General features: G+C 70.1%; 102 protein-coding genes and 3 tRNA genes (2 of these 105 running past the window's edge). 48 read left to right on the forward strand and 57 right to left on the reverse strand.

From position 1 onward, the window contains the following. Positions 1-655 carry the 5' portion of a pyruvate dehydrogenase (acetyl-transferring) E1 component subunit alpha gene (gene pdhA, locus ABZ454_RS01290; RefSeq protein ID WP_359535508.1) on the reverse strand. It extends 509 nt beyond the left edge of the window, so 655 of the gene's 1,164 nt are visible here — the first part of the coding sequence; the start codon lies at positions 653-655; its stop codon lies beyond the left edge, outside the window. A gap of 340 nt (positions 656-995) precedes the next feature. Between pdhA (ABZ454_RS01290) and ABZ454_RS01295 the strand changes: the two genes are divergently transcribed. The 3 genes from ABZ454_RS01295 (at position 996) to ABZ454_RS01305 (ending at position 3,288) form a co-directional block, all read left to right on the forward strand. After that, entirely contained in the window at positions 996-1,655 is a 660-nt protein-coding gene (locus ABZ454_RS01295; RefSeq protein WP_356322874.1) for a response regulator transcription factor, read from the forward strand. A 145-nt stretch (positions 1,656-1,800) separates the two neighbouring features. Beyond that, complete coding sequence (locus ABZ454_RS01300) at positions 1,801-2,229, forward strand: pyridoxamine 5'-phosphate oxidase family protein (protein ID WP_359535511.1); 429 nt, start codon at positions 1,801-1,803, stop codon at positions 2,227-2,229. A 63-nt stretch (positions 2,230-2,292) separates the two neighbouring features. Then, positions 2,293-3,288 (forward strand): phosphotransferase, encoded by a 996-nt coding sequence (locus ABZ454_RS01305; RefSeq protein WP_356322926.1) that lies wholly within the window; start codon positions 2,293-2,295, stop codon positions 3,286-3,288. 8 nt (positions 3,289-3,296) lie between these two features. Here ABZ454_RS01305 and ABZ454_RS01310 read toward each other — a convergent pair whose 3' ends face one another. Beyond that, positions 3,297-4,946, reverse strand: coding sequence for a protein kinase (locus ABZ454_RS01310; protein ID WP_359535514.1), 1,650 nt, complete (start codon positions 4,944-4,946; stop codon positions 3,297-3,299). Between the two features lie 294 nt (positions 4,947-5,240). On the opposite strand from ABZ454_RS01310, the gene ABZ454_RS01315 reads away from it, so the two are divergent. From ABZ454_RS01315 to ABZ454_RS01340, 6 genes are all read left to right on the forward strand, one after another. Beyond that, positions 5,241-6,890, forward strand: a complete 1,650-nt coding sequence (locus ABZ454_RS01315) for a protein kinase (protein ID WP_359535517.1) — start codon at positions 5,241-5,243, stop codon at positions 6,888-6,890. 789 nt (positions 6,891-7,679) lie between these two features. Then, the gene (locus ABZ454_RS01320; RefSeq protein WP_356322882.1) at positions 7,680-7,931 is read left to right on the forward strand and encodes a hypothetical protein; all 252 of its coding nucleotides are present in this window, start codon (positions 7,680-7,682) and stop codon (positions 7,929-7,931) included. A 206-nt stretch (positions 7,932-8,137) separates the two neighbouring features. After that, positions 8,138-8,749 (forward strand): PadR family transcriptional regulator, encoded by a 612-nt coding sequence (locus ABZ454_RS01325; protein ID WP_356322884.1) that lies wholly within the window; start codon positions 8,138-8,140, stop codon positions 8,747-8,749. Positions 8,750-8,953: 204 nt separating this feature from the next. Continuing rightward, positions 8,954-9,727 carry an ABC transporter ATP-binding protein gene (locus ABZ454_RS01330; protein WP_359535521.1) on the forward strand — a complete coding sequence of 258 codons (774 nt, stop codon included), beginning with the start codon at positions 8,954-8,956 and terminating at the stop codon, positions 9,725-9,727. Further along, a complete protein-coding gene (locus ABZ454_RS01335; RefSeq protein WP_359535523.1) occupies positions 9,724-12,564 on the forward strand; it encodes an ABC transporter permease in 2,841 nt (946 codons plus the stop codon). The genes ABZ454_RS01330 and ABZ454_RS01335 overlap by 4 nt, the downstream gene beginning before the upstream one ends. A gap of 140 nt (positions 12,565-12,704) precedes the next feature. Then, on the forward strand, positions 12,705-13,256 hold the full coding sequence (locus tag ABZ454_RS01340) for a bacterial proteasome activator family protein (protein ID WP_359535526.1): 552 nt from the start codon (positions 12,705-12,707) through the stop codon (positions 13,254-13,256). Between the two features lie 234 nt (positions 13,257-13,490). Here the strand turns inward: ABZ454_RS01340 and ABZ454_RS01345 are convergent, their stop codons facing one another. The 7 genes from ABZ454_RS01345 to pdhA (ABZ454_RS01375) all read right to left on the reverse strand — a co-directional run bounded on the left by ABZ454_RS01345 (position 13,491) and on the right by pdhA (ABZ454_RS01375) (position 22,914). Then, positions 13,491-14,480 (reverse strand): NAD(P)H-quinone oxidoreductase, encoded by a 990-nt coding sequence (locus ABZ454_RS01345; RefSeq protein WP_359535529.1) that lies wholly within the window; start codon positions 14,478-14,480, stop codon positions 13,491-13,493. 271 nt (positions 14,481-14,751) lie between these two features. After that, complete coding sequence (locus ABZ454_RS01350) at positions 14,752-15,825, reverse strand: potassium channel family protein (protein WP_356322928.1); 1,074 nt, start codon at positions 15,823-15,825, stop codon at positions 14,752-14,754. A gap of 20 nt (positions 15,826-15,845) precedes the next feature. Next, a complete protein-coding gene (locus tag ABZ454_RS01355) occupies positions 15,846-17,456 on the reverse strand; it encodes a molybdopterin-binding protein (protein WP_359535531.1) in 1,611 nt (536 codons plus the stop codon). A 284-nt stretch (positions 17,457-17,740) separates the two neighbouring features. Further along, entirely contained in the window at positions 17,741-18,589 is an 849-nt protein-coding gene (locus tag ABZ454_RS01360; protein WP_359535534.1) for an NTP transferase domain-containing protein, read from the reverse strand. A gap of 577 nt (positions 18,590-19,166) precedes the next feature. Further along, positions 19,167-20,723: a dihydrolipoamide acetyltransferase family protein gene (locus ABZ454_RS01365; RefSeq protein WP_359535537.1), complete on the reverse strand. Its 1,557-nt coding sequence runs from the start codon at positions 20,721-20,723 to the stop codon at positions 19,167-19,169. Next, positions 20,723-21,754 carry an alpha-ketoacid dehydrogenase subunit beta gene (locus ABZ454_RS01370; protein ID WP_356322901.1) on the reverse strand — a complete coding sequence of 344 codons (1,032 nt, stop codon included), beginning with the start codon at positions 21,752-21,754 and terminating at the stop codon, positions 20,723-20,725. Before ABZ454_RS01370 ends, ABZ454_RS01365 begins: the two co-directional genes overlap by 1 nt. Further along, positions 21,751-22,914 (reverse strand): pyruvate dehydrogenase (acetyl-transferring) E1 component subunit alpha, encoded by a 1,164-nt coding sequence (gene pdhA, locus ABZ454_RS01375; protein WP_359535540.1) that lies wholly within the window; start codon positions 22,912-22,914, stop codon positions 21,751-21,753. The genes ABZ454_RS01370 and pdhA (ABZ454_RS01375) overlap by 4 nt, the downstream gene beginning before the upstream one ends. A gap of 246 nt (positions 22,915-23,160) precedes the next feature. On the opposite strand from pdhA (ABZ454_RS01375), the gene ABZ454_RS01380 reads away from it, so the two are divergent. After that, on the forward strand, positions 23,161-23,682 hold the full coding sequence (locus ABZ454_RS01380; RefSeq protein ID WP_356322905.1) for an Lrp/AsnC family transcriptional regulator: 522 nt from the start codon (positions 23,161-23,163) through the stop codon (positions 23,680-23,682). Between the two features lie 28 nt (positions 23,683-23,710). On the opposite strand, the gene ABZ454_RS01385 is transcribed toward ABZ454_RS01380, so the two are convergent. After that, a complete protein-coding gene (locus ABZ454_RS01385; protein WP_356322907.1) occupies positions 23,711-24,304 on the reverse strand; it encodes a TetR/AcrR family transcriptional regulator in 594 nt (197 codons plus the stop codon). 123 nt (positions 24,305-24,427) lie between these two features. Between ABZ454_RS01385 and paaN the strand changes: the two genes are divergently transcribed. Further along, positions 24,428-26,128: a phenylacetic acid degradation protein PaaN gene (gene paaN / locus ABZ454_RS01390; RefSeq protein ID WP_356322909.1), complete on the forward strand. Its 1,701-nt coding sequence runs from the start codon at positions 24,428-24,430 to the stop codon at positions 26,126-26,128. Positions 26,129-26,405: 277 nt separating this feature from the next. Here the strand turns inward: paaN and ABZ454_RS01395 are convergent, their stop codons facing one another. Genes ABZ454_RS01395 through ABZ454_RS01405 form a run of 3 tightly spaced genes read right to left on the reverse strand, consistent with a single transcriptional unit; the run spans position 26,406 to position 29,190 of the window. Continuing rightward, positions 26,406-27,080, reverse strand: coding sequence for a TrmH family RNA methyltransferase (locus ABZ454_RS01395; RefSeq protein WP_356322930.1), 675 nt, complete (start codon positions 27,078-27,080; stop codon positions 26,406-26,408). 47 nt (positions 27,081-27,127) lie between these two features. Then, complete coding sequence (locus tag ABZ454_RS01400; protein WP_359535544.1) at positions 27,128-28,381, reverse strand: HTTM domain-containing protein; 1,254 nt, start codon at positions 28,379-28,381, stop codon at positions 27,128-27,130. Next, entirely contained in the window at positions 28,378-29,190 is an 813-nt protein-coding gene (locus ABZ454_RS01405; protein WP_359535741.1) for a DUF5819 family protein, read from the reverse strand. The genes ABZ454_RS01400 and ABZ454_RS01405 overlap by 4 nt, the downstream gene beginning before the upstream one ends. Positions 29,191-29,559: 369 nt before the next feature. Between ABZ454_RS01405 and paaA the strand changes: the two genes are divergently transcribed. From paaA to ABZ454_RS01435, 6 genes are all read left to right on the forward strand, one after another. Then, entirely contained in the window at positions 29,560-30,609 is a 1,050-nt protein-coding gene (gene paaA, locus ABZ454_RS01410; RefSeq protein ID WP_359535547.1) for a 1,2-phenylacetyl-CoA epoxidase subunit PaaA, read from the forward strand. Beyond that, positions 30,606-30,896, forward strand: a complete 291-nt coding sequence (paaB, locus tag ABZ454_RS01415; RefSeq protein WP_356322918.1) for a 1,2-phenylacetyl-CoA epoxidase subunit PaaB — start codon at positions 30,606-30,608, stop codon at positions 30,894-30,896. The genes paaA and paaB overlap by 4 nt, the downstream gene beginning before the upstream one ends. Next, positions 30,893-31,594, forward strand: a complete 702-nt coding sequence (paaC, locus tag ABZ454_RS01420; protein WP_356322920.1) for a 1,2-phenylacetyl-CoA epoxidase subunit PaaC — start codon at positions 30,893-30,895, stop codon at positions 31,592-31,594. The genes paaB and paaC overlap by 4 nt, the downstream gene beginning before the upstream one ends. Then, entirely contained in the window at positions 31,588-32,094 is a 507-nt protein-coding gene (gene paaD, locus ABZ454_RS01425; RefSeq protein WP_359535550.1) for a 1,2-phenylacetyl-CoA epoxidase subunit PaaD, read from the forward strand. The genes paaC and paaD overlap by 7 nt, the downstream gene beginning before the upstream one ends. Then, positions 32,095-33,153, forward strand: a complete 1,059-nt coding sequence (locus ABZ454_RS01430) for a 2Fe-2S iron-sulfur cluster-binding protein (RefSeq protein WP_359535553.1) — start codon at positions 32,095-32,097, stop codon at positions 33,151-33,153. Positions 33,154-33,465: 312 nt separating this feature from the next. Continuing rightward, positions 33,466-34,683: an acyl-CoA dehydrogenase family protein gene (locus tag ABZ454_RS01435; RefSeq protein WP_359535556.1), complete on the forward strand. Its 1,218-nt coding sequence runs from the start codon at positions 33,466-33,468 to the stop codon at positions 34,681-34,683. A gap of 205 nt (positions 34,684-34,888) precedes the next feature. On the opposite strand, the gene ABZ454_RS01440 is transcribed toward ABZ454_RS01435, so the two are convergent. The 4 genes from ABZ454_RS01440 to ABZ454_RS01455 form a co-directional block, all read right to left on the reverse strand. Further along, complete coding sequence (locus ABZ454_RS01440) at positions 34,889-35,233, reverse strand: rhodanese-like domain-containing protein (protein WP_356325016.1); 345 nt, start codon at positions 35,231-35,233, stop codon at positions 34,889-34,891. A gap of 56 nt (positions 35,234-35,289) precedes the next feature. Further along, the gene (locus tag ABZ454_RS01445; protein WP_359535558.1) at positions 35,290-36,318 is read right to left on the reverse strand and encodes a J domain-containing protein; all 1,029 of its coding nucleotides are present in this window, start codon (positions 36,316-36,318) and stop codon (positions 35,290-35,292) included. A 58-nt stretch (positions 36,319-36,376) separates the two neighbouring features. Further along, positions 36,377-37,828 carry a DUF2252 domain-containing protein gene (locus ABZ454_RS01450; RefSeq protein WP_359535560.1) on the reverse strand — a complete coding sequence of 484 codons (1,452 nt, stop codon included), beginning with the start codon at positions 37,826-37,828 and terminating at the stop codon, positions 36,377-36,379. Between the two features lie 271 nt (positions 37,829-38,099). Then, on the reverse strand, positions 38,100-38,447 hold the full coding sequence (locus tag ABZ454_RS01455) for a helix-turn-helix domain-containing protein (RefSeq protein ID WP_359535563.1): 348 nt from the start codon (positions 38,445-38,447) through the stop codon (positions 38,100-38,102). Positions 38,448-38,570: 123 nt separating this feature from the next. Between ABZ454_RS01455 and ABZ454_RS01460 the strand changes: the two genes are divergently transcribed. Beyond that, positions 38,571-39,182 carry an NAD(P)H-dependent oxidoreductase gene (locus ABZ454_RS01460; protein ID WP_359535565.1) on the forward strand — a complete coding sequence of 204 codons (612 nt, stop codon included), beginning with the start codon at positions 38,571-38,573 and terminating at the stop codon, positions 39,180-39,182. Positions 39,183-39,463: 281 nt separating this feature from the next. On the opposite strand, the gene ABZ454_RS01465 is transcribed toward ABZ454_RS01460, so the two are convergent. Beyond that, positions 39,464-39,546 (reverse strand) — tRNA-Leu (locus ABZ454_RS01465). Positions 39,547-39,860: 314 nt separating this feature from the next. Here ABZ454_RS01465 and ABZ454_RS01470 point away from each other — a divergent pair. From ABZ454_RS01470 to pknB, 6 genes are all read left to right on the forward strand, one after another. Continuing rightward, entirely contained in the window at positions 39,861-40,739 is an 879-nt protein-coding gene (locus ABZ454_RS01470) for a DUF3662 and FHA domain-containing protein (RefSeq protein ID WP_356325006.1), read from the forward strand. Between the two features lie 10 nt (positions 40,740-40,749). After that, the gene (locus ABZ454_RS01475; RefSeq protein WP_356325004.1) at positions 40,750-41,265 is read left to right on the forward strand and encodes an FHA domain-containing protein; all 516 of its coding nucleotides are present in this window, start codon (positions 40,750-40,752) and stop codon (positions 41,263-41,265) included. Between the two features lie 129 nt (positions 41,266-41,394). Beyond that, positions 41,395-42,891 (forward strand): Stp1/IreP family PP2C-type Ser/Thr phosphatase, encoded by a 1,497-nt coding sequence (locus tag ABZ454_RS01480; RefSeq protein ID WP_359535569.1) that lies wholly within the window; start codon positions 41,395-41,397, stop codon positions 42,889-42,891. 23 nt (positions 42,892-42,914) lie between these two features. Further along, positions 42,915-44,327 carry an FtsW/RodA/SpoVE family cell cycle protein gene (locus tag ABZ454_RS01485; protein ID WP_356324999.1) on the forward strand — a complete coding sequence of 471 codons (1,413 nt, stop codon included), beginning with the start codon at positions 42,915-42,917 and terminating at the stop codon, positions 44,325-44,327. Further along, positions 44,324-45,784 (forward strand): penicillin-binding protein 2, encoded by a 1,461-nt coding sequence (locus tag ABZ454_RS01490; RefSeq protein WP_356324996.1) that lies wholly within the window; start codon positions 44,324-44,326, stop codon positions 45,782-45,784. The genes ABZ454_RS01485 and ABZ454_RS01490 overlap by 4 nt, the downstream gene beginning before the upstream one ends. A gap of 167 nt (positions 45,785-45,951) precedes the next feature. Next, a complete protein-coding gene (pknB, locus tag ABZ454_RS01495; protein WP_356324994.1) occupies positions 45,952-47,946 on the forward strand; it encodes a Stk1 family PASTA domain-containing Ser/Thr kinase in 1,995 nt (664 codons plus the stop codon). Positions 47,947-48,017: 71 nt separating this feature from the next. Here the strand turns inward: pknB and ABZ454_RS01500 are convergent, their stop codons facing one another. Genes ABZ454_RS01500 through ABZ454_RS01525 form a run of 6 tightly spaced genes read right to left on the reverse strand, consistent with a single transcriptional unit; the run spans position 48,018 to position 52,810 of the window. Then, positions 48,018-48,746, reverse strand: coding sequence for a class E sortase (locus ABZ454_RS01500; protein WP_356324993.1), 729 nt, complete (start codon positions 48,744-48,746; stop codon positions 48,018-48,020). Between the two features lie 43 nt (positions 48,747-48,789). Continuing rightward, complete coding sequence (locus tag ABZ454_RS01505) at positions 48,790-50,418, reverse strand: class E sortase (RefSeq protein ID WP_359535574.1); 1,629 nt, start codon at positions 50,416-50,418, stop codon at positions 48,790-48,792. Then, the gene (locus ABZ454_RS01510) at positions 50,415-51,053 is read right to left on the reverse strand and encodes an aminodeoxychorismate/anthranilate synthase component II (protein WP_359535577.1); all 639 of its coding nucleotides are present in this window, start codon (positions 51,051-51,053) and stop codon (positions 50,415-50,417) included. Before ABZ454_RS01510 ends, ABZ454_RS01505 begins: the two co-directional genes overlap by 4 nt. Next, a complete protein-coding gene (locus tag ABZ454_RS01515; RefSeq protein WP_356324988.1) occupies positions 51,050-51,232 on the reverse strand; it encodes a hypothetical protein in 183 nt (60 codons plus the stop codon). Before ABZ454_RS01515 ends, ABZ454_RS01510 begins: the two co-directional genes overlap by 4 nt. A 56-nt stretch (positions 51,233-51,288) precedes the next feature. Continuing rightward, positions 51,289-52,017 (reverse strand): class E sortase, encoded by a 729-nt coding sequence (locus ABZ454_RS01520; protein ID WP_359535579.1) that lies wholly within the window; start codon positions 52,015-52,017, stop codon positions 51,289-51,291. 25 nt (positions 52,018-52,042) lie between these two features. Next, positions 52,043-52,810 (reverse strand): DUF881 domain-containing protein, encoded by a 768-nt coding sequence (locus ABZ454_RS01525; RefSeq protein ID WP_356324984.1) that lies wholly within the window; start codon positions 52,808-52,810, stop codon positions 52,043-52,045. 141 nt (positions 52,811-52,951) lie between these two features. On the opposite strand from ABZ454_RS01525, the gene crgA reads away from it, so the two are divergent. Beyond that, positions 52,952-53,206, forward strand: a complete 255-nt coding sequence (gene crgA / locus ABZ454_RS01530; protein ID WP_356324982.1) for a cell division protein CrgA — start codon at positions 52,952-52,954, stop codon at positions 53,204-53,206. Positions 53,207-53,534: 328 nt separating this feature from the next. Here the strand turns inward: crgA and ABZ454_RS01535 are convergent, their stop codons facing one another. Together ABZ454_RS01535 and ABZ454_RS01540 are read right to left on the reverse strand one after the other, a co-directional pair. Then, positions 53,535-54,434 carry a rhomboid family intramembrane serine protease gene (locus ABZ454_RS01535; protein ID WP_356324980.1) on the reverse strand — a complete coding sequence of 300 codons (900 nt, stop codon included), beginning with the start codon at positions 54,432-54,434 and terminating at the stop codon, positions 53,535-53,537. A 155-nt stretch (positions 54,435-54,589) separates the two neighbouring features. Next, positions 54,590-55,117: a peptidylprolyl isomerase gene (locus tag ABZ454_RS01540; protein ID WP_356324978.1), complete on the reverse strand. Its 528-nt coding sequence runs from the start codon at positions 55,115-55,117 to the stop codon at positions 54,590-54,592. A 381-nt stretch (positions 55,118-55,498) separates the two neighbouring features. Between ABZ454_RS01540 and ABZ454_RS01545 the strand changes: the two genes are divergently transcribed. Beyond that, positions 55,499-56,215, forward strand: a complete 717-nt coding sequence (locus ABZ454_RS01545; RefSeq protein ID WP_356324976.1) for a DUF5324 family protein — start codon at positions 55,499-55,501, stop codon at positions 56,213-56,215. A gap of 186 nt (positions 56,216-56,401) precedes the next feature. Here ABZ454_RS01545 and ABZ454_RS01550 read toward each other — a convergent pair. Continuing rightward, positions 56,402-56,474 (reverse strand) — tRNA-Ala (locus tag ABZ454_RS01550). Positions 56,475-56,644: 170 nt separating this feature from the next. Between ABZ454_RS01550 and ABZ454_RS01555 the strand changes: the two genes are divergently transcribed. Both ABZ454_RS01555 and ABZ454_RS01560 read left to right on the forward strand, forming a co-directional pair. Continuing rightward, positions 56,645-57,193 (forward strand): DNA-binding protein, encoded by a 549-nt coding sequence (locus ABZ454_RS01555; RefSeq protein WP_356321243.1) that lies wholly within the window; start codon positions 56,645-56,647, stop codon positions 57,191-57,193. A 164-nt stretch (positions 57,194-57,357) separates the two neighbouring features. Next, complete coding sequence (locus ABZ454_RS01560) at positions 57,358-58,794, forward strand: protein kinase (RefSeq protein WP_359535583.1); 1,437 nt, start codon at positions 57,358-57,360, stop codon at positions 58,792-58,794. Between the two features lie 29 nt (positions 58,795-58,823). Here the strand turns inward: ABZ454_RS01560 and ABZ454_RS01565 are convergent, their stop codons facing one another. Together ABZ454_RS01565 and ABZ454_RS01570 are read right to left on the reverse strand one after the other, a co-directional pair. Further along, positions 58,824-60,173, reverse strand: a complete 1,350-nt coding sequence (locus tag ABZ454_RS01565) for a hypothetical protein (RefSeq protein WP_359535584.1) — start codon at positions 60,171-60,173, stop codon at positions 58,824-58,826. A gap of 271 nt (positions 60,174-60,444) precedes the next feature. Then, complete coding sequence (locus ABZ454_RS01570; RefSeq protein ID WP_003958712.1) at positions 60,445-60,579, reverse strand: DLW-39 family protein; 135 nt, start codon at positions 60,577-60,579, stop codon at positions 60,445-60,447. A 328-nt stretch (positions 60,580-60,907) separates the two neighbouring features. On the opposite strand from ABZ454_RS01570, the gene ABZ454_RS01575 reads away from it, so the two are divergent. Next, positions 60,908-61,282, forward strand: coding sequence for a DUF6344 domain-containing protein (locus ABZ454_RS01575; protein ID WP_359535586.1), 375 nt, complete (start codon positions 60,908-60,910; stop codon positions 61,280-61,282). 59 nt (positions 61,283-61,341) lie between these two features. On the opposite strand, the gene ABZ454_RS01580 is transcribed toward ABZ454_RS01575, so the two are convergent. Both ABZ454_RS01580 and ABZ454_RS01585 read right to left on the reverse strand, forming a co-directional pair. Beyond that, positions 61,342-62,496 carry a cell wall protein gene (locus tag ABZ454_RS01580; RefSeq protein WP_359535588.1) on the reverse strand — a complete coding sequence of 385 codons (1,155 nt, stop codon included), beginning with the start codon at positions 62,494-62,496 and terminating at the stop codon, positions 61,342-61,344. A gap of 355 nt (positions 62,497-62,851) precedes the next feature. Beyond that, entirely contained in the window at positions 62,852-63,172 is a 321-nt protein-coding gene (locus ABZ454_RS01585) for a hypothetical protein (RefSeq protein WP_356321081.1), read from the reverse strand. 192 nt (positions 63,173-63,364) lie between these two features. Here ABZ454_RS01585 and ABZ454_RS01590 point away from each other — a divergent pair, with 192 nt between their 5' ends. Then, positions 63,365-63,595, forward strand: a complete 231-nt coding sequence (locus ABZ454_RS01590; protein WP_356321079.1) for a hypothetical protein — start codon at positions 63,365-63,367, stop codon at positions 63,593-63,595. Positions 63,596-63,871: 276 nt separating this feature from the next. Here ABZ454_RS01590 and ABZ454_RS01595 read toward each other — a convergent pair. From ABZ454_RS01595 to dnaA, 9 genes are all read right to left on the reverse strand, one after another. Continuing rightward, positions 63,872-63,948: transfer RNA gene (locus ABZ454_RS01595), tRNA-Ile, on the reverse strand. Between the two features lie 77 nt (positions 63,949-64,025). Further along, complete coding sequence (locus tag ABZ454_RS01600; RefSeq protein ID WP_356321078.1) at positions 64,026-64,637, reverse strand: DUF3566 domain-containing protein; 612 nt, start codon at positions 64,635-64,637, stop codon at positions 64,026-64,028. 93 nt (positions 64,638-64,730) lie between these two features. Beyond that, positions 64,731-67,400 carry a DNA gyrase subunit A gene (gyrA, locus tag ABZ454_RS01605; protein ID WP_359535591.1) on the reverse strand — a complete coding sequence of 890 codons (2,670 nt, stop codon included), beginning with the start codon at positions 67,398-67,400 and terminating at the stop codon, positions 64,731-64,733. A gap of 46 nt (positions 67,401-67,446) precedes the next feature. Then, the gene (gene gyrB / locus ABZ454_RS01610; RefSeq protein WP_356321073.1) at positions 67,447-69,552 is read right to left on the reverse strand and encodes a DNA topoisomerase (ATP-hydrolyzing) subunit B; all 2,106 of its coding nucleotides are present in this window, start codon (positions 69,550-69,552) and stop codon (positions 67,447-67,449) included. 403 nt (positions 69,553-69,955) lie between these two features. Further along, complete coding sequence (locus ABZ454_RS01615; RefSeq protein WP_356321251.1) at positions 69,956-70,501, reverse strand: DciA family protein; 546 nt, start codon at positions 70,499-70,501, stop codon at positions 69,956-69,958. Between the two features lie 26 nt (positions 70,502-70,527). After that, complete coding sequence (recF, locus tag ABZ454_RS01620) at positions 70,528-71,658, reverse strand: DNA replication/repair protein RecF (RefSeq protein WP_359535593.1); 1,131 nt, start codon at positions 71,656-71,658, stop codon at positions 70,528-70,530. A gap of 84 nt (positions 71,659-71,742) precedes the next feature. Further along, positions 71,743-72,621 carry a phosphogluconate dehydrogenase (NAD(+)-dependent, decarboxylating) gene (gnd, locus tag ABZ454_RS01625; RefSeq protein WP_356321069.1) on the reverse strand — a complete coding sequence of 293 codons (879 nt, stop codon included), beginning with the start codon at positions 72,619-72,621 and terminating at the stop codon, positions 71,743-71,745. A gap of 147 nt (positions 72,622-72,768) precedes the next feature. Further along, positions 72,769-73,899, reverse strand: a complete 1,131-nt coding sequence (gene dnaN / locus ABZ454_RS01630; RefSeq protein ID WP_148022051.1) for a DNA polymerase III subunit beta — start codon at positions 73,897-73,899, stop codon at positions 72,769-72,771. A 1,070-nt stretch (positions 73,900-74,969) separates the two neighbouring features. Next, positions 74,970-76,793, reverse strand: a complete 1,824-nt coding sequence (gene dnaA, locus ABZ454_RS01635) for a chromosomal replication initiator protein DnaA (RefSeq protein ID WP_356321067.1) — start codon at positions 76,791-76,793, stop codon at positions 74,970-74,972. Positions 76,794-77,174: 381 nt separating this feature from the next. Here dnaA and rpmH point away from each other — a divergent pair, with 381 nt between their 5' ends. From rpmH to ABZ454_RS01680, 9 genes are all read left to right on the forward strand, one after another. Further along, positions 77,175-77,312 (forward strand): 50S ribosomal protein L34, encoded by a 138-nt coding sequence (rpmH, locus tag ABZ454_RS01640; RefSeq protein ID WP_010985740.1) that lies wholly within the window; start codon positions 77,175-77,177, stop codon positions 77,310-77,312. Positions 77,313-77,333: 21 nt separating this feature from the next. Next, on the forward strand, positions 77,334-77,705 hold the full coding sequence (gene rnpA / locus ABZ454_RS01645) for a ribonuclease P protein component (RefSeq protein ID WP_356321066.1): 372 nt from the start codon (positions 77,334-77,336) through the stop codon (positions 77,703-77,705). After that, positions 77,702-78,061 carry a membrane protein insertion efficiency factor YidD gene (yidD, locus tag ABZ454_RS01650; protein WP_356321064.1) on the forward strand — a complete coding sequence of 120 codons (360 nt, stop codon included), beginning with the start codon at positions 77,702-77,704 and terminating at the stop codon, positions 78,059-78,061. Before rnpA ends, yidD begins: the two co-directional genes overlap by 4 nt. Before the next feature lie 3 nt (positions 78,062-78,064). Further along, positions 78,065-79,327 carry a membrane protein insertase YidC gene (yidC, locus tag ABZ454_RS01655; protein ID WP_359535597.1) on the forward strand — a complete coding sequence of 421 codons (1,263 nt, stop codon included), beginning with the start codon at positions 78,065-78,067 and terminating at the stop codon, positions 79,325-79,327. A 14-nt stretch (positions 79,328-79,341) separates the two neighbouring features. Next, complete coding sequence (locus tag ABZ454_RS01660) at positions 79,342-79,851, forward strand: R3H domain-containing nucleic acid-binding protein (RefSeq protein ID WP_356321061.1); 510 nt, start codon at positions 79,342-79,344, stop codon at positions 79,849-79,851. A gap of 108 nt (positions 79,852-79,959) precedes the next feature. Then, complete coding sequence (rsmG, locus tag ABZ454_RS01665; protein WP_356321058.1) at positions 79,960-80,676, forward strand: 16S rRNA (guanine(527)-N(7))-methyltransferase RsmG; 717 nt, start codon at positions 79,960-79,962, stop codon at positions 80,674-80,676. A 291-nt stretch (positions 80,677-80,967) separates the two neighbouring features. Then, positions 80,968-82,044 (forward strand): ParA family protein, encoded by a 1,077-nt coding sequence (locus tag ABZ454_RS01670; protein WP_356321248.1) that lies wholly within the window; start codon positions 80,968-80,970, stop codon positions 82,042-82,044. After that, entirely contained in the window at positions 82,041-83,147 is a 1,107-nt protein-coding gene (locus tag ABZ454_RS01675) for a ParB/RepB/Spo0J family partition protein (protein ID WP_356321056.1), read from the forward strand. Before ABZ454_RS01670 ends, ABZ454_RS01675 begins: the two co-directional genes overlap by 4 nt. Positions 83,148-83,436: 289 nt before the next feature. Beyond that, positions 83,437-84,054, forward strand: a complete 618-nt coding sequence (locus ABZ454_RS01680) for a GNAT family N-acetyltransferase (protein WP_359535600.1) — start codon at positions 83,437-83,439, stop codon at positions 84,052-84,054. Positions 84,055-84,139: 85 nt separating this feature from the next. On the opposite strand, the gene trxA is transcribed toward ABZ454_RS01680, so the two are convergent. The 7 genes from trxA to ABZ454_RS01715 form a co-directional block, all read right to left on the reverse strand. Beyond that, positions 84,140-84,472, reverse strand: coding sequence for a thioredoxin (trxA, locus tag ABZ454_RS01685; protein WP_356321052.1), 333 nt, complete (start codon positions 84,470-84,472; stop codon positions 84,140-84,142). A gap of 42 nt (positions 84,473-84,514) precedes the next feature. Next, on the reverse strand, positions 84,515-85,477 hold the full coding sequence (gene trxB / locus ABZ454_RS01690) for a thioredoxin-disulfide reductase (protein ID WP_356321050.1): 963 nt from the start codon (positions 85,475-85,477) through the stop codon (positions 84,515-84,517). Positions 85,478-85,611: 134 nt separating this feature from the next. Further along, positions 85,612-86,538 (reverse strand): hypothetical protein, encoded by a 927-nt coding sequence (locus tag ABZ454_RS01695; RefSeq protein WP_359535603.1) that lies wholly within the window; start codon positions 86,536-86,538, stop codon positions 85,612-85,614. Continuing rightward, on the reverse strand, positions 86,535-87,242 hold the full coding sequence (sigM, locus tag ABZ454_RS01700) for an RNA polymerase sigma factor SigM (protein ID WP_359535605.1): 708 nt from the start codon (positions 87,240-87,242) through the stop codon (positions 86,535-86,537). Before sigM ends, ABZ454_RS01695 begins: the two co-directional genes overlap by 4 nt. A 72-nt stretch (positions 87,243-87,314) precedes the next feature. Continuing rightward, positions 87,315-89,033: a protein kinase family protein gene (locus ABZ454_RS01705; protein WP_359535607.1), complete on the reverse strand. Its 1,719-nt coding sequence runs from the start codon at positions 89,031-89,033 to the stop codon at positions 87,315-87,317. A gap of 128 nt (positions 89,034-89,161) precedes the next feature. Then, positions 89,162-91,321, reverse strand: a complete 2,160-nt coding sequence (murJ, locus tag ABZ454_RS01710) for a murein biosynthesis integral membrane protein MurJ (protein ID WP_359535609.1) — start codon at positions 91,319-91,321, stop codon at positions 89,162-89,164. A 49-nt stretch (positions 91,322-91,370) separates the two neighbouring features. After that, the gene (locus ABZ454_RS01715; protein ID WP_359535742.1) at positions 91,371-93,668 is read right to left on the reverse strand and encodes a DUF6049 family protein; all 2,298 of its coding nucleotides are present in this window, start codon (positions 93,666-93,668) and stop codon (positions 91,371-91,373) included. A gap of 181 nt (positions 93,669-93,849) precedes the next feature. Here ABZ454_RS01715 and ABZ454_RS01720 point away from each other — a divergent pair, with 181 nt between their 5' ends. Next, positions 93,850-95,292 (forward strand): CCA tRNA nucleotidyltransferase, encoded by a 1,443-nt coding sequence (locus ABZ454_RS01720; protein WP_359535611.1) that lies wholly within the window; start codon positions 93,850-93,852, stop codon positions 95,290-95,292. Between the two features lie 104 nt (positions 95,293-95,396). On the opposite strand, the gene ABZ454_RS01725 is transcribed toward ABZ454_RS01720, so the two are convergent. From ABZ454_RS01725 to ABZ454_RS01735, 3 genes are all read right to left on the reverse strand, one after another. After that, entirely contained in the window at positions 95,397-96,656 is a 1,260-nt protein-coding gene (locus tag ABZ454_RS01725; RefSeq protein ID WP_359535613.1) for an MFS transporter, read from the reverse strand. Between the two features lie 123 nt (positions 96,657-96,779). Continuing rightward, positions 96,780-97,862, reverse strand: coding sequence for an inositol-3-phosphate synthase (locus ABZ454_RS01730; RefSeq protein WP_356321036.1), 1,083 nt, complete (start codon positions 97,860-97,862; stop codon positions 96,780-96,782). A 61-nt stretch (positions 97,863-97,923) separates the two neighbouring features. Then, positions 97,924-98,628: a PadR family transcriptional regulator gene (locus tag ABZ454_RS01735; protein ID WP_359535616.1), complete on the reverse strand. Its 705-nt coding sequence runs from the start codon at positions 98,626-98,628 to the stop codon at positions 97,924-97,926. A gap of 401 nt (positions 98,629-99,029) precedes the next feature. Here ABZ454_RS01735 and ABZ454_RS01740 point away from each other — a divergent pair, with 401 nt between their 5' ends. Together ABZ454_RS01740 and ABZ454_RS01745 are read left to right on the forward strand one after the other, a co-directional pair. Continuing rightward, positions 99,030-101,768 carry a transglycosylase domain-containing protein gene (locus ABZ454_RS01740; RefSeq protein WP_359535618.1) on the forward strand — a complete coding sequence of 913 codons (2,739 nt, stop codon included), beginning with the start codon at positions 99,030-99,032 and terminating at the stop codon, positions 101,766-101,768. A 134-nt stretch (positions 101,769-101,902) separates the two neighbouring features. Continuing rightward, the gene (locus tag ABZ454_RS01745) at positions 101,903-103,390 is read left to right on the forward strand and encodes a glycosyltransferase 87 family protein (protein WP_359535620.1); all 1,488 of its coding nucleotides are present in this window, start codon (positions 101,903-101,905) and stop codon (positions 103,388-103,390) included. A gap of 22 nt (positions 103,391-103,412) precedes the next feature. On the opposite strand, the gene ABZ454_RS01750 is transcribed toward ABZ454_RS01745, so the two are convergent. From ABZ454_RS01750 to ABZ454_RS01760, 3 genes are all read right to left on the reverse strand, one after another. Beyond that, positions 103,413-104,444, reverse strand: coding sequence for an alanine racemase (locus ABZ454_RS01750; protein WP_356321027.1), 1,032 nt, complete (start codon positions 104,442-104,444; stop codon positions 103,413-103,415). A gap of 131 nt (positions 104,445-104,575) precedes the next feature. After that, positions 104,576-105,694 (reverse strand): peptidoglycan bridge formation glycyltransferase FemA/FemB family protein, encoded by a 1,119-nt coding sequence (locus ABZ454_RS01755; RefSeq protein ID WP_356321025.1) that lies wholly within the window; start codon positions 105,692-105,694, stop codon positions 104,576-104,578. 188 nt (positions 105,695-105,882) lie between these two features. Next, the gene (locus ABZ454_RS01760; protein ID WP_359535622.1) at positions 105,883-106,215 is read right to left on the reverse strand and encodes a hypothetical protein; all 333 of its coding nucleotides are present in this window, start codon (positions 106,213-106,215) and stop codon (positions 105,883-105,885) included. Between the two features lie 278 nt (positions 106,216-106,493). Here ABZ454_RS01760 and rpsF point away from each other — a divergent pair, with 278 nt between their 5' ends. The 4 genes from rpsF (at position 106,494) to rplI (ending at position 108,218) form a co-directional block, all read left to right on the forward strand. Next, on the forward strand, positions 106,494-106,784 hold the full coding sequence (gene rpsF / locus ABZ454_RS01765) for a 30S ribosomal protein S6 (RefSeq protein ID WP_018101872.1): 291 nt from the start codon (positions 106,494-106,496) through the stop codon (positions 106,782-106,784). A 74-nt stretch (positions 106,785-106,858) separates the two neighbouring features. Next, positions 106,859-107,473, forward strand: a complete 615-nt coding sequence (locus ABZ454_RS01770; protein ID WP_356321021.1) for a single-stranded DNA-binding protein — start codon at positions 106,859-106,861, stop codon at positions 107,471-107,473. A 43-nt stretch (positions 107,474-107,516) separates the two neighbouring features. Next, entirely contained in the window at positions 107,517-107,753 is a 237-nt protein-coding gene (gene rpsR / locus ABZ454_RS01775; protein WP_003967857.1) for a 30S ribosomal protein S18, read from the forward strand. Between the two features lie 18 nt (positions 107,754-107,771). Then, positions 107,772-108,218 (forward strand): 50S ribosomal protein L9, encoded by a 447-nt coding sequence (gene rplI, locus ABZ454_RS01780; protein WP_311311380.1) that lies wholly within the window; start codon positions 107,772-107,774, stop codon positions 108,216-108,218. Positions 108,219-108,325: 107 nt separating this feature from the next. Here the strand turns inward: rplI and ABZ454_RS01785 are convergent, their stop codons facing one another. Then, positions 108,326-109,663 (reverse strand): MATE family efflux transporter, encoded by a 1,338-nt coding sequence (locus ABZ454_RS01785; protein ID WP_359535623.1) that lies wholly within the window; start codon positions 109,661-109,663, stop codon positions 108,326-108,328. A 457-nt stretch (positions 109,664-110,120) separates the two neighbouring features. Between ABZ454_RS01785 and dnaB the strand changes: the two genes are divergently transcribed. Together dnaB and ABZ454_RS01795 are read left to right on the forward strand one after the other, a co-directional pair. Continuing rightward, the gene (gene dnaB / locus ABZ454_RS01790; protein ID WP_359535624.1) at positions 110,121-111,599 is read left to right on the forward strand and encodes a replicative DNA helicase; all 1,479 of its coding nucleotides are present in this window, start codon (positions 110,121-110,123) and stop codon (positions 111,597-111,599) included. Positions 111,600-111,749: 150 nt separating this feature from the next. Next, positions 111,750-113,138, forward strand: a complete 1,389-nt coding sequence (locus tag ABZ454_RS01795) for a serine hydrolase domain-containing protein (RefSeq protein WP_359535625.1) — start codon at positions 111,750-111,752, stop codon at positions 113,136-113,138. Positions 113,139-113,174: 36 nt separating this feature from the next. Here the strand turns inward: ABZ454_RS01795 and ABZ454_RS01800 are convergent, their stop codons facing one another. The 3 genes in view from ABZ454_RS01800 to ABZ454_RS01810 are tightly spaced (at most 38 nt apart) and all read right to left on the reverse strand, a layout consistent with a single transcriptional unit that may run on beyond the window. After that, complete coding sequence (locus tag ABZ454_RS01800; RefSeq protein ID WP_359535626.1) at positions 113,175-114,338, reverse strand: winged helix DNA-binding domain-containing protein; 1,164 nt, start codon at positions 114,336-114,338, stop codon at positions 113,175-113,177. 28 nt (positions 114,339-114,366) lie between these two features. Then, complete coding sequence (locus tag ABZ454_RS01805; protein WP_359535627.1) at positions 114,367-114,819, reverse strand: GNAT family N-acetyltransferase; 453 nt, start codon at positions 114,817-114,819, stop codon at positions 114,367-114,369. A 38-nt stretch (positions 114,820-114,857) separates the two neighbouring features. Continuing rightward, positions 114,858-115,099, reverse strand: the 3' portion of a protein-coding gene (locus tag ABZ454_RS01810; RefSeq protein WP_356321006.1) for a MarR family transcriptional regulator. It continues 217 nt past the right edge of the window; the window shows 242 of its 459 coding nt (coding positions 218-459); its start codon lies beyond the right edge, outside the window — the gene reads right to left on this strand; its stop codon occupies positions 114,858-114,860.

Here is a 115,099-nt window from a genome sequence, read left to right on the forward strand (position 1 = left end):
ACTGGTTGTTCTGGCAGAAGAACACGACCGGCGCGTTGTAGACGGCGGAGAAGGTGAACGATTCCGCGACGTCGCCCTGGCTGGAGGCGCCGTCCCCGAAGTACGCGATCACGGCGGAGTCCGCACCGTCCTTGGCCACACCCATGGCGTAACCGGTGGCGTGCAGGGTCTGCGAGCCGATGACAATCGTGTACAGGTGGAAGTTGTTGGTGTTCGGGTCCCAGCCGCCGTGGTTCACGCCGCGGAACATCCCGAGCAGATTGGTCGGGTCGACGCCGCGGCACCAGGCCACGCCGTGCTCGCGGTAGGTCGGGAAGACGTAGTCGTCGTCGCGCAGTGCCCGGCCGGAGCCGATCTGTGCGGCCTCCTGGCCCAGCAGCGAGGCCCACAGGCCCAGCTCGCCCTGTCGCTGCAGCGCGGTGGCCTCGGCGTCGAAGCGGCGGGTCAGGACCATGTCCCGGTACAGACCGCGCAGCTCGTCCGCGGTCAGATCGATCGAGTAGTCCGGGTGCTCGACGCGCTCGCCCTCCGGCGTCAGCAGCTGTACGAGCTCGGGTGCGGAACCCTCTGGCGTCTTCGCGGGCGTCTTCGCGGCGCTGGTCCGCTTGCTGCTGCGTCGCGGTTTACGCGCGGCAGCAGTGCTCTCCACGGTCACGTGCGTGCTCCTCCGTCGGTCCGGCCCCCGGGGTCTGCCGGGAGACCAGTGCGGCTCGCCTGTGTCCGGACCCGTGCACGGGGTGGGTGCCGCTCGATCCGGGAAACAGGCGTGACAGGTGCCCCGGCGAGCGTCCTGTCAAAGGCACGTTACCCAGTGCTTCGCATATCTGCGAAACCCTTCCTGACCTGCGTTTTTGCTTGGATATCCAAGTAAATCGCGGAATTCGGGAACTCTCGCTGGTCACAGCACTGGTAACAGCCTCGCAGGCCACCGGAACAACGGCACGTTATCCCGCCGGACAGCGGCAGGGAAGGGGGGAGTGTGTGAGACTGCGTTTGTGCGCAAAGAAGGAAAAATCACTGTTTTTCTGCTGGACGACCACGAAGTCGTCCGCCGCGGAGTCCATGAGCTTCTCTCGGTCGAGGACGACATCGAGGTGGTCGGCGAGGCCGGTACGGCCGCGGACGCGCTGGTGCGCATCCCCGCGACCCGGCCCGATGTGGCCGTCCTGGACGTACGGCTGCCGGACGGCAGCGGAGTGGAGGTCTGCCGCGAGATCCGCTCGCAGGACGAGTCCATCCACTGCCTGATGCTGACGTCGTACGCCGATGACGAGGCACTTTTCGACGCGATCATGGCGGGCGCCTCCGGATATGTGCTCAAGGCGATCCGCGGCAATGAACTGCTGAATGCGGTACGGGACGTGGCGGCCGGAAAGTCGCTGCTCGACCCCGTGGCCACCGCGCGGGTCCTGGAGCGGCTGCGCGACGGCGCGAAGAGCCGGGGCGACGACAAACTCGCGGGCCTGACCGATCAGGAGCGCAAGATCCTGGATCTGATCGGCGAAGGGCTGACGAACCGGGTGATCGGTGAGCGGCTCCACCTCGCCGAGAAGACGATCAAGAACTACGTCTCCAGCCTGCTCTCCAAGCTGGGCATGGAACGGCGCTCGCAGGCCGCCGCCTACGTGGCCCGGCTCCAGGCCGAGAAGCGCTGACCGTACGGGCCGGCCGCCGACGCACGCCGCGTGCACCGCACGAAGGACGGGGCCCCGCCCCCCCGTGATCTTCGGGACTTTGGTCCCGGCCACCCGGGGCCGCGGACTCTTCTTCCCTACGGCGCCTTGACGGACAGTGGAGGTCATGTCCTCCGAGGAACTCCACGCGATCGCCCTGCTCGGCCGGGTCCCCTACGGCCGGCTGGCGACGAGCATGCGCGCCCTGCCGATCCTGACGGTGGCCCGGCACATCGTGGCCGAAGGCCGCGTCCTCCTGCGCATGCACAGCGGCCTCGGCTACCACGACGCCTGCGACGGGGCGGTCGTGGCCTACGGAGCGGACAACTACAACGCCGCCACCTCGGCGGGCAGCCGCGACCTGTGGTCCGTGCAGTTCACCGGGCCCGCACGGATCGTCGAGCCGACCCGCGCCCAGCGCGAGCTGTTCGGCCCCGCCCCGGTCGAGGTCAACGGAGAGCCGTTCGCGTCGGCGTACCTGCGGCTCGAGCCGCACTTCGTCACGGTGCACACTCTGGACTTCCACGCAACTCCGCAGACCCGCAACGCAGCGTGATCTAACATCTGGCGAGTGCCGCGCTCATATGTACCGTCCCCGCCTGTTCCCCCGGTCGGCGAGGTGCTGCGCCGCTACCCGGACGCCGGCGAGCCGCTCACCTGCAAACCCCTCGCTCAGGGCCTGCTCAACCACGGGTACCGGGTGTCCACCACCCGCGGCTCCTACTTCCTCAAGCACCACCTGGACGACTCCACCGGCGACCGCGCGACCATCGTCCGCCAGCACCGGGCCACCCAGCGGCTCCAGTCCCTCGGCGTGCCCGTCGCCCCGCCCGTCGAGGACACCGAGGGCGGCACGGTCACCGAGATCGGCGGCCGCTGCTACGCCCTGCACCCCTGGGTCGACGGACTGCACCGGGCCGGCGCCCAGCTCACCCTGGCCCAGTCGCTGCGTCTCGGGGCGCTGCTCGGAGCCGTACACACAGGTCTTGAGCAGGTCATGGGGACGGGGGCCGGCGCGGGGGCCGGGGAGCGGTCCTGCCACGCCAGCCCCGACCCCGCCGACACCTTCGCGCTGATCGACGAGCTGCTCGCCGCCGCGCGCGGCCGCCGCCCCCGGGACTCCTTCGACGAGCTGGCCGAACACCGGCTCCTGGAGCGGCGCACCCTGCTGGAACAGCACGCGGACCGCCGCCCGCCCGCCCCGGGCGGCCCGGCGACCGGCTGGGTGCACGGCGACTTCCATCCGCTGAACGTGCTCTACCGGGGCGCCGACCCGGTGGCGATCCTCGACTGGGACCGGCTGGGGGTGCAGCCGCGCGCGGAGGAGGCCGTACGGGCCGCGGTGATCTTCTTCGTGCGGCCGGCCGGGGAGCTGGAACTGGGGAAGGTACGGGCGTACGCGCGCGCCTACCGGCGGGCGGCCGGGGCGGGGGCGGACGAGCTGGCGGCGGCGGTGCACCGGGTGTGGTGGGAGCGGCTCAACGACTTCTGGATACTGCGCTGGCGCTACTGCCTGAACGACCGAAGGGCCGACCCGCAGTTTCCTGCGGTGTCGGCCCTGGCGGTGTGGTGGACCCGTGAGTACGAGGCGGTGCGCGACGCGTTCACGGGGTGAGGACGGGACTACGGGGTGGTGCCGCTGCCGGGGCCCGCGGCGGCTCCGGCACTCGTCCCGGCGACGTCCGTACCGGCGTTCGTGCCGGCGTTCGCGCCTTCGTTGGTGCCGGTGCCGGCGTCCGTGCCGGCGTCCGTGCCCTCGTTGGTTCCGGTACCGGCGTCCGTGCCGGCGTCCGTGCCCTCGTCGGTGCCCGTACCACCGTCGTTCGACCCGCTGTTGCCCTCGGTCGTGCCCGCCGAGTCCGTCTCGGTCGGCGAACCCGTAGGCGTCGGATCGGCCGTCTCGCTCGGGGTGTACGAGGGGGTGTACTTCGGCTTCTCGGGCGTCTCCTGCTGGTTGCCGCTGGAGTTGCCCGGCTGCTCGGTGTCGTGCGTCGTCTCCTCCTCGGCCGGCGACGGCGAAGTCTTCGTCGGGGAAGGGGAGCTGGACGTCGTGGCGGGTGGCTGCTTGTGCTTCCCGCCGCTGCTCTGCGCCGCGTTGACCGCGATGGCGACACCCGCGCCGATCGCGATCAGCGCGAGCGCGATGAACAGCCACAGCTTGCCGCGGCCGCTACCGCCCTGCCGGGTGCTGCCCCCGTCGTAGCCGCCGTCGTCCGGGTTCATCGCCGGCAGGATCGGGCCCTGCGAGGTGTCCCCGTGATGCTGGTAACTCATCGCGCGGGTGGCGCCGGTCATCCCGCGGGGCGGGGTGCCGGAGGCCTCGTTCACGACGACCGGGCCGGTGTTCCACGTACCGGTGTGACCGCCCTGCACCTGGAGCATCTGCAGGCTGTACTGGACCAGCCCGCGCATCTCCTCGGCGCTCTGGAACCGGTCGTCCGGGTCCTTCGCGAGCGAGCGCATGACGAGCCCGTCGAGCTCCGGCGGCACCGAGTTCGAGATCTCCGACGGCGGGACCGGAATGTCCTGAACGTGCTGGTACACCACGGACAGCGGCGTCTCGCCGGTGAACGGGGGCCGCAGGGCGAGGAGTTCGTACAGCAGGCAGCCGGTGGCGTACAGGTCGGAGCGGTGGTCGACGGCCTTGCCCAGCGCCTGCTCGGGGGAGAGGTACTGCGGCGTCCCCATGACCATGCCGGTCTGGGTCATCGTCGACTGCGCGCCGTGCAGCGCACGGGCGATGCCGAAGTCCATCACCTTGACCGCGCCGGAGTGCGTGATGATCACGTTCGCCGGCTTGATGTCCCGGTGCACGATCCCGTGCTGGTGCGAGTAGGCGAGCGCCTCCAGCACCCCGGAGACGATGATCAGCGCCTGCTCCGGAGGCGGGGCCTCGGCGTTGAGCAGCAGGTCACGGATGGTGCGGCCCTCGACGAGCTCCATGACGATGTACGGAACGGTCTGGCCGTTCACGGTGTCCTCGCCGGAGTCGTACACCGCCACCACCGCATGGTGGTTGAGGCCGGCGACCGACTGCGCCTCGCGCGTGAACCGGGCCTTGGAGACCGGGTCCTCGGCGAGATCGGAGCGCAGCAGCTTCACAGCGACGGTACGTCCCAGCCGGACGTCCTCGGCCGCGAACACCTCGGCCATACCGCCCCGGCCGAGGCGGCCGGTCAGCCGGTAGCGTCCGTCACCGACCACACCGCCGATGCCCCAGGAGTCGGTGCCATCCGGAACTCCGCCGCCGTTTGCTTCGGGTTCGGGTGCCATCAGTCCTCGCCGTCGTTTCTGTCCGCGCGTCCGCGGGTTCTCACGGTGTCTTGCTGCATTGCCACGTCACGCTACAGCCTTCGACGGACACACCGTTTCCGAGAGGGACGGGCCATCCAACCGGCCGGCACGCCCCCCGCGCAAATTCGATGCAGTTCCTGTAACGCTTCCGAGACGCTTCTTGTGCGTAGGGTCACGGAACGGGCACCCGGCTTGACGTGTCGTACCCCTCGGGCAGACTTGGCGAGGAATACGGATCTTCGCGCGGTCGCGCGCCCTAGGGGGAAGCAAGTAATGAGCCAGGACGGCGCACAGGGTGCCCAGGGTCGCTACGCGGGCGGTTCGGTCGCCGGCGGCCGTTACCAGCTGCGCGACCTGCTGGGCGAAGGCGGTATGGCCTCCGTATACCTGGCTTACGACTCCGCCCTCGACCGCCAGGTCGCGATCAAGACGCTCCACACGGAGCTCGGCCGCGAGCAGTCGTTCCGCGAGCGGTTCCGGCGCGAGGCGCAGGCGGTCGCGAAGCTGCAGCACACCAACATCGTCTCCGTCTTCGACACCGGCGAGGACGAACTCGGCGGCGCGCTGATGCCGTACATCGTCATGGAGTACGTCGAGGGACAGCCGCTCGGCTCCGTCCTCCAGGCGGACATCCGCGCCCACGGCGCGATGCCCGCCGACAAGGCGCTCAAGGTGACGGCCGACGTGCTGGCCGCGCTCGACACCAGCCACGAGATGGGTCTGGTCCACCGCGACATCAAGCCCGGCAACGTGATGGTGACCAAGCGCGGCATCGTGAAGGTCATGGACTTCGGCATCGCCCGCGCCATGCAGTCGGGCGTCACGTCGATGACGCAGACCGGCATGGTCGTCGGCACCCCCCAGTACCTCTCCCCCGAACAGGCCCTGGGCCGTGGCGTGGACGCCCGCTCCGACCTGTACTCGGTCGGCATCATGCTGTTCCAGCTGCTGACCGGACGCATCCCCTTCGACGCGGACTCCCCGCTCGCCATCGCGTACGCGCACGTGCAGGAGGAGCCGGTCGCCCCGTCCACCATCAACCGGTCGATCACGCCGGCGATGGACGCCCTCGTCGCCCGCGCCCTGAAGAAGAATCCCAACGAGCGCTTCCCGAGCGCAGCCGCGATGCAGGACGAGATCGCGCGCGTACTGAGCGCGAGCGGTCACACCGGCGCCCCCGTGATCGTCAGCGGTGCGGGCGCTCCGGCGAACAGCGGCTCGGGTGTCGGTTCGGCGGTCTTCCCGCCGGTCGACCAGTCCACCCCCGCGCCGCAGAACGTCCAGACGCCGTACCAGCCGGGCCCCTACCAGTCGCAGCAGCAGCCCGGCCCCTACGGCATGCCGACGCCCGCCCCGACCCCGTCGTACGGCTATCCGCAGTCGGCTCCGGCGTACCAGTCGCCGGCGGCGATGTCCCCGATGCAGCAGCAGACCCCGCCGCCGTACTCGGTCCCGCCGCAGACGCATTCCACGGGGTCGGGCGGCGGCTCCAAGCGGAACATGCCGGTGATCGTGGGCTCGATCGTGGTCGCCCTGATCGCGATCGGCGGCCTGATCACGGCCCTCGCGCTGAAGGACGACGACTCGGGCAAGGGCGGCGCCGACGCCTCGTCGAGCGAGTCCCCGGCCGGTGAGCACAAGGATCCGGAGCGGAACCGGACGATGGACACCGACAAGTGCACCGAGGCGTACGAGGACGACGACGACCCGAACAAGGTCGACGCCCCGAGCTTCCTCTACAAGGACATCCTCTCGGTGCGCGCCTGCGCGGACGCCGCGGGCTGGACCATCAAGCAGATCAAGGTCCCCGGCAACGCGTACGCGGAGGACCAGGTCATCGACCAGTTCCCCACCTCCGGGACCGCGGTGCCCAAGACGGGTGCCCACTTCGAGCTGCGCATCGCCACCGGCGACCCGGCGTAGGGACCGCGGGAACGGGCAGGCACGCTGCCCGTCGCCGTCGCCGTCGCCGTCGTCGGTCTGCCGTCGGTCTGCCGTGGGCCCGCGATCCGTCTGCCGCCGGCCTGCCGTCGGTCTGCCGCCGGCCCGCGATCCGTCTGCCGCCGGCCTGCCGTCGGGGTCTGCCGTCCGCCCGCCAACCGCCCGCCATCCGTCCGCTTCACCGGAGATGCCGGATATTTCGGCTCATGTGACGCTGACCCCATGGCTTCAGGACACCTCATCCCACGGCCTTCGAGGTGCGTGGTCTGCCTGGCGTTGACGGCGGCCGCGACCCTCGGGGCCACGACTGCCGGAGAGGCCCAGGCCGGCCGGCTCACGTCCGTCCGGGGCCCGGCGGCAGGTGTGTCGGTGCTGCCACGGGTTCCCCTCCCGCCCGGGTCTCCGTCCCTGCTGTCGCGTGTGCCGTCGCCCGTTCCGTCGCTCGTCGCGCCCCCTGTTCCGTCACCCGTCGCCTCGTCGGCCGCGCCGCCTGATCCGTCAGCCGGCCCTTCGTCGGCGTCCCCTTCCGCTGCGGAGTCCGGCGCGCCCGGCACCCCTTCGGCCGCGCCCGCGCACCCCGCACGCCCCGCACACCCCGCACACCCCGCGCCCGCACCGTCCGCCTCCGCGGCCTCCGCGGCGGCGTCCGCGTCCCCATCCGCCTCCTCGTCGCCGCCTTCGCCGGGCCACGGATCGCCGCGCCCCGACGATGCCCGGTCGCCGCTGGCGGGCCGGCCCGCCGGGGAGGGCCGGATGCGGCCCGGGCGGACGATGACACCCACGGAGCTCGCCCGGGCCGACGCGCGCGACGCGGCCGAAGAGGAGGCCGCCGCGACGCGGCCCGCCGCCGTACCGGCCGTCACCCCGGGGGTGAGCCTGTCCCCCGGAGCCGGCCGGATGTCGCGGCAGGCCCTCGACGGGCCCGCCGCCGAGCAGCTCCAGCGGGTGTCGCTCGGCGCGGGAATCGCCCTGGTCGGGCTGGGTCTCGCCTTCCTCGGACTCCGTATGCGCCGCTCCGGCTGAGCACCGCAAGACGCCCGTATGGCGTTCGTACGGCGTTCGTAGGGCGGTCGTAGGGCGGTCGTACGGCTTTCGTGCCGGGACCGTGGACGCCACTCCGGTCGACCGTGGACGCCACTCCGGTCGGGCACCGCACGGAGGACCGGATCGCAGCAGCGGTGGTCGGTGAGGACTTGCGTTCGGCAACATACTCGGTATACATACTCAGTATGTCGATCCGTCACGGGCTGCTGGCCCTCCTGGAGCGGGGCCCCCGGTACGGCTCCCAGCTCCGCACCGAATTCGAGTCGCGCACCGGCTCCACCTGGCCGCTCAACGTCGGGCAGGTGTACACGACGCTCAGCCGACTGGAGCGCGACGGCCTGGTCGTCCAGGACGGCGAGGACGACCAGGGGCACGCCCTGTACTCGATCAGCGACGACGGACGCGCCGAGCTGCGCTCCTGGTTCGAGACGCCGGTCGACCGCAGCAGCCCGCCCCGCGACGAACTGGCCATCAAGCTCGCGATGGCCGTCGGCGCCCCCGGCGTCGACATCCGGGCCGTCATCCAGTCCCAGCGCCACCACACGGTGAAGGCGATGCAGGACTACACCCGCCTCAAGGCGCAGGCCCTCAGCGATGTCCCCGCCAACCGCGACGAGGTCGCCTGGCTGCTCGTCCTGGAGCAGCTGATCTTCCAGGCCGAGGCGGAGGCCCGCTGGCTGGACCACTGCGAGTCCCGGCTGGTCCGCCTCGCCGAGGCCGCCGCCACGGAGCCCGAGGCGGGCACGTCCCCGCGCACCACCGCCCGTAACGCCTCCCGGCCCCGCGCCCGCCGCTGAGCGACCGCACGAACCGCGGAGCCACCACACGAACCGCAGGCCCAGGCCGCACACCCCCGATGCGCCGGCCGTCATGACCGACGGCCGCGCACCCGTCACGGCCCACCGCCGCACACCCGTCACCACCGACGGCCCGCGCCCGTCACGACCGACGGCCACGCACCAGACCGACCACAGACCCGTTCCGAGGGGGAACCCACCGTCATGGCCCCGCACGTCCCGTCTCCGTCCCCGGCCGCTCCGCCCCTGCCGGTGGATGCTCCGGTGCTCGAACTCCGCGACCTGACCCGTACCCACGGCACCGGTATCGCCGAGGTGCACGCCCTGCGAGGGATCAACCTTGCGGTGCACCCCGGTGAGCTCGTCGCCGTGATGGGCCCGTCCGGCTCGGGCAAGTCCACCCTGCTGACCCTCGCCGGCGGTCTCGACACCGCGACCAGCGGTCAGATCGTCATCGAGGGCCAGGACATCTCCACGCTCGGCCGCAAGGGCGTGGCCGCTCTGCGCCGCCGCAGCGTCGGCTACGTCTTCCAGGACTACAACCTGATCCCCGCCCTGACCGCCGCCGAGAACATCGCCCTGCCGCGCGAGCTCGACGGGATCTCGGTCCGCAAGGCGCGCAAGGAGGCCCGGGCCGCCCTGGAGGAGATGAGGCTCCTGGACGTCGCCGACCGCTTCCCGGACGAGATGTCCGGCGGCCAGCAGCAGCGCGTCGCGATCGCCCGGGCGCTGGTGGGGGACCGGCGCCTCGTACTCGCCGACGAACCGACCGGGGCGCTCGACTCCGAGACCGGCGAGGCCGTCCTCGCGCTGCTGCGCAACCGCTGCGACCAGGGCGCCGCCGGGGTGATGGTGACGCACGAACCGCGGTACGCCGCCTGGGCGGACCGGGTGGTCTTCCTGCGGGACGGTTCGATCGTCGACCAGACCCTGACCGTCGGGGCCGACTCGCTGCTGGCCGCCGGGAGCGCCGAGTGAGCCCCTTCACGGGGTGGCGCGCCGCCCTCCGGATAGCCCGCCGCGACGCCCTGCGGGCGAAGGGCCGCAGCGCCCTGGTGGTCGCGATGATCGCCCTGCCCGTGCTCGGGGTGACGGCCGCGGACGTCACGTACCGCAGTGCGGACTCCACCCAGGCCGAGCGGCTGACCGCCGAGATGGGCTCGGCCGACGCACTCTTCAGCGACCCTGGCCTAGGACCGCTGCAGCAGATGCCCGACGGGAACCAGTACGACATGGTCGGTGACACGGCTCCCGAGGGGGACGTTCCGCCGGTCGACATGCGCACCGCCTTCCCCGAGGGCGCCCGGGCGATCACCATCCGGTCGGTGCCCGCGAGCGTCACGACCGCGTACGGGCTCGCCAACACCGACATCGTCGAGTTCCCCACCTCGGACCCGATGGCCCGCGGCAAGGTCGACCTGGTCGAGGGCGAGTTCCCGCGCGGCACCGGTGAGATGGCGGCCACCGAGCCGTTCCTGGAATCGTCCGGGCTGCACATCGGCTCCCGCACCACCGTGAAGAGCGCCGACCGGACGTACACCATCACCGGTGTCGTCGAGCAGCCCGACGACCTGAAGGCGCAGAAGCTCTACGCCGACCCGGGCGCCGTCATCGCCCCGTGGCAGGCCACCGCCGACCGCGACAAGAAGGTGCTGCCGCCCAACACCGGCTCGCCCCAGTGGCTGGTCAAGGGCCCCGGCCGGGCAGGCGTCGACTGGGACGACGTCCTCGCGGCCAACAAGGCCGGCGCCCTCGTCCTGTCCCGTCAGGTGGTCCTGGACCCGCCGCCCGACTCCCAGGTCCCGCTGGCGCAGTCGGTGAACAGTTACGACACAAGCGACTCCGGCGAGACGAGCGCCGCCCTCGTCACCGTGGTCGCCATGGCCCTCCTGGAGATCGTCCTGCTCGCAGGACCGGCCTTCGCCGTCGGGGCGCGCCGCTCGCGCCGTCAGCTCGGACTCGTCGGCACCTGCGGCGGCGACCGGCGCCACGTACGCGCCGTGGTGCTCTCCGGCGGGCTGGTGCTGGGCGCCATCGGGGCGGTGACCGGGGTCGCGGCCGGGCTGCTGCTCACCGTGGCCCTCCGCCCGCTCATCGAGGACTGGGCCGGGCAGCGCTTCGGCTCTCTGGTCCTGAAACCGACGGAACTCCTCGTCATCGCCGCGCTCGGCCTGGTCACCGGGCTCCTGGCGGCGTTCGCTCCGGCGATCGTGGCCGCCCGGCAGTCCGTACTTGAATCGCTCACCGGCCGGCGCGGGGTGCGCCGCAGCTCCCGGGTCCTGCCCACCGTGGGCGCCTGCGTGCTGGCCATCGGCATCGCCGTTGCCGTCTACGGAGGCACCAGCGGCGACTCCACGTGGGTCGCCGGCGGCTCCGTCATCGCCGAACTGGGGCTGCTCGCCTGCATTCCCGTGATCGTCGGCCTGCTGGGCCGGCTCGGCCGCAGGCTGCCGCTCTCGCCGCGGATGGCCCTGCGGGACGCCGCCCGCAACCGGGGCCGCACCGCTCCGGCGGTCGCCGCCGTGATGGCGGCCGTCGCGGGGTCGGTGGCCATCGCGACGTACATGTCGAGCAGTCTGGCCGAGTCCGACTACGACTACATGCCCATGCTGACCGAGGGAACGGTGGTCCTGTCGTCGATGGACGCCAAGTCGGCCGAACGCCTCCCGCTGGCCCGGGCGTCCGTCGAGCGGAACATCGCGGTGACGGGCGCGCCCGCCAACTTTTCCCGGGTCTGGGCAGGCAGCGACTGCAACGTCTACTACGAGGAGGACGGCTGCGGCTCCCTGGAGCTGGTCAAGCCCACCGGCAAGGGCCACACGTGCCCGCTCCAGACCAAGGGCGCCAAGAAGCTCGCCGCGCGACTCTCCTCGGAGGAGCACCGGAAGATGATGCACTCCCCCGAGTGCATGGACGAATACCTCTCCTCGGGCAGTTTCACCTCCGAGCCGAACAACATCGTCGTGGGCGGCCCGGACCTGCTCCGCACCTACGCGAAACTCGACGACCCCGCGGCCGCCGCGGCGCTGAAGGCCGGCACCCCCGTCCTGCTGAACCGGGCGTACGCGAAGAACGGCGAGATCACGCTCAAGGCCGTCCACAAGTACACCGCCAAGGACAAGAAGAACTACAAGCTGCACCCCGGCGCGGCCCGCACGTCCACGGACCGGCTGAAGGTGTACGTCGCGGACGCCGAGTACGCCGCCACTCCCGGCCTCCGCGTGGTCCTTCCGCAGCAGTCCGCCGAGCGGCTCGGCCTGCACACCGAGGCAGCCGGCAGTGTGTACGCCGTGCCGCATCCGCCCAAGGACGCCGAGGAGCAGCGCGTGTCGGCCGCCCTCGAGCAGGCCGGCGGCGGGATCTGGCTCCAGACCGAATCCGGACAGGGCGACCGGGAGAGCACCGTTCTGCTGATCCTCACCCTGTTCGCCGGTGTGGTGACCCTGGGTGCGGCGGCCATCACCACCGGCCTCGCCAAGGCCGACGCGGAGGCCGACCTCACCACCCTGAGCGCGGTCGGGGCGCCCCCGCGCGTACGACGGGCGCTCTCGGGCTTCCAGTGCGTGGTGGTGGCGCTCACGGGGGTGCTGCTCGGCACCGCGGCGGGACTGGTGCCGGCGGTGGCGCTGCGTCTGGTGGACCTGCGTCACGCGATGGCGGCGATGCGGAAGGAGCCCATGGAGTCCGCCTTCACGCCGATCGTGCTGCCCTGGGCCACCATCGGGCTGCTGGCCGTGGTCGTCCCGCTGCTGGCCGGGGTGCTGGCGGCGGCACTCACCCGCTCCCGGCTCACGCTGGCCCGGCGCGCCGGGTGAACCGGCTGAACCGGCGCGCGGCCGCGGCGGCCGCCTGACCGGCTGCGTCCACGCGCATGTGGTGCCCCTGGAAACGGTGGATCATCCGTTTCCGGGGGCACCACAGTGGTGGACAGCGTGTGTGCGAGACAATGGGTGACATGGAGATGCCGAGGAATGAACGGTCGCAGGAGCACCCCCAAGTCCTCGTGGTGGGGCAGGACGGAATGGCGATCGGCGGCGGTGGCACTGACGACGAGTCGCGTGAGGTCCCAGTGACGGAAATGGTCGAACAGCCCGCGAAGGTCATGCGCATCGGCAGCATGATCAAGCAGCTCCTGGAGGAGGTCAGGGCGGCTCCTCTCGACGAGGCGAGCCGTGTGCGCCTGAAGGAGATCCACGCCAGCTCGGTCAAGGAGCTGGAGGACGGCCTCGCGCCGGAACTGGTGGAGGAGCTGGAACGGCTGTCGCTGCCGTTCACCGAGGAGTCCGTCCCCTCCGAGGCGGAACTGCGGATCGCGCAGGCCCAGTTGGTCGGCTGGCTGGAGGGCCTCTTCCACGGCATCCAGACAGCGCTGTTCGCCCAGCAGATGGCGGCCAGGGCGCAGCTGGAGCAGATGCGCCGCGCGCTGCCCCCCGGCAGCGGCCACGAGGAGGAGGACGGCGGCGGCGTGGACCCGCACGGGGCGATCCGCTCGGGTCCGTACCTGTAGCTCCGGCCGGGCCTGTACGCGAAGTCTGGGTCGGCGCTGTACGTCCGGTGCCGTTGGGGCCTGTACGTCCGGTGCCGGCGGGGCCGTATCCGTACTCGTGCCGTACCCGTACCCGTACCCGTACCCGTATCCGTACCCGTCGATCAACCGAATGCGCGCGAAAGGGCCCGGCACGCCTGCCGGGCCCTTCGCGCGTTCCCGGGCGCTCCCATGCGCTGCCGGGCTCGCGGCGGGTCAGGCCGTTTCGGGCGCCCGCAGGAGGACCTTGCCGATGTGGGCGCTCGACTCCATCACCCGATGGGCCTCAGCCGCCTCCCGCATCGGCAACGTACGGTCCACGATCGGCCGGACCACGCCGTCGCCGATCAGTGGCCAGACGTGCTCGCGTACGGCGGCGACGATCGCCGCCTTCTCGGCGAGCGGGCGCCCGCGCAGCGAGGTGGCCATGACGGCGGCCCGCTTGTTCAGCAGGGTGCCGAGGTTCAGCTCGCCCTTGGCGCCGCCCTGGAGGCCGATGATGGCGAGCCGCCCGTTCACGGCGAGCGCCTGCACGTTCCGGTCCAGGTACTTCGCGCCGACGATGTCGAGGATGACGTCCGCGCCCGCCCCGTCCGTCGCCTTGCGGAGCTCCTCGACGAAGTCCTGTTCCCGGTAGTCGATCAGGATGTCGGCGCCGAGTTCGGCACAGCGCGCCAGCTTCTCGGGACCGCCGGCGGTCACGGCGACCTGGGCGCCGACCGCTTTGGCGAGCTGGATCGCCATCGTGCCGATTCCGCTCGACCCCCCGTGGACCAACAGCGTCTCGGTGGGGCGCAGATGAGCCACCATGAACACGTTGGACCAGACCGTGGCCGTCACTTCGGGCAGCGCCGCCGCGAGCGTGAGGTCCAGCCCGTCCGGTACGGGGAGCAACTGCCCGACGGGGACGGCGACCTTCTCCGCATAGCCGCCGCCCGCGAGGAGCCCGCACACCTCGTCGCCGACCGACCAGCCGACGACACCGGGGCCGAGCGCCGAGACGCGGCCCGCACATTCCAGGCCGGGGTAGGGGGACGCGCCCGGGGGCGGGTTGTAGAAGCCTTGCCGCTGGAGCACATCGGCCCGGTTGACCGCGCTGGACACGACATCGACGAGGACCTCGCCCTCGCCGGGTACGGGATCGGGCACCTCGGCCCACACGAGCGCCTCGGGGCCACCGGGTTCGGGGATCGTGATCGCATACATGGCCGCGAGGCTACTCCGTGGAGGGTGGCCCACGACGAGGCGCGGGGGTGCGGCGGAGCACGGTCGACGGATCGGCCCAGCGCGGCGGGCGAGCCCGCGGGGCGCGGCAGGGCCGGGCGCGGCAGAGCGGGGCGCGGCAGGGCGGGGCGCGGCAGGGCGGGGCGCGGCAGGGCGGGGCGCGGCAGGGCGGGGCGACCGACGCTTCGCCGCGTTCAGGCGCGCTGAGCTCCCGGCGACCGGCTCGACAAGACCGGCTGCGACAAGTGCCGGGTCAGGCGCGCGGATCTGCCTGCGGCGGGTGGTTGAGGGGCGGTTCGTTGGAGGCGCGCACGATGGTGATCAGCCGGTCCGTCAGCTGCAACGGGCTGGCCGCCGGATCGTCGTACCCCAGGAGCCGGTGGCCGCGCAGAACACTGACCACGAGGTCATTCGTCTCCCGGACGTTCTTGCCCACCTCGGCCTTTATCACCGGCCGTTCGACGAGGTCGAGCCCGCTGCCCTGCTGGATCAGGTCCTCCATCACCGTGCCCGCGCTCGGGCTGAGCACGGAGAGACCGAGCAGCCGGCCCGCCGCGCTGGCGCTGGTGATCACGGCGTCGGCACCGGACTGCCGCAGCAGCGGGGCGTTCTCCTCCTCGCGCACCGCGGCCACGATCTTCGCGCCGCGGTTGAGCTGCCGCGCGGTCAGCGCGACCAGGACCGCCGTGTCGTCGCGCTGGGTGGCGATGATGACCTGACGCGCCTTCTGCAGCTCGGCCCGCAGCAGCACCTCACTGCGGGTCGCGTCCCCGAGCACGCCGGTGAAGCCCTCCGCGTTGGCGATCTCTATCACCTTCGACGCCGGGTCGACGATGACGATCTGCTCCTTCTTCAGCCCGGTGGCGCAGAGGGTCTGGATGGCCGAACGGCCCTTCGTGCCGAAGCCGACGACGACGGTGTGGTCACGCAAGTTGGTTCTCCAACGCTTCAGCCGGAAGTCCTCGCGGGTCCGTTCCGTGAGGACCTCAAGGGTGGTGCCGACCAGGATGATGAGGAAGAGCACGCGCAGCGGGGTCACGAGCAACACGTTCACGAGCCGGGCGGCGTCCCCGTACGGGGTGATGTCGCCGTATCCGGTGGTGGAGAGGGTGACCGTCGCGTAGTACACCGCGTCCAGGAGGTCGACCTCGCCATCGGCCGCGTCGTGGTAACCGCCACGGTCGGCCCAGACGATCAGCACCGTGGCGGCGAGCACCATCAGAGCCATCATCAGCCGTTTGGCGACCTGACGGGCCGGACCGTCGACGACCCTGCGCGGGAGCATCACCCGGGTGGGGACGACGTGTTCGTCGGCGCGCCTGGCCATGGCGTCATGGCCGGGAAGTTTCACGTGAAACACCCTTCAGTCCACGGCGTCGCCGGGGCCCACGGTAGATCGAGGATCTCCACCTCGGTGCCGGACCGTACCCCGCCCGGCTCCACAACAGCCAGCCCGTCCGCGGCGGCGACGCCGCGCAGCATGGCAGGACCGTTGTAATGCAGGGGTACGACGTGATCCGCACCGCCGCCGGTTCCCGTGCCGGCGAGGTGACTCGCGGAGCCGCCGGCCGGGCCGGGCGCCGCGGCTGTGCGATGGACCACGGGGACCAGCCGGGTGTCGTGCGGGTGTCCGTGCACCTCGTCGCGCACCGCCACCCGGTAGGGGGCCTCGGGGGTCCGGCCCGCCAGCCCTCGTAGCAGCGGCTCGGCCAGGGTGAGCAGCCCGGACACGGCGGCCAGCGGATTGCCGGGCAGCCCGACGAGATACGGGCCTCCGGCGCCGAGCCGGGCCAGCAGCATGGGGTGACCGGGGCGCACGGCGACCCCGTCGACGAGCAGTTCGGCACCGATCCGGGCCAGGACGGGGTGCACGTGGTCCACGGGCCCGGCGGCGGTGCCGCCCGTGGTGACGATCAGATCGGCCTCGGACCCGGTGAGTGCCTGCCGTAGGGCCTCCGCGTCGTCGCCGAGCCGGCGCGGCGCGGAGACCTCGGCGCCCAGCGCGCGCAGCCAGGGTCCGATCATCGGGCCGAGGGCGTCCCGGATCAGCCCGTCGTGCGGCAGCCCGGCGGTGAGGAGTTCATCTCCGAGGACGAGGACGTCGACGCGGGGCCGGGGCCGGGTCGGCAGCTCGTCGTAACCGGCGGCCGCGGCCAGTCCGAGGACGGCGGGCGTCACCAGCGTGCCGGCGGGGAGGAGGTCGTCGCCGGAGCGGCACTCCTGTCCGCGCGGTCGGATGTCCTGCCCGGGATGCACCTGGCGCTGCGCGTGGAGCAGCCCCTTGGCCGCGTCGGCGTGGGCGTGCTCGGTGCGGATGACAGCGGTGACGTCCGCCGGGATCCGGGCTCCTGTGGCGATCCGGACCGCGTCGCCGTCGGGGAGCGGGGCGGGCGTGGCGTGGCCGGCGAGGATCCCCTCGTCGTCCTTGTCCCGGATGGTCCAGGGACTCGGCCCCGCGACGGCCCAGCCGTCCATGGCGGAGGTGTCGAAGGGCGGCAGATCGGTGAGGGCGGCGAGCGGCTCGGCGAGCACCTGCCCGAGCGCCTGGTCGAGAGGAAGCCGCACGGTACGCGGAGGAACCGCGCGCCCTGCTCTGGCGGCGACGGCACGGGCCTCGTCCCATGGGGTCGCAGGGCGATGCGGCCGGTCGTGCGGGGCGGCCCCGTCCCGGTGGGGCGCGGGGGAGTGCGCGGCGTGGTCCGGGGAGTTCGCGCCGGCGCGGTGGGCGGAGCTGCCGGAGTACGGGTGGTGGGGAGGCGTGGTGAGGTCCGCCTGAGGCAGCTGGGAAGGGGTGGTGGGGTCGACGTGACGCCGAGCGGAAGGGTCATTCCCGGCCCAGCTCGCGGGCTGCGGGCGGGCCTGGTCCGAGACCCGAGGTTCGGGACCGGGCTCTCCCTCTCTCCCTGCGGCTGCCCCCGCCGGCGCCTGGCGGCTGACCAGAGCGAGAGCCTGCGCCACGGCCCGTTCCTCGTCGGCCTCGGCCTCGGCAGCGCTGTTCCGTTCGGCGACCCGATCGGCATCCGGAACGGGTCCCCTGTCCCCCGGTACCCTCCGGCCCGTCGCGGGCCGAAGCGGGTCCGTGGCGGGCGCCAGCTGATCTGTGGCCGGGGGGAGCCGGTCCGTCGCGGGAGGAATCCGGTCCGTCGCGGGCCGAGGCGGGTCCGTGGCGGGCGCCAGCTGATCTGTGGCCGGGGGGAGCCGGTCCGTCGCGGGAGGCCGTTCGGCGCTGCCGCTGTGGTCCGTCATGGCGTCTCGGTCTCGTCCGCCCACCGGAGGGCGAGCGCGGCAGCCTTCCGGGCGGCCTCGGCCACTGCCTCCGGGCCGCCACCGCCACCGCTCGCCTGCGCCGCCGCGTAGCCGACCAGGAAGGTCGTCAGGGGCGCGGCGGGGCGGGCGACCCCGTGGGCGGCGTCGCGGGCGAGGTCGAGCAGGACGCCGGTGTCGACGTCGAGTTCGATGCCCAGTTCGTTCTTGACTGCGGTGATCCATTCATCCAGCACGGTCCCATGCTCCCTGATCCGGGCCCGGGCCGAGGCCACGTCCTCCCAGGTGTCGCAGTCGAACGAGGCGAGCGGGTCCACCGCGACCCTGGAGAGCCTCAGTTCGTGGGTGAGCAGCCGCAGGGGCAGACCGGCCAGGCTCCCGTGCTCGGCGGCGATGAGCGCCAGCTCGCGACGCAACGGTTCCGCGTGGTAGACGGCGACCAGCGGCTGGTCCCGGCCATCCTGATCGGTGGAGACAGCGGCCTCCGCGCCCCCCTCGTCGGCCGCTTCCAGCAACGAGCCGACCGTGTCCGCTCCCAGGAACGGCAGGTCGGCGGAGAGCACCAGCACGCGTTCCGCCGCCGTATGCCGCACCCCCGCACCGAGCGCCGCCAACGGGCCGCCGCCCTGCGGCTCTTCGCGCGTCCAGGTCACGGCGCGCGAGGTGGGTCGTCGTCCTCCTACGACCACGGTGGTTCGGGCGCCCTCACAGGCGCCGAGCACCCGGTCGAGCAGCGCGCGGCCGCCGACCCGGACCCCGGGCTTGTCGGCACCGCCGAGGCGCTTGGCGGCCCCTCCGGCGAGAACGATGGCGTCATACGCGGTCATGCCCCGAGTATGCGGGCCACACCCTCCGGTGGATCCGCCCTGTCCACGGTGCGGTCGTTCTTGCCGTTGCCGTTGCCGTTGCCGTGGCTCGACGCGGACGCGAGGGAGGGAAACCGGGAGCGCCGCAGGAGGAAGGCGCGTACGAGGCCCGGCCGCGCAACCACCCGGCAGGCCACCCAGCAGGACGCCCAGCAGAATCGCCGCAGATCACCTGGCAGGCCACCCGGCAGGAATCGCCGCAGATCACCCGGCAGAGCAGCCCGGCGCAGTCGGCGCACGACCTCCTGGCAGGACTCGCCGCACACACTCCCGGCAGGACTCGCCGCCCAAACTCCCGCCCGGGCAGCCCGGCAAAAATCGCCGCACGACCTCCCGCCCGGGCAGCCCGGCAAAAATCGCCGCACGACCTCCCGACCGGGCAGCCCGGCGAGACTCGCCGCACGACCTCCCGCCCGGACCCGCCGCGCGTGTCCTGCGTGGGCCCGCGCACTCTACGTGGGCCCGCCCCGCAGCCGCCCGGCACAGGCCCCGCACAACCACCTGACAGGGCCCGCCGAACGACGCCGGCCGGCCCGGCCTACAGCGTCCGCAGCAGCACCGCCGGCTGTTCGACGCAGTCGGCCACGAAGCGCAGGAAGCCGCCCGCCGTACCGCCGTCGCAGACCCGGTGGTCGAAGGTCAGGGAGAGCTGGACGACCCGTCGCACGGCCAGTTCTCCCTCGTGCACCCATGGCTTGGGGACGATCCGGCCGACCCCGAGCATCGCCGCCTCCGGGTGGTTGAGGATCGGCGTCGAGCCGTCGACACCGAACACCCCATAGTTGTTGAGCGTGAACGTGCCGCCGGTCAGCTCCGCCGGCTTCAGAGTTCCCGTCCTCGCCGCCTCGGTCAGCCGGGCGATCTCCGCCCCGATCGACTCCGCGTTGCGCTGGTGGGCGTCCCGGACGACGGGGACCACCAGACCGCGCTCGGTCTGGGCCGCGAAGCCGAGATGGACCTCCGGCAGCCGCACGATCTCGCGCGCCTCCACGTCCACCGTGGAGTTGAGTTCGGGGTACCGGGCCAGTGCCGCCGTGCAGATACGGGCGAGGAGCGCGAGCACCGACACCTTCGGGCCCGCACCGGGGCCGCCGACGCTGTTCATGGCCGCCCTGGCAGCCATCAGCTCGGTGGCATCGGCGTCCACCCAGCACGTGGCGTCGGGGATCTCGCGCCGGCTGCGCGCCAGCTTGTCGGCGACGGCGCCGCGTACCCCGCGCAACGGAATCCGTTCGCCTGCAGGGCGTGCCGACGAGTCGGGCGACGCCGCCACGGCCTGTGCCGCAGGGGCCACAGGTGCAGCGGTTGCAGCAGGGGCCACGGGAACCGCCGGGGCCCCGGCCGCCGACCGGATGGCGGACTCGACATCCGCCCGCAGAATCAGCCCGTCAGGCCCGGAGCCCGCGAGCTTCCGCAGATCGAGATCGTGTTGCCGCGCAAGCTTGCGCACCAACGGGGAGACCACGGCGACCGGCCCCTGTGCGCCGTCCGCACCCCGGCCGGAGACCGCGACCTCATCGGCCACGACAGCAGTGGGAGCAGCGGGAGCAGTGGGAGCGGCAGGGGCACTGGCAGAAGTACGGGCAGAAGCACCGACAGGAGCAGCAGAGCCGTCAACCGCAGCGGAGGCAACAGAAGCGGAGGCAACAGAGGCGGAGGCGACAGACGCGGAGGCGCCGGCAACGCCGCGGCCCGAAAGGCTGTCCGGCCGGACCCGTCGGCGCCGCGACGGCGGTGCCCCGGTCCCGTACCCCACCAGCACGTTCCCGGACCCGGACGCCTCTTCGGCCGCCGCCGCGTCCGGCCCCGTGCCGGAGCGGTCCCCGGCCGCCGTCGCCGACGATTCGACGGATCCGACCGCGACCGTCAGCAGGGGCGCTCCGACGGGGAGTTCCGTCCCCTCGTCGCCGAACCGCGCGGTCACCACGCCCCCGTACGGGCACGGCACCTCGACCATCGCCTTGGCCGTCTCGACTTCGACGACCGGCTGATCGATGGCGACGACATCGCCGACCTCCACCAGCCAGCGCACGATCTCCGCCGCGGTCAGCCCCTCGCCGAGATCCGGCAGCTTGAATTCGAGTACCTGAGGCATCAGTTCTCCGCCTCCCACTGCAGCCGTGCGACGGCGTCGAGCACCCGGTCCACGCCCGGCAGGTGGTGGCGCTCCTGCATCGGCGGCGGATACGGGATGTCGAAGCCGGCGACGCGCAGCACCGGCGCCTCCAGATGGTGGAAGCAGCGCTCGGTGACGCGCGCGGCGATCTCGCCGCCCGGGCCGCCGAATCCGGTGGACTCGTGGACGACGACCGCGCGACCGGTGCGTCGCACGGATGCGGTGACGGTCTCGTCGTCGAAGGGCACCAGCGACCGCAGGTCGACGACTTCGAGGTCCCAGCCCTCCTCGACGGCGGCCTGCGCCGCCTCCATGCAGACCGGCAGCGACGGTCCGTACGTGATCAGCGTCGCGCTGCGGCCGGGGCGGCGCACAACGGCGCGTCCGATGGGTTCGACGGCGGCCGGCGTCTGCGGCGACCAGTCCGCCTTCGACCAGTAGAGCCGCTTTGGCTCCAGGAAGACCACCGGATCGTCGGACGCGATCGAGGCTCTCAGCAGCCCGTACGCGTCCTCGACCGTGGCGGGCGTGACGACATGGAGACCCGGGGTCGCCATGTAGTACGCCTCCGAGGAGTCGCTGTGGTGCTCGACACCGCCGATTCCGCCGCCGTAGGGGACCCGGACCGTGATCGGCAGCGGCATCGCGCCCCCGGTCCGGTTCCGCATCTTGGCGACATGGCTGATGAGCTGCTCGAACGCCGGATAGGCGAAGGCGTCGAACTGCATCTCCACCACGGGCCGGAGCCCGTACATCGCCATGCCGACCGCCGCCCCGAGGATGCCGGCCTCGGCGAGCGGGGTGTCCGTGCACCGCTCGTCACCGAACTCCTTCGCCAGGCCGTCGGTGATCCTGAAGACTCCGCCGAGCGTCCCGACGTCCTCACCGAGGACGTGCACCGAAGGGTCCTCGGCCATCGAGTCGCGCAGCGCGCGTCCGAGTGCCTGCGCCATGGTGGCGGGCTTGGCCTTCGCCGTCCGCTGTCCGGCCGTGGCCGCTGCGGTGGTCATCGCCCCGTACCCCTGTCGTCCGTGCCGTGCTCGTCGTGCTCCGCGTCCAGCTCGACCCTCAGGTGGGCCGCCTGCTCGCGCAGTTGTGCCGTCTGCTCCGCGTACACATGGGCGAAGAGATCCATCGGATCGAGCACCGGGTCCGCGTTCATCCGCTCCCTCAGCCGTGCCGCCATCCGCTCCGCGGCCTCGCGCGCCTCCTCCATGCCTTCTTCGCCGAGCAGCCCGCGTCCGGTGAGCTCGCGCTCCAGGAGGCGGACCGGGTCGTGGGCCCGCCAGGCCTCCACCTCGCTCTCGCCGCGGTAGCGCGTCGCGTCGTCGGCGTTCGTGTGCGCGTCCATGCGGTAGGTGACGGCCTCCACGAGCGTCGGACCGGCGCCGCTGCGGGCACGCGCCACGGCCTCCGAAAGCACCTGGTGCACCGCCGCCGCGTCGTTGCCGTCGACCAGCCGGCCGGGCATCCCGTACCCCACGGCCTTGTGGGCCAGGGACGGTGCCGCGGTCTGCTTGGCGAGGGGCACGGAGATGGCGAAGCCGTTGTTCTGCACGAGGAAGACGACCGGGGCACGCCAGACGGCCGCGAAGTTCAGCGCCTCGTGGAAGTCGCCCTCGCTGGTGCCACCGTCACCGACCATGGCGAGCGCCACCACGTCGTCCCCCTTGAGCCGCGCCGCGTGGGCCAGGCCCACGGCATGCGGCAGCTGGGTGGCGAGCGGGGTGCACAGGGGCGCGATGCGGTGCTCGCGCGGGTCGTACCCGGTGTGCCGGTCGCCGCGCAACAGGGTGAGGGCCTCGACCGGGTCCAGCCCCCGGGCCACGGCCGCGAGCGTGTCCCGGTAGCTGGGGAAGAGCCAGTCCCGCTCCTCGAGCACCAGGGCGGCCGCGATCTCACAGGCCTCCTGTCCGGTGCTCGACGGATAGACGGCGAGCCGGCCCTGTTTGGTGAGGGCGGTCGCCTGTGCGTTGTACCGCCGGCCGCGCACGAGCTCGGCGTAGAGCCGCAGCAGCAGGTCGGGGTCCGCGTCGGCCGCGGCGTCCGTACCGAGCACGCGGAACGGCTCGGAGTCCGGGAGCAGGGGCGCGGGATCGGTGAGCGGCTTCCAGGCCGGGGGCGGCGTGGGCCGGTAGGCGGCCGCGCCGGGCAGCTCTTGGACCGTCATGACAAGCACCTCCTGGCGTCGAGGGGTATCGAGCGACATCTGTCGGCATCGGGGTACCCGCTGCCGAGGGGTGTTGATTTATGCCGAAATAACGAAAGCCGTGCGAGACGTGCGTGTGGCGCGTCTCACCTACCGATTGTTCGGTCGCGAGCGCATTTTGGCTACAGGCACCTTCAGCCTGTGGACAAACGGTTCTCCACAGCCTGGGATGGGCACAGGTCGTCCAGGACGGGGAGGCAGGGGAACATGGCAGCTGAACAAATGGCCGACGGGGACGAGGAGCCCGGCCGGGTTCCCCCGGCACGCCCCCTCGACGCCATCGACGGCGCCATCCTCCGGCTGCTCCAGACGGACGGCCGCGCCTCGATACGTTCGGTGGCCGACCGCGTCCACGTCTCGCGGGCCAACGCGTACGCCCGGATCAACCGGCTCATCGACGACGGCGTGATCCGTGGCTTCAGCGCGCGGGTGAACCATGAGCGCGCGGGGCAGGGGGCCTCCGCGTACATCACGCTCAAGATCGTCCAGAATTCATGGCGCACCGTGCGGGAGCAGCTCCAGGCCTTGCCGGGAGCCACGCACATCGCGCTGGTCAGCGGTGACTTCGATGTCCTGCTGCTGGTGCACACCCCGGACAACCGGTCGCTGCGCGAGCTGGTCCTGACGCGGATCCAGGCCATACCGGAGGTGCTCTCCACACGCACCCTGCTGGTGTTCGAGGAGACGGACCTCGCCCCGGGCTCCGACCGGCCCGCGGAACTCACCTGAGCCGGGACGCCGGCCGCGGGGGGTCTGATCAGCGGCTGGACTTCATGCCTTCGAAAGCCAGCTGCACGACGGTGTCGGCGAGCCGCTCCCCCTCCGCGCCCCCGTCCGACAGCGGCCGGAACCACTCCACGAGCGAGTTGACCATCCCGAACAGCAGCCGCGTCGCCAGCCGTATGTCCACGTCGGAGCGGAGATCACCGTCCGCGACCGCCGCCTTGAGCAGATCGGCCACGCGCTGGTCGAACTCGCGCCGCCGCTCCAGGGCCCAGCGCTCGGTCGTCGTGTTGCCCCGCACCCGCAGCAGCAGCGTGACATAGGGCAGTTCGGCTATCAGCACCTCGACGGTACGACGAGTGACGTACTCGACGCGTTCGATCGCCCGGCCCCGCGTCGCACCCGGCTCGTCGAGGATCGCGAAGAGCCCGTCCAGCGCCCGGCTGACCGCACGCCGCAGCAGCTCTTCCTTGCCGGCGACATGGTGGTAGATGGACGACTTGGAGATGCCCGCCGCCTTCGACAGGTGCTCCATCGACGTGCCGTCGTAGCCACGCTCGTTGAAGACACGGACGGCGACGGTGAGCAGGGTCTCCGGGGTGTACGTGTCCCGCTTGGCCGTGGTCATGCCCGCGATCCTCCCCTACGAGTTGTCCACAGGTTTCGTGGGCCCCCTTGTCCCGACCGATCGTTCGGTTACTCTAACTCTGTCCGCCCGTCCCTGCCCAGCTCGATGAGGAGTGGGTCCGTCATGGCCGCCGAGCTCTCCCCGCACCTGCTGTCCGAGAAGCACCGCCCCACGCTCGACCGGGCCCTCGACGCGATCCGCACGCGCGCCTACTGGTCCCCGCATCCCGAGCACCCGAAGGCGTACGGCGAGGGCGGCGCGCCCGGCAGCCTGGGCGCCGCCGAGGGCAAGGCCGCCTTCGACGCCGTGCTCCGCACCCGTCTCGATCTGGGCCAGCCGGGAACCGACGGGTGGACGGGCGGCGAGATCTCTCCGTACGGTCCGGAGCTGGCCGTCGAGTATCCACACGCGGACCTGGACGTGCTGCTCCCCGCGATGCGTGCGGGCATCCCCGCCTGGCGCGAGGCCGGTCCCGAGACGAGGGCCCTGGTCTGCCTGGAGATCCTGGCGCGGATCAGCGCGCGCACCCATGAGTTCGGGCACGCGGTGATGCACACCAGCGGGCAGGCCTTCATGATGGCGTTCCAGGCCGGCGGCCCGCACGCCCAGGACCGCGGTCTGGAGGCGGTGGCCTACGCGTACGAGGAACAGACGCGCGCGCCCCGCACCGCCGACTGGTCCAAGCCGCAGGGCAAGCGCGACCCGCTCGACCTGCACAAGACGTTCACCGCGGCCGGACGCGGCATCTCACTGCTGATCGGCTGCAACACCTTCCCGACGTGGAACGGCTACCCGGGCCTCTTCGCCTCCCTCGCCACCGGAAATCCGGTCCTGGTCAAGCCGCACCCGCGGGCGGTCCTCCCGCTGGCCCTCACCGTTCAGCTGGCGCGTGAGGTGCTCACCGAAGCGGGCTTCGACCCCAACCTGGTCGCACTGGCCGCCGAGCGGCCGGGCGAGGGCATCGCCAAGACCCTGGCGGTCCGTCCGGAGATCCGGATCATCGACTACACGGGCTCCACCGCGTTCGGCGACTGGCTGGAGGCCAACGCCCGCCAGGCACAGGTGTACACGGAGAAGGCCGGGGTCAACTCGATCGTCGTCGATTCCACGGACGACTACCGGGGCATGCTGGCCAACCTGGCGTTCTCGCTCTCCCTGTACAGCGGACAGATGTGCACCACTCCGCAGAACCTCCTGATCCCCCGGGACGGCATCACGACGGACGTCGGCGACAAGTCGTACGACGACGTGGTCACCGACATCGCCGCCTCGGTCACCGGTCTCCTGGGTGACGACGCCCGGGCGAACGGCCTGCTCGGCGCGCTGGTCAACCCGGAGGTGAAGGCCCGGCTGGAGGCGGCCGCGCAGCTGGGCGAGGTCGCCCTGCCGTCCCGCCAGGTGGCCAACCCGGACTTCCCCGAGGCGGTCGTCCGTACGCCGCTGATCGTCAAGCTAGACAGCAGCAAGCCGGACGAGGAGTCGCCCTACCTGTCGGAGTGCTTCGGCCCCGTCTCGTTCGCGGTCGCCGTCGATTCGACGGCGGAGGCGGTGGAACTGCTGCGCCGCACCATCCGTGAACAGGGGGCGATGACGGTGGGCGCCTACACCACCTCGCCGGAGGTGGAGCGCGCGGTGGAGGACGTCTGCCTGGACGAGTCGGCCCAGCTCTCCCTGAATCTCACGGGCGGGGTGTTCGTCAACCAGACGGCCGCGTTCTCCGATTTCCACGGCTCGGGCGGCAATCCCGCGGCGAACGCGGCCCTGTGCGACGGCGCCTTCGTGTCCAACCGCTTCCGCACGGTGGAAGTACGCCGGCAACGCTGAGACGGAACCGCTCCAGGGGCAAGGGGCAAGCCCCCTAGGCCCCTGGCCCCCCGGAGCGGGGTCCGGAGCAACCCCCTGGAGCGGAGTCCCGAAGCGGGGTCCGGGGCGGAGCCCCGAAGCGGGGTCCGGGGCAGGCGGGGTCCGGGGAGGGGTTCGGACCGGGGTCCGGGGCGGAGCCCGCAGCAGAGGCCCGCTCGCACCGCCCGTCGCCCGCCCCCAGCCGCACGGCCCTGGCCTGCGCCCCCCCCCAGCCGCACGGCCCTGGCCTGCTCCAGCCCTACGCGCTGTCCCCAGGGATGTCCGCGTACCGCTGCACCCACGCATGCATCGCGATCGCCGCCGCCGCCCCCGCGTTGATCGACCGCGTCGACCCGAACTGCGCGATCGAGCAGACCATCGAGGCGTGCTTGCGGGCCTCCTCGGTGAGCCCGGGCCCTTCCTGCCCGAAGAGCAGCACACACCGCCGGGGCAGCTCGGTCCGCTCCAGCGGCACCGCGCCCGGCAGGTTGTCGATGCCGATGATCGGCAGCCCTTCGGCCGCCGCCCAGGCGGTGAGCTCGGCGGTGTCCGGGTGGTGACGGACGTGCTGATAGCGGTCGGTGACCATCGCTCCGCGACGGTTCCAGCGCCGTCGCCCCACGATGTGCACCTCCTTGGCGAGGAAGGCGTTCGCGGTGCGCACGACGGAGCCGATATTGAAGTCGTGGCCCCAGTTCTCCACCGCCACATGGAAATCGTGCCGCCGCGTATCGAGATCGGCCACGATCGCTTCCCGGGTCCAGTACCGGTACCCGTCGCCCACATTGCGCCGGTCGCCGTGGGCGAGCAGCTCGGGGTCGTACCGCTCGCCCACCGGCCAGGGCAGCGGATGCGGCCCGACGCCGACCTCCGTCCCGAACCCCTCGTCGTACTGTGCCGGCTCACCCGTCGCCGACGCCACGGACGGGTCGATCGCCCCGCCCGCACCGTCGGTGCTGCCTGTACTGCCTGTCTCGCTGCTCACCCGACGAGCGTATGGCCCTCGCCGTCGCGATGCCGCGGTGCCTCCCGGTCCTCGGCACCGGGGCCCTCGACGGGCTCCGCGTCCGCGCCGTCCCGTGGCCCCGGCACCTTGCCGCGCCGCCGCAGGAGCCGGTCCCGCCCGAGCACCACCCGACCGCCGAGCCACACCAGGAAGACGGTCGGCAGGAAGACGGCGTCCGCGGCGATCATGGCCATCGAGAAGAAGGGGAGCCCCAGCAACAGGGCGATGCCCGCGTGCTCGCAGATCATCACGACGAGCAGCACGTTCTTGACGCGCCGGTTGAACAGGGTGAACGGGAAGGCGACCTGTACGACGACCGTGGCGTACGTCAGCACCATCACCATCACACCGCTGGACGCCAGAAGGCTCGAAAGCCCGGGCCAGGGCGTGAAGTAGTCCAGATTGAGCGGGTAGTACAGCGCCGTGCCGTCCTGCCAGCGCCCGCCCTGGATCTTGTACCAGCCCGCGGTCGCGTAGATCAGACAGACCTCGGCCATGATCACGACGAGTGTGGCGTTGTGCGTGAGGTTGGCGATGACGTCGAGCAGGGTGCGCGGCTCGCTGCGCGGTGCGTACCGGTTCACCGCCCACCAGGCGCCATGGCCGATCCACAGGATCCAGAAGAAGACCGGCAGCCAGGCGGTCCCGCCCAGGCTCCCCGTCACCGTGGCCCCGCAGAGGACCGCGCCGAAGGCCACCCACAGCAGCGGGCCGGCCACCCCGCCCGTGCGCGGGTCTTCTGCGGCCGAACGCCGCGCACGGCGGGCGTCCAGGGACCAGACCTGTCCGCACCGGGTCAGCACCAGGTAGATCGCCATGAGGTGGATGACGTTGTCGCCGCCGTCGCCCATGAAGATGCTGCGGTTCTGCAGGGAGAGCACACCGGCCATGAACAGGACGGACATGGCCCGGGTGTGCCAGCCCACCATCAGCAGCGCGGCGGCGACCAGCGCCAGCGCGTACACGACCTCGAACCAGACGGCGCTGTCCGACCACATCAGGGTGGTGAACGCCTGGTTGCTGGAGATGAGCTGGTGCGCCATGTCCCAGCGCCACGGGGCGTCGGGGCCGTACATCTCGTGACGGTGCGGGAACTCACGCAGCAGGAACAGGAGGTACGTGGCGGAGAAGCCGATGCGGATGACGGCGCTCTGGTACGGGCCCATGGACGTGGCCGTGATGCGCTGGATACCGCGGGCGAGCGTGCGCTCGGGGCCGGGGGTGCTCACTGGTCCGCCTCCTCGGAGGTGGCCGAGCCCTTGGGCAGGTCGGCCGCGGTGACGGTCCACCAGGGCAGTACCCGGTAGGACGGCTTGGTGCTGATCTTCTCGTCGCTCCACGCGGGGGCCGCCACGGACCGGACCTCGGAACGGACCTGGATCCTCAGCACGTCGCCGCCGTAGTCGTGCTCACTGAGCCGCAGCATCACGATCCGCCGAATGTACTGCTCGGAGAGCCTGCCGCGCAGACCGTTGGCCCGGTTCTGGCTGTCGTGCGAGCCGAGGTAGAAGTCCCAGCCCCGGCGGAGTTCGTTCTGCTGGACGTGGCTGGGCAGCAGATTGCCGCGTATCGCCTTGCCGTCCTCGCCCGACAGGCTCATCCAGGGGGTGGTCCGACGCTTCTCAGGCCCCGATATCTCGGCCCGCACGTGCACGGCGATGTTCTGCTGCAGCGGATTGGGGGCGAAGAGCTTCCAGTTCTGCTCGAACTCGGGGTAGATCCACTGATCGACCGCCTCGCCGTGCTGCTTGGTCAGCGTGTTGGAGGGGGCGACGTGCAGGAACACCATGGCCAGCTGGATGCCGGCGATCAGCCCGATCACCGACAGCACCCCGGCGGCGACGATCTGGTACGGCAACGAGAGCCCGGCCATACCGACGCGCGGCTCGACGCCGGCGCGGGGGTCCGCGTCGGCGGGAATGCCCGGATCGGTCAGCCGGTCCACAACGGGGCCAGGACCCGGCGAGTCGGGAAGGTCCGCAGCAGTGGCACGGCCCGGCAGGGCGCGAAGCTCCGCAGCAGTGGCACGGCCCGGCAGGGCGCGAAGCTCCGCAGCAGTGGCACGGCCCGGCAGGGCGCGAAGGTCCGCAGCGGTGCGGGTGGCCTGATCGATGGGGGCGTCCGGATCGATGGGGGCATCCGGATCGGTCGGACGGTCCGCAGGCGTGCGCGCGCCCGGATCGCTGCGGGGCTCGGGAATCTTCCGCGTCTCCGGGCCGGCCGCACCCTCGCCCTCGCCCCTGACGCCCCCACCGACACCCCCGCCGACGCCCTTGTCGTCGTACGAATCCATCCCGCCCCGATCCCCGTCGATCCCGGTCAGTTATCCACAGGGTTGACACCCTACGGGCCGCAGACTCACCATTGAAGACATTGAACCGAACGATCGGTCGGTAGGGAGTCCGGGATGGCGGCAGTGACTGCGGGCCAGACAGCGCAGGCGGCAGCAGGCGGTAGCGATGGGGCGGGCGGGGCCCTGGAGGCGGCCTTCGACGCCGCGGTGGCCGCCGACGAGCGCATCGAGCCACGTGACTGGATGCCCGACGCCTACCGCGCCTCGCTGGTCAGGCAAATGGCCCAGCACGCCCACTCGGAGATCATCGGCATGCAGCCGGAGGCCAACTGGATCACCCGCGCGCCCTCGCTGCGCCGCAAGGCCATCCTGATGGCCAAGGTGCAGGACGAGGCGGGACACGGCCTGTATCTGTACAGCGCGGCCGAGACCCTCGGGACGAGCCGCGAGGAATTGCTCGACAAGCTGCACGCGGGCCGCCAGCGGTATTCGTCCATCTTCAACTACCCGACTCTGACCTGGGCGGACGTCGGCGCCATCGGCTGGCTCGTGGACGGTGCCGCGATCACCAACCAGGTCCCCCTCTGCCGCTGCTCCTACGGCCCCTACGCCCGGGCCATGGTCCGCATCTGCAAGGAGGAGTCCTTCCACCAGCGCCAGGGGTACGAGCTGTTGCTCGCCCTCAGCCACGGCACGACGGCGCAGCACGAGATGGCCCAGGACGCTGTGAACCGGTGGTGGTGGCCGTCCCTGATGATGTTCGGCCCGCCGGACGACGCCTCGTCGCATTCGGCGCAGTCGATGACCTGGAAGATCAAGCGCCATTCCAACGACGAACTGCGGCAGCGCTTCGTGGACATCTGCGTCCCGCAGGCCGAGGTCCTGGGCCTGACCCTCCCCGACCCGGATCTCCGCTGGAACGAGGAGCGCGGGCAGCACGACTTCGGGGCGATCGACTGGACGGAGTTCCAGGAGGTCCTGAAGGGCAACGGACCGTGCAACGAGCAACGCCTCACCCAGCGCCGTCGGGCGCACGAGGAAGGCGCCTGGGTCCGGGACGCGGCCGCCGCGTACGCGCAGAAGCACACGGATGGACCGACCACGGCCGCACCGCTCACGGACGCGCCGGCCACGGATGTACCGAACGGGGAGACGACAGCATGAGCAGCTCGACCGACTGGCCGCTGTGGGAGGTGTTCGTGCGCTCCCGGCGCGGGCTCGCCCACACCCACGCCGGCAGCCTGCACGCCCCCGACGCCGAGATGGCCCTGCGGAACGCACGCGATCTGTACACGCGCCGCTCCGAGGGCGTTTCCCTCTGGGTGGTGCCGTCCAGCCAGATCACGGCGTCCTCGCCGGACGAGAAGGACACCTTCTTCGAACCGGCGGGTGACAAGCCCTACCGGCACCCCACCTTCTACGCGATCCCGGACGGGGTGAAGCACCTGTGACCGCGGCCCTGGCGCTCGGCGACGACGCCCTGGTGCTGTCGCACCGGCTGGGGGAGTGGGCGGGCCACGCCCCCGTGCTGGAGGAGGAGGTCGCCCTCGCCAACATCGCGCTGGACCTGCTGGGCCAGGCCCGCATCCTGCTCTCCCTGGCGGGTGACGAGGACGAGCTGGCCTATCTGCGCGAGGAGCGTGCCTTTCGCAACGTCCAGCTGGTCGAGCAGCCCAACGGCGACTTCGCCCACACCATCGCCCGTCAGCTGTACTTCTCGGTCTACCAGCACGGCCTGTACGAACAGCTGGCGTCCGGGGACGGGGAGTTCGCCGGGCTGGCGGCCAAGGCCGTCAAGGAGGTCGCCTACCACCGGGACCACGCCCAGCAGTGGACCCTGCGCCTCGGTGACGGCACGGCAGAGAGCCACGAGCGCATGCAGTGCGGAGTGGACGCCCTGTGGCGTTACACCGGTGAGCTGTTCCAGCCCGTCGAAGGCGTCGAGGTGGACTGGCAGGCCCTGCACAGCCGCTGGCTGGACTCCGTCACCACCCTGCTGGAACGAGCCACGCTGACCGTGCCCACAGGACCGCAGACCGGCGCCTGGACGGCCGGCGCCGGCCGTCAGGGCATCCACACGGAGCCGTTCGGCCGGATGATCGCCGAGATGCAGCATCTGCACCGCAGCCACCCGGGGGCGTCATGGTGACCTGGACACCCCTGGAGGAGGAGCTGCGGAGCCTCGCGGGCGCCGTCCCCGACCCTGAGCTGCCCGTACTGACCCTGGAGGAGCTCGGCGTGCTCCGGGGCGTGGAGGTCCTCGCACCGGGCCGCGTCACGGTCCGTCTCACCCCGACGTACACCGGTTGCCCGGCGATGGAGACGATGTCGACGGACATCGAGCGGGTGCTGCACGACCACGGCATGACCGAGGTCTCCGTGGTCACCGTCCTCTCCCCGGCCTGGTCCACGGACGACATCAGCGCGGAAGGGCGGCGCAAGCTCGCCGAGTTCGGCATCGCTCCCCCGCGCCCGCACGACGCCGCGACCTCTTCCGCGGGGCCCGTACCGCTCACCCTGTCGGTGCGCTGCCCGCACTGCGGCTCGACCGACACGGAGCTTCTGAGCCGTTTCTCCTCGACCGCCTGCAAGGCGCTGCGCCGCTGCGTGTCGTGCCGTGAACCGTTCGACCACTTCAAGGAGTTGTAGATGTTCCATCCGCTCCGGGTCAGCGCGATCGAGCGGCTCACGGACGATTCGGTGGCCGTCACCTTCGCCGTGCCGCCCCAGCTTCGCGAGACCTTCCGCCACAAGCCCGGCCAGCACCTGAATGTCCGCTACACCGTCGGCGGTGAGGAGATCCGTCGCTCGTACTCGATTTGCGCACCGGCCACCGAGCCACCGGCCGACCCGGGGCTCCGCGTGGGCATCCGGCTCGTCGACGGGGGTGCGTTCTCCACGTACGCGCTCAAGGAGCTGGCCGTCGGCGACCAGGTGGAGGCGATGCCTCCGAGGGGCCGCTTCGTGATCGCACCGCGCCCCGGACAGTTCGCGGCGATCGTCGGCGGCAGCGGCATCACCCCGGTGTTGTCCATCGCGGCGACCCTGCTGGCCCGGGAGGCCGACGCCTCGTTCTGCCTGGTCCGCAGCGACCGGACCGCCGCGTCGACGATGTTCCTGGATGAGGTCGCCGACCTCAAGGACCGTTATCCGGACCGGTTCCAGCTGGTCACCGTGCTGTCCCGGGAAGAACAGCAGGCGGGTCTGCCCTCCGGCCGGCTGGATCGCGAACGGCTGACGAACCTGTTGCCGGCACTGCTGCCGGTGACCGACGTCGACGGCTGGTACCTGTGCGGCCCGCTCGGGCTGGTCCGCGCCGCCGAGGGCGCGCTGCACGGTCTGGGCGTCGAGCGGACCCGCGTCCACCAGGAGATCTTCCACGTGGAGGACAGCCTGGACGCGCCCGTCCGGCCACGGATCGAGGCTTCCGCGCACAGCACGCTCACGGCGACCCTGGACGGCCGCTCGGGCACGTGGCCGGTGCAGGAGGGCGAGTCCCTGCTGGAAACGGTGCTGCGCAGCCGTTCCGACACGCCGTACGCCTGCAAGGGCGGGGTGTGCGGGACCTGCCGGGCCTTCCTGGTCTCGGGCGAGGTGCGGATGGACCGCAACTTCGCGCTGGAGCCGGAGGAGACGGGCGCCGGGTATGTGCTGGCCTGCCAGTCCCATCCGGTGACCGGGGAGGTGGAGCTCGACTTCGACCGCTGATCCAGTGCCCGTGGAGGCGTAGCTCGGCTTCGATACCGCCCCTGGGCGGTGGCCCCGCCCCCACCCTGACGTGGCCCGCGCTCCGGACCGACCCACGCCCGGGGCCCCTCACGCCTGCACCCGCTCCCGGGCCCCCTCACGCCTACACGCCTCGGCCACCTCAGGCCTACGCCCACGACCCGGGCCGCCCCGTCCGGACGCACCCTCGCCTGGACCCCGTACGGACGGACCGTTCCCTTCTTGTAGAACCTGTTCTATCTTGACGACCCGTCAGGTCCGGTACGGGCGCAGCGTTCGCGGGAGGCCAGGACAGTGGACTTCACCTTCACCGAGGAACAGCAGGCAGCCACCGAGGCGGCTCGGGCGGTCTTCTCGGGTGTCGCCCCCGATGCGGTGCCCAGCCCCGCGCTCGTGCCCGGGGCGGTGGCCGAGGACATCGACAGGCCGCTGTGGGCCGGGCTCGCGGCCGGCGACCTGCTCAGCCTGACGCTGGCTCCGGAGCACGGCGGGGCGGGCCTCGACCTGGTCGCGCTCTGCCTGGTGCTGCGCGAGTCCGCGAGGGTCCTCGCCCGGGTCCCGCTGCTGGAGACGTGCGCGGTCGCCATGGCGATCCAGCGCCACGGCGACCGGGAACTGGCAGCCGAGCTGCTGCCACGCGTCGGCCGCGGGGACCTGGTTCTCACGGTCGGCGCCAACGGCCGCACCGGCCACGACCCCGCCGAACTCGCGGTCATCGCACGGCCGGCCAAAGACGCCGGCGCCGGAGCCGGCCCGGCCCCCCACACCCAGGCCACCACCACCGCCATCGCCCCCGCCCCCGCCCCCGCCCCCGCAGCGTCCTGGGTACTCGACGGCGTGCAGTCGGGGGTGCCGTGGGCACAGGCCGCGGACTGGATCGCGGTGCCCGCCCACCTCGGCGACGGCCGCGCCGTGCTGGCCCTGGTCCGCCGCGACGACGACGGGCTCACCATCGCCGAACAGGTCTCGACCAACGGTGAACGCTTCGGCGAGGTGCGGCTGGACGCCGTCCGGATAGAGGCCCGTCGACTGATCGACGCCGCAGACGCCTGGGAATGGCTGCGCTCCGTACTCACCATCGGCACGTGCGCGCTCGCACTGGGTCTCGGCGAGGCCGTACTGGCCATGACCAGCCAGTACACGGGCAAGCGCGAACAGTTCGGCTTCCCCGTCGCGACCTTCCAGGCGGTCGCCGTGCAGGCCGCGGACCGCTACATCGACCTGCGGGCCATGGAGGTGACCCTCTGGCAGGCGGCCTGGCGGATCGCCGCCGGCGGAGCCGGCGCACTGCCGCCGGCAGGGGATGTCGCGGTGGCGAAGATCTGGGCGTCCGACGGGGTCCGCCGGGTCGTGCAGACGGCTCAGCACCTGCACGGCGGCTTCGGCGCGGACACCGACTACCCGTTGCACCGTTTCCACGCCTGGGCGAAGCAGATCGAGCTCTCCCTCGGTCCGGCAGCGGCTCACGAAGAGGCCCTGGGCGACCTGCTGGCCGCCCACCCCTTCGACTGACACCACCAGACGCTGCGGGGCCGGCACGGACCTGGCCGACAACACCAGCCGACAGCCCTCAGCCCGCAGACTTCAGACTTCAACCATCACAAACAGCCGCCGAAGAGCAGCCGCCAACGGCCCACGACCACGACCCACCGGCAACCAGCAACCAGCAACCAGCAACCAGCAACCAGCAAGGGCCAACGGCCGGCAAGCAGTGCCGTCAGGCGACGAAAGCGGGGGCGCCGCTGTCCGTGGTCATCGGACGTCCCGCGCTGTCCCAGGCGAGCATGCCGCCGTCGATGTTCACGGCGTCGATGCCCTGCTGCACCAGGTACTGGGTGACCTGGGCGGATCGGCCGCCCACCCGGCACATCACGTGCACCCGACGACCGTCCTCCACCGCTTCGGTCAGCTCACCGAACCGGCCCACGAAGTCGCTCATCGGAATGTGCAGGGCACCGTCGACGTGTCCGGCGGCCCATTCGTCGTCCTCCCGGACGTCCAGCACGAAGCCGTCCGCCGGCACCGCCGTGACGTCGACCGCGGGAAGCGGGGCGAAGCTCATGGGTCCTGCCTTCTCTCGTAAAGACGCACCGAAGTCAACCGAAGTCACCGGAAACGCTACTGCACCAGAGCCGCCAGCTCGGTCTCCCGCTGCGCGACCTCGCCCAGCAACTGCTCGGCGATCTCCTCCAGCAGGTGGTCCGGATCGTCCGGTGCCATCCGCAGCATGGCCCCGATCGCGCTCTGCTCCAGCTCCTGGGCGAGCACCGTCAGCAGTTCCTTGCGCTGGGTCAGCCAGTTCAGCCGGGCGTAGAGCTCGTCGGCCTCGCTGAGCTCCGCCTCGGGCAGGACCGGTCCGGCCGCCCACTCCTGGGCCAGCTCCTTGAGCAGCGCCTCGTCCCCGCGACCGTAGGCGGCGTTGACGCGGGTGATGAACTCATCCCGCCGGGCCCGCTCGCTCTCGTCCTGGGCCAGGTCCGGATGGGCCTTGCGCGCCAGCTCGCGGTAGAGCTTGCGCGCCTCGTCGGTCGGCCGCACCCTCTTCGGCGGCCGGACCGGCTGCTCGGTGAGCATGGCCGCGGCCTCGGGGGACAGGCCCTCGGAATCCATCCACTCGTGGAACAGTTCGTCGACCCCTGGCATGGGCATCACGATCGCCCGCGCCTCCTGCGCCTTGCGCAGGTCCTCCGGGTCGCCCGTCCTGGCGGCCCGGGCCTCCGCGATCTGTGCGTCGAGCTCGTCGAGCCGTGCGTACATCGGGCCCAACCGCTGGTGATGCAGCCGGGAGAAGTTCTCGACCTCGACCCGGAACGTCTCCACCGCGATCTCGAACTCGATCAGCGCCTGCTCGGCCACCCGCACAGCGTGCGCCAGCCGCGCCTCGGGACGCTCCTGCTCAGCCCCCACGCCCTCCGCCCCGGCACCGCCGCCCACACCGCCACCACCGCCGTCAGCGGGCGCACCGGCGGCATCTCCAGCCCCGATAGGACCCCCCTCGGCAGCCCCGGAGGCACCGCCCTCGGCGGCCCCGCCGGGGCTGCCCGCGTGGGTCTCGGCCGGGGAGCCCGGCTGCTCGTCCTGCAGGGCGTCGCCCTGCCGGGCATCGTCGTTCCGGGTGGTCGGCACCCCGGCGGCTTCGTGGGTCACCCGTCCAGCGTATGGCCACGACCCGGACGCCGCGGACGCACGGTGGGCGCGGTGGGCGTCACACCCCGGACTCGGCGGCTATCCGCCCCGCGCCGACGGCTCGCACCAGGTCCGCGTGATCCGCCTCGGTACGGTCCGCGTACGTCACCGCGAACGCCGCCACGGCCTCGTCCAGCTCGTCGTTCTTCCCGCAGTACCCCGCGATCAGCCGTGGATCGGCGCTGTGCGCGTGCGCCCGCGCCAGCAGCGCTCCGGTCATCCGGCCGTAGTCGTCGACCTGGTCGGGCGCGAGTGCCGCCGGGTCGACGCTGCCCTTCCGGTTCCTGAACTGCCGTACCTGGAAGGGCCGGCCCTCCACGGTCGCCCAACCCAACAAGATGTCGCTGACGACCTGCATCCTCTTCTGTCCGAGCACCACCCGGCGCCCTTCGTGCTCCACCTCCGGCACAGCGAAGCCCACGGCGGGCAGATGGGGTGCCAGCACCGACGGCCGGGCCTCCTTCACCTGCAGGACCAGCGGCTCGCCCCGGTGATCCAGCAGCAGCACCACGTACGACCGGGTGCCCACGCTCCCCGTGCCGACCACGCGGAACGCCACGTCGTGGATCGCGTACCGGGCCAGCAGCGGCACCCGGTCCTCCGACACCGTGGCCAGGTAGCCACCCAGCCCCGCCGCGACCGCCGCCGCCTCCGCGTCCGGCACCCGCCGCAGCACCGGCGGCGCGTCGACGAACCGGCGCCCGCCGTCCCCGCAGTCCTCCGTGGACTTGGCGGCGAAGCGGGCGCTGGTGTTGTTGCGCGCCTTCTGCGACACCCGCTCCAGGGTGCCGAGCAGATCCCGCGCGTCCGTGTGCGAGACCAGCTCCTCGTCGGCGATGGCGTTCCACGCGTCGAGCGCGGGCAGCCGGGCCAGCAGCCGCATCGTCCGCCGATACGCGCCCACCGTGTCGTACGCGCCCCTGCGGCAGGTGTCCTCGTCCGCACCGGCCTCGCGGCCCGCGAGCACCAGTGAGGTGGCGAGACGCTTGAGGTCCCACTCCCACGGGCCGGCCACGGTCTCGTCGAAGTCGTTCAGGTCGATGACCAGGCTGCCCCGGGCATCGCCGTACAGCCCGAAGTTCGCCGCGTGCGCGTCACCGCAAAGCTGGGCGGCCACCCCGGTGACCGGTGTCCCCACCAGGTCGAGGGCCATCAGCCCCGCCGAGCCCCGCAGAAAGGCGAACGGCGTGGCAGCCATCCGCCCCACCCGTATCGGTGTGAGACCCGCCACCCGGCCCTGGTTCGACTCCTCGACCGCCCGCACCGCGTCGGGCCGCCCCGCCGACAGGTCCAGAGAGGCGTGGGAGGAGCGGGGCACCCGCCGGCGCAGCGCCTTGCCGGCCCCTTTCGGCGAGAGCGGCGCGCTCCGGTCATCCGGGTGCACGCGGGGGGCGAACCCGGGCACGAGCGGAATGCGCGGACCGTCTGCCGCAGCCCGTTCCGCCGGCACGGTCGTTTCGGTCTCGATCATGGCGCGCAGCCTCCCCCGACCGCGCCCGGCGCCCCCGTCGGCGTCCGGCGTCCCGGCCCTCTCAACTGCGGGAGACGGTACCGCTGCCCAGCGGTTGCCCGCCCGGGCTCCGCTCAACAGCCGCCAGTTGCCCGCCCCGGCTCCTCAACAGCCGCCAGGTACCCGCCCGGGCTCGTCAACAGCCACCAGGTACCCGCCCAAGCTCCTCAACAGCCTTCAGCTGCCCGCCCCCGGCTCCTCAACAGCCGCCAGCCGCCTGCCCGGGCTCCGCTCAACAGCGGCCGAGGTCGTCCTTCAGATGGGTTTTGGCCCAGTTCCCCAGTTCCTTGAGCGCGGGCTCCATCGCGGCGCCGGCCTGCGTCAGGCGGTACGAGACCCGCAGCGGCGGCCCCTCGTCGACCTCGCGGACCACCAGCCCCGCCGCGCCCAGTTCCGTCAGCCGGTCCGAGAGCATGCGCTCACTGATGCCCGGAATGGCCCGCCGCAGGTCGGCGAAGTGCACGGGCTGCTGCATCAGCACGGAGACGATCGGCCCTGTCCAGCGCTTACCGAACAGCTCGAAGACGCGGCTGATGCCCACGTCCACCCGCCTGCACGCCTGCTCGCTGTGATCCGCCATGCGTCCAGGGTACTGCGTGGAGGTGAGCGGCTTACTATTCGTAAGCACCTATGTTATTACTAGGTACGTACGAAATATGGGCGACGTCATCGACTCGCCCCTCACCGAACCGTGGAGACCCTCATGGCCACACTGCTGCACCTCGATTCCGCCGTCTTCCCCCAGGGCTCCGCGTCACGGGAGGTCACCGCCGCATTCGTGCAGACCTGGCGCGAGCAGCACCCGGACGGAAAGGTCGTCTACCGCGACCTGGCCGCCGACCCCCTGCCGCACCTGGACGCCGAGGCAGCCGCGGCCGGTGTCGCGCACCCGCTGCGGGGCGAGCTCGCCGCGGAACTCGCCGCCGCGGACGCCGTCCTGATCGGCGCCCCGATGTACAACTTCTCGATTCCGTCGACGCTCAAGGCATGGCTCGACCACGTGCTCATCGTCGGCCACAACATCGGCCCCGACAGCCCGGTGGCCGGCACCCCGATCACCATCGTCGCCAGCCGCGGCGGCTCGTACGCCGCGGGCACCCCGCGCGAGGGCGCCGAGTTCGTGCAGAACTACCTGGCGACGCTGCTGACGTCCATGTTCGCCGCCGAGGTCGACTTCATCGTCCCGGAGCTCACCCTGGCGCACGTCAAGCCGGAGATGGCCGAGCTCATCCCGCTCGCCGACGCCTCCCGCGCCAAGGCCTTCAGCGACGCCTCGGAGAAGGCCAAGGCCCTCGCCTCCCGCTTCGCCGCCTGAGGACGCCTGAAGACGCCTGAAGGCGCCGGAGAACGCCGGAGGACGTCGGAGGCCGGCTGAGGGCCGGCCGAACCGCCCGAGACGCAAGGCGCGACGAACGGGAAGGGCCGGGGTCCGTGGACCCCGGCCCTTCCCGCACCGCAGACCCGGACCCCCACCCTCGACCCGAGGGCTTGAGGGCCCGATTCGGACGTTTCACGTGAAACCAAACCAGCCGGGAGATCACCCGGAGCCAGAACCGAAGAAGCCCCACCGGCATGGCCGGTGGGGCTTCTCTCTTGTGCGCGAGGGGGGATTTGAACCCCCACGTCCCTAAGGACACTGGCACCTGAAGCCAGCGCGTCTGCCGTTCCGCCACTCGCGCATGAGTGGTGTTTCCAGACTCTCGCTTGTTCTGCGAGCGCCTGGCGACAAACGGAAGATTAGCACGCTGGGCAGGGTGGATTCACATCCGTTTGTTTCGACGAACGCCCGGAGGGAACCGGGAACCCGCACCCGCCGCCCCCCACTCCTCCTGAGTGCACCCAAGGTGCGGGACACTGTCAGGAGGCCGCCTCTACGATCCGTGTGAGGGGGGACACTCCTCCACAGTGCAGACAAGGGGAACCAGCCGATTTCCCGACGCGTGGATACGATCAGTAAGCAGTACAGGGACGACGACGACGGAGGAGGTGCCCCATGGGAGTCATGAAGCGTTTCGAGCAGCGTCTCGAAGGCCTGGTCAACGGCACCTTCGCCAAGGTCTTCAAGTCCGAGGTCCAGCCGGTCGAGATCGCCGGCGCCCTCCAGCGGGAGTGCGACAACAACGCCACCATCTGGAACCGCGAGCGGACCGTCGTCCCCAACGACTTCATCGTCGAGCTCAGTGCCCCCGACTACGAGCGCCTCAGCCCGTACTCCGGCCAGCTGGGCGACGAGCTCTCCGGGCTCGTCAGGGACTACGCCAAGCAGCAGCGGTACACCTTCATGGGCCCCATCAAGGTCCACCTGGAGAAGGCGGAGGACCTCGACACCGGTCTCTACCGGGTGCGCAGCCGCACCCTGGCGTCGAGTTCGTCACAGGACCAGCCGGGCCAGCAGGGGTTCCCGAACCACCCGGGACAGCAGGCCGCACCGCCCGCCCACCCCGGACGCCCCCAGGCGCCCGGCGGTTACGGCTACCCGCCCAGCCCCGCACCGCCCATGCCCGCGGCCCCGCCGCCGGGCGCGAGGCACGGCGGGGGACCAGGGCACGACCGGCGTCCGCCGGCCACCCCCAGCCCCCTGCCGAACACGCAGGTGCGACGCTGGATCGAGATCAACGGCACCCGTCATCAGATCTCCCGGCCGACGCTGGTGATGGGACGCAGCACCGACGCGGACGTACGGATCGACGACCCCGGCGTCTCCCGCCGGCACTGTGAGATCAGGACCGGAACGCCCTCGACGATCCAGGATCTCGGGTCTACCAACGGCATCGTGGTAGACGGGCAGCACACCACCCGCGCTACGCTCCGCGACGGCTCGCGGATCGTCGTGGGCAGTACCACCATCGTTTACCGGCAAGCCGAAGGGTGAAGCGGGGGCAATGTCAGAGCTGACCCTTACGGTCATGCGGCTAGGATTCCTGGCTGTTCTGTGGCTGTTCGTGATCGTGGCCGTCCAGGTCATTCGAAGTGACCTGTTCGGAACGCGCGTCACGCAGCGCGGCTCACGCCGCACTGCTGCCGACGCACGGCCTCCACAGGCACGCCAGACCCCTGCGGCACCGCCGCAGCAACGCCAGCAGCCCGGCCGCCAGCGCCGGGGAGCACCGACCAAACTGGTCGTGTCCGAGGGGACGCTCACCGGCACCACGGTGGCGCTCCAGGGCCAGACCATCACGCTGGGCCGGGCCCATGACTCAACGATCGTGCTGGACGACGACTACGCGTCCAGCAGGCATGCCAGGATCTACCCCGACCGTGACGGCCAGTGGATCGTCGAGGATCTCGGGTCCACCAACGGCACGTATCTGGACCGGACCCGTCTCACCACCCCGACGCCTGTTCCGCTGGGCGCGCCGATCCGGATCGGCAAGACCGTCATCGAGCTGCGGAAGTAGTACGACAATGAGCGAGCGGAGCGAGCGAGCCGCGGCGGTCCGGGCATCGGACCCGGGCAGGCTCCCGACCGGAGGGTGGGCAGTGTGGCTCGAGACCGGCTGTACCCCGAACCGACGGGCGAGGTGCGCATGAGTCTTTCCCTGCGCTTCGCCGCCGGATCGCACAAGGGCATGATCCGGGAGGGCAACGAGGACTCCGGCTATGCCGGACCGCGCCTGCTCGCCATCGCCGACGGCATGGGCGGCCAGGCCGCCGGTGAGGTCGCCAGCTCCGAGGTGATCTCCACACTCGTCCAGCTCGACGACGACGTGCCCGGCTCCGACATCCTCACCTCGCTCGGCACGGCGGTCCAGCGGGCCAACGACCAGCTGCGCATGATGGTCGAGGAGGACCCCCAGCTGGAGGGCATGGGCACCACGCTCACCGCGCTCCTGTGGACGGGCCAGCGCCTCGGTCTCGTGCACGTCGGCGACTCGCGCGCCTATCTGCTGCGGGACGGCGTCCTGACGCAGATCACGCAGGACCACACCTGGGTCCAGCGGCTGGTCGACGAGGGCCGGATCACCGAGGAGGAGGCCACCACCCACCCGCAGCGCTCCCTGCTGATGCGCGCGCTGGGCAGTGGCGACCACGTCGAACCCGACCTCTCCATCCGTGAGGTCCGGGCCGGTGACCGCTATCTGATCTGCTCCGACGGGCTCTCCGGCGTCGTCTCCCACCAGACGATGGAGGAGACGCTCGCCAGCTACCAGGGCCCCCAGGAGACCATCCAGGACCTCATCCAGCTCGCCCTGCGCGGCGGCGGTCCGGACAACATCACCTGCATCGTCGCCGACGTCCTCGACGTCGACAGCAACGACACCCTGGCCGCTCAGCTCAACGACACCCCGGTGATCGTCGGAGCCGTCGCGGAGAACCAGGCCGCCCAGCTGAACGACGGCGGCGCCATGGAGACCCCCGCCGGACGCGCGGCCGGTCTCGGCCGGCCCGTCCCGCCGCCCGCGGGCGGCTTCGGCCCTCCCGGCAGCGGTGACGACGTCGGCTACGACGGGATGCCGGACGGCTCCTTCGGGTCCTACTCCGACGACGACTTCGTCAAGCCCGGCGGCCGCAAGTGGCTCAAGCGGTCCCTGTACGTCGTGCTCGCCCTGGCGGTCATCGGCGGCGGTCTGTACGGCGGCTACCGCTGGACCCAGACCCAGTACTTCGTCGGCGCGAAGAACGACAACGTCGCGCTGTACCGGGGCATCAGCCAGGACCTCGCGTGGGTCACGCTCTCGAAGGTCGAGAAGGACCACCCCGAGATCGAACTCAAGTACCTCCCGCCCTACCAGCGCAAGCAGGTCGAGGCGACCATCGCCGAGGGCAGCCTGGCCGACGCCCGCAAGAAGATCACCGAGCTCGCCACCCAGGCGACCGCGTGCAAGAAGGACGCACAGCGCCGCGCAGCCGAGAAGAACGCCCCCAGCGACGAGGGCCAGGCCGGCGGTACGGACACGGACGCCACCAAGACGTCCGCCACGTCCGGGGCCACCAAGACCAAGCAGACTTCAGCGACTCCCACTCCCGGACCCAGCCTCTCGGAGGAAGAGAAGAAGCTGGTCCCGCAGTGCGGTAAGCAGTAAAGCCGTAGGGGGCCTTCAGCACCATGAGCGTTGTCACCAACACGACCACGATCGGCGCGATCGACGCACCGAGCCGGCGCAACACCGAACTGATGATGATGGTCTTCGCCATCGCCATCTCGGTGTTCGCCTACGCCAACGTGGGCCTCGCCATCGACGGCTCACTGCCGTCCGGCATGTTCGGCTACGGACTCGGCCTGGTCCTGCTCGGCGGCGTGGCCCACCTCGTGGTGCGCAAGTTCGCCCCGTACGCGGACCCGCTGCTGCTCCCCCTGGCCACGCTGCTCAACGGGCTGGGGCTGGTGCTGATCTGGCGGCTGGACCAGTCGCAGCGGCTGATCGACCGGGCGGAAACCCTGTACGGGGCCTACACCCCGGACGCCCCCAAGCAGCTGATGTACTCGGCGATCGGCGTGGCACTGCTGGTCGCGGTGCTGATGATCCTCAAGGACCATCGCATCCTGCAGCGCTACACCTACATCTCCATGGTGGCGGCGCTGGTGCTGCTGATCATGCCGATGTTCTTCCCCGCGGTGAACGGCGCGAAGATCTGGGTGAGCCTGGGCCCCTTCTCCATCCAGCCCGGCGAGTTCGCGAAGATCATCATCGCGGTCTTCTTCTCCGGCTACCTCATGGTGAAGCGCGACGCGCTGGCCCTGGCCAGCCGGCGTTTCATGGGCCTGTATCTGCCCCGGGGCCGTGACCTCGGGCCGATCCTCGTCATCTGGGCGCTGTCGATCCTGATCCTGGTCTTCGAGACCGACCTGGGAACGTCGCTGCTGTTCTTCGGCCTCTTCGTGATCATGCTGTACGTCGCGACGGAGCGGACCAGCTGGATCGTCTTCGGTCTGCTGATGTCCGCGGCCGGAGCGGTGGGGGTCTCCACGTTCGAGTCACATGTGCAGCAGCGTGTGGACGCGTGGATGGACCCGTTCGCCTGCTACCAGACGGACGGCGCCTGTGAGCAGATCGGCAACGCCATCATGTCCTTCGGGTCGGGCGGCACCCTGGGCACCGGCTGGGGCCAGGGGCACTCCGACCTGATCGGCTTCGCCGCCAACGCCGACTTCATCCTCTCCACCGTCGGCGAGGAACTCGGGCTCGCCGGAATGATGGCCGTCCTGCTGATCTACGGCCTCATCGTCGAGCGCGGCGTCCGCACGGCGCTCGCCGCCCGCGACCCCTTCGGCAAGCTCCTCGCGATCGGCCTCTCCGGCGCCTTCGCCATCCAGGTCTTCGTGGTGGCCGGCGGTGTCATGGGTCTCATCCCGCTGACCGGTATGACGATGCCCTTCCTCGCGGCCGGTGGTTCGTCCGTGATCGCCAACTGGGCGCTGATCGGGCTCCTGATCCGCATCAGTGACACCGCCCGCCGCCCCGCACCGGCCCCCGCCCCGTCCTCCGACGCCGAGATGACCCAGGTGGTCCGCCCGTGAACAAGCCCCTGCGCCGGATCGCGATCTTCTGCGGCGTCCTCATCTTCGCTCTGCTCGCACGGACCAACTACCTCCAGTACGTGAAGGCCGACGAGCTCAACACCCGCGACGAGAACCGCCGCGTCCGCATCGAGCGGTACGCCCACGAGCGCGGCAACATCATCGTGGACGGCGGCAAGGCCGTCACCGGGTCCGTCGAGACCAAGAGCGGCGACTTCAAGTACAAGCGGGTCTGGGAGGACGGCCCCATGTGGGCCCCCGTCACCGGCTACTCGTCGCAGGCGTTCGACGCCTCGCAGCTCGAGAAGATCGAGGACGGCATCCTCACCGGCAACGACGACCAGCTCTTCTTCAACCGCACCATGTCGATGTTCACCGGCGAGAAGAAGCAGGGCGGCAACGTCGTCACCACCCTCAACAGCGCGGCGCAGAAGGCCGCCTTCGAGGGACTCGGCAACAAGAAGGGCGCCGTCGCCGCCCTCGACCCGCAGACCGGCGCCATCCTGGCGCTCGCCAGCACCCCTTCGTACGACCCCTCGACCTTCGCGGGCAACACCGATGCCGACACCAAGGCCTGGCAGTCGCTGCTGAAGGACAAGGACAAGCCGATGCTCAACCGGGCGTTGCGCGAGACCTACCCGCCCGGCTCGACCTTCAAGGTCGTCACCGCGGCCGCCGCCCTGGAGAACGGGCTCTACACCGACATCGACGCGGACACGAAGTCGCCACTGCCCTGGCGCCTCCCGCAGACGAGCCAGGACCTCGACAACGAGGGCAACATCCCGTGCGAGAACGCCTCGCTGCGTGAGGCACTGCGCTGGTCGTGCAACTCCGTCTTCGGCAAGATCAGTGATGACCTGGGCAACCAGAAGATGATCGACGAGGCCGACAAGTTCGGCTTCAACAAGGAGATCTTCAGTCCGGTCCGCGCCGACGCGAGCGTGTACCCCAAGGACAACCGGCCGCAGAACGCCATGGCCGGCATCGGCCAGGCGTCCAACCGCGCCACCCCGCTCCAGATGGCGATGGTCGCCTCCGCCGTCGCCAACGACGGCAAGCTGATGCAGCCGTACATGGTGGCCGAACGGCAGGCGCCGGACCTGGACGCCGTCTACACCCACGAGAAGGAGCAGTTCAGCCAGCCCCTCTCGGGTGAGAACGCCCAGAAGCTCCAGCAGATGATGGAGACCGTCGTCGAGAACGGCACGGGCCGCAACGCCAAGATCCGGGGCGTCACGGTCGGCGGCAAGACCGGTACCGCGCAGCACGGCCTCAACAACAGCGAGAAGCCGTACGCCTGGTTCATCTCGTACGCCAAGACCGACAGCGGTTCCCCCGTCGCCGTCGCCGTGGTCGTCGAGGACGGCGAGGCCAACCGCGACGACATCTCCGGCGGTGGTCTGGCGGCTCCCATCGCCAAGGCGGTCATGAAGGCAGTCATCGACAGCAAGAAGTGACACCGCTCACACCTGGCGCCAAATCCGCCCCGGTGGATACCGGTCGGATATCAGGTATCGCCTGCGGGCCGATCAGCTGGTGCGCGGCCGGTAGCGTAAGCGCGAACAGCACACCGCCGGACCGCACACCGGTGCGGTCAGGACTGACGGAGAGGGCTGGAACAGTTATGGAAGAGCCGCGTCGCCTCGGCGGCCGGTACGAGCTGGGCTCGGTGCTCGGCCGTGGTGGCATGGCCGAGGTCTACCTCGCGCACGACACCCGGCTCGGCCGCACCGTAGCTGTGAAGACGCTCCGGGCGGACCTCGCCCGCGACCCGTCCTTCCAGGCCCGGTTCCGCCGTGAGGCCCAGTCCGCCGCCTCGCTCAACCATCCGGCGATCGTCGCGGTCTACGACACCGGTGAGGACTACGTCGACGGGGTCTCGATCCCGTACATCGTCATGGAGTACGTCGACGGGTCGACGCTCAGGGAGCTTCTGCACTCCGGTCGCAGACTGCTGCCCGAGCGCACGCTCGAGATGACCGTCGGGATCCTCCAGGCGCTGGAGTACTCGCACCGGGCCCAGATCGTCCACCGTGACATCAAGCCGGCGAACGTCATGCTGACGCGCAACGGCCAGGTCAAGGTCATGGACTTCGGCATCGCCCGTGCCATGGGCGACTCCGGCATGACGATGACCCAGACCGCGGCCGTCATCGGCACCGCCCAGTACCTCTCCCCGGAGCAGGCCAAGGGCGAGCAGGTCGACGCGCGCTCCGACCTGTACTCCACCGGCTGCCTGCTCTACGAGCTGCTGGCCGTCCGGCCGCCGTTCGTCGGGGACTCACCCGTCGCGGTGGCCTACCAGCACGTACGGGAAGAGCCCCAGCCGCCCAGCAACTTCGACCCCGAGATCACGCCCGAGATGGACGCGATCGTGTTGAAGGCCCTCACCAAGGACCCCGACTACCGCTACCAGTCGGCCGACGAGATGCGTGCCGACATCGAGGCCTGCCTCGACGGTCAGCCGGTCGCGGCGACCGCGGCGATGGGCGCGGCCGGTTACGGCGGCTACGGCGGTTACGACAACGACCAGCCCACCACCGCCCTGCGGCCCACGGACCCGAACGGCGCCCAGACGTCGATGCTGCCGCCGGTCAACCCGGACGACGGTGGCTACGGCTACGACGACCGCCCCGACCGCCGCCGGCAGAAGAAGGGCAACACCTCGACGATCCTGCTGGTCATCGCGGGCATCCTGGTGCTGATCGGCGCGGTCCTCATCGGCAAGTCCGTCTTCGGCGGCGACGGTGGCGACAGCGGCACCTTCAAGGCGCCGAACATGGTCGGTGCGACCTTCAAGGAAGCCCAGCGGCTCGCCGACAACACCAACACCGTGGTCAAGGCAGGCCCGGAAGAGGAGTGCGAGGACCAGCCCGCGGGCAAGATCTGCCGGCAGACTCCGACGAAGGACGAGCAGGTCTCCGACGGCGACACCATCACGGTGTTCGTCTCCAGCGGCGCGCCGAAGGTCAGCGTCCCGGACGTCACGGAGAAGTCCGAGGCCAACGCGCGCAAGGTCCTCGAGGAGCAGGGCTTCACGGTCACGGTCAACTCGGTCGAGTCCTCCGACGCCGAACCGGGCACCGTCGTGGAGCAGTCCCCGAAGGGCAACGCCAAGGCCGAGAAGAACTCCGAGGTCAAGCTGTCGATCGCGACGGAGAAGCTCCTGCTGCTCCCTCCGGTGGACGGCCGCTCGTGGGACGCCGCGCTGGCGCAGCTCACCAATCTCGGCTTCACGAACATCGCGAAGAACGAGGTCGACAACGAGAAGCCCGCGGGCGAGGTCGTCGGCCAGAGCCCGGAGGCCAACAAGCGGATCGCCAAGGACTCCCCGATCATCCTCCAGGTGTCCAAGGGCCCGACGCAGCCCGCGACGGTCGCCGTACCCGAGGTCAGGATGAAGAAGGTGTCCCAGGCCAGGCAGGAACTGGCCCAGGCCGGCTTCACGAACATCCAGATCGCCGAAGGCAACCCGGGTGACGACAACGCCATCGTCACCGGCCTCGACCCGCAGCCGGGCACCCAGGCCGACCCGGCCACCACCACCATCACGCTCAGCACCATCGGCGGGAACGGGAACGGGAACGGCAACCTCCTCGGTGGCGGCGGCGGGCATTAGCGCCCCCCGCACAGCGCAGGGCCCCGGTCACCTCCACGGTGACCGGGGCCCTGTTTCGTCGGCGAACGGGTTCAGCGCAGCTCGGCCGGCTTCGTACGGTCGCGGTCGACCTTCTCCGTACGCACCAGCTCGCCCCACACGACGTAGCGGTACTTCGACGTGAAGACGGGGGTGCAGGTCGTCAGCGTGATGTAGCGGCCGGCCTTCGTGGCGCCCGAGCCCTTCGGCACCGCCTGGAGGACGTCGACGTTGTACTTCGACGTCTCGGGCAGCTCCTCGAAGACCTTGTAGACGTACCAGGTGTCCTTGGTCTCGAAGACGATCGCGTCCCCGGTCCGCACCTTGTCGATGTTGTGGAACTTCGCCCCGTGTCCGTCGCGGTGGGCGGCCAGGGTGAAGTTGCCCTCCTTGTCCGAGGGGAGCGCGGATTTCACCGGATCGGTGTAGTAGCCGGCGATGCCGTCGTTGAGGTTCTCGGTGTCGGTGCCCTTCTTGACGAGCACCTCGCCGTTCCTCATCGACGGGACGTGCAGGAAGCCGATGCCGTCCTTGGTGTCCAGCGCGCCCGGACCGTCGGCCCAGCGGTCGCGGACGGTGTGGCTCTGCTTGGTGGCCTCGCGGTCGGCGAGCACGTTCGTCCACCAGAGTGAGTAGACGACGAAGAGACCGAGCACCAGGCCCGCGGTGATCAGGAGTTCACCGAAGACGCTGACGGCGGCCGCGACGGGATGACGGCCCCGGGGCCGTGCCGGGGGCGCTGACTCGCCGGTCCGCTCTTCGTCCTCGGTCCTCGCTGCCACCGCACCGCCCCTGTCGTGATGTCGTTCGGCCCAGTCGGCCCGCTCAGTCCAGGAGCGCGTCGGGCTTCCCCTTGCTGCGCGGCCGTTCGTCGACCATCTTGCCCCAGACGATCAAACGGTACGTACTCGTGAATTCGGGCGTACAGGTCGTCAGCGTGATGTAGCGGCCGGGCGTCTTGAACCCCGACTGCGGCGGTACCGGGCTGATGACCGACACGTTGGACGGCGAGGTCTGGGACAGGACGCTCGTCATCTCGTACGTGTAGTAGGCGTCCTGGGTCTCGACCACGATCGGGTCACCGGGGCGCAGCTGGTTGACGTAGCGGAAGGGCTCACCGTGCGTGTTGCGGTGGCCGGCCAGCGCGAAGTTGCCCTGTTTGTCGGAGGGCATCGCCGTGCGCAGCGGGTCCTCGCCGTAGTGCCCGACCATCCCGCGGTCGAGGACCTTCTCCTTGCTGATGCCCTCGGCGATCGGCGTGACCACGTCGAGTTTGGGGATGTGGATGATGGCGAAGCCCTGCCCCGGGGCGAACACACCGGGGTTGCGCTTGCCCTTGGCCCAGTCGTCCTGGATCTTGTGCGTCTCCTTGCCGGCGAGCTGGTCGGCACGCACGTTCGTCCACCACAGCTGGTACGTGACGAACAGGAGCATCAGCACGCCCAGCGAGATGAACAGCTCGCCGACGACCCGGCTGACGACGACCGCGGGGCTGTCCTTGGCCGCCTTGGCCGCCCGTCGCGCCTCGACCCGCGACATCGGCTTCGGGGGTGTTCCGTCCGCATCGTCGGCCCCCGCCGCCGTGGCCCCCGGCTGCCCGCGCCTGCGGCCCCGGCCCTTGGCCGCCGCGCGGCGGCGCTCGGCCCGTCCGCCGGTGGCCGGGGCGGAGCTGTCCGGCTCCTCGGCTCCCCCGGGTCCACCGGCCCCGGGAACACGCTCCGGGCCGGGGCGGGGTGAGGTCACCGGCAGGGTCGCCGTCACCGCCTGGTCGACGTCGACCAGGCGCCGGGCGTCCACCGTCCGCAGCGCCACCGTCTCTTCGGCGGGGCGTTGCGGCTCGACGGGCCGGGCCGAAGGAGGAGGCTCCGCGGACCAAGGCGCCGCAGGGGCCGAAGGCACAGGGCCGGAAGAAGGCACAGGACCGGCCGAAGGCACAGGACCGGCCGAAGGCACAGGACCGGCCGAAGGCACAGGACCGGCCGAAGGCACAGGACCGGCCGAAGGCACAGGACCGGCCGAGGGCACAGGACCGGGCGGAGGCACCGCGGTCGACGGACGCCCTGCGGCCCGCCTGCGCTTCCCGGACGGCGGCCTGGGCCCTGCGGCCGGCGAAGCCTGTGCGGGCTCCTGAGGGCCGTACCAGTCCCGTTCGTAGCCCTCGGGGTCGTACCACTCGCGCGGAGGCTCCTGGGCCGCCTGGGGCCCGCGTGGCGCCTGCGTCGACGCCGTCCCGGCACCGGGCCCGCCCGCCGCTCCTCCGCCGCCCGTGGCCGCCTGCGCCCCTTCGACGTTGTCCGCCCGGAACCACGGCGACGCGTGCCGCCCCGGCAGCGGATCGTTGAGCGGGTCCGCCAGGTGGTCCACCGCCGCCTCGAACGCGCCTGCGGCCTCGGACCCGCCCGGTTCGTACGGGCCGTCCTGCCGGGCGTCGGATCCGTGGCGGGGTGGGGTCACGCGACGGCCTTGCCCACCACCGGCGCGAGCCCCGCCGACCTCTCGACGGCTCCCGTGTCACCGCACCGCACCAGCCAGTTGGCCAGCATCAGATGACCGTGCTCGGTGAGCACCGACTCCGGGTGGAACTGCACTCCCTCGACCGCCAGCTCCCGGTGCCGCAGCCCCATGATGATGCCGTCGGCCGTCCGTGCGGTGACCTCCAGCTCCTCGGGCACCGTGTCCGGTTCGGCGGCGAGCGAGTGGTAGCGGGTCGCGGTGAACGGCGAGGGCAGCCCGGCGAAGACGCCCTCGCCCTCATGGAGCACCGGGGAGGTCTTGCCGTGCAGCAGTTCGGGGGCGCGCCCCACCACGCCGCCGTACGCCACGGCCATCGACTGCATGCCCAGGCAGACGCCGAAGACCGGGACGCCGGTCGCCGCGCAGTGCCGCACCATGTCGACGCAGACGCCCGCGTGCTCGGGGGTGCCGGGGCCGGGCGAGAGCAGGACGCCGTCGAAGCTGTCCTGGGCGTGGGCCGTGGTCACCTCGTCGTTGCGGAGGACCTCGCACTCGGCGCCCAGCTGGTAGAGGTACTGGACGAGGTTGAAGACGAAGCTGTCGTAGTTGTCGACGACCAGGATGCGGGCGCTCATCGGACCGCCCCCATCGCGTTCGTGCCGTCCACCGTCACGTCGCCGAACGGAAGCAGCGGCTCCGCCCACGGGAAGACGTACTGGAAGAGGACGTAGACGACCGCGAGGGCGAGCACGAGCGAAATGACCCCACGCACCCACACGTTGCCCGGCAGATGCCGCCAGATCCAGCCGTACATGCTGACCCCTCCATTCGGTACGGGACCAGACTAGAGCCTGCCCCGAGAGCCGTGGGTCAGCTGTGGAAAGCCGCCGGCCTGCCGTCGGTCACGGGCTGGGTCGCGTCCAGGTGCGCCCAGGCGATCAGCCGGTGGCTGCTGCCCCATTCGGGATCACAGGTGGTCAGCGTCAGATAGCGGCCGGGCCCGTCGTAGCCGGACCTGCGGGGGACCGGGTCGATGACGCCGACGTCGCTGGGCACGGTCCGGTAGGGCTTCCTGTCGATGCGGTACGTGAACCACGTCGTCCCGTCCGTCAGCAGCACCGCGTCACCGGGGCGCAGCTTCGGGAAGTCCTTGAACGGGTCACCGTAGGTGCGCCGGTGCCCGGCCACCGCGAAGTTGCCCTTCGCGCCTGCCGCCGCGCTGCCCCGGTAGTGCCCGAGGCCCTTCTGCAGGGTCTTGACCTTCGTGTTCTCCAGGACGGGCCACTCCCAGCCCTTCCCGAAGCGGGGTATGTAAAGCATCGCGAACGGCTTTCCGTCGCGGTACGCCTCGGGTGCGGGCGCCGGCGCGGAGGGCTGCGGATCGGAGGCGGGGGACGACGCGGACGGTACGGGGGCGGGTGCGGGCGCGGCCACCGCTCCGCGTGCCCACCGGTTCTGCAGGTCGTCGATCTGGCCCTCGGTGGCGCCTGCGGCCTTCACCCCGGTCCAGAACAGGACGTAGACCACGAAGAGGATGATCAGGGCCCCGGCCGTGATGCACAGTTCGCTGAACGTCCTGACGATCAGTCGCACCGACACCGGTCGGCCTCCCCGCAGCTGCTCGCTACTTCACCGGCTCCGCATAGTGGAGATCCACTGTGCCCGAGTAGCCGGGAAGAGTCACCGCCTCGCGCTCGTCGACTTTCCAGCCGAGCCCGTACGCCTTCACGTAGAGCAGGTAGTTCTGGATCGCCGGGGAGGCGTCCAGGGCCCGCTCCAGCTTCCCCGGGTCACCGACGGCGGTGATCTTGTACGGCGGTGAGTAGACCCGGCCCTGCAGGATCAGGGTGTTGCCGACGCAGCGCACCGCGCTGGTGGAGATCAGCCGCTGGTCCATCACCTTGATGCCGTCGGCGCCGCCCTGCCACAGCGCGTTGACGACGGCCTGCAGGTCCTGCTGGTGAATGACCAGGTCATTGGGTTGCGGGTCGGGGTAGCCGGGGCTCGCGGTGGCGTTCTGCGGGGCGTCGTCGAGCGTGACGGAGAGACCCCGGCCGGAGAGTTCGGCGGTTCCGGCGGCGCGCTTCAGCGCCTTCAGCCTGGCGTCCTCCGCCTTGGTGCTGCCGTCGTCCCGCTGGACGAGGGTGTCGATGTCCTCGCGCACGGAGGCGGTGGACCCGTCCAGGGCGGCGTTCTTCTCGCTGCGCTGCTGAATGAGATCGGAGAGTTTCAGCAGCGAGGAGTCCGTACGGATATTGGTGCCCTTGGCGGTATTGGCGCTGGTGACGAAGATGAGGCCGGCCAGGGCGAAAACGGCAGCGGTGAGCACTTTGGCCGGATGCCGGAAGGTGCCCCGGACCGGCCCGGGGGGAGAGTCGGCAGAATTGCTCAACGTACCCTTATCTCCTTCGGTGCCACGGAAGCACTACGCTAACGGACGCCCCGGGGAGGCAGCATTCCCCCTCGCGCCCACCCCCGGCGCCAGCCACAGTTCCCTGCGCGGTCACGCAGCGCATCGACAGGAGAGTTCCTCGTGCCGAAGTCACGTATCCGCAAGAAGGCCGACTTCACGCCCCCTCCGGCGAAGCAGGCGACCAACATAAAGCTGACCAACCGCAGTTGGGTGGCGCCTGTGATGCTGGCGCTGTTCCTGGTCGGCCTCGCCTGGATCGTCGTTTTCTACGTGACCGACGGCGATCTGCCGATCGACTCGCTGGGGAACTGGAACATCGTCGTCGGCTTCGGCTTCATCGCCGGAGGCTTCGGCGTCTCGACCCAGTGGAAGTAACCGCGCCGACCGCGTAGGACCACAGCGGGTACCCGTCCCGCAACCCCTGCCCTGAGTTACCCACAGCGTTATCCACAGGCGGGGGAAAAGGTCAGACGATCTGTGGATAACTCCTCGGCTGTTGACGCCGGTATGACTGCAGCCGCCCCGCGAATCGGGCGGCACGCCCCTTGCCCCGCTGGAAAAACCCAGCTCAGCGGCAAGGGGCACAGTTATACCCACTCCGTACACAAGATCGCGTACAAGCTGTGGACAACTTCGATCACAAACGGTCCAAAACGGGCGAACGGCATGTGCGCGGCGGGGCCGCTGACGCCGACGAGACCACCTACGTCAGCGCGGCCGTTCTGGCGACCACGACCAGGAGCACCACGCCCAGGACCACGGCACAGGTGCCGAGCTGCACGAGATTCCGTCTCTCACGGGGCGCGTGCACCATGCCGATGCCGATCAGCACGCCGGCGACCAGTCCGCCCACATGCGCCTGCCAGGCGATCCCGCCCCACGGGTTGAAGGTGATCACCAGGTTGAGCGCCAGGATCATGAAGACCGGGCGCATGTCGTAGTTCAGCCGGCGCATCAGCACCACGGTGGCGCCCAGCAGGCCGAAGATGGCGCCCGAGGCACCCAGCGAGGGCTGGTTCGGTTCGGCGAGCCAGTAGGTCAGGGCGCTGCCCGCCAGCCCCGAGAGCAGATAGAGCGCGAGATAGCGGACCCGTCCGAGGACCGCTTCGAGCGGGCCGCCGAGCCACCACAGCCCCAGCATGTTGAAGGCGATGTGCCACACCTCCTGGTGCAGGAACATCGACGTCACCAGCCGGTACCACTGCCCTTCGGCGACGCCCTCGGGCGGACCGCCGAAGTAGAAGTTGGCGCGTCCCAGCAGCACCAGATCGTCGATCAGCGCCTTGTCGGCCAGCGCCGCGACGAACACGGCGAGGTTGATCCCCAGCAGGATCTTGGTGATCAGCCGGGGGTCGGCCGCGATCGCGCCGCCGGCGAGCGTACGCGGCTGACGGGGGGCCGGGTGGTGGCCCGTACCGGACCCCTGGCGCACGCAGTCCGGGCATTGGTAGCCGACCGAGGCGCTGACCATGCAGTCGGGGCAGATCGGGCGCTCACAGCGGGTGCAGCGGATCGCCGTCTCACGGCCCGGGTGGCGGTAACAGCTGACCCGGCCTTCGGCCGGCGGACTCGGGTCCTGGCCGCCCGGCGGCTGCTGGTCCATCGGTCCCCTCACTTCCCGGCCCCCTCGGTCCTCGTCGTGGCGGCAGTGCGCGAGGCACCGCCCCGCGCGTCCGCTCTCCTATGAAATACGGACGGACAGGGCGGTTGGTTCCCGACGGGCGGACCGGAGCGTGACCGGGCGGTGACGGCAGGCGATCAGCGCTTCTCGACGACGACCGACTCGATGACCACGTCCTGCACCGGGCGGTCGGTGCGCGCGTTGGTCGGGGTGGCCGCGATGGTGTCCACCACCTTCTGGCTCGCCGGGTCCACGACCTCACCGAAGATGGTGTGCTTGCCGGTCAGCCACGCGGTCGGCGACACCGTCACGAAGAACTGCGAGCCGTTGGTGCCCGGGCCGGCGTTGGCCATCGCCAGCAGGTACGGCTTGGTGAAGGCGAGGTCGGGGTGGAACTCGTCACCGAACTCGTACCCCGGGCCGCCGGTGCCGTTGCCCAGGGGGTCGCCGCCCTGGATCATGAAGCCGCTGATGACCCGGTGGAAGACGGTGCCGTCGTAGAGCCGGTCCTTGGACTTGGCCCCGGTCGCGGGGTGGGTCCACTCGCGCTCACCGGTGGCGAGCTCGACGAAGTTCTTGACCGTCTTGGGCGCGTGGTTCGGCAGAAGCCGGATCTCGATGTCGCCCTGATTGGTCTTCAAGGTGGCGTAAAGCTGCTCGGCCACGGTCTGCCTTCCCTAAGTCTGATCTGACGTCAGCCGATCCTCGCACGGACCACCCCGCCCGACGCCCGGCCCGGCTGCGCCGCGCAGCGCCACTGCACCATTGCGCCCCCTTGAGGGCCGCCCGCCTGCGGCTTCTCCACCGGCCCCCATCGACGACGCGGGTACAAATGCGGCCAAGTGCGTGACGAACCGGCGCGTGGCGGGCCGAACCGTGGCATTCTCATCGACAGGCTCCCCTTGCACCCGCTTGCCCCGAGGCATCCTTGTTCGGCCGGAATGACCCGGATGCCCGCCCCGCGTGCCGCACAGGTCCCCTGCAGGCATGATCTCGAACTGGGTGGAAAGGCGGAGTATCTACCCGCCACCAAGGAGGAGGATCCCGTGACCCGCATCGACAGCGTGCGTGCCGCAACCGACTCGGCGAGGGACAGCGTGCAGCACGCCGCGGTAGTGGTGGCGCCCTACGCCGACTCGGCCAAGGAGCAGGCCGTTCACTATGCGCACGAGGCCCGCACACTGCTCGCGCCGAAGGTGTCGAAGGCAGCTCAGCAGGCCCGCGTCCAGTACGACGCGCACCTCGCCCCACGTATCGAACTCGCCCGTGCCCACGTACCCCCCAAGGTCGACGAGGCAGCCCGCAGCGCCGCGCTGCTCAGCCGCCAGACCGCCCGGAGCGCCGCGGACTACACCGTCCCCCGCGTCGAGCACGCCATCGCCGCCGCCCAGCCCATGGCCGCGGAGGCCACCGCCCGTAGCGCGGCCGCACTGGCCGCTCTGCGCGGGCAGGTCACGGCGAAGGAGATCAGGAAGCTGACGCGGAAGCACGAACGGCGGGCCAAGTGTGGCCGCGCGTTCAAGGGGCTGGCCGTGGCCGGCCTCCTGGCGGGTGGCGCCTATGCCGTGTGGAAATGGTGGGACAAGCAGGCCAACCCGGACTGGCTGGTCGAGCCCCCCGCTCCCACGGAGGTCGACGACCGTGACCCGCTGGCTTCGGTCGACGGCAGCGACCGGACGATCCTGGACCCGGAGGTCCAGGCCAAGCAGTCCGATGCCGAGGCGGAGGGACTGGACGGCCAGGAGCCGGACGACCGCCCCTGACCTGCCGCTGACCCGCCTCTGACCTGTTGCCGACCGGCCTCCGGCCGGCGGCCCGCAGCCGGACCGGACGCCGAACGGGCGCCGGAAGACCCCCCAGGTCTTCCGGCGCCCGTTCGGCGTCGGCGCGATGGCATCAAAAAGGCCCCTCTGAGCTGCGGTTTCGCGGCTCGGAGGGGCCTGATCACGTGGAGCCTAGGAGATTCGAACTCCTGACATCTGCCTTGCAAAGGCAGCGCTCTACCAACTGAGCTAAGGCCCCGAAAAGCAAGCAGCACCCGACACCCTGTGCCGAGGGCCACCGCCGCAGACCAGAGTACCGGGTCACCCCGTGAATACTCCAAAAAGATAGGGACTCCCGGTCGGCAACCACTCTCCGTAAGATGCTCGTCGAGGTTCGCAGCAGCGAAGCCGCAGCGAAGGGGAGACGCCATGGATGCAGCGCAGCAAGAGGCAACGGCCAGAGCCAGGGATCTCCAGCGCAGCTGGTACGGGGAGCCGCTCGGCGCGCTCTTCCGCCGGCTGATAGATGACCTCGGGCTGAACCAGGCCCGGCTCGCCGCGGTGCTCGGGCTGTCCGCCCCCATGCTCTCCCAGCTCATGAGCGGCCAGCGGGCGAAGATCGGGAACCCCGCGGTCGTCCAGCGCGTCCAGGCGCTCCAGGAACTGTCCGGTCAGGTGGCGGACGGCAGCGTCAGCGCCGGAGAGGCCACCGACCGCATGGAAGAGATCAAGAAGTCCCAGGGGGGATCCGTGCTCACCGGCACCGGCCAGACCACGACCACCGGCGGCGCCCCCACCGTGCGCCGGGTGGTCCGCGAGATCCAGTCGCTGCTGCGGTCCGTCGCGGCCGCCGGCGAGATCATCGATGCCGCCGACTCCCTCGCCCCGGCCCACCCCGAACTGGCAGAGTTCCTCAGGGTGTACGGCGCGGGACGCACCTCGGACGCGGTGGCGCACTACGAGGGCCACCAGAGCTAGTGCCGCGTCAGTCAAGGTTTGCCCGACGGGGCGCACCTTGGCTGCCGCGGCACTAGCCGGGCGGACCGGCCGGGCACCCGCCCGGCAGCCGGAGCATCCGTCTCCGGACACGGGCACAGGCATACGCACGGGCCGAGACAGGGACGGGGAGCGGGCGCAGCGCAATGGGTGAGGTATTCGCTGGTCGGTACGAACTGATCGATCCGATCGGACGCGGCGGGGTCGGTGCGGTCTGGCGTGCCTGGGATCACCGGCGCCGCCGTTACGTGGCGGCCAAGGTCCTCCAGCAGAGCGACGCGCACACGCTCCTGCGCTTCGTGCGCGAGCAGGCGCTGCGGATCGAGCATCCGCATGTGCTCGCCCCGGCGAGCTGGGCGGCGGACGACGACAAGGTCCTGTTCACCATGGACCTGGTGAGCGGCGGTTCGCTGGCCCATGTCATCGGTGACTACGGCCCGTTGCCCCCGCGTTTCGTCTGCACCCTGCTCGACCAGCTGCTCTCGGGGCTGTCGACGGTGCACGCCGAAGGGGTCGTGCACCGGGACATCAAGCCCGCCAACATCCTGATGGAGGCCACCGGAACCGGCCGGCCGCACCTGCGGCTGTCCGACTTCGGGATCTCCATGCGCAAGGGCGAGCCCCGGCTCACCGAGACGAACTACGTGGTGGGCACGCCGGGTTACTTCGCGCCCGAGCAAATGATGGGCGCCGAGCCGGACTTCCCCGCGGACCTCTTCGCGGTCGGCCTCGTCGCCCTGTATCTGCTGCAGGGCCAGAAGCCCGACTCCCAGGCCCTCGTCGAGCACTTCGTCTCGTACGGGACGCCCGGTGCCCCGCAGGGCATCCCCGAGCCGTTGTGGCAGGTCCTCGCGGGGCTGCTGCAGCCGGACCCCCAGGCCCGCTTCCGTACGGCCACGGGCGCGCGCAAGGCCCTGACGGCCGCCGCCGAGATGCTGCCCGAGCCCGGACCCGACGACGAGCCGGTGGAGGTCTTCGACCAGATCGGTCCGCTGCCCGCCGGATTCGGCCCCGCAGGCCCCGAGCGCGCCCCCCAGGCCGAGGCCCCCGAAGCCGTCGGGCCACAGCCCTCCGGGCATCAGGCCACCGGGCAGCAGACAGCAGGACAGCGGGCAGCACAGCAGCAGGCCCCGGAGCAGCCGGCCTCGGCACGGCAACGGGCCCCGGGGCAGCAGCCTTACGCCCCGCAGCCCTACGCGCCACAGCCGTACGCCCCGCAGCAGTCCTACGCACCGCCTCCCACCGCGATGTCCGAGACGGGCAGCTTCCACCTCCCCCCGCCCCCGCAGCAGCCCGCCGCTGAGGCGTTCCCCCCGGCGGACCGTACGGCGGCTCCCTCCCCCGCCGCCGTACCGGACCCCTCGCAGACGCCCACCGCGGCGGTGCGGCACGAACAGCCGCTCACCCGCGCCTACACCGCCCAGCACCCGCAGCCCGCGATGGCCTCGCACGCGCCCGCCCCGGCGGCGGCAGCGCACGCACCGCTGACGCGTCCGGGACCGCCCCTGAAGGTGGCGGTCCCGGTGCTGCTGGTGGCGCTGATCTGCTTCGCCGTCGGCATCTGGGCGCTGACCCAGGCCTGAGCGGGTCCCGGCCGGGACCCGCTGCCCGGCTACCAGGCCTGCGGCGGCCCTCCGTACGGCGGTTGCTGTCCACCGGCGGGCGCGGCGCCGGCCGCGCGGCGACGCGCGAGCAGCGTCCACGCGCCCAGCGCGAGGACCAGCACCGTGCCCGCGCCGATCCCGGCCGCTCCCACCAGCTTCATGGTGTCGCTCCTGCTCTCGGCCGCCTGGGGACCGCTCCGGCCGCTCCTGGCCAGGTCCTTGTCGTTCTCCGTGACCGCGAAGATCCCGGCGTCGCCCTCGTACGGCGTCTTGCCGGCCTTGCCCTCGACCCTGACCGACAGGGTCAGCGGGAACGGCTTGTCCCCGTAGGCCTCGCCGACCTTCGGGCTCAGCGAGACGGACAGGTAGTACCACCCCGCGAAGCGCATGGCGCTCACACTGCTGCTGGAGGCGAACCTGTTCTCGTACGCCACCGGGGGCACCGGGTCGAGGGAGACGGAGGCCGGCTTGCCCGCGTACGACATGGGCGACGCGTCGTCGACGTGGCCCTGGGCGGGGTTGTCGAGCGACAGCGCCAACGCGTTGCCGACGAAGGCGTTCTCACCGGTGCCCGTGCTGTTGCCGAGGCCGGCCGCGGTGAAGATCTGCTGTCCCCAGTCCACCGGGATCCGGTAGAAGAGCGTCTGCCCCGGGGTGATCTCGGCCTTCCACTCGCCCGTCTCCAGGCTCGTGGCGTCGTAGTAGCCCGTGCCGCCCTGCCTGCGGTTGTCGGTGGCCGGCGTGGGCGGTGCCGGCGATGTGGACGGCCAGTCCTCCGGGGCCTCGGTCGGCATCGCAGTGTCCCCGCCGATTCTCGGCTCCGACGCGTACCGCAGTTCCAGATCCCAGTCCTGCGGATCCGAGGTCTCCTTGCTCTCCCGCTCGACCAGGACGTTGTACGTACCGGCGTCCTGACAGGTGCTGCTGCCCTTCTCGACGACGCGGTAGGCGTACGCGGCGATCGGACGCGGGTACTCCGCGGACTCGAAACGGGCGTCCTCGGAGCTGCACCGCAGGTCAGAACTGTCCCTGACGCTGATGGTGATGCCGTCTCCGTACGCGACCTCGACACCGGCCTTGGGCACGACGACGGCCGAGACGTACGCGTTCGTCGTCGCGTCGAGATTCAGGCGGTAGTAGAGCTTCTGACCGACCTTGATCGAACTCTTGTAGACCGTACCGGCCTTGAGCTCCGCCGCATCGGTGTTGACCTCGGTGCCGCTCACCGCCTTCGCACCCGGATCGAAGGTGTACGCGGCGGCCCCCTCGTCCGCGTACGCGTGGCCCGGCAGCGCCGCCACCGCGCACATCGCCGCGAGTGCGGCCAGCGCTACCCGGCCCCTGCTGCGCTGCCTCATCACGCGCTTCCCCTCGTCGTCCGTGCGGCTGCCCCGCAGCGGCTGCGTAGCTGTACGGCCACGGCGGCCGGCGCGGCCAGGAGGGCCGCCCCCGGCAGCGGCCGCGACGCGGGTCCATCCTGCCCCTCCCGCACCCCGCGACCCCAGACTCTTTGCTCAAGCAACCTAATTATTCGCTTAGGTGAACTCAAGAGCACAGGCGTCACGGTCCCGCAACAGCACGAAGCCCCGGCCGCATCAGCGACCGGGGCCCGCGACAGGCTGTTCCGTCTCACACACCCGAACCTGCGGGCACGGAGTCAGTCGCCTCCGTCCACAGATCCTGCTCGGCGCGATCCGCCTGGATCTGGCGGTACACGAGGAGCCCGCCGATGGCGGCCAGTGCGACCAGGAGAAGCTTCTTCACCGCGCGACCTCGTCTTTCCTTGGCATTGGGGAGTTCTGCTGCCCGACTATACACATCGGCCGATATCGACCGGTGACCTCCCCGCAACCCAACTGGCGCTTACCGAAGAGCGATCGCCGCAGGAGTGTGCATCGACGGACGCCGGGCGTCGGCGGCCGCCGGGAGGCGGCCCGAGCAGCCCCGGACACCACTCCTCGGGGCCGGTTGCACCATACGAGTGGTGTTCATCTGAAGAACGGCATATCGGCGGCGTCGGTCCATGAAATCGCGAGCCGGATCCACATCATCAGAAAGGTAAGCAAACCGGACCACCTGAAAGTGAGGGGCCATGAGCACCTTCAAGGCCAAGAGCATCTGGACCGCCTTCATCACCGCCTTCTTCGCACTCCTCGCCTCGCTGGGCCTCGCCAGCCCCGCCGCGGCGGCCACGGAAGCCACGGTCACGGAGCCGACGGCCACGAGCCACGAGCACAGGGGCGCGACCACCGCAACCCCGGCCGCTCCGTCGGTGCGATGGACCCTTCCGCGTGACCGGGCGCTGCCGCCCACGATGAAGCAGCGCATCCACGCCGAGGCCCACGGCTCCTCACCCGCCACCCGGCAGCTCGCCCCGGACACCTCGGCCACCGCCCGCGCCACGCACGCCACCCGCGCTCCCCTCGGCGACGCACCGGCCCAGGACGGGGTTCCCCTCCCACCCTGAGAGCGCGGCGGCTGACACCGCGAGGCCCCTGGACCGGGATTCCCCGGCAGGGGCCTTCTTCATGTCCGCACGTCCACGGCCCGCCGTCCCCGCGCGTCACCTCCAGGGCGCACCCCGCTGGACGCGGACCGCACCACCTCGTCGACGAGCCGGTTCGTGTAGAGACGACGGGTGTCCCGCTCGCCGAGGTTCTCCAGGGCGGCGAGCACCAGGCCGGGGTCCGTCGCCGCGGCCGACCGTAACTGGACGACCTCCGCACGCGTCAGCCCCTCGACCCCGCACGGCACACCCTCGGCGTCCGCCGCGCACGCGCCCCCCGACGGCTCCCCGGCCATCGACTCCCGTACGTCGGCCACGGCCCGGCGGAACGCCTCCGGCGGGTTCACACCGCCGTGCCCCACGGACATCTCCCGTGCGCGGGCCACGGCCGCGATGATGAGGGCCGCCGGGCGGGCCGGCCGCCGCCCGATGACCAGGCCGTAGAGCTCAGCCGCGATGTCACGGGCGTCGAGGCCCCGGTCGATGAACGGCCGCAGCGCGTACGCGAGGCGACGCACATCCTCGTGCTGGGTCCAGCCGACGAGCGGACGCACCTGCCGGGCGATCGCGATGTCCCGGGCGACCTGGAGCGGGGACCGGCGGCTCCCGCGGGTGGCGCCCTGCCGAGTCGGAGCCGTCGCGCGCCTACGCGAGGTGTAGTTCACCTTCCCCCTCATCTCAGCCTTGCGTAGGTCGTGGTGGGGCCCTGGAGAATGGGGCGCACGGCCGCCTGAACCGCGGCGCGCCACAGGTGGGTTGTCCACGGGCCGGGACTTCGCCTGTGCGGTCCCCACCGCACGGCCCCGGCCCGCGTCCGTCACGCCGCACACCCGCGCCCCGTATCCGGCGCCCTCCAGTCGGTGCCCCATCGCCGCGTCGTACCCCGCCGGAATCGTGGCGGCGTAGATCGTCGCCGTGCCCGCGTACCGGCGACCGGGCAGGTGGAGGTTCCGCTTCGTCCCGTGCCGCTGCCACACCAGCGCGCCCAGCTCCCGCAGAACCCGGACATGGCGCTTCACCGTCGCCGCCGACACCCCGCACCGGTCAGCGGTGCCTTCGAGGTCGTACAGCACGAACCCGAGCCGGTAGTCCATCCGTCCGGCCAGATCGCGCGCGACGGCCAGCGTCGTCGCCCCTGCCCTGCGATGTACGCCCGCCTCGACGAGCCACACCACCGCACGCAGCCAGGGGCCCGGCCGGGCACGCCGGGAAGCCGTCGCGTCGAGCTCCTGGAGGGCGCGGGGGACGGGGGCCCATGCCGGATCCGGGCATGACGGAGAAGCGCAGCACGAAGCCGCGCCGGTGGGGTGGCGCATCACGGTCCCGGGGGGAGGGCGGCCGGCGGGGCCGCGGGGATCACAGGGGGCGGAGCCGTCCCGGACGGCTCAGGGGCGTGGGAGTGGTCACCACGCGGGTACCGACCGTACGATCGAGGGCGATTCCTTCTTTTTGTGGGACGGATCACTGATCAGCGGGTCATCACCCCTCTGGTCACCACGGCCGGGCGGTCTCTACACCGCTCGGCCGTACTCATCCGGCAGTGGGCCCTTGCGCTTCCCGGTCGGCTCGCCGCCGCTGGGCCCCGCTCATCCCCTTGCCGATCTGCTGAGCGCGGGCAGCGGAGACGCCTCCGAGGAGCTGCCCGATTTCCCTCCATGTCCTGCCTTGCTTCTTGAGAGCGTTGACACGCTGCTGTCGTAGCTCTCGCAGCTTCATCTGGTAGCCGGGCCAGTTCTCCAGCGCCCGCGACACGGCCAAGGCGCAAGCCTCGTCGTCCTCGATGTCCTCGAAAGCCGCGATGGCTTCCACCAGGCGTTTCACCTGCTCGACCTGCTCAGGGTCATTCGCCATTCCCGCGCTCCCTCCTGCGGCGCGGCCAACACGACTGTAAACCCCGGGCTTGACGCAATCAAGCCCGGGGTTTAACTTCGTTCTCGCGAGGCCGACCAACGGTCCCGTAGCAACACAAGGGCCCCGGCCCGGAGTTCGCACCTCCATGTGGCCGGGGCCAGTCAGAAACCTGAGATCACCAGGAGACCGACCATGCGCCATCCTTCCACCCCGGGCGCCCCGCCCGACAGGCGGCTCGTCGCGCTGCCGCCCGTCTCGGGACTGTCTTCCCAGCAGCAGCGGGGCGTGCACTGCGTCTTCTGCGGCACCGCCCTGCACACCGGGGCGGTCCGCGACCTCGGTCCGCGCCTGACCGAGGCACACGGGTCGGTGGTCCGCTGGTTCCCTCGCAGTTGCCGGACCTGTCCGAAGGGACGGCCATGACGACGAGGCCGGGCCCCGGGCCGGGAGGCGCGGGTGCGCCGATGAGGTGCGATCGCTGCGGCGAGCCGGTCGCACCAGGGGACGGAGAACGCCTGGCGATCCACGGGGCGTCCGGGGCCGGCGGCACGATCACCGTGCACCGGGGGCTCTGCTTCCCGTCGCGGGGTCGCCCTGCCTCTGCCCCGAGGGAGTAGGAACCGATGACGCGTCGCTCCACCGTGCGCCGGGTCCGTACGACGAAGGCCCCCCACCGTCTCCGGTGAGGGGCCTTCGTGCTGGTGGGGCTAACAGGATTTGAACCTGTGGCCTCATCCTTATCAGGGATGCGCTCTAACCAACTGAGCTATAGCCCCGCCGCGCTTTTGTGTCGCGCTGACGTGAAGAAGATTAGCGCACGTCGGGGCCAGTCCCAAAATCGATACCCGCGCCGCTACTCGTCCTCGGCCAGGGTGAGCTCGACACCGCCCACGAAGCCGGCCGACAGGTTGTAGATGAAGGCGCCCAGCGTCGCCAGCGCGGTCGCCAGCACCACGTCGATCACCGCGATGACCGAGGTGAAGATGAGGACCCGCGGCAGCGACAGGAACGACTGCAGATCGAAGCCGTTGCCCTCGTTCGAACCGGTCGCCTCGCTGATCGTGCCGCCCACGGTGGAGAAGACGCCCATCGCGTCCATCACCATCCACAGCACCGCCGACGCGACGACCGTGCAGATGCCGAGGGCGATGGACAGCAGGAAGCTGACCTTCATCACCGACCACGGGTCCGCCTTGGCCACCCGCAGACGCGCCTTACGGGTACGCGGAGTGGTCCGCGCCCCCGTCCGGGCCTTGCGGGTCGCCTGGGCCGTTCCCGCGCCCGCTACAGCGCCCTGCGGCCCGCCGTATGACCGGCCGCCACCCTGGGTCCCGCCCGGAGGCGAGGGGTAGGCCTGCGGCGGGTGGTACGGGCCCGCCTGGCCCGGTGCGGGTTCCCGCTCACCGGGCAACGGCCCGGTCGCGTAACCCTCGTACTGGGGCTGAGGGCCCCGGGTATCCGTCACAGTGCCCCCTTGGGAGTCCGTGGCAGGGCCACGGGCACCGTCCCCGCCGGCTCCGGAAGCGGCCGAACCGGCGCCCGTGGCTCCACTCACGCTTTACTCCTCGTGCTCCCCGGTCGAGGACGTGTTGCCCTCGACTGTGCCGTCGACCGTGCTCTCGGCAGCCGCGTCGGCCGTGGTGGCCTCAGCTGTCACTGCCCCGGTCGTCTCGCCTTCGGCGTCAGCGTCGACGGGACCGTCGACCTCTTCGGCCTCGCGACCTGCCTCGGCGTTGCGAGCGATACCGACAACGGCGTCGCGCTTGCCCAGATTGATCAGTTGGACGCCCATGGTGTCACGGCCCGTCTCCCTGACTTCATTGACTCGCGTACGAATCACACCACCGCCGAGCGTGATGGCGAGAATCTCGTCCGTCTCCTCGACCACCAGCGCACCGACCAGCGAGCCCCGGTCCTCCACGATCTTGGCGGCCTTGATGCCCAGGCCACCGCGACCCTGGACGCGGTACTCGTCGACGGGGGTCCGCTTCGCGTACCCGCCGTCAGTGGCAGTGAACACGAAAGTACCGGGCCTGACGACATTCATCGAGAGCAGTTCGTCTCCCTCGCGGAAACTCATGCCCTTGACACCCGAAGTGGCGCGGCCCATCGGGCGCAGCGCGTCGTCCGTCGCAGTGAACCTGATCGACTGGGCCTTCCTGCTGATGAGCAGCAGATCGTCCTCGGACGACACCAGCTCCGCACCGATCAGCTCGTCGTCGGAACCGTCGGCCGTCTCGCGCAGGTTGATGGCGATGACGCCGCCGGAGCGCGGCGAGTCGTAGTCCTTCAGCGCGGTCTTCTTCACCAGACCGCCCTTCGTGGCCAGGATCAGGTACGGCGCGGCGTCGTAGTCGCGGATGGCGAGGATCTGCGCGATCTGCTCGTCCGGCTGGAAGGCCAGCAGGTTCGCCACGTGCTGACCACGCGCGTCGCGGCCGGCGTCCGGAAGCTCGTAGGCCTTGGCCCGGTAGACCCGGCCCTTGTTGGTGAAGAACAGCAGCCAGTGGTGCGTCGTTGACACGAAGAAGTGGTCGACGATGTCGTCCGACTTGAGCTTCGTGCCGCGCACGCCCTTGCCGCCGCGCTTCTGCGAGCGGTAGTCGTCCGTCTTCGTGCGCTTCACATAGCCGCCGCGGGAGATCGTGACGACGATGTCCTCTTCGGCGATGAGGTCCTCGATGGACATGTCGCCGTCGAAGGGCACGAGCTTGGAGCGCCGGTCGTCGCCGAACTTGTCGACGATCGCCGCCAGTTCCTCGCTGACGATCTGTCGCTGCCGCTCCGGCGAGGCGAGGATCGCGTTGTACTCGTTGATCTTCGCCTGGAGCTCGTCGTGCTCGGCGGTGATCTTCTGGTGCTCCAGCGCGGCCAGGCGGCGCAGCTGCATCTCCAGGATCGCGTTCGCCTGGATCTCGTCGATCTCCAGCAGGCCCATCAGGCCCTCGCGCGCGACCTCGACGGTCTGGCTGCGCCGGATGAGGGCGATGACCTCGTCGATGGCGTTCAGGGCCTTGAGCAGGCCACGCAGGATGTGCGCGCGCTCCTCCGCCTTGCGCAGCCGGAACCGCGTACGCCGGACGATGACCTCGATCTGGTGCGTCACCCAGTGACGGATGAACGCGTCGATCGACAGGGTGCGCGGCACGCCGTCCACCAGCGCCAGCATGTTGGCGCCGAAGTTGGTCTGGAGATCGGTGTGCTTGTACAGGTTGTTCAGTACGACCTTGGCGACCGCGTCGCGCTTCAGCACGACGACCAGGCGCTGGCCGGTGCGCGACGAGGTCTCGTCCCGGACGTCCGCGATGCCGCCGACCTTGCCGTCCTTGACCAGGTCGGCGATCTTCTGCGCGAGGTTGTCGGGGTTGGTCTGGTACGGAAGCTCCGTCACGACCAGGCACTGGCGGTTCTGGATCTCCTCGACCGCCACGACCGCGCGCATCGTGATCGAGCCACGGCCCGTGCGGTACGCCTCCTCGATGCCCTTGCGGCCCACGACGAGCGCGCCCGTCGGGAAGTCCGGGCCCTTGATCCGCTCGATCAGGGCGTCCAAGAGCTCCTCCTGCGTGGCCTCCGGGTGCTCCAGGTACCACTGCGCACCGGACGCGACCTCGCGCAGGTTGTGCGGCGGGATGTTGGTCGCCATGCCGACCGCGATGCCCGCGGAGCCGTTGACCAGCAGGTTCGGGAAGCGCGCCGGCAGGACCGTCGGCTCCTGGTTGCGGCCGTCGTAGTTGTCCTGGAAGTCGACGGTCTCCTCGTCGATGTCCCGGACCATCTCCATGGACAGCGGCATCATCTTGCACTCGGTGTACCGCATGGCGGCGGCCGGGTCGTTGCCCGGGGAACCGAAGTTGCCGTTGGAGTCCACCAGCGGCATGCGCATCGACCAGTGCTGCGCGAGGCGCACCAGGGCGTCGTAGATGGAGGAGTCGCCGTGCGGGTGGTACGTACCCATGACGTCACCGACGACGCGGGCGCACTTGTAGAAGCCCTTCTCGGGCCGGTAGCCGCCGTCGTACATCGCGTACAGCACCCGGCGGTGGACGGGCTTGAGGCCGTCCCGCACGTCGGGCAGGGCGCGCGACACGATGACGGACATCGCGTAGTCGAGGTAGGAGCGCTGCATCTCCGTCTCGAGCCCGACGGGCTCGACACGCATGCCCACGCCCTCGACGGGCGGGACCTCTTCGGGCGTCACGGGGACGGGGGTGTTCTCGTCGGCCATTGCTGGTCAAAATCCTTTCGCGCTGCGGCTTGCTTGTACGGCCGACTCAGATGTCGAGGAAGCGGACGTCCTTGGCGTTGCGCTGGATGAACGAGCGCCGCGCCTCGACGTCCTCGCCCATCAGCACCGAGAACAGGTCGTCGGCCTGCGCCGCGTCGTCGAGCGTGACCTGGCCGAGGACCCGGTGGTCGACGTCCATCGTCGTGACGCGCAGTTCCTCGGCGTTCATCTCACCGAGGCCCTTGAAGCGCTGGATCGAGTCTTCCTTGATCCGCTTGCCGTTCTGCTTGCCGAGGGCCACGAGGGCGTCGCGCTCGCGGTCCGAGTACGCGTACTCGAAGTCGTCCCGGCCCCACTTGATCTTGTAGAGCGGCGGGCGCGAGAGGTAGACGTGCCCGGCTTCGACCAGCGGTCGCATGAAGCGGAAGAGGAAGGTGAGCAGCAGGGTGTTGATGTGCTGGCCGTCCACGTCGGCGTCCGCCATCAGAATGATCTTGTGATAGCGGAGCTTCTCGATGTCGAAGTCCTCGTGGACCCCGGTGCCGAAGGCCGAGATCAGCGCCTGGACCTCGGTGTTCTGCAGGATCTTGTCGATCCGGGCCTTCTCGACGTTCAGGATCTTGCCGCGAATCGGCAGGATGGCCTGGTACATCGGGTTACGGCCGGACTTCGCCGAACCGCCGGCGGAGTCACCCTCGACGATGAAGATCTCGCACTTCGTCGGGTCGTTGGACTGGCAGTCGCTCAGCTTGCCCGGCAGCGAGGCGCTCTCCAGGAGCCCCTTGCGGCGGGTCAGGTCACGCGCCTTGCGGGCCGCCACACGGGCGGTCGAGGCGGCGATGCCCTTGCGGATGATGTCGGCGGCCTCGTTCGGGTTCCGGTCGAACCAGTCCGTCAGCTGCTCGTGGACGACCTTCTGCACGAAGGTCTTGGCCTCCGTGTTGCCCAGCTTGGTCTTGGTCTGGCCCTCGAACTGCGGCTCGCCGAGCTTCACCGAGATGATCGCCGTCAGGCCCTCGCGGACGTCCTCACCGGTGAGGTTGTCGTCCTTCTCGCGCAGCAGCTTCTTGTCGCGCGCGTACCGGTTGACCAGCGAGGTCAGCGCCGCACGGAAGCCCTCCTCGTGCGTGCCGCCCTCGTGCGTGTGGATCGCGTTGGCGAAGGAGTAGACCCCCTCGCTGTACTGCGTGTTCCACTGCATGGCGATCTCGGCCGACAGGAGACGGTCCTTGTCCTCGGCCTCGATGTCGATCACCGACTGGTGGATGACGTCGCCCTTGCGGGAGTTGAGGTACTTGACGAAGTCGACGATGCCGTTCTCGTAGTGGTACGTGACCGTGCGGGCCGGCTCCTCCTCGGGAACGTCGACCACCTCGGCGCTGTCCGCGCCGGCCGTCGCCTTGGCCGACTCGCGCTCGTCGGTGAGCTTGAGGGTGAGGCCCTTGTTGAGGAAGGCCATCTCCTGGAAGCGGCGCGAGAGCGTCTCGAAGGAGTACTCGGTCGTCTCGAAGATGTCGCCGTCGGCCCAGAAGGTGACGGACGTGCCCGTCTCGTCCGTGGCCTCGTTACGGGCCAGCGGGGCGGTCGGGACGCCGAACTTGTAGTCCTGGGTCCAGCGGTAGCCGTCCGTCCTGACCTCGACGGCCACCCGCGTGGACAGGGCGTTGACGACGGAGACGCCGACACCGTGCAGACCGCCGGAGACCGCGTAGCCGCCCCCGCCGAACTTGCCGCCGGCGTGCAGGACCGTGAGGACGACCTCGACGGCGGGCTTGCCCTCGGACGGCACGATGCCGACGGGGATGCCACGGCCGTTGTCGATCACACGCACCCCGCCGTCGGCGAGGATCGTGACGTCGATGGTGTCCGCGTGCCCGGCCATGGCCTCGTCGACCGAGTTGTCGACAACCTCTTGCACGAGGTGGTGGAGACCGCGCTCACCGGTCGAGCCGATGTACATGCCAGGTCGCTTGCGGACGGCGTCCAGGCCCTCGAGCACGGTGATCGCGCTGGCGTCGTACGAGGCCTTCACCTCACCCGATGCCTTCACCTCGCCGGAGGCGGGAGCAGCGCTGCTCTCACCGGGGGTGGACGGAATGTTCTCGTTGGGGTTGCCGGAATCGGCCACGAAGCGCCCTTTCTGGCACAGCACAGGCCGTTCTCCGGACAGGCGGGAGCGGCTGCGTCGTTCGGCTTGTATCGACGAATCCCGCAAGGACGCGGGATTGTCCACCAGTCTACCGGTAGCGCCGACCCGAATGGGGGTTTGCCGGTACCTGAGTACGCATGTGCCGCCCTGAATGAGCGCCTGACGACTCCCCATATCCGGGAAGGGGCCTCAAGAGGCTCACGCGGGCATTGAGCGCTTCGGCCTGTCAGCCTCCCGCTACGGTGAGGGACGCCCGCTCACGGTCGCCCGGTTTCAACTACCGCACACCTGAATAACACGGGAACCAGGGGCAACAGCGACGAGCAGGGCATACCCGTCTCCGAGGCATCCGTGCGGAGCCCCGGGACTGCGCGCAAGCAGGGGGAAAAGGCCAGGTCAGGCCTGGTCAGCCGTAGGTGTCGCCCGGGCCGGTGCTTCCCGGCGCGCGCAGGGGACCGTATCGGCGCTGCGGGCCTCCCGGCCCCAGCACCTTGATCAATCTCACGGTGCCGTGCCCCAGATCCGCGTTGAGCCGGGCCACGAGCTGCGGGGCGAGCAGCCGCAGCTGCGTCGCCCACGCCGTGGAGTCGCACTGCACCGTCAGCACCCGCTCGTCGGGGGCCTCGTCATAGCGCAGCGGCACACAGTGATTGGCCAGATCGTCCCCCACGATCTGCGGCCAGCGGCCCATCACACCGCCCACCGCGGCCGGGGTCTCCCAGCCGCGCTCGGTGATCAGACGATTGATCGCGGCGCCGAGCGGCAGCGGGTCCCGGCCGTCCGCCCGCGCGCCGGAACGCAGCCCGCCGCCCCGCCGGGCCTGCTTCTTCTGCTGCGCGGCCGCACCGCGCGCCTTCGCCTGCTCCTTCGCCGCGTGCAGGGCCACCCGCGCCAGATCGACGCCCGAAGGCTCCGCCCGCTTCGCCGGCTCCCCGTCCCCGGCCGGTCCCACGGGGCCCGCGCCCTCCCGGTCGCCGTTCACAGCCGCTCCACCTCGCCCGCCGACACCGCGTACCGCGTCCCCGCCAGCACGCCCGGGACGTCGTCGTCCACCGCGGCCGTCACCAGCACCTGCTCCCCCGGGGCGACCAGCTCGGCGAGCCGCTCCCGGCGGCGCGCGTCCAGCTCGGCGAAGACGTCGTCCAGCACCAGCACCGGTTCGTTGCCCTCGCTGCGCAGCAGATCGTACGAGGCCAGCCGCAGGGCCAGCGCGTACGACCACGACTCCCCGTGGCTCGCGTACCCCTTGGCCGGCATCCCGCGCAGCCCCAGGACCAGGTCGTCACGGTGCGGGCCGACCAGCGTCACGCCCCGCTCGATCTCCTGCTTGCGCACTTCGGCCAGGGCGGCGATCAGCTGCGCGTACAGCTCCTCACGAGTGCGCGCGGGCTCCACATCCGCGCCCACCGAGCTCCGGTACTCCAGCGTCACCGGACCGCCGCCCGGCGCCACGTCCGCGTACGCCTTGTCCGCCAGGGGCTGAAGCGTCGCGATCAGGTCGAGCCGCTGCGCCAGCAGCTCGGCGCCCACCCGGCCCAGGTGCTGGTCCCACACGTCGAGCGTCGAGAGGTCCATGGAGCGTCCGCCGTGCCGGCGCGCCATCGCCGCGGACTTCAGCAGCGTGTTGCGCTGTTTCAGCACCCGCTCGTAGTCCGAGCGCACCCCGGCCATCCGCGGCGCACGCGCCGTGACCAGCTCGTCGAGGAACCGCCGGCGTTCGCCGGGGTCACCCTTGACCAGCGCGAGGTCCTCCGGCGCGAACAGCACCGTGCGCACTATCCCCAGCACATCACGGGGCCTGACCTGCGACGACCTATTGATCCTGGCGCGATTGGCCTTGCCCGGATTCAGCTCAAGCTCGACCAGCTGGGACCGCTCGCCCTGGGTGACGGCTGCCCTGATGACGGCCCGCTCGGCGCCCATGCGGACCAGGGGTGCGTCGGAGGAGACCCGGTGGCTGCCGAGCGTCGCGAGGTAGCCGACGGCCTCGACGAGGTTGGTCTTCCCCTGCCCGTTGGCCCCCACGAACGCGGTGACGCCCGGGTCGAGGGGAACCTCTACCCGGGCGTACGAGCGGAAGTCGGCCAGCGACAGATGCGTGACATGCATGGTGTACGCCGACCTTCCCGGCTTCCTGCTCCGTGCTTCGTGGTGCGGGACGGACCACCGGGCCCGCCCCGCACCACGCTGCGGTTACTTCTTGTTCTCGACCGCGTGGCCACCGAACTGGTTGCGCAGCGCGGCGATCATCTTCATCTGCGGGGAGTCGTCCTGACGCGAGGCGAAGCGCGCGAAGAGCGACGCGGTGATCGCGGGGAGCGGCACGGCGTTGTCGATCGCCGCCTCCACCGTCCAGCGGCCCTCGCCCGAGTCGGCGGCGAAGCCACGGAGCTGGTCCAGGTGCTCGTCGTCGTCCAGCGCGTTGACCGCCAGGTCGAGCAGCCAGGAACGGATGACCGTGCCCTCCTGCCAGGAGCGGAAGACCTCGCGCACGTCGGTGACGGAGTCGACCTTCTCCAGGAGCTCCCAGCCCTCGGCGTACGCCTGCATCATGGCGTACTCGATGCCGTTGTGGACCATCTTCGCGAAGTGGCCGGCGCCGACCTTGCCCGCGTGGACGGAACCGAAGTCGCCCTCGGGCTTGAGCGCGTCGAAGACCGGCTGGACCTTCGCGACGTGCTCGGCGTCGCCGCCGTACATCAGCGCGTAGCCGTTCTCCAGGCCCCAGACGCCGCCGGAGACGCCGCAGTCGACGAAGCCGATGCCCTTGCTGCCCAGCTCGGCGGCGTGCTTCTCGTCGTCGGTCCAGCGGGAGTTCCCGCCGTCCACGACGATGTCGCCGGGGGAGAGCAGCTCGGCCAGCTCGTCGACCGTGGACTGGGTCGCGGCACCGGCCGGGACCATGACCCACACGACGCGCGGGCCCTTGAGCTTGCCCACAAGCTCTTCGAGGCTGTGGACATCGGCGACGTCCGGGTTGCGGTCGTAACCGATGACGGTGTGGCCAGCGCGGCGGATGCGCTCGCGCATGTTGCCGCCCATCTTGCCGAGGCCGACGAGACCGAGCTCCATCAGAGATTCCTTAAGCGTTGTGCCGATTGGTACCCACGACCGAGCCTACGCCCGGCAGGGGACAGGACGCCGGGCATGCTCGGCGCTGAACATGCCCGTCGGGCCCTGCCGCGCCGTTTTCGAGCGGCGGCAGGACCGGTGACCGGATCAGCCGGAGAGGCGGACCGGCATGATCAGGTACTTGTACGCGTCGTCCGCCTCGGCGTCCACGGCAGGCCGGCCGCTGAGCAGCGCGGGCTTGGTGGACGTCGTGAAGGAGAGCTGGGCGACCGGCGAGTCGATGGCGCTCAGGCCGTCGAGCAGGAAGGTCGGGTTGAAGGCGATCGAGATGTCGTCGCCCTCCAGTACGGAGTCGACGCGCTCCACAGCCTGTGCGTCGTCGCTGGAACCCGCTTCGAGGATCAGGACGCCCTGCTCGAAGCTCAGCCGCACCGGGGTGTTCCGCTCGGCCACCAGGGCCACGCGCTTGACGGCCTCGACGAACGGGGCCGTCTCGATGACCGCGACCGAGTTGAACTCGGTGGGGAAGAGCGTGCGGTATTTCGGCAGGTCGCCTTCGAGCAGTCGGGTGGTCGTCCGCCGGCCCGCGCCCTCGAAGCCGATGAGGCCTTCACCCGCACCGGAGCCCGACAGGGCGAGCGTGACCGTGTCACCGCTGGTCAGGGCCTTGGCGGTGTCCAGCAGCGTCTTGGCGGGCACCAGCGCGACGGCGGAGGCGTCGGCGTTCTCCGGCTTCCAGAGGAACTCGCGGACCGCGAAGCGGTAGCGGTCGGTGGAGGCGAGGGTGACGGTGTCGCCCTCGATCTCGATGCGCACACCGGTGAGCACGGGCAGCGTGTCGTCGCGGCCCGCGGCGATGGCGACCTGAGCGGCAGCCGAGGCGAAGACCTCGCCGGGCACCGTGCCGGTCGCGGTCGGCATCTGCGGCAGTGCGGGGTACTCCTCCACAGGAAGGGTGTGGAGTGTGAACCGCGAGGAGCCGCAGGCCACCGTCGCCCGTACACCGTCTGTGGAAATCTCCACCGGCCGGTTGGGCAGGGCGCGGCAGATGTCGGCGAGCAGCCGGCCGGAGACGAGCACCGTGCCGTCCTCCTCGATCTCGGCGTCCACCGAGACCCGGGCCGAGACCTCGTAGTCGAAGCTCGAGAAGCTGAGGGCACCGTCCTCAGCCTTCAGCAGAAGGCCCGCGAGAACGGGCGCCGGCGGACGGGCCGGGAGGCTACGGGCCACCCAGGCCACAGCCTCCGCGAGTACATCGCGCTCCACCCGGATCTTCACCGGAACCGCCTCCTGCTGTTGCTCGCTCGCCCTGCTGGCCTTCGTCGTCTGGTCGGGTCGCTCCACCGATGCCGGGGGAGGACGCCGGGGACCAGTCTGACGCACGGCACCGACACTCGGTGCTGCTCGGGGTCAAGTCGCGACAAGAGGTTCGGGGAGCTCCGGCGCCGAGTTGTGCACAGGCCCCACTTCGAAGCGGATTCCGGGCTAACTATAGGTGGCAGTAGTAGTAGGGCCTGTGGATACGGTGGATAACGTCGTTTTCCCAGGTCAGACACTGTTTTTTGTCCACCGGCCCTGTGGGTGGCACCGGTGGACAACCCGGTGTTTCTGTGGACACCCGAAAGTTCTGCACAACCGATGCACAGGGCAGGGGGGTTTCTCCCCAGGGCTGTCCCCAGCTTTACCCACGTTCCCCACAGCCCAACCGACCCTCTTGGTGTGACGCCTTTCACTCGGCGCGGTGAAAGCGGGTGTTGCGTTGCCGAACAGTGGACAGCCGTGTGGAGAAGCGTGCCCTCCCTGGGGAAAACGGCCGACGGCCTGTGGGCCGTCGGTGGACAACGTCGGGGGCGGCCTGTGGACGAAAAACTTGTCCACAGGCTGTGGATCATTGTTGACCACAAATCCCCAGGCCCCTGAGCTGGCCTGATGGAGTATCGGATGCCTGACCTGTGGAAGCAGTATGGACAACTTTTGGATCCCCAGGCTGTGGAGGGAAGATTCTCCCCAGATCTGTGGAGAACGGCCCGTCCGCAGCCGGTATTCGAACAGCGTGACCGGCCACGCGGCCCGCTCGACGCCCTGCTGAGCGGTCACGGACCGCCGACCGAGCCGCTCATGCGGTGTCTCCGGGCGCTCGCGCGGCGGCGTACGAGCGACGCACAGCCGGCTCAGGTCCCGTCCCGGAGAGCTCGAAGGGCTCTCCGGAGAACGGCGAGCGGCGCTCCACAGGCGGGGGAAGGGCGCTGCGGAGAACGGCGAAAGGGCGCTCCAGGGACTCGTGAGGAGTCCGCGGAGCGCCCTTGAGGAATGCCCTGTCGTCTGCGGGCGACGGTGTGGGAGGGCCGTCAGCCGTTCTTGATGCGGTTGGTGAGTTCGGTGACCTGGTTGTAGATGGAGCGCCGCTCCGCCATCAGCGCACGGATCTTGCGGTCGGCGTGCATCACCGTCGTGTGGTCCCGGCCGCCGAACTGCGCACCGATCTTGGGCAGCGACAGGTCCGTCAGCTCGCGGCACAGGTACATCGCGATCTGGCGCGCCGTCACCAGCACGCGACTGCGCGAGGATCCGCAGAGGTCCTCCACCGTCAGGCCGAAGTAGTCGGCGGTCGCCGCCATGATGGCCGGCGCCGTGATCTCCGGCGCCGCGTCCTCGCCACCCGGGATCAGGTCCTTCAGCACGATCTCGGTCAGCCCGAGGTCCACCGGCTGGCGGTTGAGGCTGGCGAAGGCCGTCACCCGGATGAGAGCGCCCTCCAGCTCACGGATGTTGCGGGAGATGCGGGAGGCGATGAACTCGAGGACCTCCGGCGGAGCGTTCAGCTGCTCCTGGACCGCCTTCTTGCGCAGGATCGCGATGCGCGTCTCCAGTTCGGGGGGCTGCACATCGGTGGTCAGACCCCACTCGAAACGATTCCGCAGCCGGTCCTCCAGCGTCACCAGCTGCTTGGGCGGGCGGTCCGAGGACAGCACGATCTGCTTGTTGGCGTTGTGGAGCGTGTTGAAGGTGTGGAAGAACTCCTCCTGCGTCGACTCCTTGCTCGCCAGGAACTGGATGTCGTCGACCAGCAGGATGTCGACATCGCGGTACCGCTTGCGGAAGGTGTCGCCCTTGCCGTCGCGGATCGAGTTGATGAACTCGTTGGTGAACTCCTCCGAGCTCACGTACCGCACCCGGGTGCCCGGGTAGAGGCTGCGGGCGTAGTGCCCGATGGCGTGCAGCAGGTGGGTCTTGCCGAGCCCCGACTCCCCGTAGATGAAGAGGGGGTTGTACGCCTTGGCGGGCGCTTCGGCGACGGCGACGGCCGCGGCGTGCGCGAACCGGTTCGACGCCCCGATCACGAAGGTGTCGAAGAGGTACTTCGGGTTCAGGCGGGCGTGCGGTTCGCCGGGGCCGGGCGCCGGCGCGGGCTGTGCGCCCATGGGACCGGTGCCGCCGCCGGGCCGGCCGGTGCCGCCGCCCTGCCGGTGCGCCGGCTCCTGCATGTCGCGGCGCTCGGGGCGCTGGGAGTCGTACCCCTGGCGTTCGGGCGGCTGGGAGTCGTACCCCTGGCGCTCGGACGGCTGCGGACGGTAGTCGTGCTGCGGCTGCTGCGGGGAGCGGCCGCCGTAGGGCTCGCGCCACTGCTCGGCGGACGGGTCGCGGTCCTGAAAACCGCCGAGCCGGGGCTGCTGCCAGGAGAGGTCCTCCTGGGTGCGCGGCCAGGCGCCGGGGTCGGGGCGCTGCTGCTGGTAGTCGGGGTAGGCGGGCCGGGCCGTCGGCATGCCGTCGTCCGAGGGCCGGTGACCGTAACCGTCGTACGCGTCGTTGTGCTGGCGTTCGTCGTGCTGAGGTCCCTGGTAGCGGTGCTGCTGCTGGGACTGGTGCATCGGGGGCGCCGGCGGGTTCGGCGGTTCACCCGCGGAGTCGTCGACCGTGATCGCGATCCGGATCGGCCGGCCGCACTCGCGGCTCAGCGTCTCGCTGATGAGCGGGGCCAGCCGGCCCTCCAGGACGCGCTTGCCCCATTCGTTGGGGACGGCGAGCAGCGCGGTGTCGGCGACCAGGGCGAGCGGCTGACAGCGCTCGATCCACTGCTTGTCCTTCGGTTCGATGCCCTGCTGTCCCTCCCCGAGGAGCTGCTCCAGCACGCGTGGCCACACTGCGGCAAGATCGGCGGGTACATCAGCCACAGGGCACGCTCTCTCGCTGGTCCCACGAATGTGTGGTTCTCGGGACGGGATGGGTCGGGATGGGTGAGGACCGGCAGGCGGGAAGAAAAAGAACCGGGGTTCAGCCACGGTAGGCGGGCCGACCCGTGCGGTTCAAGTCGTTGTCCACAGGCTGTGCACAATGGGGGGTGCGACAGGGTCGGTTTGACCGGATGGCGTAGCCGCGCGTACCGTGACCAGGTCGAGTTGTCGATGGCTGCTGCCGCCTGCCTCCGATGGGCAAAGATCACGATCTGTGATTGTGAAGCGGTGCACTAGGGCGTTTACGCGAGTCTCTCGTGGGCGCACGGTGACAGCCAGGCGATGTCCCGCCAACACACGAATCATTTCTGGAGCCCCCGAGTGAGCAAGCGCACCTTCCAGCCGAACAACCGTCGTCGCGCGAAGACCCACGGTTTCCGCCTGCGTATGCGGACCCGTGCCGGCCGCGCGATCCTCGCGTCCCGCCGTGGCAAGGGCCGCGCCAGCCTGTCCGCCTGATCGCGTACAGGTCGTCATGACGTGCTGCCTACCGAGAATCGGCTGAGGCGGCGCGAGGACTTCGCGACCGCGGTACGTCGAGGACGCAGGGCCGGCCGCCCGCTACTCGTCGTCCATCTACGCAGCGGTGCAACGGACCCGCACGCGACGGGGGAGACTGCTCCCCCGCCGCGTGCGGGTTTCGTTGTCAGCAAAGCAGTGGGTGGTGCGGTCGTACGCACAGCGGTGAAGCGAAGGCTTCGCCATCTGGTCCGAGAACGGCTCGCCCTGCTGCCCCCCGGTAGCCTGGTTGTCGTACGCGCGTTGCCCGGTTCGGGTGACGCCGACCATGAACAGCTGGCCCGAGACCTGGATGCCGCCTTTCAGCGGCTGCTGGGAGGGGGCGCGCGATGAAGTACCCGCTGCTGGCTCTCATCAAGCTGTACCAGTGGACGATCAGCCCACTTCTCGGGCCTGTCTGCCGTTACTACCCGTCGTGTTCCCACTATGGATATACGGCGATCGACCGGCACGGAGCGATCAAGGGAACAGCGCTGACCGCCTGGCGCATCCTGCGATGCAATCCGTGGTCACCCGGCGGCGTGGATCACGTTCCCCCACGTAAACGTCCGCGTTGGCACGAACTGCTGCGTAGTGCCGTACGCGGCAGCAAGGGCGGGGACTCCGCCGCTGATGTGCCTCCCGGAGGGTCGGCCACCGACCTTCCGAGCTCGGCCGCAGAGACTTCGCCCAATGCTCAAGGAGCCTGATTAGTGGACACGATTGCCAGTCTGTTCAGCTTCATCACGTGGCCCGTTTCCTGGGTCATCGTCCAGTTCCACAAGTTGTACGGGGCGATCTTCGGCCCTGACACGGGATGGGCCTGGGGTCTGTCCATCGTGTCCCTCGTGGTCCTGATCCGCATCTGTCTGATCCCGCTGTTCGTCAAGCAGATCAAGTCGACGCGGAACATGCAGGTGCTCCAGCCGAAGATGAAGGCGATCCAGGAGCGCTACAAGAGCGACAAGCAGCGTCAGTCCGAAGAGATGATGAAGCTGTACAAGGAGACGGGTACCAACCCGCTCTCCTCGTGCCTGCCCATCATCGCCCAGTCGCCGTTCTTCTTCGCTCTGTACCACGTGCTCTCGGCCATCGCGTCGAACAAGAAGATCGGCGTCATCGACCAGTCGCTGCTGGACAGCGCTCGTCAGGCCCACATCTTCGGTGCTCCGCTGGCCGCCAAGTTCATGGACAGCGCGGACAAGGTCGAGGCGCTCGGCGCCTCGCTGACCGACGTCCGGGTCGTCACCGCGATCATGATCGTGATGATGTCGGCCTCGCAGTTCTTCACCCAGCGCCAGCTGATGACGAAGAACGTCGACCTCACGGTCAAGACGCCGTACATGCAGCAGCAGAAGATGCTCATGTACATCTTCCCGCTGATCTTCGCCGGCATGGGCATCAACTTCCCCGTCGGTGTCCTCGTCTACTGGCTGACCACCAACGTCTGGACCATGGGTCAGCAGATGTACGTGATCAACCAGAACCCGACCCCGGGCAGCAAGGCGCAGGAGCAGTACCTCGGCCGTCTGCTGAAGAGCGTCACCGCACACGGTGAGGTGCGGGGCCGGACCCGGCGCAACACGGTCAAGCGCATCGTGTCCAAGGGCCCGGACCGCAACGACATCGAGCGGAAGTTCGTCACCGGTCTGGCCAAGCTCGGCCTCGCCCCCCAGGAGGACGGCACGGTGGTCAAGAGTGACACCGCCGTCGCCGAGGCCGAGGGCGGAGCAGCGCAGCGGCGTCAGCAGCCCAAGCGCCAGACCAAGGCGAAGCGCCAGACCACGGCGGGCCACCCGGGCGGGGGCAAGGAAGCGGATTCCGGTGAATCCGAGTCCAAGACCTCCCTGGAGAAGAGCGCACCGCAGGACGACAAGCCCAAGCCGGCGGGCAAGCCCGCGTCCGGCTCCTCACGCCAAGCCAAGTCCGGACAGCGCAAGGGTCCGCAGCGGCCCAAGCACCCGTCCAAGAAGTAAGAAGGAGTCCATCCGTGACGGAAGGCACCACCTCCACGGCCGCTGAGGGCAGCGACACCTTGACCCGCCTCGAGCAGGAAGGGGAGATCGCAGCGGACTACCTCGAGGGCCTGCTCGACATCGCCGACCTGGACGGCGACATCGACATGGACGTCGAGGCGGACCGGGCCGCGGTCTCGATCATCAGTGAATCGGCACGTGAACTGCAGAAGCTCGTGGGCCGCGACGGTGAGGTGCTGGAGGCGCTCCAGGAGCTGACGCGGCTGGCCGTGCACCGGGAGACCGGTGACCGCAGCCGTCTGATGCTGGACATCGCCGGTTTCCGCGCCAGGAAGCGCACGGAGCTCGCCGAGCTGGGTGCCAAGGCCGCGGACGAGGTCAAGAGCACCGGTGAGCCGGTGAAGCTTGACCCGATGACGCCGTTCGAGCGCAAGGTTGTGCACGACGCGGTCGCGGCCGCCGGTCTGCGCAGCGAATCGGAGGGCGAGGAGCCGCAGCGCTTCGTCGTCGTCCTGCCGGCCTGACCGGAGCCTCTCGTGTCGGCCCCGTCTGTTCGCAGACGGGGCCGATCTTTGTCAGCCTGATAGTCAGCCACCCATGGTGCGGTAGTGCGGTACGGAAGGACGGTTCCCGTGACGGAGGAAGTAGCGCTTCCCCAGGCGCCCGACGAGGCCCGGGAGGTGTTCGGTGAGTGCTTTCCCGAGGCCGTCCGGTACGCGGAACTGCTGGCCGACGCGGGGGTCGAGCGAGGGCTGATCGGTCCGCGTGAGGTCCCGCGGCTCTGGGAGAGGCACCTGCTGAACTGCGCGGTGCTCTCCGAGGTCGTCCCCGAGGGCGTCACGGTGTGCGATGTGGGCTCCGGTGCCGGGCTTCCGGGGATTCCACTGGCGCTGGTGCGCCCTGACCTGAAGATCACCCTGCTCGAGCCGCTGCTGCGGCGTACGAACTTCCTTCAGGAGGTCGTCGAGCTGCTGGGGCTGGACCATGTGACGGTCGTCCGTGGCCGGGCCGAGGAGGTCCTGGGGACGCTTCAGCCGGTGCATGTGGTGACGGCTCGGGCGGTCGCTCCGCTGGACCGCCTGGCGGGCTGGGGAGTGCCCCTGCTCCGCCCCTACGGGGAGATGCTGGCGCTCAAGGGCGATACCGCCGAGGAGGAGATCAACGGCGCGCGGGCAGCCCTCAGCAAGCTGGGCGTGGTCGAGACCGAGGTGCTCCACGTAGGTGAGGGCGTCGTCGATCCGATGTCCACCGTGGTGCGTGTGGTGGTCGGGGAGAGCCCGGGCGGTGTGAGGTTCGCCGCAAAGCGCGCCAAGGCCGCGCGGGTCAGCCGGACACGTCGTCGTCGCTGAGCGCACGATGACGTGATGCGCCTGATGGATATCTGCCGTTTGATGCCTCTTTCGGTGATGTGTCAGTCATGGAGCCGTACGTACCCCGCGCGGAGTGTCGTGCCCCTGTAGCTACGCTGCAGGGGCATCGTGTTTCACGTGAAACGTCGCTCTCTGCTGCATGGAATCATCGGCCGCGGTCGTGAGGCCGCCACCCCTCCCCATCGCAGGCCCGATAGGGCTACGGAGTTGTCCACAGAAGTGGATTCATCCACAGAAGAGCGGGCCTCGCTGGTTCACGACCCCGAAACCATGGCAGGCTCTGCTCATTGCGAGCCTGAAGCCGAGGAGAGTGAATCCTTGCGGTCCGACGCCAACATCGCGGGACCGATGACCGATCCGGTCCCCGGTCCCCGAACCGAATCGGCGGGGGACGGTGTTTCACGTGAAACACCGCCGCCGATGGATGACACACCCATCGGTCGTGCGGCCCAGCTGGCGGTGGAGGCCCTCGGCCGTGCCGGCGAGGGGCTGCCGCGGCCTGACCAGACCCGGGTCATGGTGGTGGCCAACCAGAAGGGCGGGGTGGGTAAGACCACCTCGACGGTCAACCTTGCCGCGTCGCTTGCCCTGCATGGTGCACGTGTCCTGGTGGTCGACCTCGACCCGCAGGGGAACGCCTCCACAGCTCTGGGCATCGACCACCATGCCGAAGTGCCCTCGATCTATGACGTCCTGGTGGAGAGCAAGCCGCTCTCCGACGTGGTTCAGCCCGTCCCGGACGTCGAAGGTCTCTTCTGCGCCCCGGCCACCATCGACCTCGCCGGTGCGGAGATCGAGCTGGTGTCGCTGGTGGCGCGGGAGAGCCGACTGCAGCGGGCGATCCAGGCGTACGAGCAGCCGCTCGACTACATCCTGATCGACTGCCCGCCCTCGCTCGGCCTGCTGACGGTCAACGCCCTGGTGGCCGGCGCGGAGGTGCTGATCCCGATCCAGTGCGAGTACTACGCGCTGGAAGGGCTGGGCCAGCTGCTGCGCAACGTCGACCTGGTGCGGGGGCATCTCAACCCCGATCTCCACGTGTCGACGATCCTGCTCACCATGTACGACGGCCGGACCCGGCTCGCGTCGCAGGTCGCGGAGGAGGTGCGCAGCCACTTCGGCAAGGAGGTGCTGCGGACCAGCATTCCCCGGTCGGTGCGCATCTCCGAGGCGCCGAGCTACGGGCAGACCGTGCTGACCTATGACCCGGGTTCGAGCGGGTCCCTGTCGTACCTCGAAGCGGCCCGTGAGATCGCGCTGCGCGGGGTCGGGGTCCAGTACGAGGCCCAGCATGCCCGGACGGGCAGTCGGAACAGCCAGCAGAGTACTTCGGAGGGGATCCAGTGAGTGAGCGTCGTAGGGGTTTGGGACGAGGGCTCGGTGCCCTGATCCCCGCCGCTCCGCAGGAGAAGCAGGTGCCGTCTGCCGGGGTGGGCACGTCCTCGCCCGGGACGATGCCGGTGCTGACGTCCGAGCGGGGCGTGGCCGTCGCCAAGGTGGCCACTCTTGGTCAGGGCGGGGCAGCGGTGCCGGAGCCGAGCGCACCTGTCTCGGTGTCCGACGGGGCCGGTGGGCCGGTGGGAGAGGTGGCCGGGGCGTACTTCGCCGAGCTCCCCATCGACTCGATCACACCGAACCCTCGTCAGCCCCGCGAGGTGTTCGACGTGGACGCCCTCGCCGAGCTGGTCACCTCGATCAAGGAGGTCGGTCTCCTCCAGCCCGTCGTCGTACGGAAGGCGGAGTCCGGGCGCTTCGAGCTCATCATGGGCGAGCGGCGCTGGCGGGCGTGCCGTGAGGCCGATCTGAAGCAGATCCCGGCGATCGTCCGGGCCACGGACGACGAGAAGCTGCTCCTGGACGCCCTCCTGGAGAACCTTCACCGGGCTCAGCTGAACCCCTTGGAGGAGGCTGCCGCGTACGACCAGCTGCTCAAGGACTTCAAGTGCACCCATGACCAGCTGGCCGACCGCATCGGCCGCTCGCGGCCCCAGGTGTCCAACACCTTGCGTCTGCTGAGGCTGTCACCGCCCGTTCAGCGCCGGGTCGCGGCCGGGGTGCTCTCGGCGGGACATGCGCGGGCGCTGCTCTCGGTGGACGACTCCGAGGAGCAGGACAAGCTGGCGCACCGCATCGTGGCCGAGGGGCTTTCCGTGCGCGCGGTCGAGGAGATCGTGACGCTCATGAGCTCCAGGCCCACGAGCACGGCCAAGGCCAAGGGCCCCCGGGCCGGCGGCCGGCTGTCGCCGGCGCTGTCCGATCTGGCGTCCCGGCTGTCCGACCGCTTCGAGACCAGGGTGAAGGTCGACCTCGGCCAGAAGAAGGGAAAGATCGTCGTCGAGTTCGCCTCGATGGAGGATCTGGACCGCATCCTCGGCAGCCTCGCGCCGGGCGAGGGCCGTGTTCTGGACCGCTCTCCCTCGGAGGAGACGGCGGAGGACGACGAGAGCTGACGTCCTGAGCGGTGCGGGCGGGCTGTGCTCCGGTGCGTGACGGAGGGCGGCCCGCCTTTCTTTTTTGCCAGGGACAAGCGGAGGGCAGAAGAGCCGAAGAGGGGTGAGCCGGAAGGGACGAAGGGGGTGAGCCGACGACGGTGGCCCTTTGCTCTTTCACGGTGTCGGCTTGATCCCTCGATGGATACGATGCGTTGTGGTGGGGCGCATCCAAGGGATCCACCTCGGTGAACGGGGTGCACCGGCCGTCACGCGACGCGGTGGGTGAGGGAAGTGAGGAACAGCCTTCATGGGGCGTCGGCTCGTACCGCTCACGCTGGACAACCTGCCTGATCTCCCCCGGCGCTGCCGCTCGTGCGTGTTCTGGGAGCTGGACCCGGTGAGGGGGGACGCCGCGGTCAAGGGCGGCAGGGCCGAGCTGGAGAAGGAAGCCTGGATCTCCTCCGTGTTGCTCGAGTGGGGGTCCTGCGGGCGTGTGGTCTATGTCGACGACGTGCCGGTCGGCTTCGTCCTCTACGCCCCGCCCGCCTACGTACCGAGAGCCACGGCGTTTCCGACGAGTCCCGTCTCCCCTGACGCCGTTCAGTTGATGACCGCCTTGATCCTCCCGGGTTACCAGGGCCAGGGGCTGGGGCGGGTCATGGTGCAGACGGTCGCCAAGGACCTGATCCGCCGGGGATTCAAGGCGATCGAGGTCTTCGGGGACGCCCGCTGGAAGGAACCTGCCTGCCTGCTGCCCGCCGATCACCTGCTGGCGGTGGGCTTCAAGACCGTGCGGCCCCACCCGGTTCACCCGCGGCTCAGGCTGGAGCTGCGCACGACGCTTTCGTGGAAGGAAGACGTCGAGCTGGCACTGGACCGCTTGCTGGGAGCCGTACAGAAGGAACCCGCGCTCCGGCCGCTGTGAGTGGTGCGCGGACCGAAACGTGAAACGGGCCCATCCCCGAGGGGATGGGCCCGTTTCACGTGAAACAAGGGGACTGCTGTCCGCCTTATTCGGCGGCGATGAAGCCCTCGAGGTCGCGGAGGATCGCGGCCTTCGGCTTGGCGCCGACGATGGTCTTGGCGACCTCGCCACCCTGGTAGACGTTCAGCGTCGGGATGGACATGACGCCGTACTTGGCAGCGGTGGCCGGGTTCTCGTCGATGTTGAGCTTGACGATCTCGATCTCGCCGTGCTCCGCCGCGATGGCCTCCAGGGAGGGGGCGATCTGACGGCACGGGCCGCACCAGGCAGCCCAGAAGTCCACCAGCACGGGCTTGTCGCTCTTCAGGACGACCTCGTCGAAGGAGTCGTCGGTCACGTTCTTCAGGGCGCCGGCCACGGCGGCCTCCTTAATTTCGCGGGGTGTGGGATGAGGCGTGGATCAGACGGTGGCTGCTGCGGCCTTCTCGTCGTCGGCGAGCGCGGCCAGGTAGCGCTCGGCGTCGAGAGCGGCGGAGCAGCCGGTGCCAGCAGCGGTGATGGCCTGCCGGTAGGTGTGGTCGACTACGTCGCCGGCGCCGAAGACACCGGTGAGGTTGGTGCGCGTCGACGGGGCGGCGACCTTGAGGTAACCCTCGTCGTCGAGGTCGAGCTGGCCCTTGAAGAGCTCGGTGCGGGGGTCGTGGCCGACGGCGATGAAGAGGCCGGTCACGGGGAGCTCGGAGAGCTCACCGGTCTTCGTGTTGCGCAGGCTCAGCCCCGAAAGCTTCTGCTCGCCCTGGACACCGGCGACCTCGCTGTCCCAGGCGAACTTGATCTTCGGGTCGGCGAACGCGCGGTCCTGCATGGTCTTGGAGGCGCGCAGGGTGTCGCGGCGGTGGACGATGGTGACCGACTTGGCGAAGCGGGAGAGGAACGTGGCCTCTTCCATCGCGGTGTCGCCACCGCCGACCACGGCGATGTCCTGGTCCTTGAAGAAGAAGCCGTCGCAGGTCGCGCACCAGGAGACGCCACGTCCGGAGAGGGCGTCCTCGTTGGGCAGACCGAGCTTGCGGTGCTGTGAGCCGGTGGTGACGATGACGGCCTTCGCACGGTGCACGGTGCCGGCGGTGTCGGTCACCGTCTTGATCTCACCGGTGAGGTCCACGGAGATCACGTCGTCCGGGATGAGCTCGGCGCCGAAGCGCTCGGCCTGGGCGCGCATGTTGTCCATGAGCTCCGGGCCCATGATCCCGTCCTGGAAACCGGGGAAGTTCTCCACGTCGGTGGTGTTCATCAGCGCACCACCGGCGGTGACGGCGCCTTCGAACACCAGCGGCTTCAACGAGGCGCGTGCGGTGTAAAGGGCGGCTGTGTAGCCCGCGGGGCCGGAGCCGATGATGATCACATTACGCACGTCGCTCACGGGTTTCTTCCTCGTCTCTGCAGACTGCCTACTGTCCACGCCTACTGGGGGCCGGTTCTACGACTCTCACCCCACCCAACGGATCCTACGGGGCTTGCATTCCCGACGTGCCGGGGCCGCATCCGGCGCGATTCTCAGGGGCGTGCGTAGGCGTGCGTCAGCAGGAGCTTCCCCTTGGCCGCGGGCTCCGCACCGACACACGCCGCGTCGACGACGTAGGCCTGGACGCTGGTGGTGTCCGTGGGGTGCGGGAGGACGACGAGGAACGCGTCGGCACCTTCGAAGGTGCCCCGTTCCATGGCCAGGGCGGCCGTGTCGCGCCCGATGCCCTGCTCGATGCAGGAGGGGACGGCGACGACGGGAGCGCGGAGCGGGGCCTGCGGCGAGGCGGATCCGGAGGACAGAGACTCCGGCGAGGACTTCGTGTCAGCGGACGGATCCTGCTCTTCGCCGCTTGAGTCCTGAGGGCTGGCCGCATCCGTGCGGGAGCCCAGGAGGCTGTGGACCCGGTCTTCCAGGGTGGACTGCGAGAACGTGTCGGGGGCGGCCTTCGAGGCGGCTCCCCGGTCCATAGCGCTGTCGGAGCTGCTCTGGGACGACGGGACGTTCTGCAGCAGGAGGACGCTCACACCGACCACGGCGGCTCCGAGGGCGGCGCCGAGGACTGCTGTGCGCCTGCGCCGCCGCGCAGGGCGACGACCGGGGCCCGTGGCAGCCCGTGAGTGACCGGCGGGGCGGCCGACCTGCTCCGGGGACGTCACAGCAGCATCGGTTTCACGTGAAACATCGGTCGCCTCGTGCGCCACGGGGGCGGAACGGGCTTCCTCGGCGAGCGCGGCGTCGATGCGATCCGCGACGTCGGATGGCATGGGCTCCGGAGCGGGCAGAGCGCCGAGAAGACCGCGGATCTCCTCCAGCGACGTACGGACGTCGGCACAGAGATCACAGCCGGCCAGGTGTCGCTGGACGTCCGCGGTGCGGGAAGGGGAGAGCAGGCCTTCGGTGAGATCGGAGATCTCCGAGACGTCCGGGTGCTGGGTCGTGTCGGTCGTCGATGTCATGGGGTGCGTCCACCTCCGCCCTTCGCTGCCGCTGGATCGTTCGTGCCCGTGTCTCTGGGCCCCGCCGCCGGTGGGACGGATGCTCTGGGCGTCCGGTTCCCCTTCGCCCCCGGGCCCTCGTCGGCGGCGCCTCCGCCGCGGAGATGGGTGAGCTGAGGGGCCAGCTTGGCGCGTGCCCGCGCGCAGCGGCTCTTCACGGTGCCGACGGGAACATCGAGGACCTCGGCCGCCTCGGCCACCGGGTATCCCTGCATGTCGACGAGGACGAGGGCGGCGCGTTGTTCGGCGGGGAGGGTGGCCAGGGCCGCGAGCAGTTCGCGCTGAAGGTCCTGACGCTCGGCAGGCGCCTCGGCGGACTCGTGGGGTTCCATGAGCTGGTCGAGCCGCGCCGGGTCGTCGACCGGCGCGGTCTTCCGGGAGGCGGCCTTGCGGACCCGGTCCAGGCAGGCGTTGACCGTAATGCGGTGCAGCCACGTGGTCACGGCGGACTGGCCACGGAAAGTGTGGGCGGCGCGGAAGGCGGACACGAGGGCGTCCTGTACGGCATCGGCCGCTTCCTCCCGGTCGCCCAGGGTCCGCAGCGCGACGGCCCACAGCCGGTCGCGATGGCGTCGCACGATCTCACCGAAGGCGTCCGGTTCGCCGGCCACATGGCGGGCGAGGAGGTCTGAGTCGCTGAGTTGGTCGGACGGCTCGGCGGCCACCTCCCCCTCCCTCCTGATCCGAATCAAGGTCCGTCTGTCTATCACGGTTCAGGTGGGCAGGGGGAGGGCCGTTCAGCCGAGAACGGAGATCTCCGAGATTCCTCCGCGATACCCGCTCCCGGTGTCGTCCAGCGGGAGTTCCGTGATGTGGATCAGGAGGTAGCGGGTCCGCACCGGTTTGGCGAGCGTTTCCTTGAGATCGCTTCCCGCCGTTCCCAGCTGGGTGAGGCGCTGCGGGAAGTCCGAGAGGGACGAGGGCGTGGAGGCGCTCTCGTCGGCCGCCAGGATCTCCGCCTTCTGCCCGCTGCGGTACAGGGTGACGTTGATGCCGGAGACGTCCTTGACGCTGCCCAGGTCTACGACTATCCCGCTGCCGTCCGCGCGCTTCGGGATGTTGCCGAAGTTCGGGAACCCCTGGTAGCGCGGGGTGATCCACGACGTGCCCGGCTTGCCGTCGACGGTGTTCGGCGCCTCGTCCTGGCTGATGCCCGATCCGCTGGGCGTGAACTCCGCGGCATCCGCGATCGGCAGCGCCACGGCCGGTTTCGGCTTGGGCTGGTCACCGTTCTGCGGGTTGCTCTGGGTGGTGCCCGGGTCGTTGGAATTGTTGTCGCGGTCGAGGAGCGTCTCCGCCAGCTGCCAGCTGCCGAGGCCCAGGGCGGCGATGAGCAGCGCGGACACCGCCCACTTGAGGGCCTTCCCGGTGCGGCTCTGGAGCGGGGCGGGAGGCGCGGCGACCAGGGGCTGGGGGACGCCGGGGGCGGGTCCGGCCGGGCGCCCGTAGGTGCCCTGCTGGTACGTGGTCCGCTGGTATTCGGGCGGTGCGGTGAACGTGGGCTCGGGCGGGCGGATGCGGGGCATCGCCGCGACGGCCTTGGCGAGCTCGTCCGGGGTGGTGCACGGCTGTTCCTGACGGGAGGCCGTGGCTCCGTCGTTGGCGAGGGCCCGCATGGCGATCTCGGAGAGCCCGCGGTGGACTCCGGCCCGCACCTGATCGGGTGCGATCAGTCCCACGCCCTTGGGCAGCCCGGTGAGACCGTAGGCGTCGCTCTCGTATGGCCAGCGCTGGGTCAGCGCGGCGTACAGAAGGGCGCCGATCGCCTCGGTGTCGGCGCGCTGCGGCCCGTCGGAGGTGATGCCCCGCAGCGCGGCGTTCACCGCGAGGCCACGGATGCGGTACTGCCCCGAGGAACTGCGCAGCACCGCGCCGGGCGTGAGCCGCAGATGGGCCAGCCCTTCGCGGTGGGCGGCCGCCATGGCCTGGGAGATCTGGCTCACGAGCTGGTAGGCGTCGTGAGCTTCCATCGGCCCCGCGCCCAGGAGAGCGGTCAGCTCGGTGGCGTCCGGAAGCCACTCGTGGACGACGTAGACGAGGTCGTTCTCCTCCACCGCGTCGAGGACCTGCACGAAGCGGGGGTCGCCGAGCAGGGCGGAGGAGCGGGCCGCGGCCAGCACGGAGCGGGCCCGCGGGTGGTCGGCGGGCAGGAGATGGACGCCCACCGCGCGGCGCAGTTTCTCGTCGACAGCACGCCAGCTGCTGAACCCGTCCAGTCGGGTGACGCACTCCTCGAGCCGGTAGCGCCCGGCAAGCTTGTGACCGCTGTGCAGGTCGGGGGTCGACACATCGGTCTCGGGGCTGCTCGGCTCGCTCTCCGCGTCCTGGGGGCCGGTGCCCGTCGAATCCTGATCTTCTGCTGTGCCGTCGCTCGTGGCCTCGTCCGCCTTCGCGGCCAGCGGCTCTTCGCCACTGTTGTCGGCCACGTCGACGGCAGCCGTGCTACGTTCCGCCACCGTCGTTCCTGCCTCCCCATCCGTTGGGCGATGCCAGCCAGCCCCGCACAGTCACGCCAATTGTGCCCACACTCCGGCACCATGCACGACACGCGGGGACCGGTGATGGTTGTGCGGGCCGGTGATCCTCAGCGGCCGAGCCTTCCCCTGATCATGCCGACCATGCCGTTGATCTCTTCGATCCGCATCCGCTTCGCCGCTACGACGAAGACTCCCAGCAGCACGATCCCACCGCACAGCAGGGCCAGGAGCGAGCCGCCGGCGCCGTCGCCGAGCGCGCGGAGAAGGGCGAACCCCACCCCACCGGCGATCAACGCGGCAGGGATCGCGGCGAGGCACAGCCGGGCGTACGTACGCAGGACGCGGGAGCCGTCCAGATCGCCGCCCAGGCGGTTGCGCAGCCGTCGCCAGGCGATACCGACGCCGACGGCGTAGGCGAGCCCGTACGAGGCTGCCATGCCGACCACGGCCCACTGGGCGGGCAGCACGACGTAGCAGACGGCTGAGGCGGCCGCGTTGACCAGGGCGACGATGACCGTGTTGTAGAAGGGCGTCCGGGTGTCCTCGTACGCGTAGAACCCGCGCAGCACCACGTACTGCACGGAGTAGGGGATCAGACCGAGGCCGAAGGCCATCAGGATGAACCCCATGGACCGGGCGGCCTCAGGGCCGCTGGAGGCGTAGAGCAGGGTGCACATCGGCACGCCGAGGGCGAGGAACGCGAACGCGACCGGCACGATGGCCACGGCCGAGTTGCGCAGGCCCTGCGAGATGTCGTCGCGGACCGCACCCGGGTCGTTGTCGTGCGCGGCCCGGGAGATACGCGGCAGCAGGGCGGCCATGACCGAGACGGTGATGATCGCCTGCGGCATGCCCCAGATCAGCTGCGCGTTGGAGTAGGCGAGGAAGCCCGCACCGTTCTGGCCGGACGCCTTGCCGGCGGAGGTCGCGAGCTGGGTGACGACCAGCACACCGGCCTGGTTGGCGAAGACGAACAGCACCGTCCACTTGGCCAGCTTGACCGTCTTGCCGAGGCCGTGGCCCCTCCAGTCGAAGCGCGGACGGAAGCGGAACCCGGCCTCGCGCAGGTACGGGATCATGGCCAGCGCCTGGACGACCAGGCCGAGCAGGGTGCCGATGCCCAGCAGCCGGACGCCCTCCGGCGGAATCGTCTGGACGCCCATGTGGGACTCGTGCGAGGTGCCGTACACCCAGATGAACATGCCGAACGTGAAGATCATGACGATGTTGTTGAGGACCGGGGTCCACATCATCGCGCCGAACTTCCCGCGGGCGTTGAGGATCTGGCCCATGACGACGTGCACGCCCATGAAGAAGATGGTGGGCAGGCAGTACCGGGCGAACGTGGTGGCCACGTTGTTGGCCGCGGGGTCGTTGGAGATCGTCGACGACATCAGACGGATGAGGAAGGGCGCCGCGAAGACCGCGAGGGCGACGATCAGGCCCAGCGCGACCATCACCAGGGTCAGCAGCCGGTTCGCATAGGCCTCGCCGCCGTCCTCGTCGTCCTTCATCGAGCGGACGAGCTGAGGCACGAAGACGGAGTTGAGGCCGCCGCCCACGGTGAGGATGTAGATCATCGTCGGCAGCGTGTACGCGATGGTGAAGCTGTCGCCGAGCAGGGCGGCGCCGAGCGCCGCGGTGATCACCAGGCTGCGGACGAAGCCGGTGAGCCGCGAGACGAGGGTGCCGGCGGCCATGACCGCGCTGGACTTCAGCAGACCGGACGCCCGCCCGCCGCCGGACTTCGGCGGCGTGGGAGCCGGGGCCGGCTCGGACCGGTCCGGGACCGGGGGCCCCGCCGGGCCCTCCTGGTCCCGGAAGAGGTGGGCGAACGCGTCCGGCTCCTCGTGGTTCGTCGACGCCTGGGTGACGAGGTCGTCCACGCCCACGAACTGCGTGGTCGCCGCGTCGTCCCCGTACGGCAGGAGGCGCGACGGCCCGTCCGGCTCGGGGGGCGGGGTCTGCGCCCAGATCCGGGGGTCGGGTGCGTACGGGGCGGCCGGCGGCTGCTGGTAGAGCGGTTGCGGCTGCTCGTAGTAGCCGGGGGGCGGCGGTGGGTGCGCGGCGCGGTCGTACAGCGCCTCGCTCACCGGGTCCTGGGCCGAGAGGTCCTGCGACCGGTAGGGGTCGTAGTCGTACGCGGCCTGTAGATACGGGTCCGGGGCCGGTGGCACCTGCTCCGGCCCAGGGGGCGTGGGTGGTCCGCCGGAAGACCCAGCTCCGCCCGTACCCTGACCGCGGTCACCGTCGTACGGCGCGTTCATCGAAACCCCACCTCATCGTCCCCGGCCGACCGGCCACGACAGACATCGCTCAACGGTCCACTTTCTCACCCGTGCCCGACGGCTCCGCGCTTTCGGGACCGGTGTCCGGTGCCGGGTCACTCGGCTGCTCGGGTTCACTGCCGTCGTCGCCCGCCGCGCCGCCCGCGTTGGCACGCTTGCGATGTGCATACATCCGGATGCCGGCGAGGACCAGCAGCAGAAGTCCGCCGGCGATCACGAGCAGTACGGTCGGAGTGAGCTCGGACACCTTCACGGTGAAGGCCATCTCCGCGCCGTAGGGCCGGCCGTCCTCCGTGTAGAGCTGCGCGGTCATCTGCACCTGGCCGTTGATGTTGGCCGCGGCGTCGAACTTCACGGACTGGCTGTGGCCCGCGCCGATCCGGATCGGCTGCTCCGCCATGGCGCCGCCGTCGTTCAGCTCGAGACGCGTCGCGTTCTCCGACTTCAGCCGCAGCACCAGGTGATCGACGTCCTGGAGCAGTCTGTTCTGCACCGTCACGGGAATGGTGGCGCTACGGCCGGACAGGGTGACATCCGACTTCGAGATGAGCTGGACCTCGTTGATGAGGCCCTGCAGATAGGTGCGCACCGAGTCCCGGTACTGCTGCGCCCGCAGGGGCTTGCCGCGCCACGAGGTCGACATCGACCGGTTGACCGCGTTGCCGAAGGGGGTCACCACCCGCTCGGGCTGGGTGAGGATCACCTGGAAGTCGTCGAGGGAGGCCTGGGTGGACTTGATGTCCTGGAAGGCCTGGGTGGGCAGCTCCTGGCTGCGCAGCTTCTTCGGGTACTGGGACGTCCGGGGCACCGCGGTGGTCGCGTCCGCGTCGGGTTTCGCCGCCGCCGCCTGGAGCAGCGTCCGGGACTGCGTCCAGCGTCCGTCGTCGAGGGTGTGAAGGGCCCGGGCCATCGACTGGGCCTGGGCGATGGTCGGCATGCGCTGGGGCGCCACGACGATGGTTCGGTCCTTGTCCGTGTCCTGCTCGGACAGGGCGAGCGTGAGGGCGAGGAACTTCTGCACGGCGAGCGTCGAGTTCCCGGCCTTCGCCATGTCGCCCTGGAAGGCCGTGGAGAGCCGGGCGTCGGAGACCACCGCTGTGGTGCCGCCGCCGATGGGCCGGGCGGCGGTCGGCGTGTAGGACAGGCCGCCGGTCTCCTGAAGGCTGTCACTGCGGGCGATCACGTTGTGGGCGCCGGTCGAGGTGGCGACATCCACGATGGACGGGTCGACCGCACCGTCGACGGGCCAGGCGAAGTCGGTCGACGGCTTCAGGTGGAGGATGGTCTCCACGGTCACCCCGGCGACCTCACTGGCCGTCTGGAGATGGCTGAGCGTCCCCGACACGTTCTTGCCGCGGTGTGCGATGGAGGCCAGGTCCGGGTCCCCGAAGGGCAGCGCCACGACCTTGTGGTCGGCCACGGCCCCTTCGAGGGAGCTGAGCCACTTCTTGGCCACGGCCTGGTTCGTACCGGCGACCGTCGTGTCGCCCGACTTGACGCGGTAGCTCTTGGTCATGGCGTCGACACTGGCGAGCAGATCGGGGTCGATGACCCAGGTCACGGGCAGTTGGCTGCCGAGCGCCACCATCCGTTCGAGCCGGCCGCCCGGTGCGATCTCGGTGGCCAGGTCGTCATCGGCGAAGACCGGGGTCTGCTGCTCGTCGGAGCCGGTCTCCGCCGTGAGGTGCGCGGGTGCGATCAGCGGCCAGAGGTAGCTGATCCCGGTCTTGGAGTCACTGTCCTTGTTCTGCCAGGGCAGGAACGTCCGCTTGATGCCGAGCACCTGGTCGTACGGAGCGCGAGCCGTCCGTCCCGACAACGAGACGTTCAGCTGGTAGACCCCGTCGTCGCCGAGGTCCAGTTTGCTGACGGGCACCGACAGGGTGAAGTCCTGGCTGACGCCCGAGGGAAGCTTGGCGATCTTGACCGTGTTTTTGCCCCCGCCCGGATAGGGATCGGTCCCGGGGACGTACTCGGTGCGCCGGGCGGCCGCGTCGATCGAGGTCCTGCCGTAGAGCTGCCCGCCCACCCGCAGATCGAGCTCCGCGTCGGTGACGGCTCCCTTGCCCTTGTTGGTCAGGGTGCCGGAGACGGTGAGCGTGTCCCCCTTCACCGGGGCGCTCGGCGTCAGGGTGTCGAGGGATACCGCGACGGTGCTGGACCCCGACGGGGCCTTGCCCACCTCACCCGCCTGGGCCTGCGGGGCGCTCACCCCCGCCAGCACGGCGGCGAGGAGCGGAATCCCGGCGAGCGCGACGGCTGTGTGCCGCAGCCACCGGCGGGCAGGAGAGGGACTCATCCCCTGGATGTCTGCCGCCTCGGCCACGCGTATCCGTCCCTCGTCGTCGTCAGCTGCTGTCACTCGTCATCCGTTGCTGCGTCCCCGCATGGTAACGAGGTGCGCCGTTGCCAAGTGCCGGGGAGTGCGTCACATGATCGGGAGAGTCTCGCAGGGCGGGCGGAAACCATGACGCCCGGCCCGGCGCGGGCACGTACCCTTTTCAGTTGTGCCGAACCCCAATGAAGACAACGCCAGCGCCCTGACCCAGGTGCAGCTCCGCGCAGTCAGCGAACTGCTGCGGGTGTCCCCGGTCGCCGACGACCTCGCCCGCCGATTCCAGGACGCCGGATTCAGTCTTGCCCTGGTCGGCGGCTCGGTCCGGGACGCGCTCCTCGGCCGGCTGGGGAACGACCTGGACTTCACGACCGACGCGCGTCCCGAGGACGTACTGAAGATCGTCAGGCCCTGGGCGGACTCGGTGTGGGAGGTGGGGATCGCCTTCGGCACGGTGGGCGCCCAGAAGGACGGCTACCAGATCGAAGTCACCACATACCGGTCCGAGGCGTACGACAGGACGTCGCGGAAGCCCGAGGTTTCCTACGGTGACTCCATCGAGGACGACCTCGTCCGCCGTGATTTCACGGTGAACGCGATGGCTGTCGCGCTGCCGCAGAAGGAGTTCGTCGATCCGCACGGTGGCCTCGCGGACCTGGCGGAACGAGTGCTGCGCACCCCTGGAACGCCTGAGGAGTCGTTCTCCGACGACCCCCTGCGCATGTTGCGTGCCGCGCGTTTCGCCGCACAGCTGGACTTCGAGGTGGCTCCGGACGTCGTCACCGCGATGACGGAGATGGCGGCCCGGATCGAGATCGTCTCCGCCGAGAGGGTGAGGGAGGAGCTCAACAAGCTCCTGCTCTCCTCGCATCCCCGCAAGGGGCTGGCGCTCCTCGTCGACACGGGACTGGCCGAGCAGGTCCTTCCCGAGCTCCCCGCGCTCCGGCTGGAAAGTGACGAGCATCACCGTCACAAGGATGTGTACGAGCACTCGCTGACCGTCCTGGAGCAGGCGATCGATCTGGAGGAGGACGGCCCGGACCTCGTCCTGCGCCTCGCTGCCCTCCTCCATGACATCGGCAAGCCGAGGACCCGGCGGTTCGAGAAGGACGGGCGGGTCTCGTTCCACCACCACGAGGTGGTCGGCGCGAAGATGGCCAAGAAGCGGATGACCGAGCTCAAGTACTCCAACGACATGGTCAAGGACGTCGCGAAGCTGGTGGAGCTGCATCTGCGCTTCCACGGATACGGCGACGGGGAGTGGACCGACTCGGCGGTCCGCCGCTATGTGCGCGACGCGGGGCCCCTGCTGGAGCGGCTGCACAAGCTGACCCGCTCGGACTGCACCACCCGGAACAAGCGGAAGGCCGGCGCCCTGTCGCGGACCTACGACGGGCTGGAGGAGCGCATCGCCCAGTTGCAGGACCAGGAGGAACTGGATTCGATCCGACCGGACCTGGACGGCAACGAGATCATGCGGATCCTGGACGTCGGACCGGGGCCGGTCATCGGCAAGGCGTACGCGTTCCTGCTCGAACTCCGCCTGGAGAACGGGCCGATGGAGCATGACGCGGCCGTGGCCGAGCTCAGGAAGTGGTGGGCCACGCAGGGCTGAGCCCCTGCGGATCACTCCGCCCGCAGGGCCGCCGGTCATGTTTCACGTGAAACATCACCGGCAGCGGATGTGCCGACGGCGCTGTTTCACGTGAAACAGCGCCGTCAGTCGGTCCTGGCCCATCGCGCCAGCATCCCCGCCACGAGGGCGTAGAGCAGGGCTACGCCGATGACGACCGTCGCCGATTTCCCGTCGGGGGGCAGGAGGAGCGCGGCGGCCGCGGCGGCGCACACGAAGGCCACGTTGAACAGCACGTCGTAGAGCGAGAAGATCCTGCCGCGGAACGAGTCGTCCACCCCCGTCTGCACCACGGTGTCCGTCGCGATCTTCGCTCCCTGAGTGACCAGTCCCAGGACGAATGCCGCGACGAGCATCGGTACGGGCGTGAACCAGAGGCCCAGGGCCGGCACGAGCAGGGCGGCCCCCCCGGCGCACACCACCATCCAGCGGAACCTGCCCAGTCGTCCCGCGGCCCACGGAGTCAGTACGGCTGCCGCGAAGAATCCCGCACCGGACACCCCGACCGCCAGGCCCAGGAGCGCCAGCCCGTCGGAATCACTGTCGCTCCAGGCGTACCGGCACAGCATCAGGACCATGACGGTCAGTGCCCCGTAACAGAAGCGGATCACCGTCATGGCGGCCAGCGCCCGGGCGGCGTTCCTTCGCTCCGCCAGATGGCGGATCCCACGGCTGAGGCCGCGTGCGGTGATGGCCAGAGCGGTCCGCAGGCGGAGGCGGCTCTCGCTCCGGTCCGGTCCCAGCAGGCCGGAAGCAAGGCTCAGGGAGGCCACCGCGGAGGTGAGGTAGAGCACTGCGCCCAGGAGCACCACGGCGGCGTCGGAGTCCGCGAGGAGCAGCCGGACGGCGAAGGCGAGACCGCCGCCCGCCGTGGCGGCGAGGGTGCCCGCCGTCGGTGACAGCGAGTTGGCCAGCACCAGCAGCTCTCGGTCGACGACGCGTGGCAGCGCGGCGGAGAGGCCGGCCAGGACGAAGCGGTTGACGGCGGTGACACAGAGGGCCGAGGCGTAGAAGAGCCAGTCGGGAGCGGAGCCGAGGATCAGGAGCGCGGTGCAGCAGGCGAGTCCGGCGCGCAGCAGGTTGCCGTAGAGGAAGACCTGCCGACGGGGCCAGCGGTCCAGCAGGACACCGGCGAACGGGCCGATGAGGGAGTAGGGCAGCAGGAGCACGGCCATCGCGGAGGCGATGGCGCCGGCGGACGCCTGCTTCTCCGGGGAGAAGACGACATGCGCCGCGAGGGCCACCTGATAGACGCCGTCGGCCGACTGGGACAGGATCCGCACGGCCAGCAGGCGGCGGAAGTTCCGTAGGCGCAGGAGTATGCGCAGGTCACGCACGACGGGCATGGGAGTAAGGGTCACATACGTTGAGGGTCCCCGGGCGGATTGCCCGGGGACCCTCAACGATGCGGGGGCACAGGAGCGTTGCCGCTCCTCACCGCACCGCGCCGACGCACCCTGTCAGGTGGGTCAGTTGGAGACCTCACCGCGGATGAACTTCTCGACGTTCTCGCGGGCCTCGTCGTCGAAGTACTGAACCGGCGGGGACTTCATGAAGTACGAGGACGCGGAGAGGATCGGGCCGCCGATGCCGCGGTCCTTGGCGATCTTCGCGGCGCGGACGGCGTCGATGATGACACCGGCCGAGTTCGGGGAGTCCCATACCTCGAGCTTGTACTCCAGGTTCAGCGGAACGTCACCGAACGCGCGGCCCTCGAGGCGCACGTACGCCCACTTGCGGTCGTCCAGCCACGCCACGTAGTCCGACGGGCCGATGTGGACGTTGTCCGCACCGAGCTCGCGGTCACGGATCTGCGAGGTGACGGCCTGCGTCTTCGAGATCTTCTTGGACTCCAGGCGCTCACGCTCGAGCATGTTCTTGAAGTCCATGTTGCCGCCGACGTTCAGCTGCATCGTGCGGTCCAGGACGACGCCCCGGTCCTCGAACAGCTTGGCCATCACGCGGTGCGTGATGGTGGCGCCGACCTGCGACTTGATGTCGTCGCCGACGATCGGGACACCGGCCTCGGTGAACTTGTCCGCCCACTCCTTGGTGCCGGCGATGAAGACCGGGAGGGCGTTGACGAACGCGACCTTGGCGTCGATGGCGCACTGCGCGTAGAACTTCGCAGCGACCTCGGAGCCGACCGGGAGGTAGCAGACGAGGACGTCGACCTTGCGGTCCTTGAGGATCTGGACGATGTCGACCGGGGCCTCGGTGGACTCCTCGATGGTCTGGCGGTAGTACTTGCCCAGACCGTCGTGGGTGTGGCCGCGCTGGACGGTGACGCCGGCGTTCGGCACGTCGCAGAGCTTGATGGTGTTGTTCTCGCTCGCGCCGATGGCGTCCGAGAGGTCGAGGCCGACCTTCTTCGCGTCGACGTCGAAGGCGGCGACGAACTCGACGTCCCGCACGTGGTACTCGCCGAACTGGACGTGCATCAGGCCGGGCACCTTGCCGGCCGGATCGGCGTCCTTGTAGTACTCGACGCCCTGGACCAGCGAGGCGGCGCAGTTGCCCACGCCGACGATGGCTACGCGAACCGAACCCATTCCGGTTGCTCCCTGTGTGTAATGGATGTTCCTGATGAGGCCCCGCGGAGGTGCGAGGTCCTCACTTGCCGGTGTCGTCGGACGGATCCGGCGGGTTGTTACCCCGCCGGGGCAGGCCGTCCGGCTCTCCTGCGGTGTTCTGCTGAGCTGAGCCCTCGGGCGAGGATCGTCGCTGATCCCGTCCCGACCGCTCGCTCTCGATGAGCTCGTTCAGCCAGCGCACTTCGCGCTCCACGGACTCCATGCCGTGTCGCTGCAGCTCAAGTGTGTAGTCGTCGAGACGCTCGCGGGTGCGGGCCAGAGAGGCGCTCATCTTCTCGAGACGCTCCTCCAGCCGGCTGCGGCGGCCTTCCAGCACCCGCATCCGCACCTCGTGCTCCGTCTGTCCGAAGAAGGCGAAACGAGCAGCGAAGTGCTCGTCCTCCCAGGAGTCGGGGCCGGTGTGCGAGAGCAGTTCCTCGAAGTGCTCCTTACCTTCTGCCGTCAACCGGTAGACGATCTTGGCGCGGCGTCCCGCCAGTGAGGAGGCGGGGGCGACCGCTCGTCCGGTGCCGGACGGAAGGTCTGGCGGAGCGTTCCCCGGCTCCTCGATCAACCAGCCGGTGGCGACCAGCGTCTTGAGGCAGGGGTAGAGGGTTCCGTAGCTGAAGGCGCGGAAGATCCCCAGTGAGGTGTTGAGGCGCTTGCGCAGCTCGTAACCGTGCATCGGGGACTCGCGGAGCAGTCCGAGGACGGCGAACTCGAGGATGCCTGAGCGTCTGCTCAACCTCGCCTCCTCCTTCTCCGAGTGCTCTCGCGTGGCCTTCTGCCGACCGGTGTACCGGGTCGATGTACCGAGCTGATGTATCGACTCGATACATCAGCACGATAGATCGGACTGAGTGCTGCGACAAGGGGGGCCTTAGTGAGCGGCGTCACATCGCTAATTCGTAGCAACCGACTTGCGTAATTTGGGGTGAAGTTCGGCTCCAGGAGGGTTTTGACCGTGCGTAGTCTGTGCGGCATGCAGACCACCGGGAACCGTGTGACGTCCGAGTACGTCAGTCTTCGCGGACTGACCGGACGCACTGCGGATGAGCCTCTCGCGGGGCTGGTCCGTAATTCGGGGGGACCGGATCTCAACTGCCGCTTCCAGGCGCTCTCGCCTGCCCGAGGAGTAGTCGTTCGATGAGCGAGCACCGTCGCAAGATGCCGCAACCGCAAGGTGGCGGGCGTGCCGCGGCCAGACGAGCCGCCCAGCAGTCCCCCGGACGTCGCGCAGCGCCGTCACGCGGAGTGACTGATGATTCACCTTCCGGTTCGTACAGCGAGGAGACCCCGTACGGCGGTCGAGCCGCGGCCAGACGGGCCGCCCAGCGCGGCGGCGGTGGCCGGGGCGGTTCCGACGGCGGCGGTGGCCGGCGTCGCGGAGGCGGGGACGGTGGCCAGGAGGGCCCCGGCCGCGGGCGGGGGCGGGGCAGCCAGCGCCCGGCCAAGAAACGCTTCATCGACTACCCCCGCGCCGGCAAGCAGGGCCTGCGGCGCTGGATGCCGTCGTGGAAGCTGGTCTCCGGCCTCTGCGTCGGCTTCCTCGGGCTTCTGATGGGGCTCGCCGGCCTTGCGTACGCCATGGTCGCCAAGCCCGAGATCCAGGCTGCGGCGAAGGCGGAGAACAACGTCTACTTCTGGAAAGACGGCTCGCAGATGGTGGCCACCGGCGGTGAGATCAACCGCCAGGTCATCGACTACGCCCAGATCCCGGAAGCGATGCGCAACGCCGTCATCTCCGCGGAGAACAAGACCTTCGACCACGACCACGGCATCGACCCGATGGGCATCGCCCGAGCCGTGTTCAACATGGCCAAGGGTGGAGAGACCCAGGGTGGCTCGACGATCACCCAGCAGTACGTGAAGAACTCGCGGCTCTCGCAGGAACAGACCCTGAGCCGGAAGTTCGAGGAGCTCTTCATCACGCTGAAGGTCGGCGAGCAGGAGAGCAAGAAGACGGTTATGGCCGGGTACCTCAACGTCTCGTACTACGGACGCGGTGCCTCGGGTCTCCAGGCGGCGGCACGTACGTACTACGGCAAGGACGCCAAGGACCTGAATCCGAGCGAGTGCGCCTTCCTGGCCACGCTGCTCAAGGGAGCCAGCTACTACGACCCCGCGGGCGCCACGGAGGTCGACCCGGTGCAGGCGACCGCGGAGAAGAACACGGAACGGGCCGTGAAGCGCTGGCGCTGGATCCTCGACGAGGAGGTGAAGGACGGGCGGATGGAGCAGTCGGAGCGCGACAAGTACAAGACGTTCCCGATGCCCGACAAGCCGAAGAAGGACGCTCAGCTGGGCGGCCAGATCGGCTACCTCGTCGCGATGGCCAGGTCCAACTTCCTGAGCAAGACCGACGTCAAACGCGAGCAGCTCGACCAGGGCGGCTACGAGATCCACACGACCTTCGACAAGAAGAAGGTCGATCAGCTCAGCAAGGCCGTCAAGAAGGTCTACGACGAGAGGATCGACCCCAAGAAGCGCCCCGACAAGGACACCCACGTCCAGTTCGGCGGTTCGTCGGTGAACCCGAAGACGGGCGCCATCGAGGCGATCTACGGCGGCGTGGACGCCACGAAGCACTACACCAGCAACGCCGATCCCACCGGCGCCGCGGTCGGATCCACCTTCAAGCCCTTCGTCCTGGCCGCCGCGATGGAGTACGGCAAGCGGGACCCCTCGAAGGGGCCGGACCAGGGTGAGGCGGACCGTACGAAGGTCTCGCCGAACAGCATCTACAACGGCGACGACAAGCTGAAGATCAAGAAGTACAACGGCGAGGTCTGGACCGACGAGAAGGGCAAGGAGTGGCTCCAGGCCAACGACGGCCATGAGTCGAAGGGTGACATCACCCTCCGCGAGGCGATGCGGGTGTCGGCCAACTCGCCCTACGTGCAGCTGGGCATGGACGTCGGCACCGACAAGGTGAAGGACGTGGCCATCGCGGCCGGCCTGAAGGACGACGAGTACATGGCGAACGCGAACGTTCCGTCGTTCTCCATCGGCACGTCCTCGCCCAGTGCGACCCGCATGGCGGGCGCGTACGCCACCTTCGCGGCCAGCGGCCAGCAGCGCGAGCCCTTCTCCGTCACGGAGGTGAAGAAGCGCGGCGAGGTGGTCTACCGGCACAAGGTGGTGGCCAAGAGCGCCTTCTCCAACGTCATCGCCGACAACGTGACGGACGTCCTCAAGAACGTCGTCGAGAAGGGAACCGGTACGCCGGCCAAGCTTCCCGGCCGGGACGTCGCGGGCAAGACGGGTACCACGGACGACAACCTGTCCGCCTGGTTCGTGGGTTACACCCCGCAGTTGTCGACGGCGATCAGCATGTACCGGCTGGACGACGACGAGAGCCACAAGGACCGCAAGTTCGAGAAGATGTACGGCACCGGTGGCGAGAAGACGATCCACGGTGCGTCGTTCCCCGCCAGCATCTGGCACGACTACATGGCCGATGCGCTGGAGGGCCAGGAGAAGCTGTCCTTCCCGAAGCCGGAGCCGATCGGTGACAAGGTCTACGGCGGCGGCGCGAAGAGTGCCGAGCCCACGCCCAGCCCGACGCCGACGCCGACGCCGACCGAGTCGGAGACCGTCAAGCCGACGCCCACCCCCAAGGACCCGAAGCCCGACCCGTCGCAGACGAGCTGCGGTGCCTGGGACATGAACTGCCAGAGCAACAACGGTGGGAACTCCACCGGCTGGACCGACGGGGGCACGGACGCCGGGACGACCGACGGCAGCACCGGCCAGACGGATGCCGGGACCACCACCGGGACCACGGAGGGTGAGACCGACGGAGGCGTCAGTCCCTCACCCGACACAGGTGGCAACGGGCACGGGAACGGGAACGGCAACGTCTTCGGTGGCCCGGCCGGGTAGCGCCCGGCAGGCCGCACACCCCGCACATCCGGCAGGCCGGGCGAGGTGAGCCGAGAAGCACGACGAGGGCCGCGGCACCACACGGTGCGGCGGCCCTCATCGTTTCCACACGTCCGTACGGCAGGATGTGCGGCATGCCAAGCGCAGAGGACACGAGCGTGCACCACGAACGGGCCGTCGTACGGCCCACGCACCAGGACGAGATCGCCGCGGCCGGCAGCGAGCTGATCGGCGGAAGCTCGGGACGCTGGACGCGGTTCGGCACCGCCGCACTCACTCCCGTGGGCGTCGTCGCGCTGGTGGCGATCGGGATGTTCGCGCTCGGCATGGTGCAGAAGCTGCCCTGCTACAACTGGGCCTGGTTCAAGGGAGCCGGCTCCCAGTACACCCACGCCTGCTACTCCGACATCCCGCACCTGTACGCGGCACGGGGCTTCGCCGACGGCCTGGTGCCGTACTTCGACCGGCTGCCCGGGGACATGCAGTTCCTGGAGTACCCGGTCCTCACCGGCGTGTTCATGCAGATCGCCGCCTGGCTCACCCCCGGCGGCTCACTCCAGCAGCAGGAACAGGCGTACTGGCTCGTCAACGCGGGCATGCTGATGATCTGCACCGCCGTCATCGCCGTGTGTGTCGCCCGCACGCACCGGCGCCGTCCGTGGGACGGCCTGCTGGTGGCCCTGGCACCGGCGTTCGCCCTCACGGCCACGATCAACTGGGACCTGCTGGCCGTCGCCCTGACGGCCGCGGCGATGCTCATGTGGTCCCGTAGCCGCCCGCTGGCGTTCGGCATCCTGATCGGGCTGGCCACGGCCGCCAAGCTCTATCCCGCGTTCCTGCTGGGCCCGGCCTTCGTGCTGTGCTGGCGGGCCGGGAAGTGGCGGGAGTTCGGGGTGGCGACGCTGGCCGCCGCCGGCTCCTGGCTGGTGGTCAACCTGCCGGTGATGGTGTTCGCCCCCGAGGGCTGGAAGAAGTTCTACACCTTCAGCCACGACCGTTCGATCGACTTCGGCTCCTTCTGGCTGGTCATCACCCAGCGCACCGGCTCCTCCATCGACGTCTCCACGGTCAACACCGTCTCCACGCTGGCGACGCTCGTCCTGTGCGCGGCGATCGGCGCGCTGACGCTGACGGCGCCGCGCAGGCCCCGGTTCGCCCAGCTCGCGTTCCTCGTCGTCGCGGTGTTCATCCTCGTCAACAAGGTCTACTCACCGCAGTACGTCCTGTGGCTGATCCCCCTCGCCGTGCTGGCCAGGCCGCGCTGGCGGGACTTCCTGATCTGGCAGGCGTGCGAGGTCATGTACTTCCTGGGGATCTGGATGTACCTCGCCTACACGACGAGCGGGGACAAGCACCAGGGCCTGCCCACGGAGGGCTATCAGCTGGCGATCGTCGTGCACCTGCTGGGCACCCTGTACCTCTGTGCCGTGGTCGTACGGGACATCCTGATGCCGGAGCGTGACGTGGTGCGGCGCGACGGCTCGGACGACCCGTCGGGTGGGGTGCTCGACGGAGCCGAGGACGTCTTCGTGCTGGGGCACGCGGCGGGGCGTCCGCCGCGCGCTGCCGCACTCACCGAGGCGGGCACCCGGGTGGAGTGGGGTACGCCGGCCGCCGACTGAGCGGCCGGCGTACCCGGGCGTCTCAGCGGTCGACGAGCCGGTCGAACTGCGTGGTGGTGTGGCGCAGGTGGGCCACCAGCTCGTCGCCCACCCGCGGCTCCTCGGCGTCCGAGGGCACGAACAGGATCGACACCTGCATGTGCGGCGGCTCGGCGAACCAACGCTGCTTGCCGGCCCAGACGAACGGCGACAGGTTGCGGTTGACGGTGGCCAGCCCCGCCCGGGCGACCCCCTTGGCGCGCGGCATCACCCCGTGCAGGGCCTTGGGGGCCTCCAGCCCCACGCCGTGCGACGTGCCGCCCGCGACGACGACCAGCCAGCCGTCGGACGCGGCCTTCTGCTGCCGGTAGCCGAACCGGTCGCCCTTGACGACGCGGGTGACGTCCAGCACCGCACCCCGGTACTCGGTCGCCTCGTGGTCGCCCAGCCACAGCCGGGTGCCGATGCGGGCGCGGAACCGCGTCTGGGGGAACTGCTGCTGCAGCCGGCCCAGTTCCTCGGCACGCAGATGACTCACGAACATGGTGTGCAGCGGCAGCCGGGCCGCCCGGAGACGGTCCATCCAGGCGATGACCTCTTCCACCGCGTCCGAGCCGTCCGTGCGGTCCAGCGGGAGGTGCAGAGCGAAACCTTCGAGACGTACGTCCTCGATGGCGGCGTGCAACTGCCCCAGCTCCTCCTCCCTGACGCCGTGGCGCTTCATCGAGCTCATGCACTCGATGACGACCCGGGCGCCCACCAGAGCGTGCACACCGTCCACGGACGACACGGAGCGGACGACCCGGTCGGGCAGCGGCACCGGCTCCTCGCCCCGCCTGAACGGAGTGAGGACCAGCAGATCACCGCTGAACCAGTCCTTGATGCGGGCCGCTTCGTAGGTGGTGCCGACCGCGAGGATGTCGGAGCCGAAGCGGATCGCCTCGTCGGCCAGCCGCTCGTGGCCGAAGCCGTACCCGTTGCCCTTGCAGACCGGTACCAGGCCCGGGAACTGGTCGAGCACGGATTTCTGGTGCGCCCGCCAGCGCGCGGTGTCGACGTACAGGGAGAGCGCCATGGCCGGTCCGGAACCTTTCTGGTGGCTGCGGTGGAGCAGAGGTGTGCGGAGCTGCTTGATGAGCCCATTGAAACGAATGAAGCCGGTTTCGTCAGCCATGCACGGCGGATCAGCGGCGGATCACCGACTGCTCAGCGGCGTGACATGTAGAGGTCGAGGGCCTTGTGCAGCAGCTTGTTGAGCGGGAAGTCCCACTCGCCGAGGTACTCCGCGGCCTGGCCGCCGGTGCCCACCTTGAACTGGATCAGACCGAAGAGGTGATCGGTCTCGTCCAGCGAGTCGGAGATGCCGCGCAGGTCGTAGACGGTGGCGCCCATCGCGTACGCGTCGCGCAGCATCCGCCACTGCATCGCGTTCGAAGGGCGGACCTCGCGCTTGTGGTTGGCCGAGGCGCCGTACGAGTACCAGACGTGGCCGCCCACGATCAGCATGGTCGCGGCCGCGACGTTCTCACCCTCGTGACGGGCGAAGTAGAGCCGCATCCGGTTGGGGTCCTCGTTGTTGAGGGCCGTCCACATGCGCTGGAAGTAGCCGAGCGGACGCGGCCGGAAGTGGTCGCGTTCCGCCGTGATCTCGTAGAGCCGCTGCCACTCGGCGAGCTCCGCGTAACTGCCCTGGACGACCTCGACGCCGGCCTTCTCGGCCTTCTTGATGTTGCGCCGCCAGAGCTGGTTGAAGCCCTTGTGCACGTCTTCGAGCGAGCGGTTGGCCAGCGGCACCTGGAAGATGTAGCGGGGCTGTACGTCACCGAATCCGGCGCCGCCGTCCTCGCCCTGCTGCCAGCCCATCTTCCGCAGCCGGTCCGCGACCTCGAAGGCGCGGGGCTCGATGTGGGTGGCCTCCACGTCGCGCAGACGCTTCACCTCGGGGTCCTGGATGCCGGCCTTGATGGCGGCGGCGTCCCAGCGGCGGATGACGACCGGCGGGCCCATCTTCACCGAGAAGGCGCCCTGCTGCTTGAGATGCGCCAGCATCGGCTGCAGCCAGTCGTTCAGGTTGGGGGCGTACCAGTTGATGACCGGGCCCTCGGGCAGGTACGCGAGGTAGCGCTTGATCTTGGGCAGCTGCCGGTAGAGCACCAGGCCGGCGCCGACGAGCTGGCCGTCCTTGTCGAACCAGCCCAGGCTCTCCGAGCGCCACTCGGCCTTCACATCCGCCCATGCCGGGACCTGCATGTGACTTGCCGCGGGCAGACTCTGGATGTACGCCAGATGCTGCTCTCGGCTGATGGTCCTCAGGGTCAGGCTCATGCGGGGCGCTCCTCGGCAGGTGTGTCCCCATCGGTCAGGGGCTCCGGCTCTCGCGCCGAAGCCTACTGTGACCGGGAAGCGCGCGGTCTGGCCCCGTCGTACCCCTGCCGTCCCGGCATGCGGTACGGGGCGGTCCCGCCCGTGGAGGGGGCCGCCCCGCAGGCTGCCGGGACGCTGCTGCGCCGCGGTCAGCCGATCACGCCGCCGAAGAGCCCGCCATGGGCCATGCCCAGGAAGAATCCGACGCCGGCCGCACCCATGCCGACGAACAGAGGGAACCTCTCCCGGGTGGTCTCGGAGATGTAGATCCCGTACCCGCCCGTGAGGAATCCGATCAGTCCGGCCCACGAGCTGAGCAGATGCAGGTTGTGGAACATCGCCGTCACGAACGCCAGGACACCCAGCACCACCGTCACAGCCACCAGGGTGTCCTGGAGCGGATGAGGCTTGCCGTCCGTCGCGAAGAGCGAGCCGGCGGGACGGGCGGGGGAGTGGGAGCGGGATTGCATTGCTTGTGCCATGGAGTACCTCCTGGCCGAAAGGCGGCGCATCGTGGCGCCGCTCACACCCGATGTGTACAGATTGCGTCTCCTGACCACCGGATTTCAACCGGAAGCCGGTCTGCGGGTACTCTGGACGGTCTGCACCAGTGTCTGTCCAGGCCAGCACGGACGGCTCCTCTCCACGGAGGGCGTTGTCAGTGGCGGCTGTTTTACTCGGAGACACTGATGCTCACGCATCACGACCCTCCTGCCACGGAACGACCGTGGCCGCTGAGTCCAAAGGAGGTGGGTTCCACATGCGTCACTACGAGGTGATGGTCATCCTCGACCCCGATCTCGAGGAGCGAGCAGTCTCCCCGCTGATCGAGAACTTCCTCTCCGTCGTCCGTGAGGGCGAAGGAAAGGTTGAGAAGGTCGACACCTGGGGCCGTCGTCGGCTCGCTTACGAGATCAAGAAGAAGCCCGAGGGCATCTACTCGGTCATCGACCTGCAGGCCGAGCCTGCGGTCGTCAAGGAGCTCGACCGCCAGATGAACCTGAACGAGTCGGTCCTCCGGACCAAGGTCCTCCGTCCCGAGATCCACTGAGCTTCTAGCTCAGTGGTCATCGGGTTCGAGTAGCAGCAAGCAGCCAGAAGCAATCCCCGCCGAGAGGTTCATCCATGGCAGGCGAGACCGTCATCACGGTCGTCGGCAATCTCGTCGACGACCCCGAGCTGCGCTTCACCCCGTCCGGTGCGGCGGTCGCGAAGTTCCGCGTCGCGTCCACTCCCCGCATCTTCGACCGGCAGACCAATGAGTGGAAGGACGGCGAAGGCCTGTTCCTCACCTGCTCGGTCTGGCGTCAGGCGGCGGAGAACGTCGCCGAGTCGCTCACGCGAGGCATGCGCGTTGTCGTGCAGGGCCGGCTGAAGCAGCGGTCGTACGAAGACCGCGAGGGCGTCAAGCGCACGGTCTACGAGCTGGACGTCGAGGAAGTCGGCCCCAGTCTCAAGAGCGCCACTGCCAAGGTCACCAAGACCACCGGTCGTGGTGGCCAGGGCGGCCAGGGTGGATACGGCGGCGGCCAGCAGGGTGGCGGTAACTGGGGCGGCGGTCCCGGTTCTGGTGGCCAGCAGGGTGGTGGCGGTGCTCCCGCCGACGACCCGTGGGCCACGAGCGCTCCGGCCGGCGGCCAGCAGGGCGGGGGCCAGCAGGGCGGCGGAGGCGGTTGGGGCGGAAGCTCCGGCGGCTCCGGCGGTTCTGGCGGCGGCTACTCGGACGAGCCGCCCTTCTAGGGCAGCTCGTACCCCCACTTCTTGATCACACAGGAGAAACACCATGGCGAAGCCGCCTGTGCGCAAGCCTAAGAAGAAGGTCTGCGCGTTCTGCAAGGACAAGACCCAGTACGTGGACTACAAGGACACGAACATGCTGCGGAAGTTCATTTCCGACCGCGGCAAGATCCGTGCCCGCCGCGTCACCGGCAACTGCACGCAGCACCAGCGTGACGTCGCCACGGCAGTCAAGAACAGCCGTGAGATGGCGCTGCTGCCCTACACGTCCACCGCGCGATAAGGGAAGGGTGACCGAATCATGAAGATCATCCTCACCCACGAGGTCTCCGGCCTCGGTGCTGCGGGCGACGTTGTAGACGTCAAGGACGGGTACGCCCGTAACTACCTGGTTCCGCGTGGCTTTGCCATCCGCTGGACCAAGGGTGGCGAGAAGGACGTGGCGCAGATCCGCCGCGCCCGCAAGATCCACGAGATCGCCACGATCGAGCAGGCCAACGAGATCAAGACCAAGCTCGAGGCCGTGAAGGTCCGTCTGGCCGTTCGCTCCGGCGACGCCGGCCGTCTCTTCGGCTCCGTCACCCCGGCCGACATCGCTTCGGCGATCAAGGCCGCCGGTGGCCCGGATGTCGACAAGCGTCGCGTCGAGCTCGGCTCGCCGATCAAGACGCTCGGCGGACACCAGGTGTCCGTGCGTCTGCACCCCGAGGTCGCTGCGAAGCTCGGCGTCGAGGTCGTTGCCGCCTGATCGGGCCGCACCTCTGCGCAACAGTGAAGGGCCGCACCCCCTGGGTGCGGCCCTTCGCCGTTGCCGTCGTCGTCCGTTTCACGTGAAACAGGCCGGATGCGGCGGGCTCAGCGGGTGGCGCCGGTGACCATCCACGTGCCGGAGCGGGTGCGCAGCCAGAGGGTCGCCATGCGGACGAGCATCATGAGGGCCATCGCACACCACAGCGTGGTCAGACCACCCCCGAGGACGGGAACCAGCAGGGCCGCCGGGGCGAAGACGGCCAGGGTGACGAGCATGGCCCAGGCCAGATAGGCCCCGTCTCCGGCGCCCATCAGTACGCCGTCCAGGACGAAGACGACTCCGGCGACCGGCTGGGTCAGCGCCACCACCAGCAGGGCCGGGAGCAGCGTGTCCTGCACGGACTGATCGCTGGTGAACAGCGGTACGAACAGGGGACGCGCGAGAACGATCAGAACTCCGAAGAGCACGCCGGAGGCGATGCCCCACTGCACCATGCGGCGGCAGGCCTCGCGGGCGCCCTTCGTGTCACCGGCTCCCAGGTAGCGTCCGATGATCGCCTGTCCCGCGATGGCGATGGCATCCAGTGCGAAGGCCATCAGGCTCCACAACGACAGGAGGATCTGATGCGCCGCGATGTCGGTGTCGCCCAGTCGAGCGGCGACGGCCGTGGCGATGAGCAGGACGGCGCGGAGTGACAGCGTACGGACGAGAAGGGGAACCCCTGCCCGGGCACTGGCCTTGATGCCGGCGGCGTCGGGGCGCAGGGAGGCGCCGTGGCGCCGGGCGCCGCGGACCACGACCACGAGATACGCGGCGGCCATCCCGATCTGGGCGATCACCGTGCCCCAGGCCGATCCTGCGATGCCGAGCCCGGCGCCGTAGACGAGGCCCGCGTTGAGGGCCGCGTTGGCGGCGAACCCGCCGATGGCGACGTAGAGCGGGGTGCGGGTGTTCTGCAGGCCCCGGAGCACACCGGTCGCGGCCATCACCACGAGCATGGCGGGGATGCCGAGGCTGGAGATCCGGAGGTAGGTGGTGGCGTACGGGGCAGCGGTGTCGGAGGCCCCGAACACCTCGACGAGCCAGGGGGCCAGGGGGAAGGCCAGGGCGATGACGACGAGACCCAGCAGGATCGCCAGCCAGATGCCGTCCATGCCCTGGCGGATCGCCGCGGACAGATCGCCGGCGCCGACCCGCCGGGCGACAGCAGCGGTGGTGGCGTAGGCGAGGAAGACGAACACGCTCACGGCGGTCGTCAGCAGGGCGGCGGCGATGGCCAGGCCGGCCAGCTGAGGAGTCCCGAGATGGCCGACGATGGCACTGTCGACCATCACGAAAAGGGGCTCGGCCACGAGGGCGCCGAAGGCGGGAACGGCGAGCGCGAGGATCTCGCGGTCATGGAGCCTGCGACGGGAGGGCGGGGTCGCCGGAGCCTGGATCATGGGAGCCAATCTAATCTTCCACAGGTAATAGATGCAACCCTCTGGCATCCCTTACAAACGCCGGGGAGTGACGTTCTGGCATGTGCCGGTTCCCGGGATCTTGTGCCGACTCGGAAAGTTTTTCTCCCCCACAGCCCGTGGACGGAGAAAGTGCAGGTCAGGCCAGTGATAGCGGCGCGGCTATGAGTTTGTCCACAGTGCTGTCCCCCGGTCCGTGCACAGGTTCTGCGGAGTTCTCCACAGCATCTGGTCCGTCGTCCACATGCCCTGTGGATAACCAGATTGGCTGACGCTGCGGAGCCGCCTACCGTGGTCCGGCGCCCCCACGTCGTTTCGGCCCTGGAACCCGCAGAACCGACACACCAAAACCGGAGTCAGGCGTCTTGTTTGTCGGTGCCGTGCCGTAAGAAAGAGTGGCACGGCTAGGTCCGCGGAGCGGACGGGAGGAGGTGGCCGGATGAGCATTTCCGAGCCTTTGGACGACCCCTGGGCCGAGGCCGGTCCCAGCGACCGTCTGCCTGTTTCCCGCCAGCGCCGGGGCGAGGGCAGGGACCGTGGTGAGCAGCACGACCGAGGCCGGGAGAGCAACGGCTGGGAGGGCAGCTCCCCCGGGTTCGAGCGGGTCCCGCCCCAGGACCTCGACGCGGAACAGTCCGTCCTCGGTGGCATGCTCCTGTCGAAGGACGCCATCGCCGACGTCGTGGAGATCATCAAGGGCCACGACTTCTACCGCCCCGCGCACGAGACCGTCTATCAGGCGATCCTCGACCTCTACGCGAAGGGCGAGCCCGCCGACCCGATCACGGTGGCGGCGGAACTGGTCAAGCGCGGCGAGATCACCAAGGTGGGCGGGGCTCCGTATCTGCACACCCTGGTGCAGTCGGTGCCGACCGCGGCCAACGCTTCGTACTACGCGGAGATCGTGCATGAGCGTGCGGTCCTGCGGCGGCTCGTCGAGGCCGGCACGAAGATCACGCAGATGGGATACGCGGCGGACGGCGATGTCGACGACATCGTCAACTCCGCTCAGGCCGAGATCTACGCCGTCACCGAGCAGCGGACCAGTGAGGATTACCTGCCGCTCGGCGACATCATGGAGGGCGCGCTCGACGAGATCGAGGCGATCGGTTCACGCAGCGGTGAGATGACCGGCGTGCCGACCGGCTTCACCGACCTCGACGCCCTGACCAACGGCCTTCACCCGGGTCAGATGATCGTCATCGCGGCCCGCCCCGCCATGGGTAAGTCCACGCTCGCCCTGGACTTCGCCCGCGCCTGCTCGATCAAGAGCAACCTGCCCAGTGTGATCTTCTCCCTCGAAATGGGGCGGAACGAGATCGCGATGCGTCTGCTGTCCGCCGAGGCGCGGGTGGCCCTCCACCACATGCGCTCGGGCACCATGACGGACGAGGACTGGACGCGGCTGGCGCGGCGGATGCCCGACGTCTCGGCGGCCCCGCTCTACATCGACGACTCGCCGAACCTCTCCATGATGGAGATCCGGGCCAAGTGCCGTCGTCTCAAGCAGCGCAACGACCTCAAGCTCGTGGTCATCGACTATCTCCAGCTGATGCAGTCCGGCGGTTCGAAGCGGGCCGAGAGCCGTCAGCAGGAGGTCTCGGACATGTCCCGAAACCTGAAGCTGCTCGCCAAGGAACTCCAGCTGCCGGTCATCGCGCTCTCCCAGCTGAACCGTGGCCCCGAGCAGCGTACGGACAAGAAGCCGATGGTCTCCGACCTCCGGGAATCCGGATCCATCGAGCAGGACGCCGACATGGTGATCCTGCTGCACCGTGAGGACGCCTACGAGAAGGAGTCACCGCGGGCCGGCGAGGCGGACCTGATCGTGGCCAAGCACCGTAACGGTCCGACGGCGACGATCACCGTCGCCTTCCAGGGGCACTACTCACGCTTCGTGGACATGGCACAGACCTGATCGGTGCGGCGTGCGCTGCTTGTGGACGGACCGCCCAGGGCCGGCGCCGGCGGCTTTCCGGTCCGTTGACGGAGCAGCAGGGCGAGGGGGCGTCGGCAGCTGCCCGGAAATGAAGTCGCCCCGTGCCCGGGCGGGAGGTAGTTGTTGACGATGACTTCTCCCGCTGAACAGTTGCTCCCGGGTACGCAGCGCGCTCTGCTGCACCGCATCGCCACCGCCCAGGCCGAAGGGCGCTCACCTTCTATGGTCGCCGCCGTGCAGCGACAGGGCCAGGTCGTCTGGCACGGTTCCCGCACATGTGTCGACGGCCATGCCCCGGACGCCGATACGCAGTACAGGATCGGCTCCCTGACCAAGACGTTCACCGCCGTGCTGGTCCTGCGCCTGCGGGACGAGGGCCTGCTGGATCTGGCCGACCCCCTGGAGAAGCACCTGCCCGGTACCGGCGTCGGTGACGTCACCCTTCATCAACTGCTGGGCCACAGCGCGGGGCTCGGAGCCGAGGCGCCGGCGCCCTGGTGGGAGCGGACGCCCGGCAGTCTTCGTCCCGGGCTCGCGGATGTGCTCGGCGAGCGCGAGCAGAGCACCATGCATCCTCCCGGCCGCCGGCACCACTACTCCAACCCTGGCTACACCCTGCTCGGAGCGCTGATCGAAGCGGTACGCGGAGCCTCATGGGCCGAGGTGCTGCGGAACGAGATCCTTGAACCGCTGGGCATGCACCGTACGAGCCCGCAGGCGCAGGCCCCGCACGCCGGGGGCTGGGCCGTCCATCCGTGGGCGGACGTCATGCTGCCCGAACCGGCCGAGGACCTCGGGCTGATGGCGCCGGCCGGGCAGCTCTGGTCCACCACCGCCGACCTCCTCCGCTTCGCCGCGTTCCTCGCGGAGGGGGACGACCGGGTGCTCGCGGCCGCGTCCGTGGCGGAGATGACGGAGCCGGCGACGCCACCGGAGCCGGGGGACTGGGACGGCTATTACGGCCTGGGCCTGCAGGTGGTCCGCAGGAAGGGCCGCACGCTCATCGGGCACACGGGGTCACTGCCCGGCTTCCTGGCGGCGCTCTGGTTCAGCGCCGAGGACGATGTGGCCGCTGTCGCGTTCGCCAACGTCACCTCCGGTGTGCCGGTCGGCGAGGTGGCCGCCGAACTCGTGGACATCGTCGCCGAGGCGGAGCCCCGCATCCCGGAGCCGTGGCGCCCGCTGCCCGAGGTGGACACGGAACTCCTGGCGCTGACCGGCCCTTGGTACTGGGGCGCGCGTCCGAACGTCCTGCGGCTGACCCCGGATCGTGGGCTGGAGCTGCAGCCCCTGAACGGCCGGGGCCGAGGCGCCCGGTTCACCGCCCGCCCCGACGGCACCTGGACGGGGCTGGACGGCTACTACGCGGGGGAGACACTGCGCGTCGTACGGAACGACGACGGCAGCGTGGACCATCTGGATCTGGGGTCGTTCGTCTTCACGCGTGAGCCGTACGATCCCGCGGCGGCCGTCCCGGGAGGCGTCGACGAGGGAGGGTGGCGGGGCCTGGGGAGCTGAGCGGGCCGTTTCACGTGAAACGGGCGGGCCGGTCGCTCAGGCCGTCAACTCACGTTCCAGAGGGGTGCGGAAGCGCGGTGTGACGCGCGCCGTGCCCACCCAGCCCGCCAGTCGGGAGGCCTCCGTCTCGATCGCGGCGGAGGCCTCCCGGCCTGCGTCGGTGAGCAGCCGCCAGACCGGCTCGCCGTCGGCGCGCAGGGCCCACCCGCCCACGATGCGGCCGTTCCACCACACGGTGGGGCCGATGTTGCCGGAACGGTCGAAGAGCGCCGCCCGGTGCTCGGCAGGCAGGTGGAATCCGCGATCGGCCCACCCCATGGCGCTGGGGTCGAGCGCCGGCAGCAGGGCGGCCCAGGGCTCGGGTGCCGGATCGGGCCCGTGGTCCTGGGGCGCGACCCAGGCCGTGGCGCCGCTGTCGAGCCGTACCTCTTCCGCCCCCGCGGTGGCCAGCGCCTTGCGGGCCTGGCCGGCCCCCCAGCCCGTCCACCACTTGAGGTCTGTCTCGGTGGCGGGGCCGTACGAACGGAGCCAGCGCAGGGCCAACTCCGCCTGCGCCCGCTCCATTTCCTCGCCCGGGCGGGGCTCGGAAGCCGTCCAGCGGAACTGGCTGGAGGTCCAGGACCCCCGTGGCCGGTCCCGGCGGATGCGTCCTTCGGCGGCCAGCACGCGGATGACGCGTGAGGCCACGCCCTGCACCGTCTCCTGCTTCTTGCCGGGGAAGACCGTGATCCTGGTGCGCAGGGCGGGGACGGCGGCGGAGAGCTCGCTGCCCGTGGCCGAGCCCCGGGCGGCCAGGGCCGCGAGGACGGAGCTCTCGGTACCGGCCAGCCACTGCTCGTCCAGCCCGCTGCCGTCCTCCGCCAGGTGTTTGAGGAGGGTCCGGCGTTCTTTGGCGGCGACTGCGCGCGCGTTCGACGCTTCGACCCAACGGGCCGTCTCGTCCGACACGACGAAGAGGGTGTTGCGCATGGAGAGCAGGCGCACCAGTGAGACGTCCTCGTAGAGGGATCGCTCCACGGCGGCGGCATCCGGCACCCGGAGCCGTGCGCAGGCGGACAGGAAGACGGTGGCCGCGTCGGTGGCGTGCAGAGCGACGACGGCGTCGGCCACGGCCACGGGGGACTCCGCCCTCACCGAGGGGGCCAGGAGGTGGCGCCGGCCGATCCTGATCCGGCGCTGTTCGTCACTGATGCGGTGCACGGTCGGTCCCTTGGACGCCGGGGTGCGGTCAGAGGGCGAGCTTGAAGCCCACATGGCTGGCCACGAAGCCGAGCCGTTCGTAGAAGCGATGCGCGTCGGTCCGGGTCGCATCGGAGGTCAGCTGGACCAACTGGCACTCCTGCCGCCGTGATTCGTCCACGGCCCACTGGATCAGCTGGGTCCCGAGGCCGCTGCCGCGCTCGTCCGCGTGGACGCGGACGCCCTCGATCACCGACCGGGTCGAGCCGCGCCTGGAGAGGCCGGGGATCACGGTCAGCTGGAGCGTTCCGACGACGCGGTCCGCCCGCACGGCGACCATCACATGCTGATGGGGGTCGCCGGCCAGCTTCCGGAACGCCGCGAGATACGGGGTGAGGTCGTCCGGCGACTCGCGCCGTGCGCCCAGCGGATCGTCGGCGAGCATGGCCACGATCTCCGGGAGATCGCCGACGGCCGCTGGGCGGATTTCCAGATCGCTCATGATCGGCAGCCTACGCGGAGAGCCTTTGGCCGGGCACGCTATGCGGGAACCTTCAGCTCCTCGACCGTCCGGACGAGCGGGGCCAGTTCGGGGTTCTTGGCGGCCTCGTCCAGCGCGGCCCGCAGGGCGGTGTCATTGGTCGGCCGGGCCTCGGAGAGCAGCGCGAGGCCGGCTTCGGTGACATCGGTGTAGATGCCCCTTCGGTCGGTGTCGCAGAGGTACCGGGTCAGCAGCCCCCGGTCCTCGAGGCGGGTGACCAGCCGGGTGGTGGCGCTCTGGC

The sequence above is a fragment of the Streptomyces sp. NPDC005803 genome (genome assembly GCF_040630435.1).
GTDB lineage: Bacteria > Actinomycetota > Actinomycetes > Streptomycetales > Streptomycetaceae > Streptomyces.

Excerpts from the sequence above, each read along its gene's own strand:
- pknB (WP_356324994.1), top strand. The coding sequence starts at position 45,952 with ATGGAAGAGCCGCGTCGCCTCGGCGGCCGGTACGAGCTGGGCTCGGTG.
- rpsF (WP_018101872.1), top strand. The coding sequence starts at position 106,494 with ATGCGTCACTACGAGGTGATGGTCATCCTCGACCCCGATCTCGAGGAG.
- ABZ454_RS01725 (WP_359535613.1), bottom strand. The coding sequence starts at position 96,656 with ATGCCCGTCGTGCGTGACCTGCGCATACTCCTGCGCCTACGGAACTTC.
- ABZ454_RS01325 (WP_356322884.1), top strand. The coding sequence starts at position 8,138 with ATGTCGATCCGTCACGGGCTGCTGGCCCTCCTGGAGCGGGGCCCCCGG.
- yidD (WP_356321064.1), top strand. The coding sequence starts at position 77,702 with ATGAAGTACCCGCTGCTGGCTCTCATCAAGCTGTACCAGTGGACGATC.
- rplI (WP_311311380.1), top strand. The coding sequence starts at position 107,772 with ATGAAGATCATCCTCACCCACGAGGTCTCCGGCCTCGGTGCTGCGGGC.
- gyrA (WP_359535591.1), bottom strand. The coding sequence starts at position 67,400 with ATGGCCGACGAGAACACCCCCGTCCCCGTGACGCCCGAAGAGGTCCCG.
- ABZ454_RS01510 (WP_359535577.1), bottom strand. The coding sequence starts at position 51,053 with ATGAGCGCCCGCATCCTGGTCGTCGACAACTACGACAGCTTCGTCTTC.
- ABZ454_RS01380 (WP_356322905.1), top strand. The coding sequence starts at position 23,161 with ATGGCAGCTGAACAAATGGCCGACGGGGACGAGGAGCCCGGCCGGGTT.
- paaB (WP_356322918.1), top strand. The coding sequence starts at position 30,606 with ATGAGCAGCTCGACCGACTGGCCGCTGTGGGAGGTGTTCGTGCGCTCC.
- ABZ454_RS01370 (WP_356322901.1), bottom strand. The coding sequence starts at position 21,754 with ATGACCACCGCAGCGGCCACGGCCGGACAGCGGACGGCGAAGGCCAAG.
- ABZ454_RS01475 (WP_356325004.1), top strand. The coding sequence starts at position 40,750 with ATGTCAGAGCTGACCCTTACGGTCATGCGGCTAGGATTCCTGGCTGTT.
- ABZ454_RS01560 (WP_359535583.1), top strand. The coding sequence starts at position 57,358 with ATGGGTGAGGTATTCGCTGGTCGGTACGAACTGATCGATCCGATCGGA.
- ABZ454_RS01515 (WP_356324988.1), bottom strand. The coding sequence starts at position 51,232 with ATGTACGGCTGGATCTGGCGGCATCTGCCGGGCAACGTGTGGGTGCGT.
- paaN (WP_356322909.1), top strand. The coding sequence starts at position 24,428 with ATGGCCGCCGAGCTCTCCCCGCACCTGCTGTCCGAGAAGCACCGCCCC.
- ABZ454_RS01470 (WP_356325006.1), top strand. The coding sequence starts at position 39,861 with ATGGGAGTCATGAAGCGTTTCGAGCAGCGTCTCGAAGGCCTGGTCAAC.
- ABZ454_RS01430 (WP_359535553.1), top strand. The coding sequence starts at position 32,095 with ATGTTCCATCCGCTCCGGGTCAGCGCGATCGAGCGGCTCACGGACGAT.
- ABZ454_RS01695 (WP_359535603.1), bottom strand. The coding sequence starts at position 86,538 with ATGACATCGACGACCGACACGACCCAGCACCCGGACGTCTCGGAGATC.
- ABZ454_RS01385 (WP_356322907.1), bottom strand. The coding sequence starts at position 24,304 with ATGACCACGGCCAAGCGGGACACGTACACCCCGGAGACCCTGCTCACC.
- ABZ454_RS01300 (WP_359535511.1), top strand. The coding sequence starts at position 1,801 with ATGTCCTCCGAGGAACTCCACGCGATCGCCCTGCTCGGCCGGGTCCCC.
- gnd (WP_356321069.1), bottom strand. The coding sequence starts at position 72,621 with ATGGAGCTCGGTCTCGTCGGCCTCGGCAAGATGGGCGGCAACATGCGC.
- ABZ454_RS01310 (WP_359535514.1), bottom strand. The coding sequence starts at position 4,946 with ATGGCACCCGAACCCGAAGCAAACGGCGGCGGAGTTCCGGATGGCACC.
- ABZ454_RS01345 (WP_359535529.1), bottom strand. The coding sequence starts at position 14,480 with ATGTATGCGATCACGATCCCCGAACCCGGTGGCCCCGAGGCGCTCGTG.
- recF (WP_359535593.1), bottom strand. The coding sequence starts at position 71,658 with ATGCATGTCACGCATCTGTCGCTGGCCGACTTCCGCTCGTACGCCCGG.
- dnaB (WP_359535624.1), top strand. The coding sequence starts at position 110,121 with ATGAGCATTTCCGAGCCTTTGGACGACCCCTGGGCCGAGGCCGGTCCC.
- ABZ454_RS01450 (WP_359535560.1), bottom strand. The coding sequence starts at position 37,828 with ATGATCGAGACCGAAACGACCGTGCCGGCGGAACGGGCTGCGGCAGAC.
- ABZ454_RS01330 (WP_359535521.1), top strand. The coding sequence starts at position 8,954 with ATGGCCCCGCACGTCCCGTCTCCGTCCCCGGCCGCTCCGCCCCTGCCG.
- ABZ454_RS01365 (WP_359535537.1), bottom strand. The coding sequence starts at position 20,723 with ATGCCTCAGGTACTCGAATTCAAGCTGCCGGATCTCGGCGAGGGGCTG.
- ABZ454_RS01320 (WP_356322882.1), top strand. The coding sequence starts at position 7,680 with ATGACACCCACGGAGCTCGCCCGGGCCGACGCGCGCGACGCGGCCGAA.
- ABZ454_RS01535 (WP_356324980.1), bottom strand. The coding sequence starts at position 54,434 with ATGGACCAGCAGCCGCCGGGCGGCCAGGACCCGAGTCCGCCGGCCGAA.
- ABZ454_RS01480 (WP_359535569.1), top strand. The coding sequence starts at position 41,395 with ATGAGTCTTTCCCTGCGCTTCGCCGCCGGATCGCACAAGGGCATGATC.
- ABZ454_RS01360 (WP_359535534.1), bottom strand. The coding sequence starts at position 18,589 with ATGACCGCGTATGACGCCATCGTTCTCGCCGGAGGGGCCGCCAAGCGC.
- ABZ454_RS01485 (WP_356324999.1), top strand. The coding sequence starts at position 42,915 with ATGAGCGTTGTCACCAACACGACCACGATCGGCGCGATCGACGCACCG.
- ABZ454_RS01575 (WP_359535586.1), top strand. The coding sequence starts at position 60,908 with ATGAGCACCTTCAAGGCCAAGAGCATCTGGACCGCCTTCATCACCGCC.
- ABZ454_RS01750 (WP_356321027.1), bottom strand. The coding sequence starts at position 104,444 with ATGGCGCTCTCCCTGTACGTCGACACCGCGCGCTGGCGGGCGCACCAG.
- ABZ454_RS01745 (WP_359535620.1), top strand. The coding sequence starts at position 101,903 with ATGCCAAGCGCAGAGGACACGAGCGTGCACCACGAACGGGCCGTCGTA.
- ABZ454_RS01785 (WP_359535623.1), bottom strand. The coding sequence starts at position 109,663 with ATGATCCAGGCTCCGGCGACCCCGCCCTCCCGTCGCAGGCTCCATGAC.
- ABZ454_RS01350 (WP_356322928.1), bottom strand. The coding sequence starts at position 15,825 with ATGGCCAGGCGCGCCGACGAACACGTCGTCCCCACCCGGGTGATGCTC.
- ABZ454_RS01565 (WP_359535584.1), bottom strand. The coding sequence starts at position 60,173 with ATGAGGCAGCGCAGCAGGGGCCGGGTAGCGCTGGCCGCACTCGCGGCG.
- ABZ454_RS01755 (WP_356321025.1), bottom strand. The coding sequence starts at position 105,694 with ATGAGCCTGACCCTGAGGACCATCAGCCGAGAGCAGCATCTGGCGTAC.
- paaA (WP_359535547.1), top strand. The coding sequence starts at position 29,560 with ATGGCGGCAGTGACTGCGGGCCAGACAGCGCAGGCGGCAGCAGGCGGT.
- ABZ454_RS01795 (WP_359535625.1), top strand. The coding sequence starts at position 111,750 with ATGACTTCTCCCGCTGAACAGTTGCTCCCGGGTACGCAGCGCGCTCTG.
- ABZ454_RS01440 (WP_356325016.1), bottom strand. The coding sequence starts at position 35,233 with ATGAGCTTCGCCCCGCTTCCCGCGGTCGACGTCACGGCGGTGCCGGCG.
- ABZ454_RS01315 (WP_359535517.1), top strand. The coding sequence starts at position 5,241 with ATGAGCCAGGACGGCGCACAGGGTGCCCAGGGTCGCTACGCGGGCGGT.
- ABZ454_RS01460 (WP_359535565.1), top strand. The coding sequence starts at position 38,571 with ATGGCCACACTGCTGCACCTCGATTCCGCCGTCTTCCCCCAGGGCTCC.
- ABZ454_RS01455 (WP_359535563.1), bottom strand. The coding sequence starts at position 38,447 with ATGGCGGATCACAGCGAGCAGGCGTGCAGGCGGGTGGACGTGGGCATC.
- ABZ454_RS01760 (WP_359535622.1), bottom strand. The coding sequence starts at position 106,215 with ATGGCACAAGCAATGCAATCCCGCTCCCACTCCCCCGCCCGTCCCGCC.
- ABZ454_RS01590 (WP_356321079.1), top strand. The coding sequence starts at position 63,365 with ATGCGCCATCCTTCCACCCCGGGCGCCCCGCCCGACAGGCGGCTCGTC.
- ABZ454_RS01770 (WP_356321021.1), top strand. The coding sequence starts at position 106,859 with ATGGCAGGCGAGACCGTCATCACGGTCGTCGGCAATCTCGTCGACGAC.
- ABZ454_RS01340 (WP_359535526.1), top strand. The coding sequence starts at position 12,705 with ATGGAGATGCCGAGGAATGAACGGTCGCAGGAGCACCCCCAAGTCCTC.
- ABZ454_RS01670 (WP_356321248.1), top strand. The coding sequence starts at position 80,968 with ATGGCAGGCTCTGCTCATTGCGAGCCTGAAGCCGAGGAGAGTGAATCC.
- ABZ454_RS01805 (WP_359535627.1), bottom strand. The coding sequence starts at position 114,819 with ATGAGCGATCTGGAAATCCGCCCAGCGGCCGTCGGCGATCTCCCGGAG.
- ABZ454_RS01740 (WP_359535618.1), top strand. The coding sequence starts at position 99,030 with ATGAGCGAGCACCGTCGCAAGATGCCGCAACCGCAAGGTGGCGGGCGT.
- ABZ454_RS01585 (WP_356321081.1), bottom strand. The coding sequence starts at position 63,172 with ATGGCGAATGACCCTGAGCAGGTCGAGCAGGTGAAACGCCTGGTGGAA.
- ABZ454_RS01555 (WP_356321243.1), top strand. The coding sequence starts at position 56,645 with ATGGATGCAGCGCAGCAAGAGGCAACGGCCAGAGCCAGGGATCTCCAG.
- murJ (WP_359535609.1), bottom strand. The coding sequence starts at position 91,321 with ATGAACGCGCCGTACGACGGTGACCGCGGTCAGGGTACGGGCGGAGCT.
- ABZ454_RS01730 (WP_356321036.1), bottom strand. The coding sequence starts at position 97,862 with ATGGGTTCGGTTCGCGTAGCCATCGTCGGCGTGGGCAACTGCGCCGCC.
- paaD (WP_359535550.1), top strand. The coding sequence starts at position 31,588 with ATGGTGACCTGGACACCCCTGGAGGAGGAGCTGCGGAGCCTCGCGGGC.
- rpsR (WP_003967857.1), top strand. The coding sequence starts at position 107,517 with ATGGCGAAGCCGCCTGTGCGCAAGCCTAAGAAGAAGGTCTGCGCGTTC.
- ABZ454_RS01680 (WP_359535600.1), top strand. The coding sequence starts at position 83,437 with ATGGGGCGTCGGCTCGTACCGCTCACGCTGGACAACCTGCCTGATCTC.
- pdhA (WP_359535540.1), bottom strand. The coding sequence starts at position 22,914 with ATGACGGTCCAAGAGCTGCCCGGCGCGGCCGCCTACCGGCCCACGCCG.